The organism is Corynebacterium senegalense, assembly GCF_900411315.1.
GTDB lineage: Bacteria > Actinomycetota > Actinomycetes > Mycobacteriales > Mycobacteriaceae > Corynebacterium > Corynebacterium senegalense.
The window spans coordinates 700,150-809,911 of sequence record NZ_LS990887.1 but is presented as its reverse complement, the minus strand read 5'-3'; the positions used below and the strand labels follow the sequence as shown (position 1 = coordinate 809,911).

110 protein-coding genes, 2 tRNA genes and 4 pseudogenes (2 of these 116 running past the window's edge) are annotated in these 109,762 nt (G+C 67.6%); 59 read left to right on the top strand and 57 right to left on the bottom strand.

Annotated elements, in window-relative coordinates:
• Together DYZ02_RS03955 and DYZ02_RS11320 are read right to left on the bottom strand one after the other, a co-directional pair.
• Positions 1–96, bottom strand: the beginning of a protein-coding gene (locus DYZ02_RS03955) for a GntP family permease (protein ID WP_115685079.1). The gene continues 1,305 nt to the left of window position 1, outside the view; 96 of the gene's 1,401 nt are visible here — the first part of the coding sequence; the start codon lies at positions 94–96; its stop codon lies beyond the left edge, outside the window.
• 830 nt (positions 97–926) lie between these two features.
• Positions 927–1,091, bottom strand: coding sequence for a hypothetical protein (locus DYZ02_RS11320; protein ID WP_181896887.1), 165 nt, complete (start codon positions 1,089–1,091; stop codon positions 927–929).
• A 61-nt stretch (positions 1,092–1,152) separates the two neighbouring features.
• On the opposite strand from DYZ02_RS11320, the gene DYZ02_RS11215 reads away from it, so the two are divergent.
• Positions 1,153–1,512 (top strand): hypothetical protein, encoded by a 360-nt coding sequence (locus DYZ02_RS11215; RefSeq protein WP_147291475.1) that lies wholly within the window; start codon positions 1,153–1,155, stop codon positions 1,510–1,512.
• Positions 1,513–2,105: 593 nt separating this feature from the next.
• On the opposite strand, the gene DYZ02_RS03945 is transcribed toward DYZ02_RS11215, so the two are convergent.
• The 3 genes from DYZ02_RS03945 to DYZ02_RS11205 all read right to left on the bottom strand — a co-directional run bounded on the left by DYZ02_RS03945 (position 2,106) and on the right by DYZ02_RS11205 (position 4,789).
• Positions 2,106–3,044 carry a site-specific integrase gene (locus DYZ02_RS03945; protein ID WP_115685077.1) on the bottom strand — a complete coding sequence of 313 codons (939 nt, stop codon included), beginning with the start codon at positions 3,042–3,044 and terminating at the stop codon, positions 2,106–2,108.
• A 99-nt stretch (positions 3,045–3,143) separates the two neighbouring features.
• Positions 3,144–3,629: a hypothetical protein gene (locus tag DYZ02_RS11210; protein WP_147291474.1), complete on the bottom strand. Its 486-nt coding sequence runs from the start codon at positions 3,627–3,629 to the stop codon at positions 3,144–3,146.
• The gene (locus DYZ02_RS11205; RefSeq protein ID WP_147291473.1) at positions 3,626–4,789 is read right to left on the bottom strand and encodes a hypothetical protein; all 1,164 of its coding nucleotides are present in this window, start codon (positions 4,787–4,789) and stop codon (positions 3,626–3,628) included. The genes DYZ02_RS11210 and DYZ02_RS11205 overlap by 4 nt, the downstream gene beginning before the upstream one ends.
• A gap of 184 nt (positions 4,790–4,973) precedes the next feature.
• Between DYZ02_RS11205 and DYZ02_RS03940 the strand changes: the two genes are divergently transcribed.
• Positions 4,974–5,294 carry a helix-turn-helix domain-containing protein gene (locus DYZ02_RS03940; protein ID WP_115685076.1) on the top strand — a complete coding sequence of 107 codons (321 nt, stop codon included), beginning with the start codon at positions 4,974–4,976 and terminating at the stop codon, positions 5,292–5,294.
• A gap of 254 nt (positions 5,295–5,548) precedes the next feature.
• Here the strand turns inward: DYZ02_RS03940 and DYZ02_RS03935 are convergent.
• From DYZ02_RS03935 to DYZ02_RS03920, 3 genes are all read right to left on the bottom strand, one after another.
• A protein-coding gene (locus DYZ02_RS03935; protein ID WP_181896977.1) for an IS3 family transposase occupies positions 5,549–6,783 on the bottom strand; the annotation gives its coding sequence in 2 pieces (ribosomal slippage) (positions 5,549–6,492 and positions 6,492–6,783; 1,236 coding nt in all).
• A 97-nt stretch (positions 6,784–6,880) separates the two neighbouring features.
• Complete coding sequence (locus DYZ02_RS03925) at positions 6,881–7,798, bottom strand: type II restriction endonuclease (protein WP_220272200.1); 918 nt, start codon at positions 7,796–7,798, stop codon at positions 6,881–6,883.
• A 184-nt stretch (positions 7,799–7,982) separates the two neighbouring features.
• Positions 7,983–8,324, bottom strand: coding sequence for a helix-turn-helix domain-containing protein (locus DYZ02_RS03920; RefSeq protein WP_181896886.1), 342 nt, complete (start codon positions 8,322–8,324; stop codon positions 7,983–7,985).
• A 389-nt stretch (positions 8,325–8,713) separates the two neighbouring features.
• Between DYZ02_RS03920 and DYZ02_RS03915 the strand changes: the two genes are divergently transcribed.
• Positions 8,714–10,468 (top strand): hypothetical protein, encoded by a 1,755-nt coding sequence (locus DYZ02_RS03915; protein ID WP_115685073.1) that lies wholly within the window; start codon positions 8,714–8,716, stop codon positions 10,466–10,468.
• 40 nt (positions 10,469–10,508) lie between these two features.
• On the opposite strand, the gene DYZ02_RS03910 is transcribed toward DYZ02_RS03915, so the two are convergent.
• From DYZ02_RS03910 to DYZ02_RS03885, 7 genes and pseudogenes are all read right to left on the bottom strand, one after another.
• Positions 10,509–11,594 carry an IS3 family transposase gene (locus DYZ02_RS03910; protein WP_245616269.1) on the bottom strand — a complete coding sequence of 362 codons (1,086 nt, stop codon included), beginning with the start codon at positions 11,592–11,594 and terminating at the stop codon, positions 10,509–10,511.
• Positions 11,543–11,737: pseudogene (locus DYZ02_RS11530) on the bottom strand (transposase); the annotation flags it as partial. The pseudogene DYZ02_RS11530 and the gene DYZ02_RS03910, both read right to left, overlap by 52 nt.
• 264 nt (positions 11,738–12,001) lie before the next feature.
• A tRNA-Arg gene (locus DYZ02_RS03905) sits at positions 12,002–12,074 on the bottom strand.
• Positions 12,075–12,091: 17 nt separating this feature from the next.
• Positions 12,092–12,331: a mycoredoxin gene (locus DYZ02_RS03900; RefSeq protein WP_115685072.1), complete on the bottom strand. Its 240-nt coding sequence runs from the start codon at positions 12,329–12,331 to the stop codon at positions 12,092–12,094.
• A complete protein-coding gene (locus tag DYZ02_RS03895; protein WP_115685071.1) occupies positions 12,328–12,801 on the bottom strand; it encodes a dihydrofolate reductase in 474 nt (157 codons plus the stop codon). Before DYZ02_RS03895 ends, DYZ02_RS03900 begins: the two co-directional genes overlap by 4 nt.
• Positions 12,798–13,595: a thymidylate synthase gene (locus DYZ02_RS03890; RefSeq protein ID WP_115685070.1), complete on the bottom strand. Its 798-nt coding sequence runs from the start codon at positions 13,593–13,595 to the stop codon at positions 12,798–12,800. Before DYZ02_RS03890 ends, DYZ02_RS03895 begins: the two co-directional genes overlap by 4 nt.
• A 21-nt stretch (positions 13,596–13,616) precedes the next feature.
• Positions 13,617–14,381 carry a 3'(2'),5'-bisphosphate nucleotidase CysQ gene (locus DYZ02_RS03885; RefSeq protein ID WP_115685069.1) on the bottom strand — a complete coding sequence of 255 codons (765 nt, stop codon included), beginning with the start codon at positions 14,379–14,381 and terminating at the stop codon, positions 13,617–13,619.
• A gap of 29 nt (positions 14,382–14,410) precedes the next feature.
• Between DYZ02_RS03885 and DYZ02_RS03880 the strand changes: the two genes are divergently transcribed.
• A complete protein-coding gene (locus DYZ02_RS03880) occupies positions 14,411–18,967 on the top strand; it encodes an Lhr family ATP-dependent helicase (RefSeq protein ID WP_115686362.1) in 4,557 nt (1,518 codons plus the stop codon).
• On the opposite strand, the gene DYZ02_RS03875 is transcribed toward DYZ02_RS03880, so the two are convergent.
• Complete coding sequence (locus DYZ02_RS03875; protein WP_115685068.1) at positions 18,964–20,361, bottom strand: HNH endonuclease signature motif containing protein; 1,398 nt, start codon at positions 20,359–20,361, stop codon at positions 18,964–18,966. The genes DYZ02_RS03880 and DYZ02_RS03875 overlap by 4 nt on opposite strands.
• 131 nt (positions 20,362–20,492) lie before the next feature.
• Between DYZ02_RS03875 and DYZ02_RS03870 the strand changes: the two genes are divergently transcribed.
• Positions 20,493–21,317, top strand: a complete 825-nt coding sequence (locus DYZ02_RS03870; RefSeq protein WP_115685067.1) for a DNA-formamidopyrimidine glycosylase family protein — start codon at positions 20,493–20,495, stop codon at positions 21,315–21,317.
• On the opposite strand, the gene DYZ02_RS03865 is transcribed toward DYZ02_RS03870, so the two are convergent.
• From DYZ02_RS03865 to pgi, 3 genes are read right to left on the bottom strand one after another with little or no spacing between them, the layout of a single operon-like run.
• Positions 21,247–21,900 carry a DedA family protein gene (locus DYZ02_RS03865; RefSeq protein ID WP_115685066.1) on the bottom strand — a complete coding sequence of 218 codons (654 nt, stop codon included), beginning with the start codon at positions 21,898–21,900 and terminating at the stop codon, positions 21,247–21,249. The two genes, DYZ02_RS03870 and DYZ02_RS03865, sit on opposite strands and share 71 nt — an antisense overlap.
• Positions 21,901–21,949: 49 nt before the next feature.
• A complete protein-coding gene (locus DYZ02_RS03860; protein ID WP_115685065.1) occupies positions 21,950–23,437 on the bottom strand; it encodes a glutamate-cysteine ligase family protein in 1,488 nt (495 codons plus the stop codon).
• Positions 23,437–25,074: a glucose-6-phosphate isomerase gene (gene pgi, locus DYZ02_RS03855; RefSeq protein ID WP_115685064.1), complete on the bottom strand. Its 1,638-nt coding sequence runs from the start codon at positions 25,072–25,074 to the stop codon at positions 23,437–23,439. The genes DYZ02_RS03860 and pgi overlap by 1 nt, the downstream gene beginning before the upstream one ends.
• 82 nt (positions 25,075–25,156) lie before the next feature.
• Between pgi and DYZ02_RS03850 the strand changes: the two genes are divergently transcribed.
• Complete coding sequence (locus tag DYZ02_RS03850; protein ID WP_115685063.1) at positions 25,157–25,456, top strand: antibiotic biosynthesis monooxygenase family protein; 300 nt, start codon at positions 25,157–25,159, stop codon at positions 25,454–25,456.
• On the opposite strand, the gene DYZ02_RS03845 is transcribed toward DYZ02_RS03850, so the two are convergent.
• A complete protein-coding gene (locus DYZ02_RS03845) occupies positions 25,453–25,746 on the bottom strand; it encodes a chorismate mutase (RefSeq protein WP_115685062.1) in 294 nt (97 codons plus the stop codon). The genes DYZ02_RS03850 and DYZ02_RS03845 overlap by 4 nt on opposite strands.
• A 58-nt stretch (positions 25,747–25,804) precedes the next feature.
• On the opposite strand from DYZ02_RS03845, the gene pcrA reads away from it, so the two are divergent.
• On the top strand, positions 25,805–28,042 hold the full coding sequence (pcrA, locus tag DYZ02_RS03840; RefSeq protein ID WP_115685061.1) for a DNA helicase PcrA: 2,238 nt from the start codon (positions 25,805–25,807) through the stop codon (positions 28,040–28,042).
• Here the strand turns inward: pcrA and DYZ02_RS03835 are convergent.
• Both DYZ02_RS03835 and DYZ02_RS03830 read right to left on the bottom strand, forming a co-directional pair.
• Complete coding sequence (locus DYZ02_RS03835; RefSeq protein ID WP_115685060.1) at positions 28,039–28,722, bottom strand: M23 family metallopeptidase; 684 nt, start codon at positions 28,720–28,722, stop codon at positions 28,039–28,041. The two genes, pcrA and DYZ02_RS03835, sit on opposite strands and share 4 nt — an antisense overlap.
• A 282-nt stretch (positions 28,723–29,004) precedes the next feature.
• Complete coding sequence (locus DYZ02_RS03830) at positions 29,005–29,727, bottom strand: M23 family metallopeptidase (protein WP_115685059.1); 723 nt, start codon at positions 29,725–29,727, stop codon at positions 29,005–29,007.
• 203 nt (positions 29,728–29,930) lie between these two features.
• On the opposite strand from DYZ02_RS03830, the gene DYZ02_RS03825 reads away from it, so the two are divergent.
• The 3 genes from DYZ02_RS03825 to purH are packed head-to-tail and all read left to right on the top strand — an operon-like array spanning position 29,931 to position 33,514.
• The gene (locus tag DYZ02_RS03825) at positions 29,931–31,385 is read left to right on the top strand and encodes a cell division protein PerM (RefSeq protein ID WP_115685058.1); all 1,455 of its coding nucleotides are present in this window, start codon (positions 29,931–29,933) and stop codon (positions 31,383–31,385) included.
• A gap of 21 nt (positions 31,386–31,406) precedes the next feature.
• Entirely contained in the window at positions 31,407–31,988 is a 582-nt protein-coding gene (gene purN / locus DYZ02_RS03820; protein WP_245945634.1) for a phosphoribosylglycinamide formyltransferase, read from the top strand.
• Complete coding sequence (gene purH, locus DYZ02_RS03815; protein ID WP_115685056.1) at positions 31,988–33,514, top strand: bifunctional phosphoribosylaminoimidazolecarboxamide formyltransferase/IMP cyclohydrolase; 1,527 nt, start codon at positions 31,988–31,990, stop codon at positions 33,512–33,514. Before purN ends, purH begins: the two co-directional genes overlap by 1 nt.
• A gap of 12 nt (positions 33,515–33,526) precedes the next feature.
• Here purH and DYZ02_RS03810 read toward each other — a convergent pair whose 3' ends face one another.
• From DYZ02_RS03810 to DYZ02_RS03775, 8 genes are all read right to left on the bottom strand, one after another.
• Positions 33,527–34,201 carry a TetR/AcrR family transcriptional regulator gene (locus tag DYZ02_RS03810; RefSeq protein WP_115685055.1) on the bottom strand — a complete coding sequence of 225 codons (675 nt, stop codon included), beginning with the start codon at positions 34,199–34,201 and terminating at the stop codon, positions 33,527–33,529.
• A 130-nt stretch (positions 34,202–34,331) separates the two neighbouring features.
• On the bottom strand, positions 34,332–34,583 hold the full coding sequence (rpsR, locus tag DYZ02_RS03805; RefSeq protein WP_115685054.1) for a 30S ribosomal protein S18: 252 nt from the start codon (positions 34,581–34,583) through the stop codon (positions 34,332–34,334).
• Positions 34,584–34,599: 16 nt separating this feature from the next.
• Complete coding sequence (gene rpsN / locus DYZ02_RS03800) at positions 34,600–34,905, bottom strand: 30S ribosomal protein S14 (RefSeq protein ID WP_115685053.1); 306 nt, start codon at positions 34,903–34,905, stop codon at positions 34,600–34,602.
• 3 nt (positions 34,906–34,908) lie between these two features.
• Positions 34,909–35,073, bottom strand: coding sequence for a 50S ribosomal protein L33 (gene rpmG / locus DYZ02_RS03795; protein ID WP_115685052.1), 165 nt, complete (start codon positions 35,071–35,073; stop codon positions 34,909–34,911).
• Positions 35,073–35,309, bottom strand: coding sequence for a 50S ribosomal protein L28 (gene rpmB, locus DYZ02_RS03790; RefSeq protein ID WP_115685051.1), 237 nt, complete (start codon positions 35,307–35,309; stop codon positions 35,073–35,075). The genes rpmG and rpmB overlap by 1 nt, the downstream gene beginning before the upstream one ends.
• A gap of 170 nt (positions 35,310–35,479) precedes the next feature.
• The gene (locus DYZ02_RS03785) at positions 35,480–36,547 is read right to left on the bottom strand and encodes an SLC13 family permease (RefSeq protein ID WP_220272199.1); all 1,068 of its coding nucleotides are present in this window, start codon (positions 36,545–36,547) and stop codon (positions 35,480–35,482) included.
• A gap of 9 nt (positions 36,548–36,556) precedes the next feature.
• On the bottom strand, positions 36,557–37,177 hold the full coding sequence (locus DYZ02_RS03780; protein ID WP_115685050.1) for a response regulator transcription factor: 621 nt from the start codon (positions 37,175–37,177) through the stop codon (positions 36,557–36,559).
• The gene (locus DYZ02_RS03775) at positions 37,174–38,283 is read right to left on the bottom strand and encodes a sensor histidine kinase (RefSeq protein WP_115685049.1); all 1,110 of its coding nucleotides are present in this window, start codon (positions 38,281–38,283) and stop codon (positions 37,174–37,176) included. Before DYZ02_RS03775 ends, DYZ02_RS03780 begins: the two co-directional genes overlap by 4 nt.
• Positions 38,284–38,394: 111 nt before the next feature.
• Between DYZ02_RS03775 and DYZ02_RS03770 the strand changes: the two genes are divergently transcribed.
• From DYZ02_RS03770 to DYZ02_RS11315, 8 genes are all read left to right on the top strand, one after another.
• Positions 38,395–39,189 carry a CPBP family intramembrane glutamic endopeptidase gene (locus tag DYZ02_RS03770; RefSeq protein WP_115685048.1) on the top strand — a complete coding sequence of 265 codons (795 nt, stop codon included), beginning with the start codon at positions 38,395–38,397 and terminating at the stop codon, positions 39,187–39,189.
• Positions 39,190–39,328: 139 nt separating this feature from the next.
• Entirely contained in the window at positions 39,329–39,601 is a 273-nt protein-coding gene (locus tag DYZ02_RS03765; RefSeq protein ID WP_115685047.1) for a type B 50S ribosomal protein L31, read from the top strand.
• A gap of 36 nt (positions 39,602–39,637) precedes the next feature.
• Positions 39,638–39,811: a 50S ribosomal protein L32 gene (rpmF, locus tag DYZ02_RS03760; RefSeq protein ID WP_115685046.1), complete on the top strand. Its 174-nt coding sequence runs from the start codon at positions 39,638–39,640 to the stop codon at positions 39,809–39,811.
• 121 nt (positions 39,812–39,932) lie between these two features.
• Positions 39,933–40,631: a response regulator transcription factor gene (locus tag DYZ02_RS03755; RefSeq protein WP_115685045.1), complete on the top strand. Its 699-nt coding sequence runs from the start codon at positions 39,933–39,935 to the stop codon at positions 40,629–40,631.
• A 71-nt stretch (positions 40,632–40,702) separates the two neighbouring features.
• Positions 40,703–42,103, top strand: a complete 1,401-nt coding sequence (locus DYZ02_RS03750) for a HAMP domain-containing sensor histidine kinase (protein ID WP_115685044.1) — start codon at positions 40,703–40,705, stop codon at positions 42,101–42,103.
• Between the two features lie 89 nt (positions 42,104–42,192).
• A complete protein-coding gene (locus tag DYZ02_RS03745; protein ID WP_115685043.1) occupies positions 42,193–43,323 on the top strand; it encodes a S1C family serine protease in 1,131 nt (376 codons plus the stop codon).
• 56 nt (positions 43,324–43,379) lie between these two features.
• Positions 43,380–43,949: a MogA/MoaB family molybdenum cofactor biosynthesis protein gene (locus DYZ02_RS03740; RefSeq protein ID WP_245945627.1), complete on the top strand. Its 570-nt coding sequence runs from the start codon at positions 43,380–43,382 to the stop codon at positions 43,947–43,949.
• A complete protein-coding gene (locus DYZ02_RS11315; RefSeq protein WP_181896885.1) occupies positions 43,946–44,101 on the top strand; it encodes a hypothetical protein in 156 nt (51 codons plus the stop codon). Before DYZ02_RS03740 ends, DYZ02_RS11315 begins: the two co-directional genes overlap by 4 nt.
• Positions 44,102–44,116: 15 nt before the next feature.
• Here DYZ02_RS11315 and mscL read toward each other — a convergent pair whose 3' ends face one another.
• The 3 genes from mscL to DYZ02_RS03725 form a co-directional block, all read right to left on the bottom strand.
• A complete protein-coding gene (gene mscL / locus DYZ02_RS03735; protein WP_115685041.1) occupies positions 44,117–44,539 on the bottom strand; it encodes a large-conductance mechanosensitive channel protein MscL in 423 nt (140 codons plus the stop codon).
• 71 nt (positions 44,540–44,610) lie between these two features.
• Positions 44,611–45,219 (bottom strand): SAF domain-containing protein, encoded by a 609-nt coding sequence (locus DYZ02_RS03730; protein WP_115685040.1) that lies wholly within the window; start codon positions 45,217–45,219, stop codon positions 44,611–44,613.
• Positions 45,220–45,225: 6 nt separating this feature from the next.
• Complete coding sequence (locus DYZ02_RS03725; RefSeq protein ID WP_115685039.1) at positions 45,226–45,783, bottom strand: 5-formyltetrahydrofolate cyclo-ligase; 558 nt, start codon at positions 45,781–45,783, stop codon at positions 45,226–45,228.
• 65 nt (positions 45,784–45,848) lie between these two features.
• Here DYZ02_RS03725 and DYZ02_RS03720 point away from each other — a divergent pair, with 65 nt between their 5' ends.
• From DYZ02_RS03720 to DYZ02_RS03695, 6 genes are all read left to right on the top strand, one after another.
• A complete protein-coding gene (locus DYZ02_RS03720; protein ID WP_115685038.1) occupies positions 45,849–46,781 on the top strand; it encodes a UTP--glucose-1-phosphate uridylyltransferase in 933 nt (310 codons plus the stop codon).
• A gap of 45 nt (positions 46,782–46,826) precedes the next feature.
• Positions 46,827–48,080: a molybdotransferase-like divisome protein Glp gene (gene glp, locus DYZ02_RS03715; protein ID WP_115685037.1), complete on the top strand. Its 1,254-nt coding sequence runs from the start codon at positions 46,827–46,829 to the stop codon at positions 48,078–48,080.
• 7 nt (positions 48,081–48,087) lie between these two features.
• The gene (locus DYZ02_RS03710) at positions 48,088–48,744 is read left to right on the top strand and encodes a GNAT family N-acetyltransferase (protein WP_115685036.1); all 657 of its coding nucleotides are present in this window, start codon (positions 48,088–48,090) and stop codon (positions 48,742–48,744) included.
• A 78-nt stretch (positions 48,745–48,822) separates the two neighbouring features.
• Positions 48,823–49,842, top strand: a complete 1,020-nt coding sequence (sepX, locus tag DYZ02_RS03705) for a divisome protein SepX/GlpR (protein ID WP_115685035.1) — start codon at positions 48,823–48,825, stop codon at positions 49,840–49,842.
• Between the two features lie 63 nt (positions 49,843–49,905).
• Positions 49,906–49,978, top strand: a tRNA-Ala gene (locus DYZ02_RS03700).
• Between the two features lie 50 nt (positions 49,979–50,028).
• Complete coding sequence (locus DYZ02_RS03695; RefSeq protein ID WP_181896884.1) at positions 50,029–50,637, top strand: cation efflux transmembrane domain-containing protein; 609 nt, start codon at positions 50,029–50,031, stop codon at positions 50,635–50,637.
• A gap of 16 nt (positions 50,638–50,653) precedes the next feature.
• On the opposite strand, the gene DYZ02_RS03690 is transcribed toward DYZ02_RS03695, so the two are convergent.
• A complete protein-coding gene (locus tag DYZ02_RS03690) occupies positions 50,654–52,303 on the bottom strand; it encodes a thiamine pyrophosphate-dependent enzyme (RefSeq protein WP_115685033.1) in 1,650 nt (549 codons plus the stop codon).
• Between the two features lie 60 nt (positions 52,304–52,363).
• Entirely contained in the window at positions 52,364–52,969 is a 606-nt protein-coding gene (locus DYZ02_RS03685) for a DNA-3-methyladenine glycosylase I (protein WP_115685032.1), read from the bottom strand.
• Positions 52,970–53,022: 53 nt separating this feature from the next.
• Between DYZ02_RS03685 and DYZ02_RS03680 the strand changes: the two genes are divergently transcribed.
• Together DYZ02_RS03680 and DYZ02_RS03675 are read left to right on the top strand one after the other, a co-directional pair.
• Positions 53,023–53,430 (top strand): DoxX family protein, encoded by a 408-nt coding sequence (locus tag DYZ02_RS03680; RefSeq protein WP_115685031.1) that lies wholly within the window; start codon positions 53,023–53,025, stop codon positions 53,428–53,430.
• Positions 53,423–54,049: a zf-HC2 domain-containing protein gene (locus DYZ02_RS03675; protein WP_115685030.1), complete on the top strand. Its 627-nt coding sequence runs from the start codon at positions 53,423–53,425 to the stop codon at positions 54,047–54,049. The genes DYZ02_RS03680 and DYZ02_RS03675 overlap by 8 nt, the downstream gene beginning before the upstream one ends.
• 15 nt (positions 54,050–54,064) lie before the next feature.
• On the opposite strand, the pseudogene DYZ02_RS03670 reads toward DYZ02_RS03675, so the two are convergent.
• Positions 54,065–55,591, bottom strand: a pseudogene (locus DYZ02_RS03670) (dolichyl-phosphate-mannose--protein mannosyltransferase); the annotation flags it as partial.
• Between the two features lie 169 nt (positions 55,592–55,760).
• Between DYZ02_RS03670 and rsmI the strand changes: the two are divergent.
• The 5 genes from rsmI to DYZ02_RS03645 all read left to right on the top strand — a co-directional run bounded on the left by rsmI (position 55,761) and on the right by DYZ02_RS03645 (position 62,129).
• The gene (gene rsmI / locus DYZ02_RS03665; RefSeq protein WP_115685029.1) at positions 55,761–56,621 is read left to right on the top strand and encodes a 16S rRNA (cytidine(1402)-2'-O)-methyltransferase; all 861 of its coding nucleotides are present in this window, start codon (positions 55,761–55,763) and stop codon (positions 56,619–56,621) included.
• 75 nt (positions 56,622–56,696) lie between these two features.
• Positions 56,697–58,439: a BCCT family transporter gene (locus DYZ02_RS03660; protein WP_115685028.1), complete on the top strand. Its 1,743-nt coding sequence runs from the start codon at positions 56,697–56,699 to the stop codon at positions 58,437–58,439.
• 28 nt (positions 58,440–58,467) lie between these two features.
• Complete coding sequence (gene metG / locus DYZ02_RS03655) at positions 58,468–60,309, top strand: methionine--tRNA ligase (RefSeq protein WP_115685027.1); 1,842 nt, start codon at positions 58,468–58,470, stop codon at positions 60,307–60,309.
• Positions 60,310–60,332: 23 nt separating this feature from the next.
• Complete coding sequence (locus tag DYZ02_RS03650) at positions 60,333–61,508, top strand: MFS transporter (RefSeq protein WP_115685026.1); 1,176 nt, start codon at positions 60,333–60,335, stop codon at positions 61,506–61,508.
• A gap of 9 nt (positions 61,509–61,517) precedes the next feature.
• The gene (locus tag DYZ02_RS03645; RefSeq protein WP_115685025.1) at positions 61,518–62,129 is read left to right on the top strand and encodes a pyridoxamine 5'-phosphate oxidase family protein; all 612 of its coding nucleotides are present in this window, start codon (positions 61,518–61,520) and stop codon (positions 62,127–62,129) included.
• Here DYZ02_RS03645 and DYZ02_RS03640 read toward each other — a convergent pair.
• Positions 62,126–62,506 (bottom strand): DUF3806 domain-containing protein, encoded by a 381-nt coding sequence (locus DYZ02_RS03640; protein ID WP_115685024.1) that lies wholly within the window; start codon positions 62,504–62,506, stop codon positions 62,126–62,128. The genes DYZ02_RS03645 and DYZ02_RS03640 overlap by 4 nt on opposite strands.
• 22 nt (positions 62,507–62,528) lie before the next feature.
• Between DYZ02_RS03640 and DYZ02_RS03635 the strand changes: the two genes are divergently transcribed.
• From DYZ02_RS03635 to DYZ02_RS03600, 8 genes are all read left to right on the top strand, one after another.
• Positions 62,529–63,347 (top strand): TatD family hydrolase, encoded by an 819-nt coding sequence (locus DYZ02_RS03635; protein ID WP_115685023.1) that lies wholly within the window; start codon positions 62,529–62,531, stop codon positions 63,345–63,347.
• A 196-nt stretch (positions 63,348–63,543) separates the two neighbouring features.
• Positions 63,544–64,680 (top strand): resuscitation-promoting factor, encoded by a 1,137-nt coding sequence (locus tag DYZ02_RS03630; protein WP_115685022.1) that lies wholly within the window; start codon positions 63,544–63,546, stop codon positions 64,678–64,680.
• Between the two features lie 44 nt (positions 64,681–64,724).
• Complete coding sequence (gene rsmA, locus DYZ02_RS03625; protein WP_115685021.1) at positions 64,725–65,576, top strand: 16S rRNA (adenine(1518)-N(6)/adenine(1519)-N(6))-dimethyltransferase RsmA; 852 nt, start codon at positions 64,725–64,727, stop codon at positions 65,574–65,576.
• Positions 65,566–66,537 (top strand): 4-(cytidine 5'-diphospho)-2-C-methyl-D-erythritol kinase, encoded by a 972-nt coding sequence (locus DYZ02_RS03620; protein ID WP_115685020.1) that lies wholly within the window; start codon positions 65,566–65,568, stop codon positions 66,535–66,537. The genes rsmA and DYZ02_RS03620 overlap by 11 nt, the downstream gene beginning before the upstream one ends.
• A gap of 60 nt (positions 66,538–66,597) precedes the next feature.
• The gene (locus DYZ02_RS03615; RefSeq protein ID WP_181896883.1) at positions 66,598–67,263 is read left to right on the top strand and encodes an exonuclease domain-containing protein; all 666 of its coding nucleotides are present in this window, start codon (positions 66,598–66,600) and stop codon (positions 67,261–67,263) included.
• A gap of 21 nt (positions 67,264–67,284) precedes the next feature.
• On the top strand, positions 67,285–69,087 hold the full coding sequence (locus DYZ02_RS03610; protein ID WP_115685019.1) for an ABC-F family ATP-binding cassette domain-containing protein: 1,803 nt from the start codon (positions 67,285–67,287) through the stop codon (positions 69,085–69,087).
• Between the two features lie 76 nt (positions 69,088–69,163).
• Positions 69,164–70,399 carry an NRAMP family divalent metal transporter gene (locus tag DYZ02_RS03605; protein WP_115685018.1) on the top strand — a complete coding sequence of 412 codons (1,236 nt, stop codon included), beginning with the start codon at positions 69,164–69,166 and terminating at the stop codon, positions 70,397–70,399.
• A gap of 9 nt (positions 70,400–70,408) precedes the next feature.
• Positions 70,409–71,203, top strand: a complete 795-nt coding sequence (locus DYZ02_RS03600) for a putative hydro-lyase (RefSeq protein WP_115685017.1) — start codon at positions 70,409–70,411, stop codon at positions 71,201–71,203.
• A gap of 21 nt (positions 71,204–71,224) precedes the next feature.
• Here DYZ02_RS03600 and DYZ02_RS03595 read toward each other — a convergent pair whose 3' ends face one another.
• Genes DYZ02_RS03595 through DYZ02_RS03585 form a run of 3 tightly spaced genes read right to left on the bottom strand, consistent with a single transcriptional unit; the run spans position 71,225 to position 75,277 of the window.
• Positions 71,225–72,955: an acetyl/propionyl/methylcrotonyl-CoA carboxylase subunit alpha gene (locus DYZ02_RS03595; RefSeq protein ID WP_115685016.1), complete on the bottom strand. Its 1,731-nt coding sequence runs from the start codon at positions 72,953–72,955 to the stop codon at positions 71,225–71,227.
• 13 nt (positions 72,956–72,968) lie between these two features.
• On the bottom strand, positions 72,969–74,519 hold the full coding sequence (locus tag DYZ02_RS03590) for a 5-oxoprolinase subunit B/C family protein (RefSeq protein WP_281268966.1): 1,551 nt from the start codon (positions 74,517–74,519) through the stop codon (positions 72,969–72,971).
• Complete coding sequence (locus DYZ02_RS03585) at positions 74,516–75,277, bottom strand: LamB/YcsF family protein (protein WP_245945625.1); 762 nt, start codon at positions 75,275–75,277, stop codon at positions 74,516–74,518. Before DYZ02_RS03585 ends, DYZ02_RS03590 begins: the two co-directional genes overlap by 4 nt.
• 137 nt (positions 75,278–75,414) lie before the next feature.
• On the opposite strand from DYZ02_RS03585, the gene DYZ02_RS03580 reads away from it, so the two are divergent.
• Together DYZ02_RS03580 and ppk2 are read left to right on the top strand one after the other, a co-directional pair.
• Complete coding sequence (locus DYZ02_RS03580; protein ID WP_115685014.1) at positions 75,415–75,744, top strand: putative quinol monooxygenase; 330 nt, start codon at positions 75,415–75,417, stop codon at positions 75,742–75,744.
• A gap of 45 nt (positions 75,745–75,789) precedes the next feature.
• The gene (gene ppk2 / locus DYZ02_RS03575; RefSeq protein WP_115685013.1) at positions 75,790–76,641 is read left to right on the top strand and encodes a polyphosphate kinase 2; all 852 of its coding nucleotides are present in this window, start codon (positions 75,790–75,792) and stop codon (positions 76,639–76,641) included.
• Here the strand turns inward: ppk2 and DYZ02_RS03570 are convergent.
• Positions 76,638–77,198, bottom strand: coding sequence for a DNA-3-methyladenine glycosylase (locus DYZ02_RS03570; protein WP_115685012.1), 561 nt, complete (start codon positions 77,196–77,198; stop codon positions 76,638–76,640). The genes ppk2 and DYZ02_RS03570 overlap by 4 nt on opposite strands.
• Before the next feature lie 60 nt (positions 77,199–77,258).
• Complete coding sequence (locus tag DYZ02_RS03565; protein WP_115685011.1) at positions 77,259–77,915, bottom strand: biliverdin-producing heme oxygenase; 657 nt, start codon at positions 77,913–77,915, stop codon at positions 77,259–77,261.
• 123 nt (positions 77,916–78,038) lie between these two features.
• Between DYZ02_RS03565 and DYZ02_RS03560 the strand changes: the two genes are divergently transcribed.
• Together DYZ02_RS03560 and DYZ02_RS03555 are read left to right on the top strand one after the other, a co-directional pair.
• Complete coding sequence (locus tag DYZ02_RS03560) at positions 78,039–79,025, top strand: 3-hydroxyisobutyryl-CoA hydrolase (protein ID WP_115685010.1); 987 nt, start codon at positions 78,039–78,041, stop codon at positions 79,023–79,025.
• Positions 79,026–79,159: 134 nt separating this feature from the next.
• Positions 79,160–80,620: a glyceraldehyde-3-phosphate dehydrogenase gene (locus DYZ02_RS03555; RefSeq protein WP_281268964.1), complete on the top strand. Its 1,461-nt coding sequence runs from the start codon at positions 79,160–79,162 to the stop codon at positions 80,618–80,620.
• Positions 80,621–80,629: 9 nt separating this feature from the next.
• On the opposite strand, the gene DYZ02_RS03550 is transcribed toward DYZ02_RS03555, so the two are convergent.
• Complete coding sequence (locus DYZ02_RS03550; RefSeq protein WP_115685009.1) at positions 80,630–81,763, bottom strand: glycosyltransferase; 1,134 nt, start codon at positions 81,761–81,763, stop codon at positions 80,630–80,632.
• On the bottom strand, positions 81,764–82,960 hold the full coding sequence (locus DYZ02_RS03545; RefSeq protein ID WP_115685008.1) for an NAD-dependent epimerase/dehydratase family protein: 1,197 nt from the start codon (positions 82,958–82,960) through the stop codon (positions 81,764–81,766).
• A gap of 155 nt (positions 82,961–83,115) precedes the next feature.
• Between DYZ02_RS03545 and DYZ02_RS03540 the strand changes: the two genes are divergently transcribed.
• Positions 83,116–84,768, top strand: coding sequence for an FAD-binding dehydrogenase (locus DYZ02_RS03540; protein ID WP_115685007.1), 1,653 nt, complete (start codon positions 83,116–83,118; stop codon positions 84,766–84,768).
• A gap of 198 nt (positions 84,769–84,966) precedes the next feature.
• Complete coding sequence (locus DYZ02_RS03535) at positions 84,967–85,389, top strand: HNH endonuclease signature motif containing protein (protein ID WP_245945623.1); 423 nt, start codon at positions 84,967–84,969, stop codon at positions 85,387–85,389.
• A 1-nt stretch (position 85,390) separates the two neighbouring features.
• Here the strand turns inward: DYZ02_RS03535 and DYZ02_RS03530 are convergent, their stop codons facing one another.
• Complete coding sequence (locus DYZ02_RS03530) at positions 85,391–85,789, bottom strand: hypothetical protein (protein WP_115685005.1); 399 nt, start codon at positions 85,787–85,789, stop codon at positions 85,391–85,393.
• 115 nt (positions 85,790–85,904) lie between these two features.
• On the opposite strand from DYZ02_RS03530, the gene DYZ02_RS03525 reads away from it, so the two are divergent.
• The 8 genes from DYZ02_RS03525 to DYZ02_RS03490 all read left to right on the top strand — a co-directional run bounded on the left by DYZ02_RS03525 (position 85,905) and on the right by DYZ02_RS03490 (position 93,935).
• Entirely contained in the window at positions 85,905–87,431 is a 1,527-nt protein-coding gene (locus DYZ02_RS03525; RefSeq protein ID WP_245945621.1) for an SLC13 family permease, read from the top strand.
• Between the two features lie 31 nt (positions 87,432–87,462).
• A complete protein-coding gene (locus DYZ02_RS03520) occupies positions 87,463–87,825 on the top strand; it encodes a DUF2200 domain-containing protein (RefSeq protein ID WP_115685004.1) in 363 nt (120 codons plus the stop codon).
• A gap of 20 nt (positions 87,826–87,845) precedes the next feature.
• Entirely contained in the window at positions 87,846–88,973 is a 1,128-nt protein-coding gene (locus DYZ02_RS03515; RefSeq protein ID WP_115685003.1) for a YihY/virulence factor BrkB family protein, read from the top strand.
• Positions 88,974–89,029: 56 nt separating this feature from the next.
• Positions 89,030–89,917 (top strand): SDR family oxidoreductase, encoded by an 888-nt coding sequence (locus DYZ02_RS03510; protein ID WP_115685002.1) that lies wholly within the window; start codon positions 89,030–89,032, stop codon positions 89,915–89,917.
• A gap of 39 nt (positions 89,918–89,956) precedes the next feature.
• Positions 89,957–90,829, top strand: a complete 873-nt coding sequence (locus DYZ02_RS03505) for a patatin-like phospholipase family protein (RefSeq protein ID WP_115685001.1) — start codon at positions 89,957–89,959, stop codon at positions 90,827–90,829.
• Positions 90,830–90,895: 66 nt separating this feature from the next.
• The gene (locus tag DYZ02_RS03500) at positions 90,896–92,086 is read left to right on the top strand and encodes an acetyl-CoA C-acyltransferase (RefSeq protein WP_115685000.1); all 1,191 of its coding nucleotides are present in this window, start codon (positions 90,896–90,898) and stop codon (positions 92,084–92,086) included.
• Position 92,087: 1 nt separating this feature from the next.
• Positions 92,088–93,137: an enoyl-CoA hydratase/isomerase family protein gene (locus DYZ02_RS03495; protein ID WP_115684999.1), complete on the top strand. Its 1,050-nt coding sequence runs from the start codon at positions 92,088–92,090 to the stop codon at positions 93,135–93,137.
• A 36-nt stretch (positions 93,138–93,173) separates the two neighbouring features.
• Positions 93,174–93,935, top strand: a complete 762-nt coding sequence (locus DYZ02_RS03490) for an enoyl-CoA hydratase (RefSeq protein WP_115684998.1) — start codon at positions 93,174–93,176, stop codon at positions 93,933–93,935.
• Here DYZ02_RS03490 and DYZ02_RS03485 read toward each other — a convergent pair.
• The 3 genes and pseudogenes from DYZ02_RS03485 to DYZ02_RS03475 form a co-directional block, all read right to left on the bottom strand.
• The gene (locus DYZ02_RS03485; protein WP_181896882.1) at positions 93,932–94,441 is read right to left on the bottom strand and encodes a MarR family winged helix-turn-helix transcriptional regulator; all 510 of its coding nucleotides are present in this window, start codon (positions 94,439–94,441) and stop codon (positions 93,932–93,934) included. The two genes, DYZ02_RS03490 and DYZ02_RS03485, sit on opposite strands and share 4 nt — an antisense overlap.
• A gap of 17 nt (positions 94,442–94,458) precedes the next feature.
• Positions 94,459–95,488, bottom strand: a pseudogene (locus DYZ02_RS03480) (AMP-binding protein); the annotation flags it as partial.
• Between the two features lie 94 nt (positions 95,489–95,582).
• A complete protein-coding gene (locus tag DYZ02_RS03475; RefSeq protein ID WP_115684997.1) occupies positions 95,583–96,155 on the bottom strand; it encodes a TetR/AcrR family transcriptional regulator in 573 nt (190 codons plus the stop codon).
• 95 nt (positions 96,156–96,250) lie between these two features.
• On the opposite strand from DYZ02_RS03475, the pseudogene DYZ02_RS03470 reads away from it, so the two are divergent.
• Both DYZ02_RS03470 and DYZ02_RS03460 read left to right on the top strand, forming a co-directional pair.
• Positions 96,251–96,745 (top strand): annotated as a pseudogene (locus DYZ02_RS03470) (acyl-CoA dehydrogenase family protein); the annotation flags it as partial.
• Positions 96,746–96,829: 84 nt separating this feature from the next.
• Positions 96,830–97,591: an NAD-binding protein gene (locus tag DYZ02_RS03460; RefSeq protein WP_115684996.1), complete on the top strand. Its 762-nt coding sequence runs from the start codon at positions 96,830–96,832 to the stop codon at positions 97,589–97,591.
• 22 nt (positions 97,592–97,613) lie between these two features.
• On the opposite strand, the gene DYZ02_RS11525 is transcribed toward DYZ02_RS03460, so the two are convergent.
• Complete coding sequence (locus DYZ02_RS11525; protein WP_245945617.1) at positions 97,614–97,790, bottom strand: hypothetical protein; 177 nt, start codon at positions 97,788–97,790, stop codon at positions 97,614–97,616.
• A 488-nt stretch (positions 97,791–98,278) separates the two neighbouring features.
• Between DYZ02_RS11525 and DYZ02_RS03450 the strand changes: the two genes are divergently transcribed.
• Entirely contained in the window at positions 98,279–99,373 is a 1,095-nt protein-coding gene (locus DYZ02_RS03450; protein ID WP_115684995.1) for an inositol-3-phosphate synthase, read from the top strand.
• Positions 99,374–99,377: 4 nt separating this feature from the next.
• Here the strand turns inward: DYZ02_RS03450 and DYZ02_RS03445 are convergent, their stop codons facing one another.
• Positions 99,378–101,012 carry a peptide chain release factor 3 gene (locus DYZ02_RS03445; RefSeq protein WP_115684994.1) on the bottom strand — a complete coding sequence of 545 codons (1,635 nt, stop codon included), beginning with the start codon at positions 101,010–101,012 and terminating at the stop codon, positions 99,378–99,380.
• 106 nt (positions 101,013–101,118) lie between these two features.
• Between DYZ02_RS03445 and DYZ02_RS03440 the strand changes: the two genes are divergently transcribed.
• Positions 101,119–101,658 (top strand): NADPH-dependent FMN reductase, encoded by a 540-nt coding sequence (locus DYZ02_RS03440; RefSeq protein WP_115684993.1) that lies wholly within the window; start codon positions 101,119–101,121, stop codon positions 101,656–101,658.
• Between the two features lie 3 nt (positions 101,659–101,661).
• Here DYZ02_RS03440 and pth (DYZ02_RS03435) read toward each other — a convergent pair whose 3' ends face one another.
• Positions 101,662–102,261 carry an aminoacyl-tRNA hydrolase gene (pth, locus tag DYZ02_RS03435; protein WP_115684992.1) on the bottom strand — a complete coding sequence of 200 codons (600 nt, stop codon included), beginning with the start codon at positions 102,259–102,261 and terminating at the stop codon, positions 101,662–101,664.
• An 8-nt stretch (positions 102,262–102,269) separates the two neighbouring features.
• On the opposite strand from pth (DYZ02_RS03435), the gene DYZ02_RS03430 reads away from it, so the two are divergent.
• On the top strand, positions 102,270–103,181 hold the full coding sequence (locus tag DYZ02_RS03430) for a nitronate monooxygenase (RefSeq protein ID WP_115684991.1): 912 nt from the start codon (positions 102,270–102,272) through the stop codon (positions 103,179–103,181).
• Here the strand turns inward: DYZ02_RS03430 and DYZ02_RS03425 are convergent.
• From DYZ02_RS03425 to DYZ02_RS03410, 4 genes are all read right to left on the bottom strand, one after another.
• Positions 103,178–103,999, bottom strand: a complete 822-nt coding sequence (locus DYZ02_RS03425; RefSeq protein ID WP_115684990.1) for a fumarylacetoacetate hydrolase family protein — start codon at positions 103,997–103,999, stop codon at positions 103,178–103,180. The two genes, DYZ02_RS03430 and DYZ02_RS03425, sit on opposite strands and share 4 nt — an antisense overlap.
• 2 nt (positions 104,000–104,001) lie before the next feature.
• Positions 104,002–104,592 carry an aminoacyl-tRNA hydrolase gene (gene pth, locus DYZ02_RS03420; protein ID WP_245945614.1) on the bottom strand — a complete coding sequence of 197 codons (591 nt, stop codon included), beginning with the start codon at positions 104,590–104,592 and terminating at the stop codon, positions 104,002–104,004.
• A gap of 84 nt (positions 104,593–104,676) precedes the next feature.
• Positions 104,677–105,333, bottom strand: a complete 657-nt coding sequence (locus DYZ02_RS03415; protein WP_115684989.1) for a 50S ribosomal protein L25/general stress protein Ctc — start codon at positions 105,331–105,333, stop codon at positions 104,677–104,679.
• Positions 105,334–105,510: 177 nt separating this feature from the next.
• The gene (locus tag DYZ02_RS03410; protein ID WP_115684988.1) at positions 105,511–106,854 is read right to left on the bottom strand and encodes an MFS transporter; all 1,344 of its coding nucleotides are present in this window, start codon (positions 106,852–106,854) and stop codon (positions 105,511–105,513) included.
• Between the two features lie 234 nt (positions 106,855–107,088).
• On the opposite strand from DYZ02_RS03410, the gene DYZ02_RS03405 reads away from it, so the two are divergent.
• A complete protein-coding gene (locus tag DYZ02_RS03405; RefSeq protein ID WP_115684987.1) occupies positions 107,089–108,564 on the top strand; it encodes an NAD-dependent succinate-semialdehyde dehydrogenase in 1,476 nt (491 codons plus the stop codon).
• On the opposite strand, the gene DYZ02_RS03400 is transcribed toward DYZ02_RS03405, so the two are convergent.
• Both DYZ02_RS03400 and DYZ02_RS03395 read right to left on the bottom strand, forming a co-directional pair.
• On the bottom strand, positions 108,557–109,609 hold the full coding sequence (locus DYZ02_RS03400) for a histidinol-phosphate transaminase (protein ID WP_115684986.1): 1,053 nt from the start codon (positions 109,607–109,609) through the stop codon (positions 108,557–108,559). The two genes, DYZ02_RS03405 and DYZ02_RS03400, sit on opposite strands and share 8 nt — an antisense overlap.
• A 3-nt stretch (positions 109,610–109,612) precedes the next feature.
• On the bottom strand, positions 109,613–109,762 hold the final stretch of the coding sequence (locus DYZ02_RS03395) for an amino acid permease (protein ID WP_115684985.1). 1,068 nt of this gene lie beyond the right edge of the window; only the last 150 of its 1,218 coding nucleotides appear in the window; the start codon falls outside the window, past its right edge; the stop codon is at positions 109,613–109,615.

The window sequence follows — 109,762 nt, the reverse complement described above, 5'->3', positions numbered from 1 at the left end:
CAGCGAGAGGAAGGGGTGGATCTTCCACTTCGAGATCATCAGGATCAAGACAGCAATGGCCACGACAAACGCGGCCATGAGCGGCAGGCCGGTCATGGGGCTCCAATCAGTTTTATACAGCGGTGTGAATAGATTAGACCGCGCGCCGACGCGAATTAGAGCAATTGCCCGCACTGATTGGACCCAGGACGAGCATGTGGCTCGTTTTGGATCGTGAATGAGCCGGCTGGACAGCCACATGCTCGTCTTTCCCCCGAATGAAAGAGCGCCTCAGAGAGTGTCTGAAGTCACCTCACTGCAGGCGAAGTACAAGGCAGCCTTGAAGATCCTGACGCAGTGGATGGGAAAGCATTCGGAGACGACGCGTGAGATCGAAGTGCAGGAAGAGATCCGGTCGGATCTATCATCATGGAATGAGACCCCCTCGCGGGATGACCCTTGGTTGGCCTAGCGAGGGGTCTATTGCTTTTAGCGAAAGATATCGTCGATCTTTCTTTCAGCTGCTCGACCTGCAGAACCTTGGAACATGTGTGAAGATCAAAATGTTAGAGCTGACTCTCACGGCCACCACAATGTCTACGGCCAGGAGAAAGCCAAGAGATGTCAAAACCGAGAAGTCGTGGGCTAGTATCAGCAATCGTGGCCATTTGCGTGGGTTTCACCCCCGTCGCTGTGGCTAACGCCGAGTCCATGCCTACCTCACAAGATCCGAGCGTGGCGCAACCAACGCCTCCGATCGTAAAAGCAAAAGAGGCAACCAACCCAGAGGCTCAGCCGTACGGTGTTAAATGATTTCTGATTAAACAGGGGCTGAAACTGGTCAGCTCTCTGTTGCGAAACGGCGAGGTTAGGGGAGGTGTCGAGAAGGCCCGTGAACGAGGGTTCATTGATAACGACATGGCGAAATCCATTGAGTCCAGGCCAAATCAAATCGCGATGCCATTGACAATACCCTGCGTGAGGCAGGCGACTTTGAAGAAGGTATCAAGGAAAAATTGCGCGTCAATCTCGAACCTGTCGTGGGACAGAAACTGGCTCTCGGAATTGCTGTAGCGTTGATATTTGTCTTCTTGTAGGGAGATTGTTTCCATGGGAGAACACTCGCCAAACGTTGCTGTGCTGGAACAGAGGATCGAATATCTATCTGTTTAAGTGGAGCGGTTCATTGAACTGCAAAGCCCGTTTCCATCACGAATGACAACCTTTCGAAAGGCAGCGATACTAACCGCCCTGACTTTCGAACAGGAGGTGCTGGCGCGAAAGCTTTTGGGAGCGGTACATGCTTTCAACAATGGCACCGAGGCTGATATCAACGAAGGCTTGCTGCCCTTCCCTGAGATAACCATAACCTTGTTTAACGAGTACACGGCTGAGGGATCGCTTGATTCTAGTCGAGCAAAGTACTTGCTGAATACGTTTACTCCTGGCGGCGATAGTGCTGCACAAAGTCTGATTGAGGCGTGGGGGGCAACCCAGTCTGAAATTCGACGAAATGACGATGACCAACAATGACTAACTCGAATGGCGTCACGTCGGCAACGTGATAATCGCCCTCATTGCATACGCGAATCCGAATGGCGAGCAGGAGGAGAGCACCAGTGTCTCGTCAGCTACGGAATTCCCTCACCTGAGCCCTGCAACGTTCTACCAAGAAGCATCGTTAACCTAGTTGTAAGTGTCGGGTGGGGGCGAAATTGGTGTGTCGGCAAGCTTCCTAAGCGCTGCGCATTCGCTGGATGAGTACTGGAATCATCCGTGGTCGTCCACCCATTGCCTCCTAGGCGACCCGCCACAAGCTCCGCTGGGTTGAGCACGATCCTCGGCGGGGTTTCTTTTGTGCCCACGACATCGCCACGACAAAACACACTGAGACAGGCTGGCACGCACTCCACGAAGAAAATGAAAAAACCGCAGGTAGAACGCTAAAAATGATGTTCTGCCAACGGGTAGGAAAGAGGGGGCATTCGAACAATCCCGAACGCTGTGTGTTTCAGGTCTCCTGCCTGCCCGCTCCTCTCACCGCTTTTCGGTTTTCCTCACACGCCCTGTCTCAAAAACTAAGCCCTGCACCATCAACGGCACAGGACATTAGACGAAGGGGCTAACTATTTCACGACAACAAGCCCCGCTTGTTTCGTCTCCGCCCGGTGCATAAGACCACGAAACTGCTCCAAAGGCTGATTGGTTGGGCGGAATCGTTCATAGTTACGCAAACTTTTCACGCCAGCAGCGTTAGCGATAGCCGTATCAGGGACAAAATGCTCCATGTGCTCCGCAATCCACGTCACACGCATTTTCTCAAAGTTCGGCACAAGCAATGCAGCGGTTGATTCCTCGGTGGCGAACCTATTCATAATCTTGTCTCGGCGTTGCATATTTGGGTAGAGGAGATATTCGTCAGGGTTTGGGTTGGTTTCTAGTCTCTGCCGTAATCCCTCATCCCAATTAGCAACCACAGGTACGATTCTTTCACCCACGTGAAGACATGCCCCTCCGTCATCGAGGTACACATCCCGCATCCGTAGGTTCACCGCTTCTCCGTATTTCAGCCCACCGCCTAACCCACACGCGACAATTACTTGTTTCATCGTTAGCCGTTCTTCTGTGCGATGCCGTGCATTAGCCCATTGCCAAATACGTTGTTGCTCGCTCGCTGTATACGGCTGGGTGGTTTTGGAGCGGGCGTAGGTGTGGTAGCGGCGTTTGCCTTCGAAGTTGGGGTTGAGTGTTTCACCTACCAAGATGAGTTTGCTTCTGATTGCTCCTTGGGTTCCGGTGGTGAGGTCGGTGTTGGTGGCGACGGATTGTTGGATGATTTCATCGTCGAAAATCACTGTGTAGTCGAGGTCGTAGCCCATCTCGTAGCAGTAGTTGATGTGCTTTGTGATGGCGTTACGAATGTCCTCGAATCGTCTTCGAGTGACGTTTGTGTCGGTGGTATTGATGAAATCTGCGACGGTTTTGCAGACGAATTCTCCAATTTCGTCCCAAGTGCCGCCTGGTACGGATGTGGGTTTGTTTTTGTATACGTCGGTTGGGTTCATTCAGTTGACGCTAGAAGGTACGACATTCCCGAACTGACCAACTGGCATCGCCCAAGAAAACAAAGAGGTGAAATGCTCGTTTGTTAGCCGGTAATACGGCTAGTGCTCAGGTCGAAACAATTTTCCGTTCTGGTTGCTGATGGCAGCTAAACGGTTGTAGATCGCTTTGAGTCGCTTCTTCGACGGATACGCCTTCCCAAAATCAATATAGGCGTGGCTATCAGGTGCGTCTTCGAGCATCGAGTCATCCCAAACCGACAGAGCCGATTGCTCGCCATCGTGTAACTCGCCCTCCTCGGTAGGCAAAGGAATGTCCTCAATTTCACCCACAGTCATCCTTGCAACCGCAGGAGGTGGGTTGAATGGCTTTCCTTCGCTTTCTTTCCTCGCCCGGAGGATCGCGGATTTTTGCTCCAGTGCCTCGCTTGGAGTTATTTTGCTTTCTTGATTGACCGAGAGCTGGCCCTTGTCTCTTGTAGAGAGTCTGAAGGCTTCCTCCGTCACCGCCCCGTTGTCGAAGAACTGGGCGTTAATGACCCGTAGCATTATCTGCTCAGACTCAGTTATCCGTTGTGGTTGAGTCACTCGACAATCCTCTCTACCCATTCGGTGATGAGGTCTGAGGGGTGTTTGGTGAGTGTTTTTACATCTTGGTCGATGGCATTCATTGAGATTGTGTTGGACTTGTGGAAATAGAATCCACCTTTGGGTTCCACTTCAACGGAGAAGTGCTGGTTGCCACTCACCCAAGAGAAGACGATTGCACCATCAACCGATGGGACCACTGTTTTTGGTAACTTGCCCGCATTTACAGCAGCTTTAACGACTGCATGGGCATTTTCTAGTTGACCCTGGGTGAAACCGTCACCTTCTTCGCCGTCAAGCCAGCCTGGCTGTAGCTCCCCGATCTCTTTGAGTCGGTCTTGCAGGCGGTTGTATTCAGCAGTCAGTTGATCCGTGCGAATGCTGTCAACTGAAATGAAGACGTGCGACTTTGATTTATTGGTGAATTCGACTTGCCCTTTAACTTCGACCCACGCCCATGTCTGTTCGTTTTGGCCATCAATGTCGAGTTCGAAGCCGTGACCGTATGTGGCGGTTGCTGAAACACGGGATGCCACATCTACGAAGTTGAAAGTGCCGTTCGATACGTTTGTGCTTCGTACAAGGCCACTGTATGTGACATGTTTGAACTGTGGTTTACCAAGCTGCTCAAGTATGTATTCACGGGCGGAGGTCGTGTAGGTCGGTTTCGTACTCCAGTCATTGACTTTGCCATGTCCGACTTGAAGCTTCTCGTCGTCGCGAAGAGTGGAACCTAGGTTTCGGATTGCTGGCAAGGGTAAAGCGTAAACACTGTCGGGTAGTGGTCCGTGCTCAGACGCAAGCCGAAGGATTTCTTCTAACTCCTCCACTGCCTGTCGATAATCTTCCGTGAATTCGTCAGAGGAAGCGGGAAAAAGTGTTGGGTCCTCTGGGGTGCTTCGCCTTCTTTCCAGGAGTGGTGTTGCTGACCCTTTCGCAATAGTGTTGATGCGAAGCTCGTAGGCTTTCCTAAAGTTGTTCGGCAGTTTGGAGCTTTCAGGGTGCTTTGCTCGCCAGCGAAGTTCAATGAGTTGGTAGAGAAGCTCGTCTAATGCTGCTACTTCTTTCGCGTTTGCGGCGGGCATTCCGAAATCTTCAAAGCGGTCGCCGTCTAGATGCAGAGAGGCGACTGTTTCGATGTTCGGATCAGCTTGGGTCACAATCGTTCAGTATAAGCGGTTGAGCACATTGGGTTAGTTGTCTGGATCGGTCATTTTTAAAGTTCGGTGGGCGTTTGGTCGACAAGTAATGTTTGTGCATTTTGACCCACTTAATGCTCGTTGTGATGGTCGGTGAAAAGACCTAACATCGTTCGTGTCGAGCAAATCGATTTGGGAGTTTTGCATGTCTGGTTCACCTGTTCGGGGTCGCCCGCCGAAGAAAGATTACGCAGCGTTGTATGAGGGCTGGCCTGATGTGAGCCTTGGGGCGGTAAGTGATGTGAATGATAAGAAGCTTTTGCGTCTCGTCCGCAACTTCCAGACCGCGTTCAACGATGCTTTGAGCGACGGGGAAATATCTTCGCTTCGTGACCTTGCCCGCAAAGTCGGCACCTCCCATGCAGTACTTCACCAACTCATGAACGGGGCTGGTTGGCCCTCGGCGGAAACCGTGGCACGTCTTGAAACAGTTCTGGGTCGTGATCTGTGGCCGAAACAAAACTAGGCCGATTCTCTACGCAAACCCCTAGCCTCTTGCAGCGAAAACTGTAGCCGGATACCCGGCTAGCGGCTTATCCTCCACATCACGCACTATGTCGAGAACTCGGCTGAATCAAGTGCTTTATCTTTTGGAGGAACACTGGCCTCGATACACGAGTACACACCAAAACATATTCCTGAACACCTGTGGCAGCAGGTTCGCCCGTGGGTTGTGGAGCACGCGGAAAAATACGCAGTGAAGTGCCCCGGGTTTTGTTCCTAGGCTTGTGCCTTGATTTCCATTATTTCTCGACTGGGGTGGTGCTCCCAAAATTCGGCTTCTACTTCAGCCGGCGTGCGGTAGCCCAGGCTCTGGTGGAGCCTTGACTCGTTCCACCAATTCACCCACTCGAACGTCGCGATTTCCACGTCGACGACATCGGCCCACGTTCGCCTATGAATCAGCTCATTCTTGTAGGAGCCGTTGACGTTCTCAGCCAAAGCATTGTCATAGGAGTCGCCCACCGTCCCAGTGGACGCTGCGATACCGTGCTCGGCCAAGCGCTCGTTGTAGACGATGCTCACATATTGTGAGCCGTGGTCTGAATGGTGAATCAAGCCCGTTGTTTCCGTGGCGCACACGATTGCCTGGTTGAGCGCCTGCAGCGGCAAGGCTTCGGTGCGCATCGAGTCGGACAGCGCCCATCCGACGATCCTCCGGGAGAACACATCGGTCACGAACGCGGTGTACACAAAGCCTTTTCGAGTGCGCACGTAGGTAATGTCCGCCACCCACAGCCGATTAGGGCCAGGGGCCTTAAACTCACGATTTACCAAGTCTGGGCGAAGATCCGGGCCCTTGGGCTTGCGCGTTGTGATTGGTGCCCCACCTTTGCCCTTGCCGGACAGTCCAGCGCTGCGCATCAGCCGGGCTGTTTGCTCGCGTCCAATGTCAATGCCCTGGCGGCGCAGCACGCGCCACATCTTCCGCACCCCGTAGACGCCGTAATTTTCGGAATGCACGTCACGAATATGCTCCACGAGGGCAGCGTCGCGAAGAGCGCGGGAGCTTAAGCCCCGGGCCTTGGATTGGCGGTATCCACGCGAGCTAAGAAAACCGCCTTCGCGATGCGTGTTTAACGTCTGGCAGATGAACTCGACTGAGAAACGATTCCGGTACTCATCGATGAATCGGATCATTTCCGACGTTTTGGGTCGAGTTCGGACGCGAAAAAAGCCGAAGCGGCTTTCAACAACTCATTGGTGTCCCGCAGCTCTTGATTCTCTCGACGCAACCGTGCGTTCTCTGCAGCAAGGTCCTCGGGCATTGATTCCACGACACGTCCTTCGCGACGAGCTGCCTGCGTCCATTGCCTCGCTGTGTGCCACGAGACGCCCAGCTTTGGTGCCACGATCTTGCATGCTTCCTGTGTCGAAATATTCTCCGCCAGGATGCGGTCTTCTACAAGGCGGACCACACGGTCCTTTGCATCCTGATCAAATTTTCTCGGCATGTTCGAAGATTTTCCCATCTACTCAAACGGAACAAAACCTGGGGCACTTCAGGGTGGAGGAAGATGAGCAGCTAACACAAGAAACACTTGCCTTGTTCTAGCTGAGAGATATCTTCCACCCCTTAGCCGTGACGAATTTTTTATAGTCGGCATAAGTCTCACGCAAAGTATCAGCGTCAAACGGACTGTCGTCTTGTCTTTCTAACCAGTCGAAGTAACCGGGTAGGTTCCTAAACCTCGATGCCTTCTCGTTTGCCGTGTCGGCATTGCGTGGATAGTTCCGCCAATAGTGCTCGAAGACATCATTTCCGAGTAGTGCGAACGGCCCAGCCCCATATTGAAACGGCTCCATCGCGGTTGACTTGAACGTGCCAATGTTGTCGGTGTTTCCACTACCCGGTTTATCTCCCGCAAGCCGATATTTCTCCATGAACGCGATTTCAACATCCTCATAGGCAGGCTTGATCGAGTCGATGTCGTCTATGGATACCTTGGTGGTTTCGAACCTATTTGTTCGTGAATAAAGGAACGCAAACACGTAGTGTGCTTCGTAATCGTCGTAGCTACCGTAGATGTTCTTGGTGCCGTTCCTTAAATAGCTAGTGAAGCTTCCGAGGGTGAAGTTGAATGCCTTGGTGTTGCCATTGCTGGCGAAGTTCCGGTAGGTCGATTTCACATCAATAGCTATTAGGCGACCATTCGGTTTTTCCAGTACGAAATCTGGATAAACAGTTTGAATCTCGCTTTCGTGAAACTTAAAGCCGAGACTGTCAGCCAGCTGCTTGACGTAGGCGGTTGCAATAACTTCAAACGCTCGCCCAACGATTTTGGAGTCATTTCCGAACGTGAATACGTCTTTGTCCTTGTTGACGATCCCGATGAGTTGCCAGTCTGCAGGGTCCTTTGGAAGCAGGCTTAGCAGGGAGGTGACAACCTTGTCCTCGTGTTTTTCAAGCAGTGACCCCGCTTCAATTTCTTGAGGCGAAGGAACTGGCTGGCTATCACTAGAAATCACAGATCAACCGTAGGGCATGATGGTGTCGTTGCACGTTAGGCGTTTTGTAGGCGTGTCGCCTACACGTGGCCGGGCTTCCGGCTAGATGGGAAAATGTGTGCGGGCCGCGGGCCTGCGGCTTTTGACGTGTTTGTGTTGTGCTGATGCGACTTGTTCGAAATGAAACCGCGTTGGCCGTGATCCTTTATATGTGCGCTTCTTTGCCCAGTCTGTTCGATTCTCTTCTGCGTTCCCGTGCGTCCATTCGTTGACGTATGGGCCAGATGGTTTCGCCCAGACCGACTTCGATTTGTGCCAGGGTGAGGATGCTTGGCCATGCTCTTCCTGCCATGAAATCCGCAAGGGTGGATTCTCCGACGCCGCAGTATTGGGCGATCTTGTTGATGCTGGTCAGCTCGGTGGAGGTTCGCATGAAGTCTTGCAGTTTCAGGATTGCTTGACGTACCCGTTCATGTGCGAGGTCATCGACTTTGTACGTTGGCCAGTCTGGGTAGAGCTGGCGGGGTGTGGGCTGTTTCGCGGGCATGGATTGACCGTAGGTCAGTGCTGGGTGGGTTTCGTGCCACGCCACGCTAACAGGCGGGTAACTGTTTGGTGGCCTGCGGTTTTGGCCTTGACGGTTGTTTTAGCGACCAGTATCATCACCTATGCACGGTCGGCAAAACGACCAATAAGGGCCACTTTCCTCACCATGAAAGGGGACACACCATGCACAGCCCACTATTCACCGTCTCGTATCGAGCGAACCGCTCTACGACCGCGTAACACCCTCGAAGTATCTGTTTTCGCGTTAACCGCGACCAATCCTTGTCCGCACCTAGCGGAACCCGCACCGCTTCACCCCACCACCACACAAGGGGTTGAAGCTGGCAACCCCTGTACGCCTCAACGCCCTGCGAGGGGAGGTGACACCCCATGACATTTTCCACGCACTCAGCTCTCCGTGCCGATGGAACCCCATCAGATGTTGGACTTATCTACCTCGACCAAGTCGATGTAGCCAAACTGCGAACCCCAATTGACGTGGTTGACGATTCTGGGGTCATCAACCTCATCGAGCACTGGACCGAACAAGACGGCATCGGCATTGGCGGTGTCGGCAGGCCACGTGAAATCCCCATCCGTAGCGTGCTTCTTCTTATGGTCATGCTGGCTATCGACAACCAGCCAATGCACCTAACGAAGGCCCGCGACATCATCTGCGACAAGGCTACAGATAACGCCCTAAAAACCCTTGGATTCCCCGCCCGTAGTGAAACTGACTACAAGAGCCTCAAAGGCCGTAAACAGTGGTACGACAAACTCTGGAACGCCTATCATGCCATCCTCCGCGTGGTCGACCCCTTCCCAGAAATGTCCTACAAGCAACGCCTCACTCGCGAAGAATACGACACCCTAGTCGCAACTCGCTCTCCCGAACTGGTCGAGGCACGCAGACAACGACTTACCCTTTTCAACAACCGCCTTATCATGGCCGCAGCGAAACTCATCGGAGAAGAAGAATTCAATCGATGGGCCGGTGACGTCGCGGTTGACGGGACACCCATTAAGGCCGCTCGGATTGGCTCTGCTCGCGGGGCTCGCCGCGTTTCCTCTGAGCCCGACGCGGGCTGGTATGTGCGTGAAGGCAACCATGATGGCTCGAATGAGGATGACCCATACAAAACGATGTGGGCGTATGAGGCAACACTGGCGGTCATGACGTTCGGTAAGACCAATGACGAGATGCCATCGCTTCTGCTTGGCATGTCCCTCGACAAACCAGGCCACAACATCGGAAAAAGAGCACAAGACGCGTTGTCTCACATCATTAGCGATCCCGAGATGCCGAAGGGGTATTTCATCGGTGACCGTGCCTACCTGCCGAATTCGAAACCCGAAAACCTCGCAATCCCGCTACGACTCGCAGGCTACAAAATGATGGGCGACCAGCGTGGAGACTCGCTCGGTTTCCGTATGCACTATCAAGGTGCGGATCTCATTGACGGCACGTGGTATCTCGCGGGGATACCGAAGAATCTTGTTAATGCGGGTGTCGATTTCCACGCTGGCAGGATTGATGAAGCACAGTTCGCGGCTCGTATCGAGAAGCGGAAACCTTTCGAGCTTCGCGTTAAGACTGTCACCGGTGACGGCACAACTGTGTTTTACAATCCCGCTAACTATGGGAAGTACACGACCGTGCTTCTTCCGGGTGTGAAACGCCCCGAGAACTTTGCGGACAATGCGGTGAAAGTTTTCGAGAAAGACTTGCCTCCGAAGGCTCAGCGATCTGGGTTGCTGAAAGGCAACAAGACTCTCCGTATCCCACTCGAAATCGGAGCGAAATATGCCCAACAAGGTCCTGCGTGGGCCACCAAGGACTGGGCTGCGTTGTATCACCGCGGCCGTAACACGATTGAGTCTCGCAACGACCTTCTCAAGTCTGGTCGCTACTCATCTATCGGAGATCAGACAACGAGGATGATTCGTGGTTTCGCTGCGAACGCGGTGTTCGTCGCTTTGGGAGCTGTCAGCGTCAATGTCGGACTCATTAAGCGATACCTGCACAGGCTGGTCATCAACTTCGACATTAAACCGAAACCACCCACGCCACCTGAAACACGTCGCGTGACTGATGAGTTTCTCTCGGAAATTCAACACGCGAACGCTCCACCACAGGTCGCTTAAGAATCGGCTTCGTCCTGAAGCGTCCTGGTTTTCGTTCCGCTTATTGAACGCCCAACGGGTGGGCGTGTGATTGTTGATAGTAGGCGTCTTCCATCTCTTGTGGAGTGATGTATCCCAATGACTCGTGCAGGCGATGGTTATTCCACCAGTACACCCAGCGAAGGGTCGCGATCTCGACTTCCCCAACCGACGCCCACGGCCGGTGGGGATAGATCAGCTCGGTCTTGTATAGACCGTTGACCGTTTCCGCCAACGCGTTGTCGTAGGAATCGCCGACGGTGCCAACGGACGGATCAATCCCAGCTTGAGCAAGCGCCTCACTGTAACGAATGGACACGTACTGCGAGCCGCGATCGCTGTGATGGACAAGTCCTTCAGCACGGAGATCACCTGCGTGATAAAGAGCATGCTCAAAAGCCTCAAGAGGCAGCTCATCGGTGCGCATGCTAGCCCTGGTGGCAACCCCGACAATCTTGCGGGAGTACGCATCGGTGATGAACGCGGTGTACGCAAACCCCGACAGGGTACGCACGTAGGTGATGTCAGCGACCCACAGGCGGTGTGGCGCTGACGCGGTGAAGTCACGATTGACCAGATCAGGACGACAATCCGGGACATCAGCCCGAAGCGTTGTGATCGGAGTGCGGCCCCTTCTGCGGCCTTGGATGCCGGCGAGTTTCATCAACCGTGCCGTCTGATCACGACCGATGTCCCAGCCGGCGCGCTGCATGGCCTTCCACATCTTGCGTACCCCGTACACGCTGAAGTTGTCCTCGAAGACTTTCACCAATTCGGGGATAAGCAGCGCGTCTGACAAGCTCCTGGCCGACGGGGCTCGTGTTTTCGCTGCTCGGTAGCCACGAGAGGTGATAAACCCACATTCTGTCTGCCTTAACGTGCGACAGATGGCCTCGACCCCGAAGCGATCGCGATACGTGTCGATGTATTCGATCATCTTCTGGTGGGACGGTCGAGTTCCGCTGCGAAAAAAGCTGAAGCGGTCTTCAAGATCTCGTTTGCCCTGCGCAGCTCTTTGTTCTCTTGCCGCAGACGCTTCAGTTCGTCGTCGACCGACTCGCCAGTGCTCCGCTGAACGTCGGGGGACGCTTTGACAGGTTTCAACCAGTTGTTGAGCGTGTGCGCCGAGACGCCGAGCTTCTCGCCGATCTCCTCCGCCGCCGCCCACTTCGAACACCCCTCAAGCTCAACGAGCTCCTCGGCTAACCGCACCGCCTTGTCCTTGAACTCGTCACTGAACTTCCTAGGCATGGTCCAATCCTCCTCTAGAAACGATCAGAACTAAACCCAGGACACTTCAGTCCCTTACAACCGCCACCCACAAAGTGTGGCGGGCAAAGGCGATCAGCGAGAAGAGAAAATCGGCAATATTCAGCCGCTAATCGGTAACAAAAACCCGAAACTCAGCTCCACGCAAACAGAAACGCCCTACCTATTTTTGCAGGTAAGGGCGTTTTCACGTGTTGAGGAGAATTGTTCGAACAATCAAACGAGATTCTTCGAAACCCCCAAGAGCGCCCCAGAGAGGAATCGAACCTCCGACACCGGCTTTAGGAGAGCCGTGCTCTATCCACTGAGCTACTAGGGCAACACGAACAGGGTACCCTACGCGTTGATCTCCTCATACTTCGCCTTGACCTGTGCGAAGGGCGGGTTTGTGTCGTGGGTTCCGTCGTCGTAGCGGACGGTGGGCACGATGCGGTTGCCGTCGTTGACGGACTCGACCCAGGCGGCGGCCTCGCGGTCCTCGTCGACGTCCACGACGTCGTAGACCATGTCGGTCTTCTTCAGCGCGGACAGCAGGGAGCGGCAGTAGGGGCACCAGGTGGTGGCGTAGACGATCATGATGTCCTTTCGAAGCGTTGGAAGGTGTAGCGCAGGCCGCTTGTCGACGTCCGCCAGCCCGACTCCGAGACGAGCTCGAAGGCGTCGTCGATGCGGGGCGCGTGGACGGGGGTGGGGACGTCGAAGGTGGCGTCGATAAGCGTGCGCTCGATGACGTTGACCTCGTCGAGGGTGGCCTCGTAGAGCTGGGCCCCGCCGATGATCCACGCGTCGGTGCGCAGGTCGGGCAGGTCCTTCGAGACGTACGCGCCGTCGGACCAGTCGCCGGGCTCGCGCGTGGAGATCACGTGGTTGGGCCGGCCCGGCAGGGGCCTGACCGGCAGCGACTCCCACGTCCTGCGCCCCATGATGATCGGGTGGCCGAGCGTGACCTCCTTGAAGTGGCGCAGGTCCTCGGGCAGGTGCCAGGGCATGCCGCGACCGTCGCCGATCACCCCGCCGCGGCCCTGGGCCCAGATCGCGCCGATCACACCGACACCTGCGCCTTGATCGTGGGGTGGGGGTCGTAGCCGACGACATCGACGTCCTCGAGGGCGTAGTCGAACAGGGAGTCCGCCTTGCGCAGCTTCAGCTGGGGGTAGGGGCGCGGCTCGCGGGAGAGCTGCTCGGTGACCTGGTCGATGTGGTCGTTGTAGATGTGGCAGTCGCCGCCCGTCCAAATCAGCTCGCCGACCCCGAGGCCCGCCTGCTGGGCGAACATGTGGGTGAGCAGCGCGTAGGAGGCGATGTTGAAGGGCACGCCGAGGAACAGGTCGGCGGAGCGCTGGTACACCTGCAGCGAGAGCTTGCCGTCGGCGACGTAGAGCTGGAAGAGCAGGTGGCAGGGCATGAGCGCCATCTTGTCCAGCTCGGCAACGTTCCAGGCGGAGACGACGTTGCGGCGCGAGTCCGGGTTCTCGGTCAGGGTGTCCAGGGCCTGCTGGATCTGGTCGATGTGCTGGCCGTCCGGGGTGGGCCAGGAGCGCCACTGCACGCCGTAGACGGGGCCGAGCTCGCCGTCGGCGTCGGCCCACTCGTTCCAGATGCGGATGTTGTTCTCCTGCAGCCAGCGCACGTTCGAGTCGCCCTTCAGGAACCACAGGAGCTCGCCGACGACGCCCTTGAGGTAGACGCGCTTTGTGGTCAGCAGGGGGAAGAACTCCGCGAGGTCGTAGCGCAGCTGGCGGCCGAAGACGCTGCGGGTGCCGGTGCCGGTGCGATCCCCCTTGGGGGTTCCGTTGGCGAGGACGTCGCGAAGCAAATCCTCGTAGGGAGTGGGGATCATCTGGGACCTTTCTAGCCTGCTCTAACCTTCGTAGTTGCCGTGCTCCTCGTGGAACGCGGCGCACGCGGCAAGTATTTCGTCCGCCAGCTCGGGGCGGCAAATCACCAGGTCGGGGATGTAGGTGTCCTCGTTGTTGTACCGCAGCTCGGAGCCGTCGAGGCGCGAGCAGTGCAGACCCGCCGCCAGGGACACGCCCACTGGCGCCGCCTGGTCCCACTCGTACTGGCCGCCGGCGTGGACGTAGGCGTCGTAGTCGCCGAGCAGGACGTGCATCGCCTTCGCGCCCGCGGATCCCACCCCGACCGCCTCGAAACCGAGGGCGTCCGCCACCGCACCCGCAACGGCCGGCGGGCGGTTGCGCGACAGGGCGATCTTGCGGGCGAACGGACCCGCCACGTGGCGCACGTCGGAGGACTTGAACACCACACCCAGGTCGGGCAGGCCCACCGCCGCGTGGGTGGGCACACCGTCCTCCACGAGCGCGACGTGCACCGCCCAGTCCTGGCGGCCGGTGGCGAACTCCTTGGTGCCGTCGAGCGGGTCGACGATCCACACGCGGTCCTTCGTCAGGCGCTCGCGGTTGTCGGCGGCCTCCTCCGACAGGAAACCGTCGTCGGGGCGGTGCTGCTCGAGGACGCGGGCGATCCAGTTCTGGGCGAGGTCGTCGCCCGCCTCGCCCAGCTCGCGCCCGCGGAGCAGACCGACGCCGCGGATCCCCTTCAGGATTTCACCTGTGCCCTGCGCAATGAGGTTGGTCAGGCGGGAGTCAGAGTAGGAAGCCGTCATAGCTATGACCCTACCGTAGAGTGGCAGCCATGCCCGAGGAGATTTTGGACCGCTTCCACCCCCAGGTGGCGACGTGGTTCCGGGAGGTCTTCGCGGCCCCGACGCCGGTGCAGGCCGAGGCGTGGGAATCTATCTCGGCGGGGGAGAACTCGCTCGTTGTCGCGCCGACCGGCTCGGGCAAGACGCTAGCCGCGTTCCTCTGGTCGCTCAACAGCCTCGTCGAGCGCGCCGGGCAGCAGGCCCTGCCGATCGACGGCGCGAACGCGTCCACCCACGGCGGGGTGAAGGTGCTCTACATCTCCCCGCTCAAGGCCCTGGGCGTGGACGTGGAGAACAACCTGCGCGCCCCGCTGAACGGCATCGCGCGCGTGGCGCACAGGATGGGCCGCGACATGCCGGACATCTCGGTGGCGGTGCGCTCGGGCGACACCCCGCAGTCGGAGCGCAGCAGGCAGCTGCGCAAGCCCCCGGACATCCTCATCACCACGCCCGAGTCGCTCTACCTCATGCTCACCTCCAAGGCGGCGGGGATCTTAAAAACGGTGGACACCGTCATCGTCGACGAGATCCACGCGCTCGCCGGCACCAAGCGCGGCGTCCACCTGGCCCTGTCTCTGGAGCGCCTCGCCATGGTCGCGGGCTCCTTCCAGCGCATCGGCCTGTCCGCCACGGTGCGACCCCTGAGCGCGGTGGCAAATTTCCTGGGTCCGCGCACGAGCATCATCAACCCGCCGGGGGAAAAGAAATGGGAGCTCGACGTTGTCGTGCCCGTCGAGGACATGAGCGACCTGCCCGTGCCGGAGGACGCCTCCACCATCGGCGAAGCCGTCATCGACGACGAGCTTTCCGCCCCCGCCGCCAGCGCCTCCATCTGGCCCCACATCGAGCGCGCGGTCTACGAGCAGGTCATGGCGCACCGCTCGACCATCGTCTTCGTCAACTCCCGGCGCTCGGCCGAGCGCCTGACCAGCCAGATCAACGAGCTGTGGGCGAAAGAGCACGACCCCGGGAGCCTCAGCCCCGCTTTACGACGCCCCCCAGCCCAGCTGATGAAGCCCACCGACACCGCCGGGCACGCCGCCCCCGTCATCGCCCGCGCCCACCACGGCAGCGTGTCGAAGGACGAGCGCCTCCTCACCGAGACGATGCTCAAGGAGGGCTCGCTGCGGGCCGTGATCTCCACCTCCTCGCTGGAGCTGGGCATCGACATGGGCGCGGTGGACCTGGTCATCCAGGTGGAGTCGCCGCCCTCGGTGGCCTCCGGCCTGCAGCGCGTCGGGCGCGCCGGGCACACCGTCGGCGCCGTCTCGGAGGGGACCTTCTACCCGAAGCACCGCTCCGACCTCGTCCAGACCGCGGTGACGGTGCCCCGGATGCGGGAGGGTCTCATCGAGGAGCTGCACACCCCCGTCTCGCCCTTGGACGTCCTCACGCAGCAGACCATCGCGGCGGTCAGCGTGGCGGACCTCGACGTCGACGAGTGGTACGACACCGTGCGCCGCGCCTGGCCCTACCGCGACCTCGCCCGAGAGGTCTACGACGCCGTGATCAACCTCGTCATCGGGGTCTACCCCTCCACCGACTTCGCGGAGCTGCGCCCCCGCGCCATCCTGGAGGACAACGTGCTCAGGGCCCGGCCGGGCGCCCAGCGCGTCGCCGTGACGAGCGGCGGAACGATCCCGGACCGGGGCATGTTCGGGGTCTTCCTCATCGGGTCCGACAGCTCCGCCCCGCGCCGCGTCGGCGAACTGGACGAGGAGATGGTCTACGAGTCGCGCGTCGGAGACGTATTCACCCTCGGGGCGTCGAGCTGGCGCATCGAGAACATCACCCGCGACCAGGTGCAGGTCAGCCCGGCACCCGGGCACACCGGCAGGCTCCCCTTCTGGACGGGCGACGGCCTGGGCAGGCCGTACGAGCTCGGGGTGGCGCTGGGGGAGTTCCGTCGTGAAGCGAAGGACCGCCTCGATCCCTCCCTCGACGAGTTCGCGCGCCGCAACCTCCTGCAGTACCTCGCCGAGCAGGAGGAGGCGACTGGGCGCGTCCCCGACGAAAAAACCCTGGTCCTCGAGCGCTTCACCGACGAGCTGGGCGACTGGCGCGTGGTGCTGCACACGCCCTTCGGCAAGGGTGTCAACGCCGCGTGGGCGCTCGCCGCGGGGTGGCGGGTCTCCCAGGAGACCGGGATGGACGCCCAGGCCGTCGCGGGCGACGACGGCATCGTCCTGCGGTTGCCGCAGGGGGAGAAGGAGCCCGACGGCTCCGTCTTCCTCTTTGACGCCGACGAGATCGCCGACATCGTGACCGAGCAGGTGGGCAACTCGGCGCTGTTCGCCTCCCGCTTCCGCGAGTGCGCCGCCCGCGCGCTCCTGCTGCCACGCCGCCACCCGGGCAAGCGCGCACCGCTGTGGCAGCAGCGCCAGCGCGCCGAGCAGCTTCTCGACGTCGCGCGCAACTACCCCTCGTTCCCCATCATCCTGGAGACGGTCCGCGAGTGCCTGCAGGACGTCTACGACCTGCCCTCCCTCCAAACCGTGATGCGCGACCTGGGCAACCGCCGCGTGCGCATCGCCGAGGTCACTACCGAGCAGCCCAGCCCCTTCGCCTCCTCGCTGCTGTTCAACTACACCGGCGCGTTCATGTACGAGGGCGACACCCCGCTGGCGGAGAAGCGCGCGGCGGCCCTCGCCCTCGACCCCTCCCTTCTGGCGAAGCTCCTCGGCACCGTCGAGCTGCGCGACCTGCTCGACGCCGACATCATCGCCGAGGTCGACGCCTCCCTGCGCCGCCTCGGACGCGCCCCCACCTCGGAGCAGTTCGCGGACACGTTGCGCATGGTCGGTCCCGTCCCCCTCGACGAGCTCTCCGCGTACACGACGGTGCCGCTCACCTCCCTCGAGGCCTCGCTCGGCGGGCGCGTCATGCGGGTGCGCATCGGCGGGCGCGAGCACATCGCCCAATCTCTCGACGCGCCCTTGCTTCGCGACGCCCTCGGCGTCCCCGTCCCGCCCGGCGTCGCCGCCCAGCAGGCGACCATCCCCGACGCGCTGTCCCAGCTGGTCAACCGGTGGGTGCGCACCCGCGGGCCGTTCACCCTACGCGACCTCGCCGGCGCCTTCGGGCTGGCGGTCGGGGCAGCGTACGCCGCCCTCGACTTCGACAAGGTCGTCGAGGGGCGCTACCGGCAGGGCGTGGAGGAGCAGGAGTACGTCTCCGCCGAGGTGCTGCGGATCATCCGCTCCCGCTCGCTGGCGAAGGCGCGGGCCCAGACCCGGCCCGTCTCCCAGTCGGCCTACGGGCGTTTCCTGCCCGCCTGGCTCAACGTCGCCCCGATGGGAACGAGGCCCGCGCTGCGCGGGGCCGACGGGGTGTTCACCGTCTTGGAGCAGCTCGCGGGCGTGCGGCTGCCCGCCTCGGCGTGGGAGTCGTGGATCCTTCCCTCGCGGGTCGGGGACTACCGGCCCGAGATGCTCGACGAGCTCACGTCCGCGGGGGAGGTCGCGATCGTCGGCGCAGGCAAGGCCGGTGCGCGGGACCCCTGGATCATGCTGCTGCCCCAGGACTACGCCGCGCAGCTCATGCCGGAGATCGAGGAGCCGATGCTCTCGCTGACCCAGGCGCAGGTGATGGAGAAGGTCCGCTCCGGCGGGGGTTTCCTCTTCTCCGACCTCCTGAGCGGGACCACCACCGCAGAGGAACTGCGCGAATCGATGTGGGACCTCGTCGAGGCCGGTTTCGTCGCCCCGGATTCCTTCGCCCCGATCCGCGCCCGGCTGGCCGGGGGCACGACCGCCCACCGGGCGAAGCGCCGCCCCTCCCGCTCGCGGGTCGGCTCGGGGCGGACCTCGTTCGCCTCGAGCACCCCGCCCGACATGGTGGGGCGGTGGGCGGCCACCCCGTCGATCGACACCGATTTCACCCGCCGCTCCGTCGCCCAGGGCGAGGCCTGGCTGGACCGCTACGGCGTGGTCACCCGCGGGGCCCTGGGCGGTTTCGCCCTCGCCTACAAGGTGCTCAGCGGGTTCGAGGAGTCCGGGAAGGCGATGCGCGGGTACTTCATCGAGGGGCTCGGGGCGGCGCAGTTTTCCACCCCCGCAACGATTGACCGCCTCCGCGGGTACCAAGATTCCGACGACGTTGCCGGCTGGCCCTCCGGCACCCGCGAGCCGCGGGTCCACGTCCTGGCGGCCACCGACCCGGCCAACCCGTACGGGGCGGCGCTGCCGTGGCCGGAGCAGGGGCCGACGCGCAGCGCGGGCGCGATCGTCGTGCTGATCGACGGCCTCCTCGCCGCGCATGTCACCCGCGGCGGCAAGAACCTCACCACGTTCTTCGGGGATTCTCCGGCCGACACCGGGGATCCGCTGGAGATGGTCGTGCGGGCGTTGGCAGAGTCGGTGGAGCTGGGGCGGATGCGGCCGTTGAACGTAGAGAAGCTCAACGGCGACAGCGCGTTTTCCCTGCGCGAGTACGGCGCAGCGGTGACCCACAAGGGCGTGAGAATTGGTGGGCGGGCGGCGACCCCACCGAAGCGGCGGGGACGTTCGGTATCCGAGGCCATCGAGGAGCTCAGCTTCGACGATTAGGCGGCGCAGAGGTCCTCGAGGGGATCGGGGTAGGCCGGCTCCCCGTCGTCGGGCTCGGGCGGGATCCAGGACAGGTCTTCGGGCTGCGGCGTGAACTCAAAGACATCGCCGTACTCCAACTCGAGCTTCCTGATCGCGGATCGGCAGGCTTCGAGATCCCCGTCGCGTTCGTACTGGTCGCACAGCGCGTGGCACAGGGCGTTGAAGCGCGCGGCCTCGGCGCGGCGGGCGCGGTTTTGGCGCAGGGTCGTGGACCACTTCGGGTTGGTCGGGGTGATCTGGGAGCGCAGGATTCCGTTGTTTTCGGACATCACCCACGTCCCGTCGGCGAACAGCCAAACCGTGTCACCCGTGACGGGGTCCGGGAGGTAGAACGCGAGACGATCCGTCTTTAGGTTGTGGTGGTGTTGGCAGAGCGCAAACAGATTGCCCGGCGTGGTCTCGCCTCCCTCGCCGTAGGGGATGCGGTGGTCAAGCTGGCATGCGCCGGCGGGCCGGTGACAGTCGGGGTAGACGCATGTTCCGTCGCGGGCGCGCACGTAATCGGCCATCGCGGGGGTCGGCGAGTACCCGGCCACCCGGGAATTCTCCGCCGCGTCGAGGTCCAGGATCTTCGGCGGGAACTCCTGCAGCAGCTTTTCGACGGCCCCCGTGGCCTCGGCTCCGGTCCAGCCGAGACCGGGGAGGTACGCGGACGAGTCGGAACCTCTGGGGGTGTAGATGTGGACGACCGGTTGCACGACGGGCGTCACCGCCCCGGTGAGCAGTTTCATCAGGGTGTCCGCGAGGTCGAGCTTGTGCTCGCGCGCTGTCTCGGTGATGGACGCCTGGATGCACGCCATGGTTGCGAGGTCGGTAACCAGCGAGACCCCGCCGCGGTGTTCGCCGTTCTCCGGGACCACGAAGAAACAGGCCGAGGGGCCAGTGCCGGTTTCGCGCTGCTTTCTCCTGTTCGGGTCGAAGTTGACGGAGGAATCGATGGTGGCCACGAGCCTGCGGAGCCGGCGCGTGATCGCCCATGGGCTGGGCAGGTTCTGCCTGACTCGTCGGGAGGTGAACATGGCGTAGAGGGCGTCGTCGAAAATCGCCCACGTCTCGGGGTCCGTTTCTAGGGGGAGGACGTCCAGGGTCTTGTCGATCGCGGCGAGCCGTGGGACGTCGAGAAGCCTGCGTTCCTTCTGGAGCGCTCGCAGGCGCGGCAGGTCACGGAGTCGCGCGTACCCGTGGATGCCGGCTCTGACGAAGTGCTTCCCACGTCCCGTCGCCGCCATGACGCGTGTGATTTCGGTGTCCGGGTCGTCCTCTAGAGTTGCTTCCGCGTAGCCGTGGAAGATGAGGTACTCGCCCTCGCGGAGGAAGTGCGACCCCGCTTGCTGGATTTCCTCGTAGTCCATGTGTCCCCCCTCTTTTCTTAGCTCAAAATATATAGAACGTATGAGCGTCTGTCAACTGTTCATTAAGCGAAAATAGAGAATTATTCGAAAAAATATTTGACTGAGTTGTATGATCGCGCTAGCATGAGGTCATGCCTGAGGGGGATTCTGTTTATCAGCTGGCGAAGCGCCTGCGTTTCATGCAGGGGCGCGAGATCACCCGCTGCGACGTGCGCGTGCCGCGGTTCGCCACGTTTGATGCCACGGGTCTGACGTGCGAACGCGTCTGGCCGTACGGCAAGCACCTGTTCATGCGCTTCGGCCCCGAGATTTTGCACACGCACCTGAAGATGGAGGGGACCTGGGCCATCCACCGGGCAGGCGCGCGGTGGCGCAAACCCGCGCACACGGCGCGGGTTGTCCTGCGCGTCCGGGACCCGCAGGGGGATATCGAGCTCGTGGGCCACCAGCTCGGGCTTGTCGAAGTCTTCCCGGCCCGGGAATACGAGGCGCGGATGGCTTACCTCGGGCCCGACATGCTTGCAGAGGAGTTCGACCACGGGGAGGTCGTCCGCCGGATCAGTGAAAATCCCGGCATCGAGATCGGCCGCGCGCTGCTCGACCAGAAGAACGCCGCCGGCATCGGCAACGAATACCGCGCGGAAATCTGCTTTCTCGCCGGGACGCACCCGGCACAGCTGGTTCGCGACGTGGACGTCGACAAGCATGTCCGCATCGCGCGGCGGCTGATGTGGGCAAACAAAGACTCCCCGGTCCGCGTGACCACGGGGGTCAGACGGGCCGGGGAGACCAGCTACGTGTTCGGCCGGAACAACAAGCCGTGCCGACGGTGCGCCACGCTCATTGAGAAGGGTTTTCTGGGCGGGGCGGGCGACCTGGAGAGGGTTATTTGGTGGTGTCCGCGCTGTCAGCCGGAGCCAGACCCTCGCGCCGCTCCTGCACCTCGCGGCGGATGAAGAAGGCAAGGAAGCCGACGATCAGGAGGATGAGGATGACGTAGACGACGTTGGAGTAGGTGTTCACGTAATCCTCCACCAGGTGCCAGTTCTCGCCGAGGTAGAAGCCGAGGGTGACCAGGAGGAAGTTCCAGATGGCGGAACCGAGCGTCGTCCACAGGCCGAAGGTGACCAGGTTCATCCTGTCCAGGCCTGCCGGGATGGAGATGAGCGAACGGATGCCCGGAATCAGGCGACCGAAAAACACGGACACGCGGCCGTACTTGCGGAAGAAATCGAGGGAGGCGTCCACGTCCGAGGCCCGCACCAGCCACATCCAGTGCGCGATGCGGCGCAGGCGCTCCGCACCGAGCCAGGCGCCGATGCCGTAGAGCATGTAGGCACCGACAACTGAGCCGACAACCGACCAGACGAACACCGCCACGAAGTTCAGCGAACCCTGGGAGACGGTAAAGCCCGCCAGGGGCAGCACAACCTCCGAGGGGATCGGCGGAAACAGGTTTTCCAGCAGGATGGCGATGCCGACGCCGGGGGCGCCGAGCACCTCCATGAGATGCACGACCCAGTCGATGATCGATTGCATGTGGGGAGCCTTCCTCGGGAGGGGACGGAAATCAGCCCCTCATTCTGCCCTATGCAACCTCAAGCGGCCAAGTGTGCACCGGCGCGCCTTCCTGCTGGTTCCTCAGGTATTGCCTGAGAACGCGGACCAGCGCCTCCATCCGCTCCGGGGTGCCCGGGCGGGTGCCCGCCCCGGCTTCGTTGAGCGCCGCGAGCTGCCAGGTGGCCCCGTTTTGGCGTCGAGAAGCGCGGCCCTCGATGATGCCCATGTACTCCTCGATGGCGTCCTCGTCGACGCCCAGCGAGGCCAGCCCCTTGCGGGCCTGGGGGAGGAGGTGGGAGATGACAAGGTCGGCGACCTCGACGGTGCCGAGCGTCGGCCACTTCATCCGGGCCGTCAGCCCGTCGCGCGCGCCCGCCTCGAAATTCTTCTCGGCCTGCTCAAAGCTCAGGCGCGACCACACCGGCCGGGTCTGGTCGCCGAGGAACTTGACCATCCCGTAGTAGAAGGCGGCGTCGGCGGTGATGTCCTTGACAGTCGGGCCGGCGGGCAGGAGGCGGTTCTCCACGCGGATGTGGGAGAGCTCCCCGTTGGGATCGTAGATGGGGCGGTTCCAGCGCCAGACCGTCCCGTTGTGGAGGTTGAGGTAGTGCAGCCCGGGGCTGTCGCCGAGCATGACCGGCTTGCCCGCCTCGACGCGGCCCTCGGGGATGAGAGGGGAGAAGTAGCGAACGTTTTCCTCGAAGAGGTCGAAAACCGAGGTGATCCAGCGCTCGCCGAACCAAACGCGCGGCCGCACACCCTGGTTGATGAGCTCCTTCGTCCGGGTGTCGATGGACTGCTTGAACACCGGAATGCGGGACTCGTGCCACACCCGCCGGCCGAGGAACAGTGGTGAGTTCGCGCCGAGGGCGGCCTGCACCCCGGCGATGGCCTGGGAGGCGTTCCACGCTCCGGCGAAGCGGTTCGGCGCGACCTGGAGGTGCAGCTGCATCGACGTGCAGGTCGATTCCGTTGCGATGTCCTCGAAGTCGTGCCAGATGCTCTCCACCCGGCCGAGGTCGATGCGGACGAGCTCGCCGCGCGATTCCATGATGGAGTTGTTCAGGCCCCGGTAGCGGTACTCGTTGGTGATCCACGCGGGATCCTCGAGGAACTCCGGGGTCACGGTGGGGAGGGTGCCGATCATCGCCACCTGCGTGCCCGCCTTGCCGGCGGCGTCCTTGACCGTCTGCAGGCGGGCGGCCAGGTTGCGCTCCAGCTGGCGCAGCCCGTCTCCCTCGAGGCTGAGCGGCGGCAGGTTCAGCTCCACGTTGTAGGAGCCGATCTCGGACTGGTAGTCGTCGCTGAGCTGGGCGAGGACCTCCTGGTTGCGCCGCGCCGGCATCATGTCGTCGCCGACCAGGTTGAGCTCCAGCTCGAGACCGATCGTGCCCCGGCTGATGAACTCCGCGTCCTGCAGGTGGCGGTCGAAGACCTCCAGCTCGTCCTCGAGGCGCTTGCGGTAGATGGACCGCTGCTTCGGGGTGTAGGTGTCGGTGGAAAGTGAGTCGCCCATTACTTTGCGCTCCTGTACCAGGTGATCAGGGCGTCGGTGGAAGCATCACCGGTGTCCGGATCTTCGTTCCCGGACACCGCGGCGGCGAGCTCGTTGGCCTGCTGCTTGCCCAGCTCGACGCCCCACTGGTCGAAGGCGTTGATGTCCCAGACGACCGATTCGGTGAACACGATGTGCTCGTAGAGCGCGATGAGCGCGCCCAGCGCGTGCGGGGTGAGCTCCGGCGCGAGGATCGTGGTGGTCGGGCGGTTGCCCGGCATCACCTTGTGCGGCGCAAGCTGCTTGTCGACGCCCTCGCGCTCCAACTCCTCGACATTCTTCCCGAACGCCAGGACCTTCGTCTGGGCGAAGAAGTTGCCCATGAGCAGGTCGTGCATCGAGCCGGTGCCGTCGGCCGTCGGCAGGTCCTCGCGCGGTGTGGCGAAGCCGATGAAGTCGGCCGGCACGAGCGTGGTGCCCTGGTGCAGGAGCTGGTAGAAGGCGTGCTGGCCGTTGGTCCCCGGCTCGCCCCAGAAGATCTCGCCGGTGTCGTAGGCGACGCGGTCGCCGTCGCGGGTGACCGACTTGCCGTTGGACTCCATCGTGAGCTGCTGCAGATAGGCGGGGAAGCGGGAAAGGTCCTCGGAGTAGGGCAGCACCGCGTGGGTCTGCGCGCCGTGGAAGTTGCGGTACCAGACGTTGATCAACCCCATCAGCGCGGGGATGTTCGAACGCAGGTCGGTGGTGCGGAAGTGCTCGTCCACGGCGTGGAAGCCCTCGAGGAAGCGCATGAAGTCGAGGGGGCCGATCACCGCCATGAGGGACAGCCCGATGGCGGAGTCCACGGAGTAGCGCCCGCCGACCCAGTCCCAGAAGGGGAACATGTTCGCGGTGTCGATGCCGAACTCGGCGACCTTTTCCGCGTTCGTCGAAACCGCCACGAAGTGCTTCGCCACGGCGGCCTCATCCCCGCCGAAGCGGTCGAGCAGCCACCGCTTCGCGGCGTGGGCGTTGGCCAGCGTCTCCTGGGTGGTGAACGTCTTGGAGGCGACGATGAACAGGGTCTCCTCCGCGTTCGCCTCGTCCAGCACCCTGTGCATGTCGGCGGGGTCGACGTTGGAGACGAACTCGGCGCTGATACCCGCGGTGGCATAGGTGCGCAGCGCCTTCGTCGCCATCGCCGGGCCGAGGTCCGAGCCGCCGATGCCGATGTTGACCACCTTCTTGATGGTGTGGCCGGTGTGGCCCAGCCACTCCCCGGAGCGCAGCGCGGAGGCGAAGTCGCGCATCCGGCCGAGCACCTCGTGAACGTCGGCGGCGACATCCTGGTCGCCCACCCGGAGGTCCGCCTCGGCGGGCAGGCGCAGAGCGGTGTGCAGCACGGAGCGGTCCTCGGTCGAGTTGATGCGTTCGCCGGCGAACATCGCCTCGGTGCGCTCCCGCAGCCCCGCGGTCTCCGCCAGCTCCACGAGGGTGTCGAGAACCTCCCCGTCGACGAGGTTCTTCGACAGGTCCACGTGCAGGCCCGCCGCATCAAACGTGAGCGACGAGGCGCGCGAGGCGTCGGCGGCAAAGAGCTCCCGCAGCGTCGCGTTCTTCTTCTGCTCGTGCAGTGCGGCGAGGCGCTTCCAGGCGTCGGTGGATGTGATGGTGGGCATAGTGGCGTGCTCCTCCTCGACAAATTCGTGTCAGCTAATTCCACGCTAGTGAAAAGGCTGGCAACGTGCGTAGGGTTGAGGAATGAGCATCGTCAAGATCAACGCAATCACGGTTCCCGAGGGTGGCGGAGAGGAGCTCGAGCGCCGCTTCGCGGGACGTCGTCAGGCGATCGATTCCCAGCCGGGCTTCGAGGGCTTCCAGCTGCTGCGCCCGGTCAAGGGGGAGGACCGCTACTTCGTGGTCACCCAGTGGGCCGACGAGGACGCGTACCGCGCCTGGTGGGAGGGCCAGGGGAGGGCGTCGCACGGCGGCGGGGAGAAGCGCGCCCCGGTGGCGTCGAAAGCCGAGCTGCTCGAGTTCGAGGTCGTTCTGGGCAGCTAGCCCAGCTTGCCGCGCCCGAGGCGGAGGAGGATCGTCGCCAGCGCCGGCCCCTCCTCGCCGAGCTCGTCGCGGAATTGGTTGATGATGGCCACCTCGCGGGTGTGCACGAGCTTCGTGCCGCCTGAACCCATCCGCGTCTTGCCGATCGCCTGTGAGACCTGCGAGCGGCGCTTCACCGCCTCCAGGATGACCTTGTCGAGGCGGTCGATCTCCTTGCGGTACTGCTGAATCTCCGCGTCCGACAGCGGATCGTCGGTGCCGGAAGGCATGCGGACCTCGAAATCGCTCATGCTGGCAGATTATGCCACCCCGGGCGTGTCGGACCGGGATTGTAGGGTGGGAGGCATCATGAATTCTGATCTGGTTCTGGGCCTTAACCCGCAGCAAGAGGCCGCCGTGACCCACTCCGGTGGGCCCCTTCTCATCGTCGCTGGCGCGGGCTCCGGCAAGACGGCAGTGCTGACCCGCAGGATCGCCTACCTCCTGCAGAACCGCGGCGTCGCGCCGTGGCAGATCCTCGCCATCACCTTCACCAACAAGGCCGCCGCGGAGATGCGCGAGCGCGTCACCCAGCTCGTCGGCCCCGAGGCCGAGCGGATGTGGGTGGCCACCTTCCACTCGGTGTGCGTGCGGATCCTGCGCCAGCAGGCGCAGCTCGTCCCCGGCCTGAACACCAACTTCACCATCTACGACAGCGACGATTCGCGCCGCCTGCTCGGCATGATCGCGAAGGACCTCAACCTCGACTTGAAGAAGTTCTCGCCCCGCGCGCTGTCCAACGCCATCTCGAACCTCAAAAACGAGCTGGTTGGGCCGCAGCAGGCGCTTGACGACGCCACGCGGACCCACAACCCCTTCGAGACCACCGTCGCCCAGGTCTACGCGGAGTATCAACGCCGCCTGCGCCAGTCCAACGCCGTCGACTTCGACGACCTGATCGGGGAGGTCGTGCGCATCTTCACGGAGCACCCGCAGGTGACGGAGTACTACCGACGCCGCTTCCGCCACGTTCTGGTGGACGAGTACCAGGACACCAACCACGCGCAGTACGTGCTCGTGCACACCCTCGTCGGCGACGGCCCGGACGCTCCCGAGCTGGCGGTGGTGGGCGACTCCGACCAGTCGATCTACGCCTTCCGCGGCGCGACCATCCGCAACATCGAAGAGTTCGAGCGGGACTACCCGGACGCGACGACCATCATGCTGGAGCAGAACTACCGCTCCACCCAGACGATCCTCAGCGCGGCCAACGCCGTGATCGCCCAGAACGAGGGGCGCCGTCCGAAGAAGCTGTGGACGGACCACGGCGCGGGAGACAAGATCGTCGGCTACGTCGCCGACAACGAACACGACGAGGCACGCTTCATCGCCTCGGAGATCGACGCCCTGGGCGTCCCCTACTCCGACATCGCGGTGATGTACCGCACCAACAACGCCTCGCGCGCGCTGGAGGACATCTTCATCCGCTCCGGCATCCCCTACAAGGTCGTCGGCGGCACCCGCTTCTACGAGCGCCGCGAGATCCGCGACATCGTCGCCTACCTGAAGGTGCTGGGCAACCCGGACGACACCGTGTCCCTGCGGCGCATCGTCAATGTGCCCAAGCGCGCCATCGGGGACAAGGCCCAGGCGATGGTGGCGCTGCACGCGGAAAGCCACGACATGAGCTTCGGGGCAGCGCTGCGGGCCGCCGCCAGGGGAGAGGTGGGGATGCTGGGCACCCGGGCGAGAAACGCCATCGCCGGCTTCGTCGAGATGATGGACGGGCTGCGCGCGGAGCTGGCCGACACCGAGGACCTCGGTCAGCTGGTCACCAGGATCCTCGAGGAGACCGGCTACAAGGCGGAGCTGGAAGCTTCGAACGACCCGCAGGACGGCGCCCGGCTGGACAACCTCAACGAGCTCGTCTCCGTGGCGCGCGAGTTCTCCTCTGAGGCCGCCCTGCAGGCCGCCTACGGCGTCGAGCCGGAGGAGGGGGAGCCCGAACCTGGCAGCGTCGAGGCGTTCCTGGAGAAGGTCTCGCTGGTCGCGGACGCCGACCAGCTCCCTGACAACGAGCAGGGCGTGGTGACTCTGATGACCCTGCACACCGCGAAGGGCCTCGAGTTCCCCTACGTCTTCGTCACAGGGTGGGAGGACGGGCAGTTCCCCCACCTGCGGGCCCTCGGGGATCCGGCCGAGCTCGCGGAGGAGCGCCGCCTCGCCTACGTGGGCATCACGCGCGCCAAGCGCAGGCTCTACCTCACCCGGGCGCGGCTGCGGGCGTCGTGGGGCAGCCCGGTGACCAACCCGGCGAGCCGCTTCCTCTCCGAGGTACCCGACGAGCTGGTGGACTGGCGCCGCGTGGACCCGGAGCCCGTGCCCGCCGACTCCGCGTGGGGGAGGAAGACCCCGCGGCCCCGCACCAAGGTGAACAAGAACCTCCAGCTCGCCGTCGGGGACCGGGTGAACCACGCGAAATACGGCCTCGGCACCGTGCTCTCCGTGGAGGGGGCGGGGGTGCGCGAGACCGTGACCGTCGACTTCGGTTCCTCGGGGACGGTTCGCCTCATGCTCATCGGCGGGGTGCCGATGGAGAAGCTCTAGGTGTAGATGCCCTGCTGGCGCAGCCACTCCTGCGGGTCGGCCTGGTTGACCCCGTCGGGCTTGATCTCAAAGTGCAGGTGCGGGCCGGTCGACTGGCCCTCGCTGCCGATGGTGGCGATCTGCTCGCCGGCGGTCACCCGCTGGCCCACGCCCACGCTGTACTGGTTCATGTGGCCGTAGACGGAGACCTCGCCGCCGTCGTGCTGGATGGCCACCCAGTTGCCGAAGCCCTGGGCGGGGCCGGCGTTGATGACGGTGCCGTCCATCACTGCGTAGATCGGGGCGCCGTAGTCGTTGGCGATGTCGATGCCCTGGTGCATGCGGCCCCAGCGCTGGCCGAAGCCGGAGCTGATCCGACCCGCGGCCGGCATGACCACCGCGCGGCCGTCGCTGGTGCGCCCGCGCTGGATGCCGACGGAGGTGCCGGGCTCTTCGGGCAGGGTGATTCCCAGCTCCTCCTCGAGCACGCGGGGGTCGTAGACGATCTGGTAGTCGCCGGCGGTCAGGGTCGCGCCGGTCACGGTGATCTGCGTGGCGGCCTCGGTGAGGGCCTTCACGAGGTCCGCCTCGGTGGACACGGGGGTGCCGCCGACGTTGACGGTGACTGCGGACGCGGGGGCGGTGGAGGAGGACAGGGCGACGGCGAGTGCCGCGGCCGCGCAGAGCAGGGGTCGCTTCATGTGTTCGGGATACCTTTTCAACTCACGGGGACCCGGAAAGGGCCGTCTACCGCGTAAGAATGTATCCCGCAGGGGGTGGGTGGGCAATGCCTTCAGCGGCCTCGGGGTCGAAACCGCGTGCGATAGTCCGGGGTAAAGCCAGCTCAGGGCCAGTGTTTCTGAAGTGAAAATAGTTAAAATTGTTACAGAAGTGACGGGGGTGGCTCTACCCCCAACCTGCATGCGAGCACAAAAAATCCCCGCCTGAGGCTGGGCGGGGATGGGGGCTTAGGGCGTCGGGGCTTAGAGCGTGATGCCCCGGGCTGCGAGCCACGGAACCGGATCGACGGGGGTGGTGCCGTCGGGGTGGATCTCGAAGTGGAGGTGGGAGCCGGTGGAGAAGCCCTCGTTGCCCATCCCGGCGATCTCCTGGCCGGCGGACACCTGCTGGCCCACGGTGACGCCGACGGTGGACATGTGGCCGTACACGGACACGGCGCCGTCCTCGTGGCGGATGCGCACCCAGTTGCCGTAGCCCTGGGCGGGGCCGGCGTCGATGACGGTGCCGGCGGCGACGGCGCGGATCGGGGTGCCGATCGCGTTGGCGATGTCCACGCCGTTGTGCATCGCGCCCCAGCGCATGGCGAAGCCGGAGGTGAAGGTGCCCTCGGCGGGCTTGATGCTCAGCGGGGCGCGGGCGGCGGCGTCCAGCTTCGCGACGATGTCGGAGTGCTGCACCGCCTTGTCCAGCTGCTCCGTCAGGTTCTCGACGGGCTTGTACTCTGCGATGGCGAGGATCTGCGGCGCAGCCTCGGTCACGGAGGAGGCGTTGGTGTCGGCGGCGAGCTGGTAGTCGACGGTGGCTTCGGTGGCCTTGTCGCTGCTCAGGACGGCCGCGGTGGCGCCGGAGACGCCGGCGGTGGACACCGCGCCCGTCGCGACGGCAACCAGGGCGACGCGTCCCTTGTTGGGGGACTGCTTGCGGTGCTTGCCGCCCGTGCGTGCCTTCGAAGTCGAGTTGATCATCTACGCCTCTTTTAGATCGTCTGTAGGGTTACAACGGAACAGGGATTGTAACCTTCCTGTTATCTACGAACGGTTACTGTAACGAATCGGTTTCATCTAGGCAAGCCAATTGCGGAACTTAATTCTTCGGGCTTCCGCGCGCGAACGTTACAGGGAGTGTCCCTCGGTCCTTCCCCGCAGGTGGAGTGGCAGAGTTGGTGGGGATGAGCAACAAGTCCAGCCCGCGATCCGCCCGAAACCGGAAGCGCCCGATCAGGGCCCGTGTCTCGGCAAAGAACCAGCGCAAGGCCGCCCCGAAGGTCCCGCAGACCTTCCGCGAGCGCCTGCGCCACTATCTGCCGTACGTGGCGGTGCCGCAGCTCGTGGTCGCCCTAGCCGTCACGCTGGTCTGCTTCGTCACAATTTTGCTGACGGGGGCGAAGCTTTCCTACCTGCCCGGTGCCATAGGCTCGCTGTGGCTCGTGGTCCACGGGGCGCCGGTGCGTTACGACGCCATCACGCTCGGCGCCGTGCCGCTCCTTCCCGTCGCGGCCGTCGTTGCCCTCTTCGCCTCCCGGATCGGCGCCGCGACCCGCAAGCGCGTCAGCGTGGCGGACCTCGGGGCGATCGCGGCTCTCGTCGCGGCGTTCTCGCTTGTGCTGAGCGCCGTGGCGATCTTCATGGTCGGCGACGCTTCCACCGTCTACGCCATCGACCTGCCGCCGCTCGCCCCGGCGATCCTCTACCCGCTGCTGACTAACGCCGTCGCGTTCGTCGCCGGGATGGGGACGGTGCTGTGGAGGGCGCTCGCCCGCCGGTACGGCGTTTCGACGGCGTTCGTCGACGACGTCAAGGAGGCCTCCCGGCAGCTCCTCTGGCTCGCGGGCGGTGCGCTCACCGTCTACCTGGTCGCCCTCGGCCTCGGTGCGGGCCGGATCCAGGAGCTGGTTAACGCGTTCCCCGTGCTCTCCGCGGGCGGCAAGGTCTCGCTCGGGCTGCTCAGCATCCTTTATCTTCCCAACGCGGTCATGGAAACTGTGGGCGTCCTCCTTGCGGGAGCGTTCACCTACGCGGGCGGCTCGGCATCCCTGTTCGCCGTGGACAACGTCGCCTTTCCCCCGCTACCGCTCTTCGCCGCGCTGCCGCCCGCCGCTGCGCCCTGGGCGCCTGCCCTCCTCGTCGTCCCCGCGGGGCTCCTTCTTTACCGCGCGCTCAAGCGCGGGGCGCCGCTTATCGACGCCCTCGCAACCGCCGCCTCCCTCGCGGTCCTTTTCCTGCTCGCGCTGCTCTACAGCGGCGGCCGCGCGGGTGCCTACGGCTACGTCGGGGTCAACCCCCTGATCGCGGCGCTGCTCGCCCTGGCCTGGTCCGGGGTGATCGGTGCGCTGGTGTGGAGCGTCGGGCGTCTCCGGGAGCGGCGCACCGCCGCCGCGGAGGCGGAGGATGAGGTTGAAACTGAAACTGAGACTGGGACCGAGGAGGAGGCGGACGAACCGGAGCAGGCCGAGACGCAGGAGGAGCCTGAGTCGCAGGACCAGACCGAAGAGCAGGACCAGACCGAAGAGCAGGACCAGACCGAAGAGCACGCAGAGACCGAGCAGGAAGCAGAGCAGGAAGCAGAGCAGGAACCCGTTCCCGGGGGCAGCACGAAGTGGGTGCCACCCGAGACGAGTGAGTAGGGCCAGGCTAGACTGATCGGCGTGACTGAACGCGCCACCGTATCTGTTGCCGTCCTCGTTTCCGGTTCGGGAACCCTCCTGCAATCCATCCTCGACAACCAGGGGGACGGGTACGCGGTAGGGCTTGTCGTCGCCGATCAGGAATGTGCCGCGCTCGACAGGGCGCGCGCGGCGGGGGTCGCGACGCGGACAGTCGCCCTTGAGGGGGATCGCGGGCAATGGAACGCCCGTCTGCGCGACGAGGTGGCGGCCGCGGACCCCGACATAGTGGTATCCGCAGGCTTCATGCGCGTTCTCGGGCGTGAGTTCCTCGAGACCTTCGAGGGCAGGCTCATCAACACCCATCCCGCACTGCTGCCGTCTTTCCCGGGCGCGCACGCCGTGCGGGATGCTCTCGCTTACGGGGTAAAGGTCACGGGAACCACAGTCCACTACATCGACGAAGGCGTGGACACGGGCGAGATCATCGCCCAGAAGGCCGTGGAGGTGCTCGACGGGGAGACCGAGGAGCACCTGCACGAACGAATCAAACAGGAGGAGCGGGCGCTCATCGTCGACGTACTGCGCCGCGCCACCATCACCGACGGAAAGGTCATGTTCTAATGGCGGAAAACCGCATCCCGATCAAGCGTGCACTCATCAGCGTCTACGACAAGACCGGACTCGAGGACCTGGCGCGCGCCCTCGGCGAGGCTGGCGTGGAGATCGTCTCCACGGGCTCCACGGCGAAGCGGATCGCCGACGCGGGGGTGAAGGTCACCGAGGTCGCCGAGCTGACGGGCTTCCCGGAGGTGCTCGAGGGGCGCGTGAAGACCCTGCACCCGAAGGTCCACGCGGGAGTCCTTGCCGACCTGCGCAAGGAGGATCACGCGCGCCAGCTCGAGGAGCTCGGTATCGAGCCCTTCCAGCTCGTTGTGGTCAACCTGTACCCGTTCGAGGAGACCGTGGCCTCCGGGGCGAGCTTTGACGAGTGCGTCGAGCAGATCGACATCGGGGGGCCGTCGATGGTGCGCGCCGCCGCGAAGAACCACCCGTCGGTGGCTATCGTCACCTCGCCCGAGCAGTACGGGGATCTCGCGGATGCGGTCGCGGGCGGAGGTTTCACCCTCCAGGAGCGCCGCGTTCTCGCCGCGGAGGCATTCTCCCACACCGCCGATTACGACGCCGCCGTCGCCGACTGGATGGAGGACCAGCTCGAGGGCGAGGACACCGGGGCGTTGCGCTACGGCGAGAACCCCCACCAGGCTGCCCGCCTGATCAACGAGGGCTGGGGGCTTGCCGACGCCACCCAGCACGGCGGCAAGGAGATGAGCTACAACAACTACCAGGACGCCGACGCCGCCTGGCGCGCGGCGTGGGACCACGAGCGCGCGTGTGTCGCGATCATCAAGCACGCCAACCCCTGCGGCGTCGCGGTGTCCGACGAATCGATCGCGGACGCGCACAAGAAGGCGCACGCCTGCGATCCGGTCTCCGCGTACGGCGGCGTCATCGCGGCGAACCGTGAGGTGACCCTGGAGATGGCCGAGCAGGTCAAGCCCATCTTCACGGAGGTCATCATTGCCCCGTCCTACGCCCCGGAGGCCCTGGAGCTGCTGCAGGAGAAGAAGAATCTGCGCATCCTCGAGGTCGAGCCGGAGACCCTCGAGGAGGAGATCCGCCAGATCTCGGGCGGGTTCCTGATCCAGGAGCGCGACACCTACCAGGCCGAGGGCGACCAGGTGGAAAACTGGCAGCTCGTCGCGGGCGAGCCCGCCTCTGAGGAGCTCCTGGCGGACCTCGAGTTCGCGTGGCGCTCGGTCCGCTGCGTGAAGTCCAACGCCATCCTCATCGCCGCCGACGGTGCATCGGTGGGCATCGGCATGGGGCAGGTCAACCGCGTCGACTCGGCCAAGCTCGCCGTGGAGCGCGCCAATACCCTCGATGAGGGGCGCAACCGCACCGACGGGGCAGTGGCGGCTTCCGACGCCTTCTTCCCCTTCGCGGACGGCTTCCAGGTGCTTGCCGACGCCGGCGTCACCGCCGTCGTCCAGCCCGGCGGCTCCATCCGCGACGAGGAGGTCATCGCCGCCGCCAAGGAAGCCGGCGTGACGATGTACCTCACCGGCGCCCGCCACTTCGCGCACTAGCGCGTCAACGCACTAGGTGTTCGCGGACACCGACGACACCAGGTCGAGTGTCCGCATGCCGCGGTTTTCGGGAAGCTCGGCGTGCAGCACGTCGAGCACCGCGTCGGCAATCATGACTGAGGGGGCGGGCAGGGCGTCGTCGACAAGCGGGTAGGGTGCCTGGCCCGTGTTGTCCCGCATCTCGATCGCGGCGAGCGTCATGTGGAAGGGGAGCTCGATGCGGGGGTCGTCGTCGCCGACGATCTCTGCGGCGAGGCCGCGGAAGATGTCCTCGAGTTTGCCGCGCGCGTCGTGGTAGTCGTGGAACTCCTCGGAGAGGGCCACGGGCAGCTGGTAGAGGCGGCCGATGTTCCAGTTGGAGGACAGCAGGATGCGCGTCTCGGCGGCCACGAGCGCCCACAGCTTCAGCGCTGGCGACTCGTCGGACTGGGCGAGGTCGGAGGCCAGGTCCAGGGAGGGCTGGACCGTCCCCATCAACAGGGTGAGGAAGATGTCCGCCTTGGAGGGGAAGTGGTAGTACAGCGAGGCCTGGCGGATGCCGACTGCGTCGGCGATCTGGTGCGTGGAGGTCGTGGCGAAGCCCTGGGTGGTGAACAGCTCTGAGGATGCGTCGAGAATCTCCTCCCGCGCTGTCCGCCCTTTGCGGCGGGGGCTGTGCTTTCGCGGTCTGCCGACCGTTCCGGCCATCGCAGCGCCTCCCTTCCTGGAACATCGAAGAATATCGACCTATTAACCAAAAGTTACACGAAAACACCCGCCCCACAGACATGGGGCGGGTGTGTCGAAAGACTCTTACGCTGCTATCGTCAACCGGGTCTTAGCGGCTGGTGAACGGCAGAAGAGCCATCTCACGCGCGTTCTTCACGGCGGTGGCGACCTGGCGCTGCTGCTGCGGCGTCAGACCGGTCACGCGGCGGGAACGGATCTTGTGACGGTCGGAGATGAAGAGACGCAGGGTCTCGATATCCTTGTAGTCGACCTGCTCGATGCCCTTGGCCTTGAGCGGGTTCTTCTTCGGGCGGCGGGACTGCTCCATGCGCGCCTTGCGGTGGTTGTTGTTGCGCTTCATAGTTTCAGGCTCCTCCTTACCACGAAGACTTGCGGATGCCCGGGAGCTCACCGCGGTGAGCCATCTCGCGCATGCGGACACGGGACAGGCCGAACTTACGGAGGTAGCCGCGGGGGCGACCGTCGTGGGAATCGCGGTTGCGCACGCGGGCCGGGGAGGCGTCGCGCGGCTGGCGGTTCAGCTCGAACTGTGCTTCGAGACGATCCTCGTCGGAGGTCTCGGGGTTGCGGATGATTGCCTTGAGCTCAGCGCGGCGCTCCGCGTAGCGAGCGACGATCTCCTTGCGCTTTTCGTTCTTGGCGATCTTAGACTTCTTAGCCATAAACTATCGCTCCTCGCGGAATTCGACGTGCTTGCGCGCGATCGGGTCGTACTTCTTCAGGGAGATACGGTCCGGGTTGTTGCGCTTGTTCTTGCGGGTTACGTAGGTGTAACCGGTGCCCTCGGTGCTCTTCAGCTTGATGATCGGGCGGATATCGTTACGTGCCATTAGATCTTCTCACCTCGAGCGCGGATAGCTGCGACGACGGACTCGATGCCGTCGCGATCGATGATCTTGAGACCCTTGGTGGAAACCGTCAGGGTGATGGTACGGCCCTCGGAGGGCAGGTAGAACCGCTTCTTCTGCACGTTGGGGTTCCAACGGCGCGAGTGGCGGCGGTGCGAGTGCGAGACGGTCTTGCCGAAACCCGGCTGACGTCCCGTGACCTGGCAATGTGCCGACATGGGTTAGCTTCTTTCTCTTCTGCCGCCCACGCGCTGATTACCTGTGAGGGAGGCACCGCGCTCGAGGTGTGAGGTCCGTCGAGGGTGCCGGTAGCAATCGGTCGACGCAGGCGTATACGTGTACTTCGACAACAGCGAGAGTCAACAATACAGGTTCGGGCGGATTTCACCTAATTGCCCGCGGGTGATACCACGAGCGCACCGAGCCCGACCGCGACGGGGGCGAGGATGGCTCCGTAGGCGACGAAGACCCGCCAGGGGACGTCGGCTCCGGCCCGCTTGAGCTGATCGTGCCACAGCAGGGTGGCAAGCGACGCCCACGGGGTGACCAGCGGGCCGAAATTGACCCCGACCAGCAGCTGCATCCTCTGCGTCGCGTCCGCCGGCTCGAGCAACAGGTAGGCGGGGAGGTTGTTGAGGGCGTTCGCCAGCACCGCGCCGGCGAGGGGGAGGGGCCAGTCGAGCTCGAACGGGGGGAGCAGCTCCGTCGCGCAGGCCACGGCAACGACGAGGGACAGCGAATTCCAGGGGACGAGGCCGGGGCGCTTGACGACGCCCACCGCCGCCGCCATGGCCGCCGCCGCGACCGTGCTGGTCACCCAGAACGGGATCGGGGTGAGCAGCGCCACCACCGTGGCCGCGAGGATGAGCAGCGGCACGCGGGGCGCCGCGGCGTCCCGGGGCGGGGCAGCGACCTGGTCTGCCGGGTGGATCGCGCGGGCCGCGTACGAGGCGGCGACCGCGACCGCGACGCCGAGGAGCGCCGGGGCCCAGGAGCGGGCCAGGAAGCCGTGGGTGCCGCCGAACGCGTCGAGCGCCAGAAGGTTGGTCAGGTTCGACACCGGCAGGGGGAGGGAGGCGAGGTTGGCGATCCACACCACCGCCAGCGACAGCGCGGTCACGCTGGCGCCGGTGCGCCTCGCCAGCGCGACGGCCAGGGGCGTGAGCATGATGGCGGTCGTGTCGAGGGAGAGGAAAACCGTCACCGCCACGCACAGAGCGAGGAAGGCGGGGAAGGCGTGCCGCGCCCTCTCCACCCAGCCGGCCAGGGTGTCGAAGACCCCCGCCTCGGCGGCGAGGTTGACGGCCACCGACATCCCGGCCGCGAAGCCCAGCACCGGCGCGAGACGTCCCGCCACGCCTCGTGCGGCCTCGAGGTTCGTGGCGGCGAGCGCCGCGAAGAGGAGCGCTGCTCCGAAGGGGATTGAGACGGCGTGGGCTGCGCGGGGGATGGGCACAGGGAAACTCTATAGGTCCAGCACCTTGGAGAGGTGCAGCGCCAGGACGGTGCGGTCCCTCGCCTGGAGCTTTCGCAGCAGCGCGGAAACGTGGTTCTTCACGGTTCCCTCCGCGAGGAACTGCGCCTCCGCGATCTCCCTGTTGTTCAGGCCCCGGGCAACGAGCTCGGCGACCCCGCGCTCGGCCCTGGTCAGCACCGCCAGCTCTCCCTCCTGGGGCACGCTGGAGAAGGCGTGGCGGGCGATGCGGGGATCCAGAATGAGCCCGCCCTCCGCGACAGCCACGATCGCCGAGGTCAGTTCCTCTGGTGAGACATCCTTCAGAATGTAGCCGGAGGCACCCGCCCCGATGAGCTCCTTGACCAGCGCGGCATCGTCAAACGTCGTGAGCACCAGGACGGGGAGGAAAGGACTGCACGCCTTGACGACGCCCACCCCGTCCGTCCCGGGCATCGCAGCGTCCGTCACCACGACGTCAGCGCCGTGCTCCTGTGCCAGGTTGAGGGCGCGAGACCCGTCCGTGGTTGTCGCCACGACCTCCACTGCGCCGCCGTTGACGCTTTCGAGAATCAGGCACAACCCCCGCAGGAGCATGTCGTGGTCGTCCACGATGATCGCTTTGGTGCTCATCGCGCCTCCCCGAGGTGGAGGGCGATGCGAAACCCGCCGTCGGGGCCTCCGTGGGGTTCAGCGCTGATGGTCGCGCCCAGGGACGCGGCTCGCTCCCGCAGGGAAGTTAGCCCGAAGTCCTCGGCGGCCTCGTTGCCCGTGCCGTCGTCCGCCACGACTACGCCGTCGCCGCTGGCGCGGATGAGGACCCGGTCAGCGCAGGAATGGCGAACCACGTTTGTGAGGGCCTCCTGCGTGAAGCGGAGCATGAGAACGGCCTGCTCCTCGGAAAAGGACCCGGCACGAGGGCCGCTCGATTCGAACTCGACGTTGAGCGCGGTGGAGCGGAACGAATCGGCGAGCTGGCGCAGTGTCGCTAGGATGTCGCCCGCAACGGGCGTGACCGGCTTCATCGCCCGCACGGTCGCCCGCATCTCCTCCAGCGCGGCGGAGACATCTGACCGGGCGCGCCCCAGCTCGGAAATGGCCTTGTCGGGGCGTGTACCGGCCATGCGCGTCGCGTAGTCAATGCTCATCCCGATTGTGGTGAGGCGGTGGCCCAGGCCGTCGTGAAGCGTGGCGGCGATACGTGCGCGTTCTTGCGTGAGGGCGAGCTCGCGCGAGTCGGCTAAAGCGGCGTGGAGCCGACGGTTGGTGTCCATCAGGGCTTGTTCCTCGAGCCGCTGCTGACGGACCGCTCCCGCCAGGGTGAGGCCAGCGACCGCGGCCAGCGCCCCGGCCACTGTTTCAGAGACCACCCTCACCGCGCCCTGGCCTGCGCTGAGCTGGAGGCCGAGACACGACGAGACGATGACCCCCGCGTAGAGGTAGGCGCCCCGCGCGCCTACGCTCAGGAGCAGGGCAACGATCGCGCACCACAGCACGAAGATGCTGAGGGGATTGTCCGCGGTGTAGAAGACCGCGAGGGCGCTGACTGCGAGGGCGACGGCGGCCAGCGGGCCCTCGCTCGTCCTCCACCACATCCACGAAGCGACGGTGGAGGCCGCGGCCGCAACGAGCGTGCCGACACCCGCGAAGTAGGTTTCGCCGGCGTTGATGTACAGCAAGACGGCGAGGATGAGAATGCTGTCCAGCACGGCCATGAGGCCTCGGGATGAGGGGGTCATGGAGTTCAAAGTACCGTTCGCGACCCATGACCCGGGTCATGATTTTGCGGCCGAAACTCGTGACCGCAGGCACTTACGGGCGGGTGGTGACGGTCCGTACCTTCCTGGGGCATGGAGTCATCACCGAGAATCCCCGTCAACGCGTGGGGGCTGCTCCTCCGTGCCATCGTTGCTGTCGCAGTGGTGTTCGGCGCGAACTCCGCGCGCGTCCCGATCCACGAAGCCGCGGGGAGCGACTCGCTGCTTGTGCAGGCAGCCATTTTCTGCCTCACGCCCGTGCTCGTCGCCGCCTTCGTGGTGGTGTGGGTGCGCCGCGTCGAACGTACAAAGATCAACTGGGCCGGAGCGCGGGGGATCGTCGGAGGAACCGCCATCGCGGTTGTTCCTGTCGCGGCGGCGTGGCTGCTCCTCGGCGCAACCAGCGGGCCGGCGGAAACACTGCCCCAGGGAGTCGGGGAAGCGGAAGCGCAGGCCCCCGTGGCAATCCTGCTGATCTGGGTCCTCGTGCGGTCGTACCTGCTGCAGGGGATACCCGAGGAATTGGTGTACCGGGGCTGGCTTTTCGACGTCACCCGGCCGCGGCCCGTCCTGACGGTCGCGTGGACCACGGCGGCGTTCACCCTCGCCCACGTGTGGTCCTCGGGAGGCCAGCGCACGGTGCTTGACCACTTGGTCTACCTTGCCGTCCCTTTCGGCATGTCGCTTCTGGCCGCCGGGGTGGTGTACACCTTCGGGTCCTTCTGGTGGGCGGCGGGCACCCACGGTGGCATGCACCTCACCATCGCGTTGCTCACCGCGGTCTATCCCATCGAGCTCGGGGCCCGGGCGTGGGTCATCCTCGGGGCCGCCCAGGCTGTGCTCGGGGTGGCGCTGCTGTGGCGTCGAAAAGCGGGCGCGCGAAATTAGGTGGATAGGGCGCTGAGCTGTAAGATGTTGCAGGTTGTCTGGCGAAAGTCAGGCGAAGGACCATTTTCGCACCCAACTCAGGCACGATCCCCGGCGGGGAACCGACCTGAAGTTCAATCCTGAGGGAGACGAATCACAGATGAAGAACGAGATCCACCCGGATTACCACCCGGTGATCATTCAGGACGGTAACACCGGCCACAAGTTCCTGACCCGTTCCACCATGACCTCCGACCGCACGGACACCTGGGAAGACGGCAACGAGTACCCGCTCGTCGTCGTGGACGTGACCTCCGAGTCGCACCCCTTCTGGACGGGCGCGCAGCGTCTCATGGACACCGCCGGCCGCGTCGAGAAGTTCAATCAGCGCTTCGGCGGCATGGCCCGCCGCAAGAAGAAGACCGCTAACTAAACCGTCAACTGACCAGGTCGAAGGAGGAAAAGAGACATGGCTACCCCGAAGTTCCGCAAGTCCCGCGCGAACACCCACTCCCGCCGTTCCCAGTGGAAGGCGAAGAACCCCGAGCTGCAGACCGTCAAGATTGACGGCCAGGAGGTCCGCATCCCGCGCCGCCTGGTGAAGGCCGCGCAGGCCGGGCTTATCGACGTGGAGCAGTTCTAATACAGCGCCGCTTCCCGTAACCGGGCGACTTTCTGGAGGTCGCCCGGTTTTTTCATGTCATATTCGTGATATCTAATACCCCGTCGACGGAATAATAATCGGATCGGCAATAATGGGGCACATGAAAATTCTGGTGGTCGACGATGAGCAGGCCGTGCGCGAATCACTGCGCCGGTCTCTCATCTTCAACGGGTACGAGGTTGTCCTCGCGGAGGACGGCGAACAGGCGCTGGAGACGATCCGCCAGGAGCAGCCGGACCTGACAATCCTGGACGTGATGATGCCCAAGCTCGACGGCCTCGGCGTCTGCCGCGAGCTGCGCTCCTCGGGCAACGACCGCCCCGTGCTCATGCTCACCGCCCGCGACGGCGTCTCGGACCGCGTGGCGGGCCTCGATGCCGGCGCGGACGACTACCTTCCGAAGCCCTTCGCCCTCGAGGAGCTGCTCGCCCGCGTGCGTTCCCTGCTGCGGCGCGCGAACATCGACTCGACGCACGCGGGTGGCCGGGGCGCGACCGAGCTGGTCTTCGAGGACTTGGAGATGCACACCGACACCCGCGACGTGCGGCGCGGTGAGCGCTCCATCTCCCTGACCCGCACCGAGTTCGCCCTGCTGCAGTACTTCCTGCAGAACCCCCGCCAGGTGCTCTCGCGCCAGGCCATCCTCGAGGAGGTGTGGGGCTACGACTTTCCGACGTCCGGCAACGCGCTCGAGGTCTACATCGGCTACCTCCGCCGCAAGACGGAGGCCGGGGGAGAGGACCGGCTGATCCACACAGTCCGCGGCGTCGGCTACGTCCTGCGGGAGACCGCCCCGTGATCCTGCGGCAGTCAGCAGGTCGCCGCGGGGAGACCCGCACAGACGCGCACCGGCTCGGGTTGCGCGCACGGATGACGCTGCTGACCGGGGTGCTTGTCGCGCTCGTCGCGGGGGGCGCCTCGACCGCCACGTACTGGGCCGCCGTGGGGGCGATGACGGCCAACGTGGACAACGACCTCAACATCAAGGCGGACATCCTCCTGTCGCTGACCGACGACGGGGCGGACGAGGAGGCCGTCCGCAGCGAGATCGCATCCTTCAAGCTGCACAACCCGTACGTCCGCGCGTCGTACTCCTCGAGCCTCCAATCGGCCTACGTCGGGGACGCGATCCCGGTCGGCGGCTCTTTCACCCGCTCCGACAGCGGGACGGAGATCTCCGTGCGCACCGTCGGGCAGGAACGCGTCCTGGTGAAGAGGAATGTGGAGGGTGAATCCGTCGCCCTGGCGCAGGACGTCGACCCGCAGCACCGGCTGCTGGGCAGCCTCGGCTCCGTCCTGATGGTCATCCTCGGGCTCGGCTTCCTGCTCTCGTGGGGTGTGGGCGAGATCGTCGCCGCCGCGGGCATGCGCCCGATCACCCGCCTGAAGCGCGCCGTCGACGGGGTGCGCTGCACGGAGGACCTGAAGGGCATCCGCGTCGAGAGCGAGGATGAGCTCGGGCAGCTCAGCGACGCCTTGAACGAGATGATGGAGTCCCTCGAGGACTCCCGCCGGCGCCAGGCGCGCCTCGTCGCGGACGCCGGTCACGAGCTGAAGACCCCGCTGACCTCGATGCGGACGAACATCGAGCTGCTCATGATGCTGTGCCGCACCGGCCAGCTGGAGGAAATGGCGCCGACGGACCGGGAGGACCTCGAGCGCGACGTCCTGGCCCAGATGGAGGAGATGTCCTCCCTCATCGGCGACCTCGTCGACCTCGCCCGCGACGACAACGGCCCCGCGGAGCTCGAGCCCTTCCGCCTCGACGAGGTCCTGGACGAGGCCGTCGAGCGCGTCCGCCGGCGCCGCCCCGACGTCACCTTCCAGTACAGCGCGGACCCCTGGGAGATGATGGGCGACGCCGCCGGCATGGGGCGCGGACCGCTCAACATCATCGACAACGCCGCGAAATGGTCCCCGCCCGGCGGCACCGTGCGCGTCTCCCTGAAGGCCGCCACCCGCAAGGCCGTCCTCATCGTCGACGACTCCGGGCCCGGCATCCCCCCAGACGAGCGCGCGCACGTCTTCGAGCGCTTCTACCGCTCGCCCGAGTCGCGCTCCATGCCCGGTTCTGGCCTCGGCCTGGCCATCGCGCAGCAGGTCATCGTCCGCCACGGCGGGCAGATGCACGTGGAGGAATCCGACGACGGGGGAGCCCGCTTCCGCACGGTCTTCCCGGGGTGGCGGCCGCAGGAGGCGGGCGAGGACATCGTGGTCATCCCGCCCACCTCCCCCGACGGCGTACCCCGCATCGTGGGAAGGACCCCGTAGACGCGCACAGTCAACGTTCAGCAACTGCTACGCTCGGTTTTTCCGGGCCACCAGTGCTGCTCCAGTTCAGGGGAGGAACATATTCCGTCATGGACAACCTCATAACGTCGCGCGGGACCGAGCCCGCCCCGAAGAAAAGCTCCGTCCTCCCTGCCGTGGCGGCCGCGGTGGCCACCTCCCTCGTCGTCGGCGCCGGGACGGGCTACATGGCGGGCTCCGCCGCCCACCCCGACTCCCAGGCCGAGGCCTACAACGCCCTGGAGAACCCCAGCGCCGACAACTCGGCGCCCGCGCCGGAAGGCTCCGTCGAGGCCGTCGCCGCGGCCGTGCTTCCCGCCGTTGTCTCGCTGGAGGTGGACACCCGCACGGGTACGGCCGAGGGCTCCGGGTCCATCATCTCCTCCGACGGGTACGTCCTCACCAACCACCACGTCGTCGCCGACGCGGCGAACGGCGCCGCGACGATCACCGCCACGCTCAACGACGGCACCCGGCACTCCGCCACCTTCGTCGCCTCCGACGTGGACACGGACATCGCCGTGGTGAAGATCGACGGCGTGACGAACCTCCCCGTGATCAACTTCGGCAACTCGGACGACCTCAAGGTGGGCCAGGACGTCGTGGCGGTCGGCTCACCGCTCGGCCTGTCGGCGACGGTGACCAGCGGCATCGTCTCCGCGCTGAACCGGCCGGTGAGGGCGTCGCAAGGCGGCAACGAAAGCTCGCTGATGGACGGCATCCAGACCGACGCGGCCATCAACCCGGGCAACTCCGGCGGCCCCCTGGTGGACATGAACGGCAACCTCATCGGCATGAACTCCGTCATCGCCTCCCTCTCCACCGGCGGCCTCGGCGGGCAGGGGGAGAGCGGGTCGATCGGCCTCGGTTTCGCAATTCCCTCGAACTTTGCCAAGCGGGTCGCCCAGCAGCTCATTGACACCGGCAAGGCGACCCAGCCCATGCTCGGGGTCCGCGTGGACGTCCGCTCGAGCGGCGACGGCGCCCTCGTCGCCTCGGTGGAGCCCGGCAGCCCGGCTGAGCAGGCCGGCCTCAAGGCGGGCGACGTGATCACCCGCCTGGGCGACCGCCCGATCGACTCCGCGGACGCCCTCATCGCGGCGACCCGCTCGCGCGCCTTCGGCGAGACCGTGTCCCTGCAGGTGAGGAGGACGGGCAGCGATGCCGTCGAATCGGTAGATGTGACGCTGAGTTCCGAGTAAGTTCATAGCGGAAAGAACAACAAAAACCGCGACACAGCCACATGAGGAGAACGGAAATGACGGACGCCCTGGAGACGCTCGACACGTTTGACCTGAGCGAACCGGACGAGGCGGTTCTCCTGGCGGCAGAGGTGGAGGAGCAGCCCCTGCTTCCCCGCGCGCTTGTCGTCCTCGTCTCCGATCACCGCTTCACGGCCGAGGACGACGACACCGACCGCCTCGTGTGCGAGCTGCTCGGCGAGTTCGGCTACACCGTCGACGGCGTTGTCCGCGTCAAGTCCAAGAAGTCGGACATCCGCAAGGCCATCGAGACCGGCGTGGTCGGGGGTGCCGACCTGGTCCTCACGCTCGGCGGCACGGGGGTCGGGCCGCGGGACAAGACCCCGGAGGCGACCCGCGCGGTGATCGACAAGCTCGTCCCGGGCGTGGGCCAGGCGATCCGCTCCTCGGGCCAGGCCTGCGGGGCTGTCGACGCCTGCACCTCCCGCGGCATCTGCGGCGTCTCCGGCTCCACGGTCGTGGTCAACCTCGCGCCCTCGCGCCAGGCGATCCGCGACGGCGTCTCCACCTTCGCCCCGCTGGTCAGCCACCTCATCGCCGAGCTGAACCAGTACAGCCTGCCGTGACCAGGCGTCGCGCGAAAAGGGTGGCGGACGTGGACTACGACCGCTCCGGGGACCTCCCGCCCGCCGAGGCGGGGCAGGACACCGACCCGGAAAACACCGAGCTCATCGAGTTCTACAAAAACGAAAGGCCCCCGCATTACGGGGGCGACTGACGCGTGACGGGGGAGCTACTCGCGGGGAGTGCCCGCCTCCTTGGGGGTCTGGCCGGCGAGCAGGTCGCGGATCTCGGTGAGCAGCTCGGTGTCGGTCGGGGCGGGCTCGTCCTCGGAGATCCCGCGGCGGCGCTTCTGCATTTCGTCCAGCTTGTTCATCGGGGCGACGATGAAGAAGTAGACGACGGCGGCGACGAGCAGGAAGTTGATGATCGCGGTGAGCAGCATGCCCAGGTCGATCGCTGTGTCGTCGCGGCCGGGGAGGATCGGGAAGCGCAGGCCGCCGACCTCTGCTCCGCCGAAGACGTTGAGCAGCGGGTTGATGATTGCGTTGGAGAACGCGGTGACGATGGCGGTGAACGCGGAACCGATCACGACACCGACGGCGAGGTCGATCACGTTGCCGCGCAGGATGAAGTCTCTGAAGCCTTTGAGCATGGGTCTCCTTTATGCATGGATGGGTTTCGGCCACGATAGCCGCAGCCCTGCGTCCCAGTAAACCACTTTAGTCAGTGTGCGGGCCCCTCGAGCACGAGCGTCAGCGGGGAGTTGAGCGAGGCGGCGGCGACGGCGGGGGCCTCCGTGGCGCGCAGAAGCAGCAGTACGGTGCCGTTTTCTGAGTGCGTGACAACAACCCTACCCCCGTTGGCGACGGTCAGCGCCGCACCCGTGTCGGGGGCCACTGTGATGACGCGCACAAACGCCCCGTGATGGAGCAGGGGGAGGATCTCCGGTTCGGCGAGGGCGACCGGAACCATGGTGTAGCCGTGCCCCTCCGGAGCCAGGGCGGCGGCGAGATCGGGGCCCACGAAGCGCGTTGATGTGGCCACCTCTCCCGCGGACGCGGCGGCGCCGAGGACCTTGGCTTCGGCCTCTTCCGCAGAGGCCAGGGCGTTGGCGGGAACGGCCTCGGCGGGGACGCGGCGCAGCTCGAGGTCGGAGAGCGAGACGGTGCTGCCCGCCTCGATGTCCCGGGCGAAGACCGCCACGAGGGGGTCGCTGCGCCGCGCTGCCGCCGCGCTCACACCGGCGAGGGCGACGAGCACGAGCGCGAGGCAGCGGCGCAGCAACGTGGCGCGCCGGTGGCTCGGGGTGCGCAGAACCTCGACTAGCTTCATGCCCCCTTAGACTGCACCGGCGCCGCCCCGGTTCCCCTCCGGACGGAAAATCCCGCTCGGGGTGACGACCATGCCGACGGGGACGTCGTGCGGCTCGTGCGGCACCTCGTCGAGCAGGTCGTCGTCGTAGAGCAGCGCGGCCACCGAGACGTCGAGGCCCGCCAGGGCGCGGTCGTAGTAGCCCCCGCCCTTGCCGAGGCGCATCCCGCGCTTGTCGACGGCCAACCCCGGCGCCAGCACCACATCGCAGGAGCCCAGAACACTCGAGGTGTCGCGCTGCGCGAGCGCGGTGGTGGGGGTCCAGGCGAGGATGCCGTCGGGGAGCGTGACAGGGAGAAGCACCGTGCGGCACGCCCGGCCCAGGGCGGGGAGGAGGGACGCGCCGCCGGGTTCGGAGGGCAGCGGCTCGTAGGCGGCGACGCTGCCGTGGGCCCCGAGCTCGGCGAGCAGCGCGAGCACGTTGTCGGTGAGGGCGCGGTCGAGCCGCGCCTTGAGGTCGGGGTTGGCGCGGAGGTGGCGTCGATAAGCGATGCGGGTCTGCCGGGTCTCCTGCTTGGCGTCCATGTCCCCATATTCCCATAGGCGTCAAAGCATGGTTTGGCGGGGTGCGGCGGGTAAGCTCGGCAATTATGCAGAATTCCAACGACGGCGCGCTGCGGGGCGTCAAGACGGTTGTCGTGCCCGCTGCGGGCATGGGCACGAGGTTTTTGCCGGCGACGAAGACGGTCCCCAAGGAGCTGCTGCCGGTGGTGGACACCCCGGGCATCGAGCTGATCGCGGAGGAGGCTGCCCAGCTGGGGGCGGAGCAGCTGGTAATCGTCACTGCACCGGAGAAGCAGGAGATCATGCGCCACTTCGGCACTTTCGAGCAGCTCTGCGAGACGCTGTCGGCGCGGGGCAAGACCGAGCAGGTGGAGAAGGTCTCGCGTGCAGCGGGCCTGATTGAGGCCGTGGCGGTGGAGCAGGAGCAGCCGCTGGGTCTGGGCCACGCCGTCGGGTGCGCGGAAAGCGCCCTCGGTGACGGCGAGGATGTTGTGGCGGTCATGCTGCCGGACGACCTGGTGCTGCCCGCGGGGGTGATGAAGAAGATGGTGCAGGTGCGCGAGCGTCTCGGGGGGTCTGTGCTGTGCGCCTTCAACGTCACGCGCGAGGAGGTGTTCAACTACGGGGTCTTCGACGTTGAGGAGCTTGACATCGATTTCGACGGCTTCGAGGTCAAGCGGGTGCGCGGCATGGTGGAGAAGCCGGCTCCGGAGGAGGCGCCGTCCACACTGGTGGCCACGGGCCGCTACCTGCTGGATCGGGGCATCTTCGACGCGCTGCGGCGCATCACCCCGGGTAAGGGCGGGGAGCTGCAGCTTACCGACGCCATCGAGCTGATGATCCAGGAGGGCCACCCGGTGCACGTGGTGGTGCACGAGGGCAAGCGCCACGATTTGGGTAACCCGGGCGGCTACATCCCGGCCAACGTTGATTTCGGGTTGCGCCACCCGAAGTACGGCCCCGCACTGTACACGGCGCTGAAGCAGATCATGGCCGATTTCGAGGCCGAGAACCGTTAGCCACGCTCCCGGTGGACTGAAGCAGAAAGGGGTTGCATCCGGAACATGCGCAGCGTTGAGGACCAGTTGGCGATGGTGGTCGATGCAGCCCCCACCCCGGAGCCGATCCGCGTGGGCATCGCGGACGCCCTCGGGCTGATGTGCGCCGAGGAGGTCACGGCGACCCGTTCGCTTCCCGGCTTCGCCCAGGCCGCGGTGGACGGCTACGCCGTGCGCGCTGTGGACGTGGGCGGGGGAGTAGCCCTCGGCGCCCGCGGCGGCGAGGTCGAGGCCTCCCTGCCCGTCGTGGGGGAGGTCCCCGCCGGATCGCAGAGGCCGCTGCGCCTGCAGCCCCGCCAGGCGGTCCGCGTGGCCACCGGCGCCCCGCTGCCCACGCTCGCCGACGCCGTCCTCCCGCTCGAGTGGACGGACCGCGGCCGCAAGCGCGTCACCGCCCGCCGCGCCGTGCACACGGGGGAATTCGTGCGCAAGGAGGGCGACGACATCCAGCCCGGGGACGTCGCCGTGCGCTCCGGCGCGGTCCTCGGTCCCGCGCAGGTCGGGCTGCTCGCCGCGGCCGGACGGGACAAGGTGCTGGTTTACCCCCGCCCGCGCGTCGCGGTGATGTCCTACGGTCTCGAGCTCGTCGACATTGGCCGGAACCCCGGCCTGGGGCAGATTTACGACGTCAACTCCTACGCCCTGGCGGCCGCCGCGCGCGAGGCCGGGGCGGACGCGCAGCGCGTCGGCATCATCAACGCCGAGCCCCGCCGGCTGAAGGAGACCATCGCCAACCAGGCGGCGCGCAGCGAGATGGTGATCATCACCGGCGCTGTCGGGGGCAGCGGCGCCGAGGCGATCCAGCAGGTGCTCGGAGAGCTCGGCGAGATCGACACGACCCGCGTGGCCATGCACCCCGGCTCCGTGCAGGGCTTCGGGCTCATCGGGGAGGAGCGCATCCCCGCCTTCCTGCTGCCCTCCAACCCGGTCAGCGCGCTCGTCGTCTTCGAGACGCTCATCCGCCCCGCGATCCGCAGCTCGCTGGGCAAGCAGGCCCCGCGCCGCCGCGCCGTCCACGCCCGCTCCCTCGGGCCGATCCAGTCCATCCCGGGCCGCCGCGGCTTCGTCCGCGCGCGCCTGATGCGCGACGCGGAGACGGGCGACTACCTGGTGGAGAGCCTCGGCGGCGCCTCCGGCGGGGCGGCCCACCTCCTCGCGGGGTTCGCCGACGCGAACGCGATGATTGAGATCCCCGAGGACGTCACCGACATCCGGCCGGGCGACATCGTGGACGTCGTTTTCCTCCAGCAGCGCGGCTAGCGGGCCGATGCTGCGACTATTCTCCAGCCCCTACCACCCGGGGTGGCCCGAGTCGACGCCCGCGCTCGCACTTCCCGACGGCACGCAGCTGCGCCTGCGCCCCCTGCGCGGCCGGGACGGCCGGCGCTGGGGCGAGATGCGCGTGCTCGACGAGGCCTGGCTCAAACCCGTCGAGCCGACGGTGGCGGGCACGTGGGCCTCCGCCCACAGCCCCGCCGCCTGGCGCAACAACTGGGCGAACCTCCACCGCATGGCCCTCGAGGGCGTCGTCGTGCCGCTGGCCATCGAGGTCGACGGGGGCTTCGCCGGCCAGGTCACCCTGGGCAACATCCAGCACGGGGCGGTCAGCGAGTGCTGGATCGGCTACTGGGTCCACTCCGCCTTCATGGGCCGCGGCGTCGCAACGGCCGCCTGCGCCCTCGGCACCGACCACGCCTTCGCCCGCGTCGGGTTGCACCGCGTCACCGCCACCTTCCTCCCCGGCAACCCCGCCTCCGGCAGGGTGCTCGCCACCAACGGCTACCGGGAGGAGGGCTACCTGCGTCGCAACCTGCACATCGACGGGCAGTGGCGCGACCACCACTTCGTCGCGCTCAACGCGGACGAGGGCGGCGGATTGGCCGTCGACAGGCTTGTCTCCTCGGGTCGCGTTCGGCGTGCCTGACAGAGCTCGCGGGCGGGGGCCGATAGCCTGAAGCACTGATTCCCCCGTTTCGCAGCTCCGCAGAAAGGTGGCGAGCCCATGGGCAGCCTCAGCCTGATCATCGTCCTGATCATCGTGGTGTGGGTGATCGTCCTCGCGCCGATGGTGATGGGAAACAACAAGCCCATCCGCAGGTCGGGTGAGGGCTACGAGGAGACCCGCGTGCTCCACGCGGGCGGCACCGCGCCCGTCGAGGGCCGCCGGCGGCCCCGCCTGACGCCCGCCGACGTGCACCGCTTCGACGAGGAGGAGCCCTACGAGGTTGTCGAGGCGGAGGCCGGGTCGACGGCCGTGTCGCTGCTCGTCGAGGAGGACAAGAAGGACGCGGACGACCGCGACAGCACCGTCGAGGGTGAGGTTGTCGTGGCGCCGGAGGAAGAGCCCGTCGAGGAGTCCGCTGAGGAGGACACCGAGTCCCTCGACGAGGCCGGGAACGACGAGGACCGAGAGGACGCCGAGCCCGCGGAGGAGGCCGACCAGCCCTACGAGATCGACGAAACGTACGTCTCGCCCGCCGACTACGGCTACGCCGAGCCTTCCGAGCCGGTGCGGAACATCGAGCCCGCCACGACGGCAGAGCATGAAGAGACTGAGGAGTCCGTGGAGTCCGAGGAGTCCGAGGACCTGACGGAGGAGGAGATCGAGTTCGCCCGCTCCCGCAAGGGCCGTGGCGGCTGGGACCCGGAGCGGGAGAAGGCATCCCGCGCGGACCGCTTCCAGCGCCGGCAGCGCACGCTGCTCGGGCTCATCATCGCGGACGTGGTGGCTGTCGTCGCCGCATTCGTCGCGGGCGGCTGGGCCTGGGTGCTGCCCGCCCTGACCATCGCCCTGACCGTGTGGTTCATGGTCACACTGCGCAAGGTGGTCCGCCAGGAGCGGGCCCTGCACGCCCGCCGGGTGCGACAGCTGCGGCGCGCACGGCTGGGCGTGGTGTCGTCGGAAAGCGGGTCGGTGAGGCGGCGCCCCGGTGCCGTGATCGTGGAGATGGACGACGAAAGCCCCGATTTCGACGAGCTGCCGGCCTACTACCGCGAGGCGGAGACGCTGCGCGCCAGCTAAATTCCCCCTGACCAGCCAGTTTAACGTTCCGGCAGTGGGGGAGTAGTGTCGAGGGGGTCCGCAGGGGCTATAGCTCAGTTGGTAGAGCGTCGCGTTCGCAATGCGAAGGTCAGGGGTTCGATTCCCCTTAGCTCCACAATTTTTTTCCCGGGGGTCGGGGGTGAGCTCGGGTGTACAGTATCCCCCGTGACTACTTCGAGACTGCGTCGCGCCGTGCTCATCGTCGCGCTGCTCAACCTGCTGTACTTCTTCGTCGAGTTCGCGGCGGCGGTGGCCATCGGGTCCGCCTCTCTCTTCGCGGACTCCGCCGATTTTCTCGAGGACACCGCGATCAACCTGCTCGTGTTCTTCGCCGTGGCGATGAGCGCGCCGCGCCGCCGCGTCATGGGCGGCGTGCTGGCCTTCCTCATTCTCATTCCCGCGGTGGCGGCGCTGGTCACCGTGGTGCTCAAGATCCTGCAGCCGGTGCCGCCCTCGGCCGAGGGGCTCACGGGAACCGCCGTCGGCGCGCTGGTGGTCAACCTCATCTGCGCGGCAATCCTGCACCGGGTCCGCGGCGCCGACTCCTCGCTGGCGACGGGCGCGTGGCTCGCCGCGCGCAACGACGCCCTGGCGAACATTCTCATCATCGCGGCGGGCCTGGCCACTCTCGCCTGGCCGACCGCCTGGTTCGACATCGCCGCCGGGCTCGTCATCGCCCTGGTGAACTTCTCCGCCTTCCGGGAGGTGTGGGAAGAGTCGCGCGAGGAGCACGACTCGGTCGAGGAGGCCTTCGCGGAGATGGACTGCGACTAAACCGCGCCGAGCGGGCTCAGACCGTCGGCTCCGGGGTGGCGAAGCCCTGGTCGATCACCACGTGCAGCAGCGCGACCTCGCCGCGCCCGAGGGCCTCGAAGGCGCGCTCCACGGCGCCGTCGACCGCGTCGTCCTCGCGGATCGTCTCGGCCCAGGCGCCCATCGACTGCGCCCACACGGAGAAGTCGGGGTTGACCAGCTGGGTGCCGGAGACGCGCCCGGGGTACTTCTTCTCCTGGTGCTCGCGGATCGTGCCGTACTCCTGGTTGTCCAGCAGCACGACGAGCATCGGGGTGTTGTAGCGCACGGCGGTGACCAGCTCCTGGCCGTTCATGAGCAGCTCGCCGTCGCCGGTGAAGGCGACCACGGTGCGCTCGGGCAGTGCCAGCTTGGCGGCGATGGCCGCGGCGACGCTGTAGCCCATCGCGCCGAGGCGGGTGGCCAGCATGGAGGGGTAGGAGCGGGTGGGGAAGTAGCGCTGGGGCCACGCACAGTGGTTGCCGGCGCCGAAGGTGGACACGGCGTTGTCCGGCAGCCGGGAAGTGACGGCCTCCATGACGTGGTGGAAGTCGACGGTGCCGGCCGGCAGGCCCTCGAAGCGCTCCTTTTTGTCCGGGATGGTGGAAAAGCTGACGTGGTTCGCGCGCGCCGCGTTGAACCACTCGCTGGTGTCGGGGGTTTGGCCGAGGGGGAGGTGTTCGAGCGTCTCGGCGAAGGCGGCCGGGTCGGCCAGCACGTGGTGGCGGACGGCGCCCGAGTGGCCCTTGAGGCTCGCGTCGGCGGTGACGACGATGTTCGTGGACTCCGTGCCCTGGCGCAGAGTGAAGTTGTCGGTCGGCTTGTCGCTGAGCTTGGAGCCCAGCGAGATGACCAGGTCCGCCGCCTCCAGCAGGCGCGCGGCGTCCTCGCTGCGCGCGGTGCCCAGCCAGCCGGCGTTGGCGGGGGAGTCGAAGGAGATGCGGTCGGAGGCGCGCATGTCGCCCAGGACGGGGATCTGGTGCTTCTCGGCGAAGGCCTGGACGGTGTCGCAGGCCTTCTGGGTCCAGCCCTGCCCGCCTTCGAGGATGAGGGGCTTTTCCGACTGCTCCAGCGCCCGGGCCACGACCTCGAGGTCCTTGGTGGAGACGGCGCCGTGCGGCGTGGCCAGCGCGTGGGCGAGGTCGCCGTCGAAGGGCAGCTCGATGATGTCCTCCGGCAGGCCGACGACGACGGGGCCGCGCTGGCCGGACTCCGCGAGGTGGAAGGCGTTGGTGACGATGCGGCTGGCGCGCGAGGGGTCGTCGATGACGAACACGCCCTTGGTGATTTCGCCGAACCAGCCCACCGGGTCGAACTCCTGGAAAGAATCGCGATAGCGGTCGGAGGTGGGGATGAGCCCGATGAACAGCACCATCGGGGTCTCGTCCTGCCAGGCGGTGTAGACACCGATCTTGGCGTTGGCGGCGCCGGGGCCGCGGGTGACCATGGCCACCCCGGCCTTGCCGGTGGCCTTGCCGTGGGCCTCCGCGGCGAAGGCGGCGCCGCCCTCGTGCCGGCAGACGATGTTGTCGATGCCGGTGTCGTAGAGCCCGTCCAGGACGGAGAGGAAGCTCTCCCCGGGCACCGTGTAGACGCGAGGGACTCCGAGCTCCTCGAGGGTATGGGCGATGGCTGCGCCGACGTGCATGAGAGGGTCTTCCTTTCGATGGGGGCGTATTGATTAAGTGATCCTATACAGAATGCACGGCTAAGGTGACTCCTGCCACACTTTTGACAAACCTCGTTTCCATGTCCCCACAAGATTCGTGTCCACTACCCCCGTCGACTCCATCAGGGCGTACATTGTCACCGGGCCGACGAAGGTGAAGCCGCGGCGCTTCAGGTCCGCCGCCAGCGCCACCGACTCCGGAGACTGCGTGGGAACCTCCTCCATGGTCCGGGGCGCGGGTGTCGTCGCCGGCTGGTGCGACCAGACCAGCTCGCCCAGGTGGGTGCCCTCCTCCCGCAGCGCCACCGTGGCCCGCGCGTTGGTCAGCACCGCGGCGAGCTTGCGGGGGTTGCGGATCAGTGTGGCGTCGTCAAGCAGGTGCTCGACGCCCTCCATGCGCGCGACCTCGTCGGGGTCGAAGCCGTGGAAGGCCGCGCGTAGCGCCTCGCGCCGCTGCAGGATGAGGCGCCACGAGAGCCCGACCTGGAAGCCCTCGAGGCAGACCCGCTCGAACATGCCGCGCTCGTCGCGCACGGGCATGCCCCACTCGGTGTCGTAGTACTCGCGCAGCAGCGCGTCGCGCGCCGCCCACGGCGGCCGCGCCCGTCCGTCGTCGCCCACCACGGGGCCTGTCGATAAGCTCATGTCTCCTTAGACTGGTGTTTCGGCGAAGTGGTTCCCCAGGTAGTGTTACACGCATGAACAGGCCCGCGGTTCGCGATTTCGCGCTTCTTGTGCTGCGCATAGTCACCGGAGCGGTTTTCGTGGCACGCGGCTACCGCGCGTGGTTCGACACCGGGATGGCGCAGACCTCCCGCGACCTCGCCGCCGCCGGCGTTCCTCAGCCGGGCCTGTCCGCCTACCTCGCCGGGTCCGTGGAGCTCATCGGCGGCTCGCTGCTCATCATCGGGTTGCTGACCACCCTCGTCGCGAGCGTGCTCGCGCTGCTCGTCATCGCGGCCGGCTACTTCATTCACCTCAGCCAGGGCTTTTTCGTGGAGACCGGCGGCGTGGAGTACCCCGCGGTGCTCGCCGCGGCGCTGTTCATCGTCGTGGTCTTCGGCTCCGGCCGGGCGAGCCTGGACAAGGCGCTGACCCGTGCTTAGCCACGAGGAGGTCCAGGCGGCGCTGTCGGCTCGCCTCGACGGGGAGAGCACGGGGCTTGACGACGCCGTCGTCGACGCCCACCTTCAGCAGTGCGAGCAGTGCCGCGCCTACTGGGACAGGCTGCTGTCCCTGTCCCGGAACCTGGGCCTGGCGGAGGTCGGGGGTGGCATGGCGCCGCCGCCGGATCTCTCCGAGGTCATCCTCGCCGGGGTGGAGGGGCAGTGGCGCCGCTTCGCGCAGCGCCGCGCCCTCGCCCTCGCGCTGGCCCGGGTGGGCCTCGTCTTCATGGCGTGCGTCTGGGCGGCGTGGGCGATCCGCTTCATCGTCACCGCGGACCCCGCCACCGAGACCGCGGTGCGCCTCGGCGTGGCGTCGGCGCTCGCCTTCGCCGCGTGGAAGCCGGGCCAGATCCCCGGGATCCTGCTCATCGTGGGCACGATGTTCACCTTCACCCTCGGCTTCGCGGTGCGCGACATCCTGGTCGACTCGGCCAACGGGGTGCTCGGCCCCCTGCTCATCCTGCTGTTCAGCTTCGTGGCGCTGGTGGCGACGTGGGCTATCGACAAGGGCGCCGACGTGCGCCGGGCCTGGCGCCTGCTCAGCGCCGACCCGGCCTAGTAAAATGCCCGGCGGTTACGTCCAGCTGGGCAGCCACATGAGCGACTGGTAGTAGCCCTCCGGGATGCGCATCCCGTAGAGGATGGGCGACCAATAGAGGAACATCCCCACCACCACGGCCAGGTAGACCACGGCGGCGGCCTGCCCCGTCGTGATGGGGTAGCCGGCCAGCCTCCTCACCGGGCCCGGGCGCAGCGGCGCGCCGCGTTGCGCGAGGCGGCCCAGGGCGATCGCCAGCAGGACGATGGTGAAGGGCACGAGCGCGGTGGCGTAGAAGAAGTACATCTGCCGGTCGAAGGCCGCGAGCCAGGGCACGAACCCCGCGGCGAAGGCGACGAGCGGGACGATGACGCGCGTGTCGCGCCGGGTCAGCCAGGCCCACGCCGCCCATGCGAGCACGGGCACCGTCAGCCACCAGATCGCCGGGGTGCCGAAGAGGTAGATCATCTCGCGGCAGGGGGAGAGGGCGCCGCAGTCGAGGTCCGTCGCCGAGTAGTAGAGGATCGGCCGCGCCGCCACGAGCCACGCCCACGGCTTCGAGTCCCAGGGGTGGGAGTGCCCGCTTGACGACGTCAAAGAGCCGTGGAACTCCAGCACCGAGAAGTGGTAGTACAGCCACCCACCGAGGGACTCGGGCAGGCGGGCGAGCCACGGCCAGGCGCTGTCGGCGACGGTGCCGTCGGAGACCGCGTGGCGGTACACCGACGTCTCGGAGGCGAACCAGGCCCGCCACGACCAGGCGTAGATGGCGGCGGGCAGAGCGACGAGCGAGGCGAGCGCCAGGGGGACGTCGCGAAGCACTGCCCCCGCGAACGGCGAGCGCACGCCGTAGCGGCGGCGCAGCCACAGGTCCCAGAAGGCGCTGAGCAGGCCGAAGAAGGCGATGTAGTACAGCCCCGACCACTTCACGGACAGCGATAGCCCGAGCAGCACCCCGGTGGCGAAGCGCCACCAGCGGAAACCGAGGCGCGGGCCGAGCGGCTCGCCCGGCGTGATGAGCCCGGCGAGCCGGGCGTCGTGGAAGCGGCCGTGGACCTCGCGCATGTCCCCGGCCAGCGTCCACGCCGCGGCGACGACGAAGAGCACCTGGAAGATGTCCAGCATGCCGAACTTCGCAGCGACGAGGAGAACGCCGTCGCACACTGCGATGACCCCGGCGACGAGCGCGAGTGCGGTTGACTGGGTCAGCCGGCGGGTGAGCAGGAAGATGAACGAGATGACGGCGGCGCCGAACAGTGCTGTCATCACGCGCCACCCCAGCGGCGTGTAGCCGAAGAGCGCCTCGCCCACCGCGAGCAGCTGCTTGCCCAGCGGCGGGTGCACCACCAGCCCGTAGCCGGGGTTCGACTCGATGCCGCCGAGCACCGGGTTCACCCAGGAGCGGACCATGTCCCAGGCCTGGGGCACGTAGTGCTTCTCGTCGAAGATCGGCGTGCCCCCCGCCGTGGGCAGGGTCAGGCCGAGGAAGCGGGTGAACAGCGCGGCGGCCGTGACGCCGAGGAGAGCCTGGGTGTCCCGCTTGGACCAGGGGGTGGTCTGCGGCTGTCTCTAATAGACAACTGACGCTGCCGACGGACTGCTTCTTCTTAACACCGGGGGTTGGCGCGTACGTAAAACAAAGATGNCGGGGCGGCGGGCGAGGGGCGGCGGAACCGGGGGGTTGTGATCACCCCTCGGATACTAGTGGGCCGGTGTGGAATGCTTGGGAGACATGAGCGCGATCGAACCCTGGCTGCCCGCATCCGGAATCGTTGTGGCGGCGACGCCCCTCGGCAACGTGGGCGACGCCTCGCCGCGCCTGAGCGAGGCGCTGCGCCGCGCGGACGTCGTCGCCGCAGAGGACACCCGCCGGGTGCGCAACCTCGCCGCGGCGCTCGGAGTAGAGATCGCTGGCCGGGTGGTCTCCAACTTCGACCACAACGAGGACCGGCGCGTCGCGGAGCTCGTTGCGGAGGCGCGCCGCGGCGTCGTGCTCGTCGTCTCCGACGCCGGGATGCCGCTCGTCTCCGACCCCGGCCATGCCCTCGTGACCGCCGCCCACGACGCCGGGGTGCCGGTGACCTGCCTGCCCGGGCCCTCGGCGGTGACCACGGCGCTGGCGCTGTCCGGGCTCAGCGTCGGCCACTTCATCTTCGACGGCTTCGCGCCGCGCAAGGCCGGGGCGCGCCGGGCGTGGCTGGAGTCGCTGGTGGGCCAGCCGCGCGCCGTGTGCTTCTTCGAGTCCCCGCACCGCATCGCCGGCACGCTCGCCGAGGCCGCGGACGTGCTGGGCGGCGAGCGGCGCGCGGCGGTGTGCCGGGAGCTGACCAAGACCTACGAGGAGGTCCGGCGCGGCACGCTCGCCGCGCTGGCTGAGTGGGCCGCCGAGGGGCTGCGCGGCGAGATCACCGTCGTCATCGAAGGGGGAGAGGGCCCGGCGGCGCAGCCGGGTGACCTGGTCGGCCTGGTCCTGGAGCGCGTCTCCGCAGGTGAGAGGCTCAAGGACGCGGTCAAGGAGGTCGCCCGCGCGCACGGGGTGAAGACGGGCGAGCTCTACGACGCCGCCCTGGCCGCCAGGAGCTCTGGTTCGTAAAACCTGCCAATCTGCGTTAGCCTGCCTTGTGCTTTCTCGTGAATGATTGACGTTGGCTGAAGGAGTGGTAGGTAGATGGCGCACGAGGATCCCGCACGCAAGGACGGCGGCACGACAGGAAACGCAGACGGGGCCACGGCGACGAGCGAGCTCGCCTCCCTGCTTGAAGCCGACAGCCGCGGCGAAGCCCCGCGCGCCGGCGAGAAGGAAAACGTCGAGCTGGCGTCGGAGGACGAGAACGCGCGGATCGACTGGGCGATCATCGCACCGCTCGTGGTCATCGTCGCCGGCGTCGTCCTCTGGGGCCTGCTGGGCGCGGAGTCCTTCACCGCCTTCGCCGACGCCTCCTTCAGCTGGGTCATCGACAACCTCGGGTGGGCGTTCGTGCTCTTCGGCACGATCTTCGTCATCTTCGTGATCACCATCGCGTTTTCCAGCTTCGGCACGATCCGCCTCGGCGGGCCGGACGAGCAGCCGGAGTTCCGCACCTCCTCGTGGATCTCGATGATGTTCGCCGCCGGCATGGGCATCGGCCTGATGTTCTACGGCGCGGCCGAGCCGCTGGCGATGTACCGCGACGGCGTGCCGGGGCGCAGCAACCACGAGGTGGGAACCTCCATGGCGCAGACGATGTTCCACTGGACGCTCCACCCCTGGGCCGTCTACGCCATCCTCGGGCTGGCGATCGCCTACTCGACGTTCCGGATGGGACGCAAGCAGCTGCTGTCCAGCGCCTTCATCCCGCTGATCGGGGAGCGCGGCGCGGCCGGCCCGCTGGGTAAGGTCATCGACGGCCTGGCCATCTTCGCCACCATCTTCGGCACCGCCTGTTCTCTCGGCTTGGGCGCGCTGCAGATCACCTCGGGCTTGCGGGCCTCCGGTTTCGTGGACAACCCCTCGACGCAGCTGACCGTGGGCATCATCGCCGTGCTCACCCTGGCGTTCCTTCTCTCGGCGATGTCGGGCGTCGGCCGCGGTATCCAGTGGCTGTCCAACATCAACATGGTCATCGCGGCGCTGTTGGCGATCTTCGTGTTCGTCCTCGGCCCCACCGTGAACCTGCTCAACCTGCTGCCGACCTCGCTGGGCGCGTACGTCGACCAGTTCTTCCTCATGGCCGGGCGCACGGCCTCGAGCGCCGACGGCACCGCGGGCGAGTTCCTCTCCAGCTGGACCATCTTCTACTGGGCGTGGTGGATCTCCTGGTCGCCCTTCGTGGGCACCTTCCTGGCCCGCATCTCCCGCGGCCGCACGATCCGCGAGTTCTGCCTCGGCGTGCTGCTCGTCCCGGCCCTCCTGTCGACCATCTGGTTCGCCATCTTCGGCGGCACCGCCATCAACTTCGAGCAGCACGGCCGTTCCATCTTCGGCGACGGCAGCGCGGAGGGGCAGCTCTTCAGCCTCCTCCACGCCCTGCCGGGAGGCACGGTCCTGGGCGTGTTCGCCATGATCCTGCTGGGCACGTTCTTCATCACCTCGGCGGACTCCGCCTCCACGGTGATGGCGTCGATGGCGCAGAGCGGCAAGACGGAGGCCAAGCCGTGGCTGGCTGCGATCTGGGGCCTCGGCACCGCGTTCGTGGGCCTGACCCTGCTCGTCGTCGGCGGCGAGGACGCCCTGGGCTCCCTGCAGTCCGTGACCATCGTGGCGGCCACGCCCTTCCTCTTCATCCTCGTGGCGTTGATGTTCGCGATCATCCGCGACGTCTCCCGCGACACCGTCTACCTGGATATGAAGGAGCAGGAGCGCTTCGCCCGCCAGCTCGCCTACGAGCGGCGCCTGCACCGGGAGGGCTCCCAGGGCGGCGAGCGCGGCTAGCGGCCGTGCGTATCTTATGCTTGGATGCATGACTTCTCCTGAGACCAACATCCTCGTCTGCGTGGCGTGGCCGTACGCGAACGGCCCGCGCCACATCGGCCACGTGGCGGGCTTCGGCGTTCCCTCGGACGTCTTCGCCCGCTACCAGCGCATGGCGGGAAATAACGTCCTCATGGTCTCGGGGACCGACGAGCACGGCACGCCGCTGCTCGTGCAGGCGGACAAGGAGGGCGTGACCGTCAAGGAGCTGGCGGACCGCTACAACCGCCAGATCGTGGAGGACCTCGCGGGCCTCGGCCTGTCCTACGACCTGTTCACCCGCACCACCACCCGCAACCACTACGCGGTGGTGCAGGAGCTGTTCAAGGGCCTCTACGCCAACGGCTACATGGTCAAGGAGACGACGCAGGGCGCGATCTCGCCGTCGACGGGGCGCACCCTGCCGGACCGCTACATCGAGGGCACCTGCCCGATCTGCGGCGCGACCGACGCGCGCGGTGACCAGTGCGACACTTGCGGCAACCAGCTCGACCCGGCGGACCTGATCAACCCCGTCTCCAAGATCAACGGGGAGACCCCGGAGTTCGTCGAGACCGAGCATTTCATGCTCGACCTTCCCTCGCTTCACGACGCCCTCAAGGCCTGGCTGGAAACCCGTGAGGACTGGCGCCCCAACGTGCTGAAGTTCTCGCTGAACCTGCTGGAGGACATGCGCCCGCGCGCGATGACCCGCGACATCGACTGGGGCATCCCGATTCCGGTGGAGGGCTGGGAGGACAACCCCTCGAAGAAGCTCTACGTGTGGTTCGACGCGGTGATCGGCTACCTCTCCGCCTCGATCGAGTGGGCGCAGCGCTCCGGCGACCCGGAGGCGTGGAAGGAGTTCTGGCAGAACCCGGACACGCGCGGCTACTACTTCATGGGCAAGGACAACATCACCTTCCACTCCCAGATCTGGCCGGCGGAGCTGCTCGGCTACGCGGGCAAGGGGTCGAAGGGCGGGGAGGAGCACGCTTTCGGCGAGCTGAACCTGCCCGCCGAGGTGGTCTCCTCGGAGTTCCTCACCATGTCGGGCTCGAAGTTCTCCTCCTCGAAGGGCGTGGTGATCTACGTCAAGGACTTCCTCGCCGAGTTCGGCCCGGACCCGCTGCGCTACTTCATCGCGGTGGCCGGCCCGGAGAACAACGACACCGACTTCACGTGGGACGAGTTCGTCCGCCGCGTGAATAACGAGCTGGCCAACGGCTGGGGCAACCTGGTCAACCGCACCGTGTCGATGGCGCACAAGAACTTCGGGCAGGTGCCGGCGCCGGGCGAGCTCACCGACTCCGACCGCGCGATCCTCGACCTGGCGGAGCGCACCTTCGCCTCCGCTGGCGAGGAGCTCGGCCGCGCCAAGTTCAAGAACGCCATCACCCAGGTCATGCATGTCGTCGGCGAGGCGAACGCCTACATCGCGGAGCAGGAGCCGTGGAAGCTGGCGAAAGACCAATCGCAGCGCGAGCGCCTTGCCACCGTGCTGTGGACGGCCCTGCAGGTCGTCTCCGACTGCAACGCCATGCTCACGCCGTTCCTGCCGCACACGGCGCAGAAGGTGCACGAGATCCTTGGCCGCACCGGCGTGTGGGCGGCCGCCCCGCGCGTGGAGGAGGTCACCGACTCGGCCGGGCGCGAGCTCGTCGGCGTTGGCCTGCCCGATGAGGGGCAGACCTACCCGGTCATCACCGGCGATTACTCGGCGCAGCAGGCCACGTGGTCGCGCGTCGAGGTCGTCCCCGGCACGGAGCTGGCGAAGCCGAAGCCGCTCATCGCCAAGCTCGACCCGGAGCTCGGCGTGACCGGTCCGGAGTGGGCGCCGGTGCAGCAGTAGGGGCGCCGGGTTAGTCTGCTTGGGTGCGTCCCTTCCTCCTCTTCCTCGCGGTCTTTTCGGCCGCCATCAACCTGCGCGCCGGGATGGCGTCTGTCGGAGCAGTGCTTGACGACGTCATCGCGGCCTACGGGGCACCCGCCTCCCTCGGCGGGGTGGTCACGGCCCTGCCGGGGCTGATGTTCTGCGTCGTCGGCCTGGCCGCGGTGCCGCTGGCCCGCCGGCTCGGGCTGTCGCCCACCCTCGCCGGCGCCGCCGCCGTCTCGGCGGCCGGCCTGGCGCTGCGCCCGTTCGCCCCTCACATCGCGCTTTTCGTGCTCGCCACCGTGGGCGTGGCCGGCGGGATCGCCCTGGCCAACGTGCTGCTGCCGGCGTGGATCAAGCAGTACGGCGGGTCCCACCTCGTCGCTTTGACCACCGTCTACTCGGTGTCGCTGTCCCTGTCCGCGGCGGCCGGGCCGCTCAGCGCCCTGTTCACCTCGTCGTGGCAGGCGGCGCTGGGGGTGTGGGCGGTCTCCGCGCTGGCCCAGCTGGCCGTGTGGGTCGTGGTGTGGCGCCGGGTGGGCGTCGACAAGCCTGGCGGTGAGGGAGACGCGGGGCCGCAGCCGGAGGCGGCGATGCACCGTTCGCGCACCGCGGTCGCGCTCATGCTGTTCTTCGGGCTGCAGTCCATGAACGCGTACACGCAGATGGGGTGGCTGCCGTCCATGCTGGCGAGCGAGGGGGTCGCCGCCTCCACCGGGGCCGCCGGGCTGGCGCTGATCGGGCTGATCGGCGCGGGCGGCGGGCTGGTGCTGCCCACGGTGATCGCCCGGGCCCGGACGCTGACCCCGCTCGTGCTCATCTTCGGGGCGCTCACGGCGGCGGGGTACGCGGGCATCCTTCTCGCCCCGGCCGCCGCGCCGATCGTGTGGAGCACGCTGCTGGGCTTCGGCGGGTGGTGCTTCCCGCTGGCGATCGCGCTGCTTCCGGCGCGCACGCGCACGGCGCTCGGCACGGCCAGGCTGGCGGGCTTCGTGCAGCCGGTCGGCTACGCGCTCGCGGCCGCGGGCCCCCTGCTGGTGGGCGTGGCCTACGGCGCGCTCGGCTCCTTCGTGCCCATCCTCGTGGCGCTGATCGTCCTCGCGCTAGCGATGGGTGGGCTCGGCGTGGTCGCCTCCCGGAACGTCTATATCGAGGATGAGCTCGCGGCGCGCGGCTAGCATCGGGGCATGGAAAATCGGCCCCTCGAGTACCAGGACATCGCCTACGACAGGTTCGTGCGCGCCCGGCAGGGTTCGCTGGAGATGGAACTGCCGCGCGCGGGCGAGGAGTTCGAGCTCGCCCCCGCCGAGCGGGCGCTCATCGCGGACAGCTCGCACTTCTTCCTCTCCACGGTGACGGGGGCGGGGTGGCCCTACGTCCAGCACAGGGGAGGCCCCGAGGGCTTCGTCCACGTCCTCGGCCCGGCGCGGCTCGGCTGGCTGGAGTTCGCTGGCAACCGCCAGTTCGTCACCACGGGCAACGTGGACCGCGACGGGCGGGTGTGCCTGTTTTTCATCGACTACCCCACGCGCTCGCGGCTGAAGGTCTTCGGCACCGCGCGCGTCGTGGAGCGCGAGGACGACCCGCAGCTGATGGAGCAGCTTTCCGGGGCCGCCGGCGGGCGGATCCGCAGCCCGTACCGGCGCGCGATGGTCGTCGACGTGGCCGCCACCGACGCCAACTGCGCCAAGTACATAGCCCCGCGCCATACGCGCGAGCAGGTGGAGGAGCGCATCGACCTCTACCGGGCGGACATCGCACGGCTGCAGGCGCGCATCGCCGAGCTGGAGGGGCGCTAGAGGAACTGGGAGAGGAAGGTGGTGAGCTTGCCCGGTTCCTCGTCCTCGAAGCGAGTGTCCACCACGACGAGGGGAGCGGTGTACTTCTCGCCGCGGGCGACGACCAGGTCGGTGCCGTAGTCGTCGGAAAGCATGGCCCACTCGAAGCCGTGGTCGCGCACGAGGGCTTCACCGAGCGCGGTGCCGACGACGCGGGCGGTCTCGCCGCGGGGGTAGCTGCGCCGCAGGTCGGCGTCGAGGGCAAGGTACTCGGTGAGGATCTCCTCGAAGGTCGCGGCGATGGCGTCGACCCCGCCGTTGATCCCGCGGCCGGCGGCCTCCGCGAGGTCGGCGTCGATCCTCCGCCTGGTGGAGGCGCTGATTTCTGAAAAAGCCATGCCCCAACAATAGGCTTGGGGCATGGCAAAGAAGCGACCCGTTCCCGTCCCCGCGGACCCCATCGCGGGGCTTGTCGACGCCCACACCCACCTCGCCTCCACGGGCGGGGACGTGGACGAACTGGTGGCGCGGGCGGTGGACGCCGGAGTCGAGCGGATCTGCACCGTCGGCGACGGCCTCGACGAGGCGGAGCTCGCGCTGCGCGCGGCCCAGGACAACGATCGGGTCTACGCCGCCTGCGCGATCCACCCGACGCGGGCCGCGGAGCTCGACGACGCCGCGCGGGAGCGGCTGGGGGAGATGGCCCGCGACCCGCGCTGCGTGGCGATCGGAGAGACTGGGATCGACACGTACTGGATCACCCACGACCCGGAGCGCACCGCGCCGCTCGAGGTGCAGGAGGAGGCGCTGCGCTGGCACATCGACCTGGCGGTGGAGCACGGCAAGGCGCTGATGATCCACAACCGGGAGGGGGACGCCGATTTGATGCGTATCCTCGCGGACGCGCCGCGGCCCCGGGAGGTGATGCTGCACTGCTTTTCCTCCCCCGTCGACGTCGCGCGGGAGGCGATCGGGCGCGGCTACGTGCTCTCGTTCGCGGGCAACGTGACGTTCAAGCGGAACGTTGGCCTGCGTGAGGCGGCCGCGCTTGCGCCGGCCGGGCAACTGCTCATCGAGACGGACGCGCCGTACATGACGCCGGAGCCCTTCCGCGGGGCGCGCAACGAGCCGGCGCTCATCGGCCACACGGCCCGCGTCGTGGCCGAGGCCCGGGGGATGGGCGTCGAGGAGCTCGCCGCGGAGGTCGGGGAGACCTTCGGCCGGGTCTTCGGGCTCTGAGGTCCTCCGGCGGCTGTGCGCCACGTCACCGGCCGCCGAAACCCCAGCTGTTCTGTGGTGGGTGAGCGCAGTGGGGCGGGTGGTGCGGAGGGTGCGAGGGCCCGCGTGTCGTTGTTGCCCTCCCGCGGTTGTTACCGTATTGTTACCTCTCGTTATCGCACCCGCCTTCCGTAACAGAGCCAAGGGACGAACGTTTATGTCTGCCAAGCGCATCAATTCCACCGCCTCCACCACCAAGCGCATCGTCGCCGGCGGTGTCGCGGGCGCGGTCCTCGTCGGCGGAGCCGCAACGGCAGCCGCCGCCTCCAAGAGCGTCACCGTCGACGTCAACGGCCAGGCCACCACCATCCGCACCTACTCCGAACACGTCGAGGGCGCCCTCGAGGCCGCGGGCGTCGACCTCGGCGCCCAGGACCTCGTCTACCCGGCGCCCGGTGAGAAGCTCGCCAGTGGCGACACCGTGACGGTGCGCACCGCCAAGCCGGTCGCCCTCGTCGTCGACGGCGCGGAGCAGCAGGTCACCTCCACCGCCGCGACCGTGGCCGACCTGATCGGCGAGGCCGGCATGAACGCCGCCGTCGCCACCGACGTCGACCCCGACCAGCCGCTCACCGACGGGATGACCGTCGACGTGACCACCCCGAAGATCGTCTCCATCAACGACGGCGGCAACGTCATCTACACCTCCGCCGCAAAGAAGACCGTCGGCCAGCTCCTCGCCGCCCGCGGCATGACCGTGGACTCCAACGACCGCGTCAGCGTCCCGCTGAGCGCCCCGGTCGAGGAGAACATGGAGATCCGGATCGACCGCGTCGAGATCGGCGAGACCGAGGAGACCGTCGAGTTCGACGCCCCCGCCACCTACGTCGACGACGCCTCGCTGGACAAGGGGACCGAGGAGGTCCGCGAGCCGGGCGTGAAGGGCGAGAAGAAGATCGTCCACCGCACCGTCACGGTCAACGGCCATGTCGAGTCCGCGGGCCAGGTCAGCGAGAAGGAGACCCGCCCGGCGAAGCCGGCCACCGTCGCGCGCGGCACCAAGCCCACCGCCGCTGCCGCCGCGGCCTCCGCCCCCGCCGTCGCCGGCGGATCCGTGTGGGACGCGATCGCGGCCTGCGAGTCCGGCGGCAACTGGTCCATCAACACCGGCAACGGCTACCAGGGCGGCCTGCAGTTCAACCAGTCCACCTGGGCCGCCTACGGCGGCACCCAGTACGCACCCACGGCCGACCAGGCCACCCGCGAGCAGCAGATCGCCATCGCCGAGAAGACCCAGGCAGCCCAGGGCTGGGGCGCCTGGCCGGCCTGCACCGCCAAGCTCGGCCTGCGCTAGGCGCGCGGCCGGGGCGCGCGGCGGCGCTGCTAACCTAGAACACCATGACTGACGCCCACCTGCTGGGCCCGGTGGAGATCCGGGAGCTGGCCCAGGAGCTCGACGTGGTGCCCACGAAGAAGCTCGGACAGAACTTCGTGCACGACCCGAACACCGTGCGGCGCATCGTGGCCGCCGCGGAGCTCGACCCCTTCGACACCGTCGTGGAGGTGGGCCCCGGCCTGGGCTCGCTGACCCTCGGCCTCGTCGACACCGCGGAGCGGGTCGTCGCGCTGGAGATCGACCCCCGGCTGGCGGGCCGGCTGGCCCAGACCGTGGGGGAGCGCGCCCCGGAGTACGCGCAGCGCCTCAGCGTGATCAACAAGGACGCCCTGAAGGTGCGCCGGGAAGACCTCGACGTCGAGCCCACCGCCCTGGTGGCCAACCTGCCCTACAACGTCTCCGTGCCGGTGCTGCTGCACCTGCTGGCGGAGTTCCCCACGATCCGGCGCGTGCTCGTTATGGTGCAGAAGGAGGTCGCGGACCGGCTGGCGGCCGAGCCGGGCTCCAAGATCTACGGCGTGCCGAGCGTGAAGGCCTCCTTCTACGGCCCGGTCTCGCGCGCCGGGGTGATCGGCAAGAACGTCTTCTGGCCGGCCCCCAACATCGAAAGCGGGCTCGTGCGCATCGACGTCACCTCCCCCTTCCCGCGCGAGCAGCGCGAGCAGGTCTTCCCGCTCATCGACGCCGCGTTCGCGCAGCGGCGCAAGACCCTGCGCTCCACCCTCGCCGGCGCCTACGGCTCGCCCGCCGCCGCGGAGGAGGCCCTGCGCGCCGCCGGGATCGACCCGGGGTTGCGCGGGGAGAAGCTGTCGGTGTCCGACTTCGCCCGCCTGGGGGCGGCCCGTGCGCACTGAGTTCGGCGCCTCGGCGCCCGGCAAGGTCAACCTGCACCTCGGCGTCGGGGAGGCGCGCCAGGACGGCTACCACGACCTGGTGACGGTGTTTCAGGCGGTGGGGCGTCGTGAAGCGGTCCGGCTGCTCGTCGACCCCGCGCTGGAGATGGTCGGCGAGGGCTCCGTGGTGCGCGAGATGAGCACGTTTTTCGAGGTCGCCGAGCCGGCAGAGGAGATCAACACCCCCTCCAACCTGGCCTGGCGCGCCGTCGACGCCGTGGTGGCGGAGTACCGCCGGCAGTACCCGGGGCCGGCGGCGCAGTTCCCGCGGCTGAGGATCGTGGTGGAAAAGACCGTCTTCGTCGCCGGCGGGATGGCCGGGGGATCGGCGGACGCGGCGGCGGCGCTGGTGGCGGCCAACGAGTACGTGGGCCACTTCGGGCGCGCCCCGCTCGACGGCGACGTGCTGCTGCGCCTGGCCCGCGGCCTCGGCGCCGACGTGCCCTTCTGCCTGATGGGTGGGACGGCGCTGGGGACCGGCCGCGGCGACGACCTCGTGGAGATGATCGCCCGCGGCGAGTACCACTGGGTCTTCGTCAACCCGCGCGTGGGGCTGCCCACGGGCGAGGCCTTTTCGCTTCTCGACGACCTGCGCCACGACAACCCCGCCCTCGTCCCGCGCCTGGACACCGCCGCGCTGTCCCGCGCCCTGCTCAGCGGGGACCCGGAGGCCGTGGCGGCGGCGCTGCACAACGACCTGGAGCCGGCCGCCGTGCGCATGCGCCCCCAGCTGCGCCGCCTGCTCGAGGCGGCGGGGGAGATGGGCCTGCGCGCGGTTGTCTCGGGGTCGGGTCCCACCGTGGCTGTGCTGTGCCGGGATGGCGGGCAGGCCGAGGGGGCCCTCGCCGGGCTGCGGGAGCGCTTCCCCGGCTGCGAGGCATTCGCCACGACGGGCCCGGGGCCGGGCGCGCAGCCGCACTAGCGCGCCCATTTTCGAACGCACGTTCGCCCCGTGTCCGGGGTCCGGTGTAGCCTCCGGCGCATGGATGCATCACTCACCGGCGCTCTGCGCAACTGGCTCGACGGCGCCCCTGTCCTCCCCGGCCCGGAGGTGGACCTTGCCGCGCCGCCGCGCCGCAGGCGCGCCTCGACGTACATCCCCAGCCGCGCCGCCCTTATGCGCGGGGAGTTCGTCGCCGTGGATTTCGAGACGGCTAACCGCGTCGGCGGCGCCTCCGCCTGCCAGGTGGCGCTGGTGAAGGTGCGCGACGGGTGCGTCACGGGGAGCATCACCACCTACCTGCGCCCGCCGGAGGAGCACATCCGCTTCGAGTTCTCCCACATCCACGGCATCTACCGTGGCGACGTGGAGGACGCGCCGAGCTGGTTCGACATTGCCGACGAGGTCCACGAGTTCGTCGCCGACCTGCCCGTCTACGCCCACAACGCCACCTTCGACGCCTCCGTGTGGCGCGGCCTGGACCGCTACTGGGCCACCGGGACCTTCCCGCGCGAGTTCTACTGCACCTGCCGCACGGCCCGCCGTCTCCTTCCGGAGCTTCCCGACCACCGCCTGCCCACCGTGGCCGCCTACTGCGCGCCGGGCTTCGCCCTCCAGCACCACCGGGCGGACTCGGACGCGCTGGCGTGCGCCCACATCGTCACCCTGTTCCAGCGCGCCTCCACGCTGAACCGGATGCTGGACTGAAGCGCCTAAACTGAAAGCCCTATGGCTAACCTGATCAATCTCGAAAACGTCTCCAAGACCTGGGGGCTGAAAACGCTTCTCGACGCCGTCTCCCTCGGTGTCCAGACCGGTGACCGCATCGGCATCGTCGGCGTGAACGGCGGCGGCAAGACGACGCTTTTGGAGGTGCTCACCGGCATCGAGCCCCCGGACTCCGGGCGCGTCTCGCACAACTCCGAGCTGCGCATGGCGGTGGTCACGCAGCGCTTCGACCTCGACGAGGAGCTCACGGTCGGCCAGGCCGTCGTCGAGCCGCTCGGGCTGGAGACCTTCGAGTGGGCGTCGAACGCGAAGGTGCGCGAGGTGCTGCAGGGCACGGGCGTGGTCGACCTCGGGCTGGACACCCCGGTGGGCAACCTCTCCGGCGGTGAGCGCCGCCGCGTCAACCTCGCCGCCGCCCTGGTGCAGGACCTCGACCTCGTGGTGCTCGATGAGCCGACCAACCACCTCGACGTCGAGGGCGTGCAGTGGCTCGCCGACCACCTGCTGTCCCGGAAGGTCGCCGTGGTCGTGGTCACGCACGACCGCTGGTTCCTCGACACCGTGGCCACCCTGACCTGGGAGGTGCACGACGGCGCCGTCGACGTCTACGAGGGCGGCTACAACGACTGGACCTTCGCCCGCGCCGAACGCGCCCGCCAGGCCGACGCCATCGAGCAGCGCCGCCAGAACCTCGCCCGCAAGGAGCTCGCGTGGCTGCGCCGTGGCGCGCCTGCGCGCACCTCCAAGCCGCGCTACCGCATCGAGGCGGCCGAGGCGCTCATCGCGGACGTGCCCGCCCCGCGCGACACCGTCGAGCTCATGGCGTTTTCCCGGCAGCGGCAGGGCAAGGTTGTCATCGAGCTGGAGGATGCGCGCATCGACGCCCCCGACGGGCGCACCCTCGTCGACCACCTCACCTGGCGCCTGGCGCCGGGCGAGCGGATCGGGCTCGTGGGCGTCAACGGCTCCGGCAAGACCACCCTGCTGCGCACGCTGGCCGGGGAGCACCCGCTCGCCGCGGGCAGGCGGATCGAGGGCCAGACCACCCGCATCGGCTGGCTGCGTCAGGAGCTCGACGACCTCGACCCCTCCCGCCGGCTCATTGACGCCGTCGAGGACGTCGCCACCTACGTACAGGTGGGCAAGAAGGAGGTCTCCGCCTCCCAGCTCGCAGAGCGCCTCGGCTTCTCCCCGAAGCGCCAGCGCACCCCCGTCGGCGACCTCTCCGGCGGGGAGCGGCGCCGCCTCCAGCTCACCCGCGTGCTCATGGCCGAGCCCAACGTGCTGCTTCTCGACGAGCCCACCAACGACCTGGACATCGACACCCTCCAGGAGCTGGAGGACCTGCTCGACAACTGGCCCGGCACCCTGGTGGTCATCTCGCACGACCGCTACCTCATCGAGCGCATCGCCGACACCACCTACGCCCTGTTCGGCGACGGCACGCTGACCAACCTGCCCAGCGGGATCCAGCAGTACATCGAGCGCCGCGCGGCCGAGGAGGGGGCCTCCGGGCCGCTGGACCTCGGGGAGAAGCGCGAGGGGGGCGTCGAGAAGCGCTCTGCGCTGAGCTCCCAGGAGGAGCGCGAGCTGCGCAAGAAGATGAACGCGCTGGAGCGCAAGATCGCCAAGGCCGAGCAGGAGGCGGGGCGGCTCGAAGCTGAGATCGCTGAGATGTCGGGCAGGGAGGCCCCCGATTTCGCTGCGATCGGCGAGAAGACCCGCGAGCTCGGGGAGGCGAAGGACGCGCGCGACGAGCTGGAAATGGAGTGGCTGGAGCTGGGAGAACGGCTTGAGGAGTAGCGGGATAGGGGATTGGGGCGCGGTGCTCTACTATTTCTCACGTCACGTTTAACTTCACACTGAAAGGGGTGTCACAATGAGTGCTCCCGCCCACGAGACGCCGAGCTCCCACGACACCAAGGCCAGCGCCCCGCGCGGCATTGGCCCGGCGATTGGTGCCGTCTTCCTCATGGCAACCTCGTCGATCGGCCCGGGCTTTCTGACCCAGACCTCCGTCTTCACCGTCCAGATGGGGGCGGCCTTCGCCTTCGCCATCCTCCTGTCCATCCTCGTCGACATTGCCATCCAGCTCAACGTCTGGCGGGTGCTGGGCATCTCCGGCCTGCGCGCCAACGAGCTCGGCAACGAGGTCCTGCCCGGCCTCGGCTGGGTGATGGCGGTGCTCGTCTTCGCCGGCGGCATCGTCTTCAACATCGGCAACATCGCCGGCACCGGCCTCGGCACCAACGCGATGTTCGGCATCGACGCCCGCATCGGCGGCGCCGTGTCCGCCGCGATCGCGATCTTCGTGTTCCTGTCCAAGCGCGCCGGCGTCGCCCTCGACCGCATCGTCGTGGCCCTCGGCGCCATCATGATCCTGCTCATGCTCTACGTCGCCATCGTCTCCCAGCCCCCGGTGGGCGAGGCGCTGAAGCAGACCGTCCTGCCCGAGAAGGTCGACTTCCTGGTCATCACGACCCTCATCGGCGGCACCGTCGGCGGCTACATCACCTTCGCCGGCGTGCACCGCCTCATCGACTCCGGCAACGCCGGCGTGGAAAATCTGAAGCAGATCAACAACTCCTCCATCCTCGGCATCGTCGTCATCGGCGTCATGCGCGTGCTGCTCTTCCTCGCCGTGCTCGGCGTCGTCTCCACCGGCGTGGCCCTGTCCAAGGACAACACGGCCGCCGACGCCTTCTACAACGCCGCCGGCGAGTTCGGCCTGCGCGCCTTCGGCCTCGTCCTCTGGGCGGCCGGCCTGTCCTCGGTGATCGGCGCCTCCTACACCTCGGTCTCCTTCGTCACCACCCAGAAGACCCCGGAGCGCACCCGCAACTTCCTCACGGTCGGCTTCGTCGCCGTGTGCGCCGTGCTCTACCTGCTGCTGGGCAAGGCTCCGCAGACGCTGCTCATCTTCGCGGGCGCCTTCAACGGCCTCATCCTGCCCATCGGCTTCGCCGTGGTGATGTGGGCGGCGTGGCGCCGCAAGGACCTGCTGCAGGGTTACAAGTACCCGACCTGGCTGCTGGTCATCGGCGGCCTCGTGCTCATCCTCACCCTCTTCATGGGTGTGAAGTCGATCTCCGGTCTCTCCGCACTCTGGGCGTAAACTCGGGGCATGTCGCATGCCCTGCTTACCCCTGACAAAGCCCGCGCGCTCTTCCGCGAAAGCTCCGACCCCGGGGCATTCGCCACGACGGCGGGCTTTTCGCTTGGCTACGCCCAGGCCAACCTCATCGCCCTCGACCGGAAGTACGCCTTCGACTTCCTCCTGTTCGCGCAGCGCAACCCGAAGCCCTGCCCGATCCTGGGCGTGCTCGAGCCGGGGCAGGTGAACTCCGAGCTGCTGGCGGGCGGTGACATCCGCACCGACATTCCCGCCTACCGCGTGTTCCGCGACGGCGAGCTCGTCGAGGAGGTCGCGGACGCCACCGGCTACTGGACCCCCGGCACCGTAGCCTTCCTCATCGGCTGCTCCTTCACGTTCGAGCAGGCGCTTCTCGACGCCAACGTGCCCGTCGCCCACATCGAGCAGGGCCGCAACGTCCCGATGTACCTCACAGACATCGACTGCGTCCCCGCCGGGGCGTTTTCGGGCAAGATGGTGGTGTCCATGCGCCCAATCCCCGCTTCGCAGGTCTCCGACGCGGTGCGCGTGACCTCGCGTTACCCGGCGGTGCACGGGGCGCCCGTGCACGTGGGCGACCCAGCCGCCATCGGGATCTCCGATCTGGGCGCCCCCGATTTCGGCGACGCCGTCGACATCGCGCCGGGCACCATCCCCGTGTTCTGGGCGTGCGGGGTGACCCCGCAGTCCATCGTGATGAACTCCCGGCCCGACCTGGCCATCTGCCACTCACCGGGCAAGATGCTGGTCACGGACGTCCGCGACAGCTTCTACCAGGTCCCCTGACGGGTCCGGGAGAGGAGGGATCTAGGAGATCGTCGCGATGGTGGCGTTCGCCTTGACGCGCTCGCCCTGCGCCGCTGCCAGCGAGACCTGGCCGGCGCGTGGGGCCTTGATGGTGGACTCCATCTTCATCGCCTCGATGGTGGCGAGCGCGTCGCCCTTGGCCACGACGTCGCCGTCGGCGACGAGCCACTCCACAATGGTGGCCTCGTACTTCGAGGTCACCGCGTTGGCCGAGGCCGCCTCGGCACCCGCTTCGGGGGAGGCTGCGGCGCCGGCCCCGCCGCCCGCGTTGAGCAGGGAGGTCGGGATGCCCACGGTGTGCAGCCTGCCGTCGATCTCGATGACCACGCTGGTGCGCTCGTCGTAGATGTGCTCGATGTCGTCGACGTAGTGCTTCGCCGAGGGCGAGTAGTTGTGGTCCACCCAGTCGGTGTAGACGCCCAGGCTGTCGCCCGTCAGCTCCGGCGAGGTGATCATGTCGCGGTGGAAGGGCAGCACGGAGCGCACGCCCTCGATGGCGAACTCGTCGAGCGCGCGCTGGGCGCGGCGGATCGCGGTGGCGCGGTCGGGGCCCCAGACGATGAGCTTGCCCATGAGCGAGTCGTAGTAGGCCGGGATCGTCGTGCCGGTGCGCACGCCGGTGTCCACGCGCACGGCCGGGCCGGTGGGCACGTCGAAGCGGGTGATGGTGCCCGGGGAGGGCGCGAAGCCGTTGGTCACGTCCTCGGCGTTGATGCGGAACTCGAAGGCGTGGCCGGTGATCTCCGGGTCGCGCCCGGCGAACGAGAGCGGCTGGCCGTCGGCGATGCGGAACTGCTCGGCGATGATGTCCACGCCGGTGACCGCCTCGGTGACGGGGTGCTCAACCTGCACGCGGGTGTTGACCTCCAGGAAGGACACCGTGCCGTCCTCGGAGACGATGTACTCCACGGTGCCGGCAGAGACGTAGCCCGCCTTGCGGCAGATGTCGCGCGCACCCTCTTCGATGCCGCGGCGCTGCTCCTCGGTGAGGAAGGGAGCCGGGGCCTCCTCGATGAGCTTCTGGAAGCGGCGCTGCGTGGAGCAGTCGCGGGTGCCGAGGACGGCGACGTTGCCGTGGGCGTCGGCAAGCACCTGCGCCTCGACGTGGCGCGGGTGGGTGAGGAACTTCTCCACGTAGCACTCCCCGCGGCCGAAGGCCTCGCGGGCCTCGCGGCCGGCGGAGTTGAAGCCCTCCTCGATGTCTTCGACGTCGAACACGACCTTCAGGCCGCGGCCGCCGCCACCGAATGCCGCCTTGATGGCAATCGGCATGCCGTGCTCGGTGGCGAAGTCGCGGGCCTGCTCCCAGGTCTCCAGCGGCTCGGAGGTGCCGGGGGCGAGCGGGGCGCCGACCTCGACGGCCACGGCGCGCGCGGCGAGCTTGTCGCCGAGCAGCTCGATGGACTCGGGCGAGGGGCCGATCCACGTCAGGCCGGCCTCCTGCACGGTGCGGGCGAAGTCGGCGTTCTCGGAGAGGAAGCCGTAGCCTGGGTGCAGGCAGTCGGCGCCCGCGCGGTGGGCGATGTCGATGAGCGCCGGGATGTTCATGTAGGTCTCCGCCGAGGTCTTGCCCGGCAGGAGGTAGGCCTCGTCGGCGATCTGGGTGTGCAGCGCGCCCGTGTCCGGCTCGGAGTAGACGGCGATGGAGCGGATGCCGAGGTCGCGGGCGGTGCGGGCGATGCGCACGGCGATCTCCCCGCGGTTGGCGATGAGTACAGCTTTGAGAGTCATGGAGTGAAAGTCCTTAGAGGGAGTGGAGCTCGAAGCGGATCTTACCGCCGGGCGGGAGTTGGGCTGCGATGTCGACGTCCTCGTTGATTACCGTGGCGATCACGGGGTAGCCGCCGGTCACGGCGTGGTCGCGCAGGAACACGACCGGCTGGCCGGACGGCGGGATCTGGATGGAGCCGGCCACCATGCCCTCGGAGGGCAGCTCGCCGGCGCGGTCGCGCTCGATGGGGGTGTCTGACTCGAGGCGCAGGCCGACGCGGTTGGATTCCGGCGTGACGGTGAAGGTGGTGGATAGGAAGCGGTCGATCGCCTCCTGCGGGAACCAGTCGTCGCGGGGGCCGAGGACGCAGCGCACGACGCCGACGGTGGTGCCGCCCTCGGAAGTCACGCGCAGCGGGTTGCTCAGAAGGGCGTTGGCCGACTGCGGCGGGACCAGCGACATGGAGACAGTGTCGCCCGCCCGCAGCGGCGCGGGGCCGAGCCCGGAAAGCATGTCGGTGGCCGCGGAGTCGAGTTCGGTGTCGGCGATGAGCCCGCCGCGCACGGCGATGTAGGTGCGCATGCCGGTGCGTGCCGGGGCGACGACCAGCTCGGCGCCCGCGGGGACGATGAGTGGGGTGGCCAGCAGGGCGGGCCGGCCCCCGACGGTGACGTCAGCGTCGGCGCCGGTGACGCAGACGACCGTCTCCGCCAGCGCCGTGAGGGTGAGCCCGCCGACGTTTTCCAGCAGGGTGGCGTTGCGCTTGTTGCCCACGGCGGCGTTCGCGGTGCGCGCCGAGGCGCGGTCGGCGGAGCCGGAGGTGGTCACGCCGAGGTTGCCGTTGCCCTGGCGGCCGAGGTCCTGGTACAGGGTCTGCAGGCCGGGGTCGTCGACGGTGAAGATGGGGCGCCGCGCGGGGCGCGCGAGGTGGCGGTGGCTCGTCTCGGCGGCCCCCGCCAGCTCGTCGACGGCCACGTAGTGCACCCGGTCGCCCGGGGCGACCAGCGCCGGCGGGGTGGCGGAGGAGTCCCACATCGGGGTCCGGGTGGTGCCGATGAGCTGCCATCCGCCCGGAGAGGTGCGCGGGTAGACCGCGGAGAAGTCGCCGGCCAGGGCGACGGCCCCGGCGGGGACCTCGGTGCGCGGGGTCGCGCGGCGGGGGATGTCCAGCGCCCGCGAGGAGTCCTCGGGCACGCAGTAGGTGAAGCCGGGCGCGAAGCCGCCGAAGGCGGCGACCCAGGTGGTCTTCGTGTGCCACTCGATCAGCTCCGCGCGGCTCATGCCGAGGGAGGAGGAGAGCTCGTCGAGGTCGGCGCCGTCGTAGAGCACCTCGATCTCGATGTCGCGTGGCGTGGCCCGGGAGGCCGCGCCGGGCTCGAAGGAGCGCAGCGCCTCGGCCGCCGCGGCGGTGACGGCGGGGGAGTCGAAGGTGAGAAGGATGGTGCGCGCGGCCGCGACGACGTCGGTCTGGTGCTCGAAGGGGGCGGAGGACAGGGCGGAGTGCCAGTCCATGACCGCGTCGAGGCTGGGCAGGTCCACCATGAGCGCGCGGGTGCCGACGCGCTTGATCACGGGTGCGTTCACAGGAAGCTCCTGATCTCGATGCCCTCGTCGGCGAGGCGCGCGACCACGCTGCGCGTCAGCTCGACGGAGCCGGGGGAGTCGCCGTGGACACACACCGACTCGGCCGCGACCTTGACCTCGGTGCCGTCGACGGCGGTGACGGAGCCCGTCGCGGCGACCTGGAGCACGCGCTTGGCGACGTCCTCCGGGTCGTGCATGACGGCGTTGGGCTCGCGGCGGGAGACGAGCGTGCCGTCCGGGTTGTAGCCGCGGTCGGCGAAGGCCTCGCGGACGACGCGCAGGCCCGCCTTTTCGGCGATGTCCACCGCGACGCCGCCCGGCAGGAGCATGACGGGCAGGTCCGGGCTGAACGCCCTGATGCCGTCGACAACCGCGCGGGCGTGCGCCTCGTGGTGGACGATGGTGTTGTACAGCGCCCCGTGGGGCTTGACGTAGCGCACCTGCGTGCCGTTCGCGCGGGCCAGGGCGTCGAGGGCGCCGATCTGGTAGAGGACCTCGTCGGCGAGCTCAGCGGGGGCGTAGTCGACGAAGCGGCGGCCGAATGCGGCCGGGTCGTTGTAGGCGGGGTGCGCGCCCACGACGACGCCCGCGGCGGCGGCCGCGGCGAGCGTCCCGGCGATGGAGTGGGGGTCCCCGGCGTGGAAGCCGGTGGCGACGTTCGCGCTGGAGACCATGCCCAGCATGGCTGCGTCGTCGGCGACCGGGTTGCCGGCCGTGGTTTCACCCAGGTCGGCGTTCAGGTCAATGGTTGTGCTCACAGGTGTGTGCCCTCCGTAGAAAACAGGATGTGGCGCAGGCGGGCCCGGAGCCCCGGGGTCGCCCATGCCACATGTGGTCAATACCTCATTTATACCGCGCGCGTGGCGGAATTCCGTTCCCGGGTAGTCTGGGGCCCATGATTCTGATCAACGTGAAGTTCACCCCCAAGCCCGAGCACGCGGAGAACTTCCGCGAGCTTGTCGACGAATTCACCCAGGCCACCCGCGCAGAGGAAGGCTGCCTCTTCTTCGAGTGGTACCGCAACGAGGACAACCCGGGCGAGTACATCCTGGTGGAGGGGTTCCGCGACGACTCTGCGGAGGCGCACGTCTCCTCGGCGCACTTCCAGAAGGCCACCGAATTCTTCCCGACCATCCTGGAGAAGACCCCGGAGATCATCAACACCCTGATCGAGGGCAAGACCGAGTGGGACGAGATGGCCGAGTTCAAGGTGGAGGCCGACTAAAGCGGGTTGGGTCGGCGCCGAAATGGTGGGGTAGCGTTGGGGGTCATGAGCGAGGAGAAGAACCGCACCCAGCCGCCGAAGCTGTCCAAGAAGGCCTACGAGAAAGAGCTCCTGCGCCTGCAGGCCGAGCTCGTGGACATGCAGCAGTGGGTGGTGGAGACCGGCGCCCGCCTCGTCATCGTGATGGAGGGCCGCGACGCCGCCGGCAAGGGCTCCGCCATCAAGCGCATCACCCAGTACCTCAACCCGCGCACCTGCCGCATTGAGGCGCTGCCGGCGCCGACCGAGCGGGAGAAGACGCAGTGGTACTTCCAGCGCTACGTCGAGCGCCTGCCCGCCGCGGGCGAGATCGTCATCTTCGACCGCTCCTGGTACAACCGCGCCGGCGTCGAGCGCGTCATGGGCTTCTGCACCTCCCAGGAGTACCGCCGCTTCCTGCACCAGGCGCCGATCTTCGAGCGCCTGCTGGTCGAGGACGGCATCATGCTGCGCAAGTACTGGTTCTCCGTCTCCGACGAGGAACAGTACCGCCGCTTCGAGTCGCGCCTCGAGGACCCGCTGCGCCGCTGGAAGCTTTCGCCGATGGACCTCGAATCCATCACCAAGTGGGAGGAGTACTCCCGCGCGAAGGACGAGATGTTCGTGCACACGGACATTCCCTCGGCGCCCTGGTACACGGTGGAGAGCGAGGACAAGAAGCGCTCGCGCATCAACGTCATCTCGCACCTGCTGTCCACGGTGCCCTACGAGCGCATTGAAAAGGACCTGCCCGAGATCCCCGAGCGCCCCTCGGGCGACGACTACAAGCGCCCGCCGCGCGACGAGTTCAACTACGTGCCCGACGTCGCCTCGAAGCTCGAGAAGGACCGGCGCGAGAAGAAAAAGAAGAAGGCTTAGCGACGCCCCCTCGGCGTCGACACCGTCCGGTCGCCGGGGACCCAGAAGCGCAGCGGCGCGTCCGCGTTCTTCGTGATGCCGATGCGCGTGCCCCGCACCCACTCGGGCTCAGCCTCGCGGGCCGTGAGCTGGACGGGGGTTCCGTTGTCGCTCAGCTGCAGGCCGAGGGCCTGGCCCAGGTTCCCCGGGCCGCGGGCGAGATTCTCGTGGGGGATGAGGGCGCGCTCGGGGCGCTGCCGCCTCTGTCGCGCGAGATCCTCGCCGGCGACGACCTCCCCGCCGCGCAGGAGGCAGCCCTGCCCGGTGCCCTCGGGGGCGCAGACGATGTTGCCGTTGTGGTGGATCCCGTAGGAGAAGTAGACGTAGAACCTGCCGGGCGGCCCGAACATGGCGGCGTTGCGGGCGGTCGGGCCCTTGTAGGTGTGGGCTGCGGGGTCGTCCTTGCCGAGGTAAGCCTCCACCTCGGTGAGCCGGACGGTCACGCCATTGTGTGTGACGAGGCAGCCGAGCAGCTGCGGGGCGACGAGGTCGGCGGTGTCCGTGAAGTCGATCGTCATTTCCGCCATACTATGCGCCCGTTCTTATGGTTGGGCGGCGGGGTGGCGTCGACAAGCGCCTCAGAGCCTCTCGCTGCGCTGCTCGAGCTCGCGGAAGACCGCCTGGTTGCGGGCGAAGGTGCCGGTGGCGCTGCGGAGCAGCTGCTCGCGCTGCGCGGGGGTGAGGTCGAGTGAATCCAGGGCCGCCTTGTAGGCCGCGCGGAAGGGCGGGATTTTGCCCACCGCGGAGAAGTCGTAGAAGTTCAGCTCCTCGGCGCTCAGGCCGTAGGCGGTGGACAGCGTGCGGGCGATGACCTGCCCGCCGGCGATGTCGCCGAGGTAGCGCACGTAGTGGTGGGCGACGACGGCGGGGGCGTCGCCGGGGTCGAGGCCGTCGAGCTCCGCCGCGTAGGCGAGCGTCGCGGCGGCGGGGCTGATCTCCGCGCGCCACTCGGGGCCGATGAGGTGGGCGAGGTCTCGCTCCAGGGCGGGGACCCGCTCGAGCCGGGTGTCGGCGACGGCTGCCGCGATCGGGTCGGCGGCGAGGCGGCGCACCGCCCGCTCGAGCGCGCTGTAGATGAACCAGTACTGGGCGGTGAGGTCGATGACCTCGGCACGGCCGAGCGCGCCCTCGAGGAGGCTGGACATGAAGCGGGTGTTCTCGGCGTCGCGGTGGGCGGCGGCGGTTTCCTCACGAAGTGCGGTCGACAGCGGGGCGAGGGTGGGGGCGAGAGTCACGGTGTCCCTCCGTTCATTAGGTAGGTAAGGCTTACCTAACACTAGGGGTTGCGGGGGCTGGCGAGAATCAACCGTTCGGTTGATTTGCTCACGCCCGTGGGTGTGATGTGGAACACTGACTGCATGAACGCTCCCGTGGCCACCTCCGTCGTGGAGAAGACCGGAATCATCACCCTCGATCGGCCGAAGGCCCTGAACTCCCTCAGCGGGGAGATGATTGACCTCATCGCCGCCGCCCTCGATGCCTGGCGCGGGGACGAGGGGATCGAGCAGGTGGTCATCCAGTCCTCCGGCAAGCACTTCTGCGCCGGGGGCGACGTCCGCGCCGCCCGCGAGGGCGTCCTCGGCGGCGACGCGGAGGGCGTCGACGACTTCTTCGAGCGGGAGTACGCGCTCAACCTCGCCATCGACCGCTACCCGAAGCCGTACATCGCGCTGGTCGGCGGCGTCGACATGGGCGGCGGCCTGGGCATCTCCGCGCACGGCTCGCACTTCGTTGTCGCGGAGGGAGCCTTCGCCTCCATGCCCGAGATGAACATCGGGTTCGCCACGGACGTGGGGATGAGCTGGAAGCTGCAGAACCTGCCCGGCCACCCGTCGCTGGGGCTGGGGACCTTCCTCGCCCTGACGGGCTACCGCATGAGCGCCGACGACATGCTCGCCACCGGGCTCGCCACCCACAAGGTCGCCTCGCTGGAGGGCCTGGCGGAGCGCATCGCCCGCGAGGGGATCGGCGTCTTGGGTGAGCTTGCCCTGGCCCCCGGGGAGTCCGAGCTGGAGAAGCTCTACGGCCCGGTCGACGAGGTGTTCGTCGGCCCCTGGGCGGAGATCCGGGGCAGACTCGGCGAGTACCCGGAGCTCGCCGCGCTGACAGAGGAGCTCACCGCCCACGCCTCGCCCTCCGCCCTCGTCGCCTCGGCCGAGCTCATGCGCGCCAACTCCGCGTGTGACCTGGAGGGTGCCCTGCGCAACGAGCGGGCCCTCGGAGCGGTGCTCATGCGCGAGCCCGATTTCGCCGAAGGTGTGCGCGCCGTCCTGGTGGACAAGTCCAGGGACGCCTCCTTCGCCCTCGAGCCGGACCCCGGGAAGTACCGCGCGGTGCTGGGGTAGCCGGGGGTCCCCCCGGGGTGTCCGGTTGCGCTGCGTCTCGTCCCCCGAATGAGCATTCGGCTAGAATCAAGGGGAGATGCGCACCCCCGGTTCGCGCCTTCACCCGTTTTGCCCACCCCGGAAAAAGGACGATTGTGACTGAAGCAACCTCCACCCAGAACGACTGGAACCACAAGCTCACCCTGGCGCAGGAGATGCTGCCGCTGATCAGCCAGCTGCACCGCGAGAACAACGTGGTCACCTCCATTTACGGCCGTCTGCTGGTGGGCGTGACCGACATCGAGATCATCAAGGCGCACCGCTACGCCCGCCGCATCGTCGAGCGCGAGCTGCCTCTCGACGACACCCTGCCGATCCTCAAGGAGCTCGTGCAGCTCAACCTCGGCACCGCCTCGATCGACCTCGGCCGCCTGGCCAAGAACTACTCGCGCACCGAGGGGCAGGACCTGCGCGCCTTCCTCGAGGAGCAGCTCGGCGACGTCATTAACGCCGGCAGCGAGCTCGAGCCGCGCGACGTCGTCCTCTACGGCTTCGGCCGTATCGGCCGCCTGCTGGCCCGCATCCTCATCGCCCGCGAGGGCATGTACGGCGGCGTGCGCCTGCGCGCCGTGGTGGTACGCAAGAAAGGTGACGACGACATCGTCAAGCGCGCCTCCCTGCTGCGCCGCGACTCGGTCCATGGCCCCTTCAACGGCACCATCTCCGTGGACGAGGAGAACGAGGTCATCTGGGCCAACGGCACCCCGATCCAGATGATCTACTCGGACGACCCGGCCGCCATCGACTACACCAGCTACGGCATCAACAACGCCATCGTGGTGGACAACACGGGCCGCTGGCGCGACCGCGCCGGGCTGTCCCAGCACCTCGAATCCAAGGGCGTCGAGCGCGTCGTGCTCACCGCCCCGGGCAAGGGCGACGTGCGCAACATCGTCTACGGCGTGAACCACGCCGACATCACCTCGGACGAGTCCGACCGCGTCATCTCCGCCGCGTCCTGCACCACCAACGGCATCACCCCGGTGCTCAAGGTGATCAACGACCGCTACGGCGTCAAGCACGGCCACGTCGAGACCGTCCACGCCTACACCAACGACCAGAACCTGGCGGACAACTACCACAAGGGCCCGCGCCGCGGCCGCGCCGCAGCGCTGAACATGGTGCTCACCGAGACCGGCGCCGCGAAGGCTGTCTCCAAGGCCCTGCCGGAGTTCGAGGGCAAGCTGACCGGCAACGCGATCCGCGTCCCCACGCCGGACGTCTCGATGGCGGTGCTCAACCTCGACCTCGAGAACGAGGTAGAGAAGGACGAGGTCAACGAGTTCCTGCGCCGCGTGTCCACCGACTCGAACCTGCGCCAGCAGATCGACTACATCAACTCCCCGGACATCGTCTCCACCGACCTGCTCGGCTCCACCCACGCGGGTGTCGTCGACGGCCTGGCCACGATCGCCTCGGGCAACCACCTCGTGCTCTACGTCTGGTACGACAACGAGTACGGCTACTCCAACCAGGTCATCCGCATCGTCGAGGAGATCGGGGGCGTGCGCCCGAAGATCTACCCGGAGCGCAAGGACCCGCAGGAGATCCGCTAGAAGCCCGCTTTACGACGCCCCAGTGGCGCCCCGGTAGACCTCGACCAGCTTCTCGGTCGAGGCCCGCCAGGACCAGCGCTGCGCCTCCTCGCGCGCGGCGTGGGCCATCCGGGCGCGCAGTGGGGCGTCGTCAAGCAGCTGAGCGACGCGCTCGGCCCAGGCCGAGTCGGGCAGCTCGGGCTCGACGAGGAAACCCGTCGTGCCGTCGTCGATGACGAAGGGCACGCCGCCCGCCCGCGCCCCGACCACGGGCACTCCGGAGGCGAAGGACTCCAGGGCCACAAACCCCAGTGTTTCCGTCGTGGAGGGGAAGAGGAAGACGTCGCCGGAGGCGAAGGCGGCCGCGAGGTCGGCGCCGGAGAGGTAGCCGGTGAAGGTGATCCAGTCGCGCTTCATCCGCTCGCGCAGCTGGGCGTACTGGGGGCCCTCGCCGACGAGCGCGAGCCTCGCGCCCGGGACGCGGCTGCGGACCTCCTCCATGATCCCGAGGGTGCGTTCGACGTCCTTTTCGGCGGAAATGCGGCCGACGTAGGTGACCAGCGGCGCGTCGGGGTGGCCGTCGCTGAGCAGCGACCGCGCCTCGCGGGAGCGTAGCTCGGGGGAGAATCCCACCGTGTCCACAGCCTTCGGCCACAGCTCGAGGTCCCCCATTCCGTAGCCCGCCGCCTTCTCCAGCATCGGCGCGGAGGTGACGAGGTTGGCGCGGGCGCGCGTGTGGAACAGGCGCAGTCCCCATTCCGCGATGGGCTTGACCCAGGGGATGCCGAGGCGCACCGTGTACTCGGGGACGTCGGTGTGGAAGGAGGCGACCACCGGGATGCCGCGGGCGTGGGCGTAGAGCGAGCTGAAGCCCGCCGTCCACATGGGGTTGACCGCGTGCACGACGTCGGGGGAGAAGCGGGCGAGGCGCCACGCCACGCGTGGGTCGGGCAGCCCGAAGTGGATCTCGGGGTAGACCGGCCAGAACGGCAGGGAGGGCACGCGCACCACCTCGAAGCCGGCGTATTCGGCGGGCGGGTTGCCGGTGGCGAAGACGAGGACCTCGTGGCCCATCTCGGCGAGCTGGTCGAGGGTGCGGGTCACGCGTGTGACCACCCCGTCGATCTTCGGCAGGAAGACCTCGGTGAACAGGGCGATGCGCATCTACTTCTCGCCGGCGGGGACGCCCTCGGACTGCGCGGAGGTCCACAGGGAGCGGGCCGGGATCTTGGAGCGGTCGGCGCGGTCGGCCCAGCGCTTGGCGACGTCCTCCACCTCGTGCAGCAGCCCCTCCTCGAGGAAGGTGGGCTCCAGGCCCAGGCTGAGGAAGGTGTCGTTGGCCACGTGCAGCTCGTTTTCGGCGGACTCCTTGCGCGGGTTCGGCACGTAGGCCACCTCGGCGCCCGAGATGCGGCCGACGAGCTCGGCGAGGTCGCGGACCCGGTGCGTCTCTGTCATCTGGTTGAAGATTCTGACGCGCTCGCCCCGCGCCGGCGGGTTTTCGAGCGCGATCTGGATGCACTTGACCATGTCTCGGATGTGGATGAAGGCGCGGGTCTGCCCGCCGGTGCCGTGCACGGTGAGCGGGTAGCCGACCGCCGCCTGCATGAGGAAGCGGTTGAGCACGGTGCCGTAGTCGCCGTCGTAGTCGAAGCGGTTGATGAGGCGCTCGTCGCGCTGCGTCTGCGGGGTGTGGGTACCCCAGATGATGCCCTGGTGCAGGTCGGTGATGCGCAGCTCGTCGTTCTTGGCGTAGTAGGCGAAGAGGTTTTGGTCGAGCACCTTGGTCATGTGGTAGACCGAGCCCGGGTTGGTGGGGTAGAGGATCTGCTGCTCGACCGTCTCCCCCTCCTCCGTCTGCACGGTGACGTCGAGGTAGCCCTCGGGGATCTTCATGCCCGCGGTGCCGTAGCCGTAGACGCCCATGGTGCCCAGGTGCACGACGTGGACGTCGAGACCCGACTCCACGATCGCGACGAGGAGGTTGTGCGTGGCGTTGACGTTGTTGTCCACGGTGTAGCGCTTCGTGCGCTGGTTCTTCATGGAGTAGGGTGCGGCGCGCTGCTCGGCGAAGTGGATCACGGCGTCCGGGCGGAACTCCGTGAGGAAGTCGAGCAGGCCATCGAAGTCGCGGGCGACGTCGAGGTTGCGGAAGCCCAGGCGGCGGCCCGAGACCTCCCCCCACGCGGCGATGCGCTCCTCGACGGTCGCGATCGGGGTCAGCGACTGCGCCCCGAGCTCCTCGTCGATCCGGCGGCGCGAGAGGTTGTCCACGATGACGACGTCGTGGCCGAGGTCCGACAGGTGCAACGAGGCTGGCCAGCCGCAAAACCCGTCTCCGCCAAGAACTGCAATCCTCACTAAAAACCCCTTCACCAACCTCGAACACAGGACAGAAAAACCGGCGCACCGGCCTTCCCCGCAACGTTACCGCCCGTGGGGGCAACTCGCCGGGCAACCGACTGGGCGCACAATTTGCACCGCGCGCGGCGCGGCGCCTCGGTATCGTTTCGCGCATGAAAACTAACAATCCGGTCATCATCGTCGGCGCGGGCCTGTCCGGCCTGGTCGCCGGGTACGAGGCGTCCAAGGCGGGGCGCAGGGTCATTTTCGTGGAGCAGGAGAGCCGCGCCAACCTCGGCGGCCAGGCCTTCTGGTCGCTGGGAGGGCTGTTCATGGTCGGCTCGCCCGAGCAGGGCATGATGCGGGTCAAGGACACCGAGGAGCTCGCCTGGATGGACTGGGAGAACTCCGCCGACTACGACGACGCCGAGCACGACGAGTGGCCCCGCAAGTGGGGCCGCGAGTACGTCCGCTTCGCGGCCAGCGAGATGCACGGCTACCTCAGGGACCTCGGGCTGCGCGTCCTGCCCACCATCGGCTGGGCCGAGCGCGGCTCGGGTGACGCGTCCGGCCACGGCAACTCCGTGCCCCGCTTCCACGTCACCTGGGGCACCGGCCCCGAGGTCGTGCGCGTGTTCCGGGAGCCGCTGCTTGCCGCGGAGTCGCGCGGCGAGGTGGAGTTCCGCTTCCGGCACCGGGTCGACGACATCATCGTCGAGGGCGGGCGCGCCGTCGGTGTGCGCGGCGCGGTGCTGGTGGAGGACGCCGGGGCGCGGGGTGTGGCGTCGAATAGCGAGGAGCTCGAGCCCTTCGAGCTGCGGGGCGCGGCGGTCGTCGTTGCCACGGGCGGCATCGGCGGGAACCTGGAGAAGGTGCGCCGCACCTGGCCGGACGACAGGTGGGGTCCGTGCCCCGACAACCTCGTGACGGGCGTGCCGGAGTTCGTCGACGGGCGCGGCATCGACATCGCCTCCGAGGCGGGCGCGCAGCTGGTCAACACCGACCGCATGTGGCACTACCCCGAGGGCATGATCAACTGGGACCCCATTTGGCCCGGCCACGGCATCCGCATCATCCCCGGGCCCAGCGCGATGTGGCTCGACGCCACCGGCAAGCGCCTGCCCAGCCACCTGTTCCCGGGCTCGGATAACCTCGCCGCGCTGGCCCACATCGGCCGCACCGGCCACGGCTACTCGTGGTTCGTGCTCAACCAGTCGATCGCCGACAAGGAGTTCATCTTCTCCGGCTCCGAGCAGAACCCGGACCTGACCGACAAGTCGCTCAAGAAGCTCGCCGGCAAGCTCTCCTCGGGCACGCCCGGCCCGATCAAGGCCTTCCAGGACCACGGCGTCGACTGGGTCACCGCGGACACGGTCGAGGAGCTGGTCGAGGGCATGAACAAGCTTGGCGACGTCCCCATGGACGTCGACCTCGTCCGCAGCCAGCTCATCGAGCGCGACGCCCAGACCATGAACCGCTTCTCCAAGGACATCCAGGTCAACTACATCCGCATGGCCCGCAACTTCCTCGGCGACAAGATCGTCCGCGTCCACCCGCCGCACCGGCTCCTGGACGGGTCGAAGGGCCCGCTCATCGCGATCCGCCTCCACGTCCTGACCCGCAAGACCCTCGGCGGCATCGAGACCGACCTGTCCGGGCGCGCCCTGCAGGCCGACGGATCCGTGTTCGAGGGGCTCTACGCCTGCGGTGAGGCCGCCGGCTTCGGCGGTGGCGGCATGCACGGGAAGAACGCCCTGGAAGGGACGTTCCTCGGCGGCTGCATCCACTCCGGCAAGAGGGTGGGGGAGGCGCTCGGGGTGCTGTAGGGCTGGCATCCGACCGATGGTCGAACAAGTCTTCGAATAACGGCAGGGTCATGTCTGACCCGCCCGGTAGCGTGTGAAGTACGGACCAAGGATCACACGCGGGGAGGGGGACACCGTGCCGACGTTGCTCGAACACCACGTCGACCAGGTCGAGCAGGGCCGGGCGGCCCTCGGCGCGTTCTTCTCCGCCTCGGGCTGGTGGGAGACAGTTTCCCGCTGCAGGTGGATTCCGCCACGGCTGTTCCGCTCTCGCTCGGCAGGGCGCGCTTCGCCAGCATCGAGCAGGGCATCGTCCTGCTCGCCATGCAGTGGGTCTGCGCCTGGCACGGCTGCACGAAGCCCGGCATCGAGCTCGAGGTACACCACCTGCGCTCCTATCTGGACGGAGGGGAAACCTCTCTCGACAACCTCATCCTCCTGTGCCGGGAGCACCACCGCTGCAACAACGACCGCCGCGACGGCGCGGGCGGGAAAGGGTATTTCACCAAGGACTCCCGGACCGGGGCAGTGAGGCACCACCCCGCCCGCGGCGGGCCCGCCCGGGAAACGGCAACCTACCACTATCGGCGCGCCCCGGGGCAGCGCGTGCACGACCCGCCCCTGTTCGAGGACTCCGCCTGAGTCAGTCTCCCTCCACGGCGATGCCCACGTGGAGCGAGGACAGCTCGTGCGCCCCCGGGCCGGCGGGCAGGGCCCGCAGCTCGGCCGCGGTCTCCGGGGTCACCGGGACGATCCAGCCCAGGTTCGGGTCCAGGGCCGGGTCGGAGCGCGTGTCCACCGGGACAAACGTGACGGCGCGCTGCCCGGGGGAGGTGAGGCGCACTGGGGCGTCGAGAAGCCTGAGGGGCTCGAGGGAGGACAGGGTGATGATCACCAGCTTCTCGTCCGTGTCGGGGGAGAGGTTGGCCGTGTGCACGCTGAGCGTGCCCACCTCCACCTGCCGGAAATGCTCCGGGTAGTCGACCAGGGGAGCGGGGGAGTCGCCGCGGAGGAACGCGCGGACCGTGTCCAGGAAACCCATGCGAAAAGTGTAGCGCCGCCGGCAGTGACCGCCGTCATGCCGCGGAAACTGGGCTATCACAGCCTTCAGCTATTAAAATCCTAAGTAATACCAATTTCTACTGAGGGAGTATGCCGTGAGCACGGCACTGGACAAGGGGACGACCCCCAACCCGCCCGCGCAGGAGCAGAAGAAAGAACCTGCGAAGGCCCTGACCGCACCCAAACTCATCTCGTTCTTCCTGGCCTTCGCCGCGCTTGCCGCGGTGCTGCTCATCCCGATGGACTCCATCGAGTGGCAGGGGCAGATCGCCCTCGGGATGCTCGCCTTCGCGGTGATCATGTGGGTCTCCGAGGCCGTGAGCTACCCGGTGAGCTCGGTGCTCATCATCGGCCTCATCTCGCTGCTCGTCGGCCTGTCGCCGAACCCGGAGAACCCGGACAAGATCTTCGGCACCGGCAAAGCCCTCGCGCTGGCGCTGAGCGGCTTCTCGACGTCCGCGGTCGCCCTCGTGGCCGCCGCGCTCGCCCTGGCCACGGCCATGCAGGCGACCGGCCTGCACCGCCGCATCGCGCTCTACGTGCTGAAGTTCGCCGGCGAGAAAACCTCGAACATCGTCATCGGCGCGATCGTCATCTCGATCATCCTCGCCTTCTTCGTCCCCTCGGCCACCGCCCGCGCCGGCGCCGTCGTGCCCATCCTCCTCGGCATGGTCGCCGCCTTCGGGCTCGCGGTCGATTCGAAACTCTCGGCCCTGCTCATCATCACCGCCACCCAGGCGGTCTCCGTGTGGAACGTGGGCATCAAGACGGCCGCGGCGCAGAACCTCGTGGCCATCGGCTTCATCGAGGACCAGATGAACACCACCGTCTCCTGGGGCCAGTGGTTCATCTGGGCGGCGCCGTGGTCGGTGCTCATGTCCATCGCGCTGTATTTCATCATGCGCGCCGCCATCAAGCCCGAGGTCGAGGCCATCGAGGGCGGCAGGGAGCTCGTCGAGAAGCAGCTGTCCGAGATGGGGCCGATGACTGGCGCCGAGAAGCGCCTCACCGTCATCGCCGTCGCCCTGCTCGCCTTCTGGGCGACCGAGGGCGTGCTGCACCCGATCGACTCCTCCGTCATCACGCTCGTGGCAGTGGGCATCATGCTGCTGCCGGTCGTCGGCGTGATGGACTGGAAGTACGCGCAGAAGCACATCAACTGGGGCACCCTCATCGTCTTCGCGGTCGGCATCTCGCTCGGCTCCTTCCTGCTCGAGACGGGCGCGGCCTCGTGGCTGTCCGAGCAGACCTTCGGCCTCCTGGGCCTGGCCGGAATGCCGATCCTCGCCACCATCGCGATTGTGTCCCTGTTCAACATCCTGATCCACCTCGGCTTCGCCTCGGCGACCTCACTGGCCTCCGCGCTGATCCCCGTGTTCATTGCCCTGGCCTCCACGCTCGACGTGCCGAACGGCGGCATCGGGTTCGTCATCATCCAGCAGTTCGTCATCTGCTTCGGCTTCCTGCTGCCCATCTCGGCGCCGCAGAACATGCTGGCCTACGGCACGGGCGCGTTCACGACCAAGCAGTTCCTCAAGACGGGCATCCCGCTGACGATCGTGGGCTACCTCCTCGTGCTGCTGCTCTCCGCCACCTACTGGCACTGGATCGGCCTGGTCTAGCCAGCGGTTAAGGTCGGTTAAGGTCGGGGACATGAACGACAAACTCGAGCGGGTCTTCGCCTACCGGTTCGGCGACATCTACGCCAACTACCTCGCTAAGGTCGAGCGGAAGGGCAAGACCAGGGCAGAGCTAGACGACGTCCTGGGCTGGCTCACCGGACACAGCGCGGACGGCCTGCACGCCGCCGCCGAGTCCGGGCAGAACCTGCGCGAGTTCTTCGCCTCCGCCCCGCGCCTCACCCCACACGCTGAGCTCATCACCGGAGTGGTGTGCGGGGTGCGCGTGGAGGAGGTTGCCGACCCCCTGATGCAGAAGATCCGCTGGATGGACAAGGTCGTGGACGAGCTCGCGCGCGGGAAGAAGATCGAGAGCATCAAGCGCTCGCCCCGTTAGGCCCGCGATACGCTGTGAGCATGGACAAGGACGCAGGATCGAGCTCCCGGGCGGAACTCGTCCTGCCCTACGGCGTGCGGCAGGTGGACGTGGTCCCGCCGGCCGGCGCGCTTCCCGACCCCCTGGCCGTGCGCGGCAACCGGCTCAGCGGGCCCGGCTACCGTCTCGTGTTTCGGCGCCTCGTGGCCGACTTCTCCGTCGACGCGATGGTCGACCGCGCCGCCAGCCTGACCTACTACACGGTCCTCGCCCTGGCCCCAGCGATCCTGGCCACCTATTCACTGGTGATCCTCCTCCTCCCGCGCGAAGGCGCCGACGCCCCGCAGCTTCTGCGGGAGCTGGTGGCGCGCTACGTCCCGGAGACCCTGCGCGCCCAGGCCCTCGACCTACTGAACACCATCGTGGGCACGCCCTCGGAAAACACCTGGGCGCTGGCCATCTCGGTGGCCGTCTCCCTCGTCTCGGCCTCCGCCTACGTGCGCTCCTTCTCCCGCAACGCCAACGTGATCTACGGGCGCGTCGAGGGACGCAACTTCGTGGTGACCTGGGTGACGATGTGGCTTGTCACCCTCGTCCTCGAGGCGGGCGCGCTCGTGATCATCCTGGCCCTCGCCCTGCGCGAGTCCCTGGTGGCGGGCGTGCTGGGGAAGGTCGCCGACCCGCTCGGCCTGACGGAGGAGGTGGAGTACCTGACCCGGATTTTCCTTCCGGTGTGGCAGTGGCTCCAGCTGCCTTTTGTCGCCCTGGTCTCGCTCGGCCTGCTGTCGCTTCTCTACCAGGTCACCCCCAACGTCCAGCGCGGCCGCTTCCGACCCGTGACCTGGGGTTCGTTTCTCGCCTTCGCGTGCAGCGCCGTGATCTGGACGGGCTTCAGCTGGTACGTCTCGGCGGTGGGCGTGCGCAGCGCCTACGGGGCGTTCGGCACCGTGCTGACGGTCCTGGTTCTGGTGTGGGTGATGAACGTCGTGCTGCTGCTCGGCGTCAAGATCGACGCGGAGGTCCTGCGCGCGAAGGAGCTGCAGGTGGGCTATGACTCCGAAAGCGTCATCCAGGCCCGACCGAAGTCGGCGGACGCGGCGAAGTTCCGGCTGCAATTGGAGCGGTGGGTCGGCCGGGCGGCCGACGACGTGAAGAATCAGGGCAGGTAATTTTTCTGTACGCTCGGGTGGGCAACGAATTAGCGAATGCTTATAGGAGGTTCACCATGGCCGGACTGACCGACCCCCGCGAAAAGTTCCCCCGCATCTCTCCCCCCGACCAGGTGCAGCAGCACCCCGGTCTGGAGACGAAGGCTGAGCCGGTGCCCGACATCGGGCTCGACTCCTACGTCGGCAGCGGCAAGCTGGAGGGCCGCAAGGCCCTGATTACCGGCGGCGACTCCGGCATCGGCGCCGCCGTGGCTGTCGCCTACGCCCGTGAGGGCGCGGACGTGGCCATCGCCTACCTGCCGGAGGAACAGGAGGACGCGGACCGCGTGCTCAAGGCGATCAAGGAGGCCGGGCGCAAGGCCGTGGCCATCCCCGGTGACCTGCGCGAGCTCCAGGCGTGCGAGGACACCGTCGCCAAGGCAGTCGCCGAGCTCGGCGGGCTGGACATCCTAGTCAACAACGCCTCGCGCCAGATCTACCACGACGACATCCTGGAGATCAGCGACGAGGACTTCGACGCCACCATGAAGTCCAACGTTTACTCATCGTTCCGCGTGACCAAGGAGGCCGTCAAGCACATGCCGGCCGGTTCCTCGATCATCTTCACCTCGTCCATCCAGGCCTACGACCCTTCGGACACCCTGCTTGACTACGCGATGACGAAGGCGGCGATGAACAACTTCGCCAAGGGCCTGTCCATGGGGCTGCTGAGCACGCGCGGGATCCGCGTCAACGCCGTCGCCCCCGGGCCGATCTGGACGGTCCTGCAGCCGAGCCACGGCCAGCCGCCGGAGAAGGTGCAGAAATTCGGCCAGGGCTCCGAGATGGGACGCGCCGGCCAACCCGCCGAGCTCACGGGTGCCTACGTCTACCTCGCCTCGGAGGACTCCTCCTACGTGTCGGGCTCCACGCTGTCCGTCACCGGCGGCGCCCTGACGCCGTAGCCGGGCGCGCGGGCGCGGGCGGCGGTAGCATCTGGTGCCATGATTGATGCCCGCGACACTGCACTGATCTTCGAGGGCGGCGGGATGCGGAACTCGTACACCGCCCCGTGCGTCGTCAAGCTGATCGAGGAGGAGGTGCGCTTCGGGTGGGTCGGCGGGGTTTCGGCCGGGTCGAGCCACACCGTCAACTACCTCTCGGGCGACGCGTGGCGGGCAAAGGAGAGCTTCGTCGACTTCGCCAACAACCCCAGTTTCGGCGGGGTCTCCTCGCTGCTGCGGGGCACCGGTTACTTCAACGCGGAGTTCATCTACGAGCTCTCCTCCGACGGGGACCTGCCCTTCGACTACGACGCCTTCGAAGCGAACCCGGCCGAGATGAACATCGCCGCCACGCGGGCGGACACGGGCGAGTCGGTTTACTTCACCCGCGCCGACATCCGCGAGCGCGCGGACATGAACTCTTTCGTCCGGGCCTCCTCGACCCTGCCGCTCATCATGCCGACACGGCTTATCGACGGCATTCCCTACGTCGACGGTGCCCTCGGCGAATCCGGCGGCATCTCAATCCAGCAGGCCGAGGACGCGGGGTACGAGAAGTTCCTCTTCGTCGGCACGAAGCCGCGCGACTACGTCCGCCCGCAGGTCACGCGGACATCGGTCGTGCGAAGCGTTCTGCGCCGCACCCCGGCCGTGGCGGAGGCCCTCATCGGCCGCCCCGACCGCTACAACGCCTCCAAGCAGCGGCTCCTGGAACTGGAGAGGCAGGGCAGGGCCCAGCTGTTTTTCCCGGATGACATGCAGGTCAGCTCCACCGAGCGGAAGGTGGAGAAGCTGCGGTCCAACTACGCCTCCGGTCAGCGCCAGATGGGGCGGGAGTGGCCGGCGTGGCGGGAGTTCCTCGGCGCCGCCTGAGTGGTGGCGCGGGCTCCGCGCCGACGGTACGATCTAAATAAATGTCGTACAGCGAAAGGATTTCGTATGGCCGGCAAAGCTGCCGACGACGTCGTGATCGTGGGGGCCGCGCGCACCCCCTTTGGCAAATTACTCGGGGGACTCGCTTCGCTCCCCGCCACGGAGCTGGGCAGTCACGCCATCCGCGGGGCCCTGCGCCAGGCGGGGGTCGACGGCGGGGCCGTCGATGCCGTCATCCTCGGGCAGGTCCTCCAGGCGGGCGCGGGGCAGAACCCCGCCAAGCAGGCGGCCCTCGGCGCGGGCGTTTCCCCGGCCGCGCACACCTCGACCGTGAATAAGGTGTGCCTCTCCGGGCTCACCGCCGTCATCGACTCCGCCCGCCTCATCCGCTCCGGCGAGGCGCGCGTGGTGGTGGCGGGCGGCATGGAATCCATGACCAACGCGCCGCACCTGCTGCCGCGCTCGCGCGCGGGGGTGAAGTACGGCGCCTTCGAGGCCCTCGACCACATTGAGCACGACGGGCTGCGCGCCGCGGACCTCGGCATCTCCATGGGCCTGCTCACCGAGGAATACGCCGAGCATTATCCGGCGACCCGGGAGGAGCAGGACCTAGCCGCGGCTCTATCCCACCAGCGCGCACTCTCCGCCACCGAGGCCGGGGTCTTCGCCCCCGAGCTCGTCCCCGTCACCGTGCCCACCCGCAGGGGCGAGGTCACGGTCGAAGCGGATGAGGGGATCCGGCAGGGGGTGACGGAGGAGAGCCTGTCCGGGCTGCGCCCGGCCTTCGATAAAGAGGGCACCATCACCGCGGGCAACTCCTCGCCCATCACCGACGGCGCGGCCGCGGTCGTGCTCACCACCCGCGCCCACGCCGAGGAACTGGGGTGGCGCGTCCTGGCCACCCTGCGCGCCCCCGGGCAGGTCGCCGGGCCGGACGCCTCCCTGCAGGCGCAGCCCGCCAACGCCCTTCAGTCCGCCCTCGAGCGGCAGGGGTGGGGCATCGGCGAGCTCGACCACATCGAGATCAACGAGGCCTTCGCCTCGGTCGTCGTCCACGCCGCCCGCCAGCTAGGGATCAGCCCCGACGACGTCAACCCCCACGGCGGGGCCATCGCCATGGGCCACCCGATCGGCGCCTCTGGCGCCCGGCTCGTCGTCCACGCCGCGCACCAGCTCGCGGCGGGCCAGGCAGCCAGGGCCGGGGTCGCCCTCTGCGGCGGCGGCGGGCAGGGCGAAGCACTACTTCTGGAGGCATAGAATGTGCACCGACACCAGCACCACCGTTCTCAGCGAGACCAACGGCCGCGCCGGCGTGATCACCCTGAACCGGCCGAAGGCCATGAACGCGCTCAACCTGGACATGATTCGGCAGATGCGCCGCGTCCTCGACGACTGGGCGGGTGACGACACCGTCGACCTCGTCATTGTCCGCGGCGCGGGCGAGCGCGGCCTGTGCGCCGGCGGCGACATCGCCACCCTCTACCGCGACGCGCTCGAGGGCGGCGGGGAGGGTGCGACCTTCTGGAAGGAAGAGTACGAGCTCAACCACGCCATCTCCACCTACCCGAAGCCCTACGTGCCGCTCATGACCGGGATCGTTCTCGGCGGCGGCATCGGCATCTCCGCCCACGGCTCGCACCGCGTGGTCACCGACGACTCGCGCATCGGCATGCCGGAGGTCGGCATCGGCTACTCGCCCGACGCCGGTGGGTCCCACCTGTTGTCCCGGGCTCCCGAGGGGCTCGGCCGCCACCTCGCCTACACCGCCCTGCACGTCGGGGCCGCGGAGGCCATCGACACCGGCTTCGCCGACGTCTACGTGCCGCAGGAGCGGCTCGGGGCGCTCGTCGAAAAGCTCTGCGAGACCGGCGACGCGGAAGCTGTCCGCGAGTTCGCGCGCGAGACCGGGCCGGGCTTCGGCGCCGACCGCCCCGAGATGGCCGAGGTCTACTCCGCGGCCGACGCCTCCGAGGTCCTCGCCCGGCTCGAGGCCAGCGACAGCGAGTGGGCGGCGAAGGCGGCGAAGGCGATGCGGCGCAACTCGCCGCTGGGCATCCGCGTCACCGAGGAGTCGCTGAACCGCAACCTCGTGCTCGACCTCGCCGGCACACTGACCCAGGAGTTCTGGATGTCGCTGAACATGCAGCGCCACCCCGAGTTTGCCGAGGGCATCCGCGCCCAGATCATCGACAAGGACCGCAACCCGAGCTGGGAGTACGCATCGCTTGACGACGTCCCCGCCGACGTCGTCTCCGCCGTCTTCGAGCCCGTCGACGGCGCCGTGGCCCCGTCGTTCGGCAACGCCTGAACCACACCTCCCACCCACCGAGAGAAAGGACACCCCATGATCCTCACCGAAACCCGCGGCCGTGTCGGCCTCATTACCCTGAACCGCCCCGAGGCCCTCAACGCCCTGAACAAGCAGACGATGGAGGAGGTGACCGCCGCCGTTACCGAGTTCGACCGCGACGAGGCCATCGGTGCGATCGTGCTCACCGGCTCGGAGAAGGCTTTCGCCGCCGGCGCCGACATCAAGGAGATGGCGCCGAAGGGCGCGACCGACATGTACGTCTCCGATTGGTTCGCCGGCTGGGACGAGCTGACCCGGGCGCGCACCCCGCTCATCGCCGCCGTGAACGGCTACGCCCTCGGCGGCGGCTGCGAGCTGGCCATGATGTGCGACTTCATCATCGCCGGCGACGGCGCGAAGTTCGGCCAGCCGGAGGTCAACCTCGGCATCACCCCGGGCATGGGCGGTTCGCAGCGCCTCACCCGCGCGGTGGGCAAGGCCAAGGCGATGGAGATGTGCCTCACCGGGCGCATGATGGACGCCGAGGAGGCCGAGCGCTCCGGCCTCGTCGCGCGCGTCGTTCCCGCCGGGGAGCTGCTCGACTCCGCCCTGGACACCGCGGCGACGATCGCGGCGAAGTCGCTGGTGGCCACCACCATGATCAAGGAGCAGATCAACGCGGTGGGCGAGACCTCCCTCTCGCAGGGCCTGCTCTTCGAGCGCCGCACCTTCCACTCCATCTTCGCCTCCGCCGACCAGAAGGAGGGCATGGCGGCGTTCGTGGAGAAGCGCGACCCGGAGTTCACGCACTCCTAGCAGGGCAGCTCCTCGACGTACTCGCCGGCAGCCCGGCGCAGCGCGGCGGTTGCCCCGGCGATGCCGTCGTGCTGCTCCGGGGTGAGCTCGATGCCCTCGAAGTAGGAGCTCAGCGCGGGCCCGGCCGCCGAGGCCAGGGCAATGCCCTGGTCGGTGATGGAAACGAGCGTCGAGCGCCGGTCGCGCTGGGACGCCACCCGGGCCACGAGCCCCTCGCCCTCGAGGCGGCGCACCGTGTGCGTCAGCGAGGCGGGCGGGACGTGCAGGCGGGAGCTGATCTTGGACATCGGCAGGCCGCCGGAGCGGGTCCACATGAGCAGGGTGAGCAGCTCGAACTGCGCGAACGTGATGCTGAACGGGGCGAGCGCCTGCTCCGCCCCGGCGCGCAGGAGGTGGGCGGCGCGGTCGAGGGAGGACACTGTGAACATGCCCCGGGCGGCCTCCCCGGAGTAGCGCTCGGCCCACAGGCGGCGGGCCTCGGCGAGGCTGTCGATGTTGATCGGCATGCCCGAATCCTAGCCGCTCAGCCCTTCAGGTCGGGAAAGTCCGTGTCGGCGTACTCGGTTGAGGCGCTGGTCTGTCCGCCGTCGGCCGCGTGGATCTCGTTTTCCCGCTTGCGCAGCTCGACGCGGCGGATCTTGCCGGAGATGGTTCTGGGCAGCTCGTAGAACTCGGGCCTGCGGATGCGCTTGTAGGCCGCCAGGCCGTCGCGGCAGTGCCGGAGGATGGACTCGGCAACCTCGGCGGTGGGCTCGTGCCCGGGGGCGAGGGCGACGTAGGCCTTGGGCACCGCCAGGCGGATCGGGTCGGGGGAGGGGACGACGGCGACTTCGGCGACGGCGGCGTGTTCGATCACCACGGACTCCAGCTCGAAGGGGGGAGAGCCGGTAGTCGGAGGCCTTGAACACGTCGTCGGCGCGGCCGATGTAGAAGATGTAGCCGTCTTCGTCGCGCTCGGCGATCTCGTCGGTGGCGGGGTCGATGAGCGCGACCTCACAGCCGGGAAGCGGCCGGCCCATCGAGCCCGGCTTGACCTTCTGGCCGGGGGTGTTGGCGATCTGCAGGGTGGTCTCCGTCTGACCGAAGCCGTCGCGCACGGAGGTGTTCCAGGCGCGCTCGATGGTGGCGATCAGCTCGGGGTTGAGCGGTTCGCCCGCGGCGACGAGCTTTGTGGGCGGGTTCTTCATCCGGGTCAGATCGGCCTGGATGAGCATGCGCCAGACCGTGGGCGGGGCGCAGAAGCTGGTCACGCCCTCCGCCTCCATAGTGTCCATGAGCCCGACCGCGTCGAAGCGGGAGTAGTTGTAGCAGAACACGGTCGCCCCGGCGATCCAGGGCGCGAAGATGTTCGACCACGCGTGCTTGGCCCACCCCGGGGCCGCGACGTTGAGGTGGACGTCTCCGAGCGCGAGCCCGATCCAGTACATCGTGGTGAGGTGGCCGACGGGGTAGGACGTGTGCGTGTGATCGACGAGCTTGGCTTTCGACGTCGTGCCCGATGTGAAGTAGAGCAGCAGCGACTCGTCCGCCCGCGTCGGCTGGGTGGGGGTGTACTCGGCGGGCCGGGGCGTGGCGCGTGTTTCACCTGACTGTAGTTCGACTTCGAAGTAATAACCAGAGACAGGGAAAACGTTTTTGCGCAAGAAACTACATGGGGGTGCGGGAGATGCCTCGCAGCAGGAGTTGACCGAGCTCGCGGTAGGCGTCGGCGGGGGCGATGGTGCCGGCGTATTCGCCGCGCTGGATGTCGCGCATGGTGTGGTAGATCAGGCGGGAGAGGAAGGCCGTGGACCCGGCGGAAAACTCGCCCGAGGCCACGCCGCGCTCGAGCAGCGCCCGCACGTTTTCCGTCGCCGCCGCCGTGTTCACGGAGTAGACCTCCTGGGCGACGGGCTCCGCGGCGAGGTCGCGCATGAACGCTGGGCTGGCCGGGGCGAGGGCGCTGGTCATCGCGCTGAAGTACGTCTCCAGGGCGGCGGCGGCCGTCAGGCCGGGGCGGTCCTGGATCGCCGTGCGGCGCGCGATCTCCCGGAAGTAGCTCACCAGGACGCGGCGGATGATCGCGTCGCGGGTGCGCCCGAGGGCGTAGATCGTGGATTTCGAGCAGCGGTAGCGCTTCGCGGCCGCGTCGATGGTGAAGGATTCGAAGCCCTCGGCGAGGAAGTCGGTCAGCAGCGCGTTGAACAGTTCGCGCTGGCGCGGGGTGAGGGGGTGGGTCACGGCTTGAGGCTGCGGAGGATCTACCGGGTGTAGATCCCGGGGGCGGCGGGTCCTTATAAAAAAAAAAGAACTACAACAACGGGCACAGCGAGCGNCCGCACGACAACGCCCTGCCGGGGGCCCAGTCCTTCGCCAACGTCAACGATTTCCTCTGCACCTCGCGCGCGTGGGTCGGCTGGCAGGGGGCGGGCGTGCAGCTCGGGATCTTCGACAAGGCCCGCGAGTACGCGGTGACGCGCGAGCAGTTCGGCCGGCCGATCGCCAAGTTCCAGCTGGTGCAGGAGCAGCTCGTGCGCATCCTCGGCAACGCGACGGCCTCGCTGTCGCTCATGGCGCAGGTAGCGCAGGTGCACGAGGACGGCGGGCTGGAAATGCCCTTCGCCGCGCTGGCGAAGGCGACGACGACCCGGCTGGCCCGCGAATCGGCCGCAGCCGGGCGCGCCATCGGCGGCGGCAACGGGATCCTCACCGAGTACGGGCTGTCCAAGATGATGGCCGACGCCGAGGTGCTGTTCACCTACGAGGGCACCTACGACATCAACTCGCTCATCGTCGGCCGCGCCGTCACCGGCGTCTCCGCCTTCGTCTGAGCACCTCAGCCGTAGGCCGGCAGGCCCCAGTAGGGGAAGACGGCCCGTGAGGTCTTCACGAGCGCGGCGTGCGGGTGCGTCGCCATGACCCGGTCGGGGTCGAACTCCGTGATGGCCGAGGACGCCGCTGCCGGCGCGGAGGTCGTGTTCACCAGCCTGCCCAACGGCGGTCTGGTCACGCAGGTCCTCGACTCGCTTCTCGACGCCCACCCTCAGCCGCGCCTCTACATCGACGTCTCCACCGTCTCGGTGGCCGAGGCGCGCGAGTTGGCGTCGACAGTCCGCGGCGCCGGGTCCCGCTTCCTCGATGCCCCCGTCTCCGGCGGGATCGCGGGCGCGGCCGCGGGCACCCTGGCCTTCATGGTCGGGGGCGTGAACGAGGACGTGGAGGAGGCGCGGCCGCTGCTGGAGGTGATGGGGAAGTCGGTCACCCACTGCGGGGACACCGGCAACGGCCAGGCGGTCAAGGCCTGCAACAACATGATCCTGGCGGTACACCAGATCGTGCTCGCCGAGGCGATGGTGCTCGACGAGCGGCTCTGCCTCGAGCCTCAGGCGTTTTTCGACGTAGTCTCCAACGCCACCGGCAACTCCTGGGCGCTGTCCGTCAACGCCCCGGTGCCGGGACTGGTCGAGGGCTCCCCGGCGAACCACGACTTCGCGCCGGGCTTCGCGGCGGCGCTCATGCTCAAGGATCTGAAGTTGGCCATGCAGGCGGCGGAGGAGACCGCCACCGGCACGGTGCTGGGCCGGATCGCGGCCGAGCAGTACGCGGACTTCGTCGACGAGGGCCACGGCGGGCAGGACTTCTCCGCCATCATCAACGAGGTCAGGGCGAAGCGCTGAGCTCCTGGCCCCCGTCGAGGATCTACTGCAGCAGCGGGGCGTAGTAGTCGATCAGCGTCTCGGTGCGGAACCCCGCGAAGTCGGTGTCACCGAAGCGGCGCATAAACGACAGCTCCATGAGCAGCGCGAGGGCTGACTGCGCGCGCAGTTCGGGGGAGGGGGTGCCGTGCGGGGCTTTCTCGCGGATCCGCCCCGCCAAAACGCGCAGGAGGTCGGACTTGATCCTCCGGCGATGGCGTTCAGGCCGCCCTCGTCGCCCTTCGCCACCGAGATGGCCCGGGCCATGGAGTAGGGGGCGTTGTGCGGGGCGGTGAGCGTTTCCACCACGGCGGTGCGGCCGAGGTCGGCGAAGGGGCCGGCGAACAGCGCCGCGGAGGACGTCGTGAAGTCCACCGTCGCCTCGAACAGGCCGTCCTTGCTGCCGAAGTGCTTGACCACCAGGGCCACCGAGACCCCGCCGGGCGCCCGAGGCCGGAACGTGAGGGCGGCGCACTTGAGGGCGCAAGTGTGGCGATCATCACATGCCGGAAGGTTCGCGCAGCCCTGAACCGAAATCGCCCGCTGACCTTGATCGATACAGCCGCCGCGCCAACTTCCGAATGCCCCGGCAAGGTGCCAGAGTGAACTCGCGCCGGGGCCGGTCGCACCGACCGGCCCGCACGGGACGCTAAGGAGAAGCGCGCGAACATGGGAAGCAAGAAAGTACGGGTCGCCATCGCGGGCGTCGGCAACTGCGCCACCTCGCTCATCCAGGGCGTGGATTACTACAAGAACACCCCGGCCGAGGAGAAGGTTCCGGGCCTGATGCACGTCCAGCTCGGTGACTACCACGTCGGTGACGTCGAGTTCGTCGCCGCCTTCGACGTCGACGCCGACAAGGTGGGCAAGGACCTCGCCGAGGCCACCGAGTCCGGGATGAACTGCACCATCAAGATCACCGACGTGCCGCACCTGGGTGTGCGGGTGCAGCGCGGCCCGACCTACGACGGCCTCGGCGAGCACTACCTTGCCACCATCGAGGAGTCCGCCGAGCAGCCCGTCGACGTCGCGCAGTCGCTTCGCGACGCCAAGGCCGACGTCCTCGTCTCCTACCTGCCCGTGGGCTCGGAGGAGGCCGACAAGTTCTATGCTCAGGCCGCCATCGACGCCGGCTGCGCCTTCGTCAACGCCCTGCCGGTGTTCATCGCCTCTGACCCGGAGTGGGCCCAAAAGTTCACCGACGCCGGGCTGCCGATCATCGGCGACGACATCAAGAGCCAGGTGGGCGCGACCATCACCCACCGCGTGCTGGCCAAGCTCTTCGAGGACCGGGGCGTGCGCCTCGACCGCACGATGCAGCTCAACGTGGGCGGCAACATGGACTTCAAGAACATGCTGGACCGCAGCCGCCTCGAGTCGAAGAAGATCTCCAAAACCCAGGCCGTGACCTCGAACCTGAAGGAGGGGCCGATCGCCGGGAAAGTGGAGGACCGAAACGTCCACATCGGGCCCTCGGACTACGTCCAGTGGCTCGACGACCGCAAGTGGGCCTACGTCCGCCTCGAGGGCACCGCCTTCGGCGACGTGCCGCTGAGCCTCGAGTACAAGCTGGAGGTGTGGGACTCCCCGAACTCGGCGGGCGTGATCATCGACGCGATCCGCGTGGCCAAGATCGCCCTCGACCGCGGCCTCGCCGGCCCGGTCAACCCGGCGTCCTCCTACCTGATGAAGTCCCCGCCGGTGCAGCTCGGCGACGAGGAGGCCCGCGCCGACCTCGAGGCCTTCATCGCCGGGGAAGCCTGAAAAACTAGTCCGCGACGAGGGGCTCCATGGTCAGGTTGGGGTGCTCCTTCTCGATGAACGCGAGCTTCCACTTGTCGCCGAACAGCGCGATGAGCTCGCCGTCGGAGCGGGTGAAGATCTCCACCCCGCGCTGGCGGCCCAGCTCGGGCGCGGACTCGGTGTCGGTGCGCCGGGCCACGGAATAGGGCACCGGCTCGGTGACGGTCTCCACGTTGTACTCGTTTTCCATGCGCGCCTGCATGACCTCGAACTGCATCGGGCCGACCGCCGCCATGACGGGGGCGGCGTCGCCGCGCAGGTCGTTGCGCAGGATCTGCACGACGCCCTCGGCGTCGAGCTGGTCGAGCGCCTTGCGGAACTGCTTGTACTTGCCCAGCGACTTCGCCCGCAGGGTGCGGAAGTGCTCGGGGGCGAACTGGGGCATGGGCGGGAACTGCACCTTGCGGCCGGCGTAGATGGTGTCGCCGGGGGCCAGGGAGCCCGCGTTGACCAGGCCGATGATGTCGCCGGGGAAGGCCGTCTCGACGGTGTCGCGGGTGCGGCCGAACACGGTCAGCGCGTACTTGGTGGAGAAGCTGCGGCCCGACTGCGCGTGGGTGACCTGCATGCCGCGGTCGAACTCACCGGAGACCACGCGCATGAAGGCGAGGGTGTCGCGGTGGTTCTTGTCCATGCCGGCCTGGACCTTGAAGACGACGCCCGAGAAGTCGTCGTCAAGCTGCCGCGCGGCATCCATCGCGCTTGTCGACGCCTCCACCGCCGCCGGGTCCGATTCGCGGCCCGCCGGTGCCGGGGCGATGGCGCACAGGGTGTCGAGGATCTGGTGGACGCCGAAGTTGAGCATGGCGGAGGCGAAAATGACCGGGGAGGTCACGCACTGCTCGAAGAGCTCCTGGTTGTGCACGGCGCCGTCGGCGGCGAGCAGCTCGGCCTCCTCGACGGCGGTCTCCCAGGCGTCCTCCTCCCGGGCGAGGGCGTCGGCGGGGGAGTAGTGCTCCTCCGGGGCGATGGTGGAGCCGCCGGCGGTGCGGATGAAGCGGATGTAGGTGTCGGCCTCACCCTCGGAGTCGATGTGGGCCAGGCCGCGGAAGTCGCCGGCCTCGCCGACGGGCCAGTAGAGGGGGGTGGGCTGGAGGTCGATCTCGGTGACGATCTCGTCGACGAGCTCGAGCGGCTCGCGGCCGACGCGGTCCCACTTGTTGATGACGGTGACGATCGGCAGGCCGCGCGCCTTGCACACCCGGAAGAGCTTGAGGGTCTGGGGCTCGAGGCCCTTCGCGGCGTCGATGAGCATGATGGCGGCGTCGACGGCGGAGAGCACGCGGTAGGTGTCCTCCGAGAAGTCGGCGTGGCCGGGGGTGTCGACGAGGTTGATCACGTAGGGCTCGGCGGCCTCGGAATCCTCGGGGAGGTACTCGAACTGGAGGGCTGAGGAGGCGATCGAGATTCCGCGGTCCTTCTCCATCTCCATCCAGTCGGAGACGGTGGCCTTGCGGTTGCCCTTGCCGTGGACCGCGCCCGCCTCGGAGATGACGTGGGCGTGCAGGGCCAGCGCCTCCGTCAGGGTCGACTTACCGGCGTCGGGGTGGGCGATGACGGCGAAGGTGCGGCGGCGGGTGGCCTCGGAAAGGGTGCTCATAGGGTGTACAGCCTAGTCGCGTGACCGGCTCAATATGAATCGCGTGGCGGTTGTGGCGTATAGTCGCCGGGGAGAATGTAGACGAGTCAACAAGAAAGGGTTCTGCATGAAGAAGATCGGTGTCATCCTCGGTTCCGTTCGCGAGGGCCGCCTCGGCGAGCACGTGGCCAACTGGATCATGGAGGAAGCCTCCACCCGCGAGGGCTTCGAGTACGAGCTCATCGACCTCGCCGCGTTTAACGTTCCCCTGCTCACGACCGCCACCATCCCCGGGGCGGCCAACAAGCAGTACGAGGACGAGAACGTCGCCGCCTGGTCCAGGGCGATCGACGCCTGCGACGGCTTCGTCTTCGTCACCCCCGAGTACAACCACTCCATCCCGGGCGGCTTCAAGAACGCCTTCGACTCCCTCGGCTCCGAGTGGGCGGGCAAGCCGGTCGCCTTCGTCGCCTACGGTGCAGACGGCGGCGCGCGCGCGGTCGAGCACTGGCGCCAGATCGTGGCCAACTTCTCCATGTTCGGCGTGCGCAACCAGGTCTCCCTGGGCCTGTTCGACGACTTCGCCAACGGCGAGTTCGCCCCGCGCGACATCAAGGTCGGCGACCGCGCCCGCGTCCTCGGCGACATCGAGGCCGCCCTCGCCTAAACGCTAGCGGGCGTGGATCTCGTTCTGCGCCCGCTCCAGCCCCTGGGTGGGAACCAGCCGCGCAGCCCGCGCGGCTTTTTCTATCTCCGCGCTGATGTCGCCCTCCACGGGGGAGAGCACCCAGTCCGGCACCGGGGTGCCCTTCGGCGGGCGCCCGATGCCGATGCGCACGCGGACATAATCGCGCGAGCCGAGGTGCTCGGTGAGCGACTTCAGCCCGTTGTGCCCGTTCTCGCTGCCGCCGCGGCGCAGGCGCACCGTGCCCTGCGGCAGGTCCAGCTCGTCGTGGAGCACGACGATGCGCTCGGGCGCGACGTTGAAGCGCCGGGCCAGCGGCCCCACCGCAGTACCCGACTCGTTCATGTAGGTCAACGGGCGGGCGTAGGCCACACCCTCGCACACCCCGAGCAGGGCTTCGGCGCCCTCGGCGGGGCGCAGCGTGACGCCCCGTGCAGCCGCCGCCGCGTCGAGAGCCATGTAGCCGACGTTGTGGCGCGCCGCCGCGTACTCCTCGCCCGGGTTGCCCAGCCCGACGACCAGCCACTCCACGGAGGGCTCGGCTGCGGGGGCCGGGCGGAACAGGCGTCTGAAGAATCCCAACATGCGTATAAATGATAGCCATGGAGCTACCACAGATTGTCGCGGCGCCGATGGCCGGCGGGCCGAGCACCCCCGAGCTCGTCAACGCTGTCTCCTTCGGTTTCCTCGCCCTCGGCACGTGCACGGCTGACAGCGCCCGCGAGCAGCTCGCCGCGACCCGCGCCCCTTTCGGCGCCAACCTGTTCTACCCCCAGCCCGAGCCCTCGCCTGACGACGTCACCCGGGTCGCCCGCCAGCTCGGCGCCGACGTCCCCGACGCGGACGTCACCAGCGGCTTCGCGGAGAAGTTCGAGCTGGTCCTCGACGCCGCCCCGGCGGTCGTCTCCAGCACCTTCGGGTGCTTTACCGCCGCGGAGATGGACCGCCTGCACGCGGCGGGCTCCGAGGCCTGGGTCACGGTGACCAACGAGTCCGAGGCGCGCGAGGCGGCCGGGCGCGGGGCCGACGGCCTCGTTGTCCAGGGCCCGCTCGCCGGAGGGCACCGCGGCACGTGGGACCAGAACGCGGAGCCCGACGGGCGGGCGCTCGGCGATCTTCTGGCCGCGGTCCGCGCGGCGGTGGACCTGCCGCTCATCGCGGCGGGCGGGGTGCGCGGCCCGGGGGACGTCGAGAAGCTGCTGCGGCTCGGGGCCGACTCCGTGGCGTGCGGCAGCGCCTTCCTCCTGGCCGACGAGGCGGGGACGAGCGAGCGCAACCGCGCGACGCTGCGCGAAGGCGGGGTGTCGGTGAGCAGCCGGGCGTTCTCCGGGCGCTGGGCGCGCGGGGTGGAGACGGACTTCACCCGGGCGCACCCCGACATGCCGGCGATTTACCCCTACCTCAAGCCGATGGTGCCCGACAACCCGTACTGCCTGGTCGGGGCGGACTTCGCTGGCCTGCCGGAGGCGCCGGCTGCCGAGATCGAGGCGGCGCTGACCCCCTAAACCACTCGGGTCGTGTTCTCGATGTGGCCCAGGCCCTCGATCTCCACGCGCACCGTGTCGCCGTTGCCCAGGTAGCGCTTCGGCGTGCGGGCGTGGCCGACCCCCTCGGGGGTGCCGGTGGCGATGACGTCGCCCGGGTTGAGCGGGTAGAGGTGCGAGATGAACGAGACGAGGGCGGCGGGGCTGAAGACCAGGTCATCGGTGGGGGAGTACTGCATGCGTTCGCCGTTGAGTGTGGTCTCCAGCGCGGGGCCCGGCGCCCACTGCGTGTCGAGCCACGGGCCGAACCCGGCCGTCGCCTCCAGCGACTTGCCCTGGTGCCACTGCTGCGTGCGGTACTGGTAGCCGCGCTGGGTGTAGTCGTTGATGATCGAGTAGCCCGCGATGCACGCGCCCGCGTCCTCCTCGGCGACGTGGCGGGCGCGGGAGCCGATCACCACGGCGAGCTCCCCCTCGAAGTCGAGGGTCTCGGCGTTGAAGGAGGGCACCACGGCGTCGTCGTAGGGGCCGATGAGGGCGTCGGCGAACTTCACGAAGAGCGTGGGGACGTCGGGGCGGTCGTGGCCCATCTCGTCGATGTGCTTCGCGTAGTTCAGCCCGACGCAGATGATCTTGCCCGGGCGCGGCACGACCGGTGCGAGGTCCGCGCGGTTCACTCGCACCGCCGATCCCGCCGCGGCGGCGGCGATGTCGCGCCACTGTGGGTCGGCGAGCAGCGTGCCGACGTCAGGGAAGCCGGGGATCACCACCGCCTCCGTGTCGGAGGTGAGGCGGGCGGCGACGGTCAGATCGTTGGTGCGGAGTGTGACAAGGCGCATGTCTACACGCTACCCGCCGCGCGCAGCAGCTCGTCCGCGGCGTCCGCCGCGACGATGGGCAGCTCCTCGGCCTCCCGGCGGGAAAAGGGCTTGAGCACGTAATCCGCCGGGGCCATCCTGCCCGGCGGGCGGCCGATGCCCACCGCCAGCTTGTTGTACTCGCGGGTGCCCAGCGACTTCGACACCGAGCGCAGCCCGTTGTGCCCGTGGTCCCCGCCGCCCGGGCGCAGCTTCACGGCGCCGAGGTCGAGGTCCAGCTCGTCGTAGACCACGTAGATGTCGCCGGCCGGCACCCCGAAGTAGTCCGCCAGCGCCTTGACCGGCACGCCGGAGACGTTCATGTAGCCGCGGGTGCGGGCCAGCACCACCCTGCGCGCGGGCAGCAGCCGCCCGGCGGCCAGCTCCGCGACCTCGGTGTTCGTCCGCTTGTGGGCGCTGAGCTGTGCCGGGACGGGGGTGGCGCGGTCGAGCAGCTCCTCGATCACGAGCACGCCCGCGTTGTGGCGGGTGCCGGCGTACTGGGGGCCGGGGTTGCCCAGGCCGACGATCAGGACGGGGGAATCGGGCGCAGAGGCAGACACAGACACAGGCACAGCCACATCATAGGCACAGGACGGACGAAACCCCCGCGTTCCCTGGGCGGGTGCGCGGGGGCGTCGACAAGCGGGGGCGGGTGCTTACTCAGAAGCTTCCTCACCGGCCTCCTCGCCGGCCTCCTCGGTGGACTCGGCACCGGCCTCGGCGCCGCCCTCCTCGGCCTCGGCCGCTGCGGCCTCGAGCTCGGCGTCCTCCTGGAAGAAGGTGAGGTTGATGATCAGCGCCTCGGGGTCGGTGGTCAGCGTCGCGCCGGCCGGCAGGGCGATGTCGGCAGCGGTGATCTGGTCGCCGATCTCCTTGCCCTCGATGGACACGGCGATCTCCTCGGGGATGTTGAGGGCGTCGACCTCGATCTCGACGACGTCCGCCTCCTGCAGCACGACGGCGTCGGGGTGAGCCTCGCCCTCGGTGACGACGGGGACCTCGACGACGACCTTCTCGCCGCGCTTGACGCCGAGCAGGTCGACGTGGTCGATCTCGAGGGTGAGCACGTTCTGGTCGACGTGCTTGATCATGCAGAGCAGCTTCTCGCCGTCAACCTCGAGCTCGAGGACGGCGTTGGTGCCCTCGTTGCGCACGAGCGCGGTGATCTCGAGGCGGTCGACCGCGAAGTGGACGTTGTCGATGCCGGCCTCGTAGAGCACGCCGGGGACCTTGCCCTCGCGGCGCAGGCGGCGGGCCGCGCCCTTGCCGAACTCCTCGCGCTTGTCAGCCTTGATGACCTGGGGGGTTGCCATAGAATATTCCTCCTGTAGGGGGCCACAGGAAAAGCCTGCGACCACTTAACGTGACATCTCGTCGAGTGATGGCAGGCTTCAACGGAAAGTCTGCATTCATATCGCGTCGATAACGGCCGTGGGGCCCTCGCCGAGACGGGACAACTCTAGCACCGCCGCCCGAGGGGGCACAAACGCTTAGCGACGCCCCTCCCACGCGAAGTGGCCCGAGCGCTGCAGCTCCTCGTGCTCGTGGCCGAGGGGAATGCCCTTGCGCTCGCGCAGGCACAGCGCGACCGCCAGGCCCACGAGCGAGGCGGTGACGAGGTAGGCGGTAATCGCCCACGTCGTGCCCGTGCGGGCGTAGAGCGCGGCGGCGATGGTGGGGGCGAAGGCACCGCCGAGGATGCTGCCGATGGCGTAGGTGATGGAGGCCCCGGAGGCGCGCACGGAGGCCGGGAAGAACTCCGCGAAGGTGGTGCCCGTCTGCCCGTAGGTCAGGCCGAGCCCGACGGTGAGGAAGATCAGGGCTGCGTACACCTTGCCCAGCTCCGCCGAGTTGACCAGCGGGAACAGGAGCAGCGCGCCGATGGCCTGGACCGCGAAGCCGAGGATGAAGGTGGTGCGGCGGCCCAGGTAGTCGGAGATGTAGCCGGCGAAGGCGGTGGAGAGCATCCAGGTGAACCCGGAGACCGTGACGGCGAGCAGGATGTCTCCGCGGGCCATCCCCAGTCCCTTGGTGGCGTAGTTCTGGATGTACCCGCCGGTCGTCATGTAGCCCACCGTGCCGTTGGCGGCGAAGAGCAGCGCCCCGGCGAGCACGAGCGGGGTGTAGTTGCGGAACAGGGTGCCGATGGGGTTCGTCACCTCGCCGCTGGCCACCTCGGCCATCTCCGCGTACACGGGGGATTCCTCGACGCCGAGGCGGATGAGGACGCCGATGACGACGAGGACGGCGGAGAACAGGAAGGGAACGCGCCAGCCCCACTGGAGGAAGGCGTCGCCGGGGGCGATGGTGTCCATGAGCGCCAGGGCCCCGGAGGACAGGAGGAGGCCGGCGGGAACACCGACCTGGGGCCCGGCCCCGAAGAGCCCGCGCTTGGCCGCGGGGGCGTGCTCGACGCTGAGCAGCACCGCCGAGCCCCACTCCCCGCCGGCGGAGACGCCCTGGACGATGCGCAGCGCGATGAGCAGGATCGGGGACCACACGCCGATGGAGGCGTAGGTGGGGAGGAGCCCGATGAGGGTGGTGGCAGCGCCCATCGTCACCAGCGTGACCATAAGGACGGCGCGCCGGCCGAGGCGGTCGGCGAAGTGCCCGGCCAGGAAGGCGCCGAGGGGGCGGAAGAGGAAGGATAGCCCCACGGTGAGGAAGCTGACGATGGTGGCGGTGGCCGAGCCGAGCCCGGCGAACATGAGCTGGTTGAACACGAGCGCGGCAGTGGCGGCGTAGAGGAAGTAGTCGTACCACTCGATGGCGGTGCCGATGGTGGTCGCCGCTACGACCTTCCTGCGTTCGCGGGTGGTTGTCGTCGGGTGCACGTCGTTGCCTCGTTTTCCCTCGGTGGTCGGGTGGCGGACGCTCCGGCGCCCCGGCGGGCCAGGGTGTGATGTGGAGCACGCGTATTGGTCTCTGGGAATCTTATTCCATCCGCGCGGGACGGCGAGCTTTTGCCGGAAAAATTTCCTCCCGGGTCCCGGGCAGGCGCGAAACTGGTAGACCGGAGTATGGCCCGAACGACTTCAACACCGGGCACTGAGAAGGAGCGAGATTACATGCTGAACGTCAAAGAACTTCTGTCGAAGGTGGAAACCCGCCTCTACATCGACGGCGAGTGGCGCGAGGGCGCCGGGGGAGAGACCTACGACGTCCTCAACCCCGCCACGGAGGAGGTCCTGGCGACGATGTCCTCGGGTACCCGGGAGGACTCGGTCGCCGCTCTCGACGCCGCCCACCGCGCGCGCAAGGAGTGGGAGCGCACCGCGCCGCGGACCCGCGCCGAAATCCTGCGCAAGGGCTACGACCTGCTCAAGGAGCGCAAGGAGGAGTTCGCCACCATCATGACCCTCGAGATGGGCAAGTCGCTCACCGAGGCGCGCGGCGAGGTCGACTACGGCGCCGATTACCTGCTGTGGTTCTCCGAGGAGGCGAACCACTTCTTCGGCCACACCAACCAGTACCCGGCGAAGGGCAACCGGATGGTGACGGTGCACAAGCCCATCGGCCCGTGCCTTCTGATCACCCCGTGGAACTTCCCGCTGTCCATGGCGACGCGCAAGATCGCCCCGGCACTGGCCGCGGGCAACACCGTGATTATCAAGCCGGCGAAGCTGACGCCGCTGACCATGCAGTACTTCGTGCAGACGATGATCGAGGCCGGCGTGCCCGCCGGCGTGATCAACATCGTCTCCTCGCGCTCCGCTGCCGACGTCTCCGAGCCGATCATGGCGGACCCGCGCCTGCGCAAGATGTCCTTCACCGGCTCCACCCCCGTCGGCTCCTCGCTGATGGAGCTCGCGGCGCAGAACGTGCTCAAGGTCTCCCTCGAGCTGGGCGGCAACGCCCCCGCCATCGTGTTCGCCGATGCGGACATCGACGGCGCGGTCGAGGGCGTCAAGGCCGCGAAGATGCGCAACGTCGGCGAGGCCTGCACGGCCGCCAACCGCATCCTCGTGCACGAGTCGGTCGCCGAGGAGTTCACCCGCAAGCTTGTCGACGCCATTTCGGCCCTCAAGGTGGGCAACGGCATGGACGACGGCGTCGAGGTGGGCCCGCTCGTCGAGCCCAAGGCCGTCGACCACATGGAGGAGCTGGTCAAGGACGCCGTCGAGCACGGCGGCGAGGTGCTCACCGGCGGCAAGCGCGTCGACGGCCCGGGCTTCTTCTTCGAGCCGACCGTCATCTCCGGCGCGTCGACCGACGCGAAGGTCTTCCGCGAGGAGATCTTCGGCCCGATCGCCCCGATCTTCACCTTCGCCACGGAGGAGGAGGCCTGGGAGATGGCCAACGACACCGAGTACGGCCTGGCCTCCTACGTCTTCTCCGAGGACCCGGACATGATGTTCCGCGCCTCCGACAACCTGGAGTTCGGCATCGTCGGCTTCAACTCGGGCGTGGTCTCCGACGCCTCGATCCCCTTCGGCGGCGTCAAGGCCTCCGGCCTGGGCCGCGAGGGCTCTCGCGAGGGGATGTTCGAGTACACCGAGGTGCAGCACGTCGGCACCCGCGACCCGTACCAGCGGGTTAAGTAAGCCGGCTCCGGGCGCTGTCCCACGCCGCGAGGAAGGCGTCCGTCTCCGCGGCGTTGGTGACGGTGACCCGGATCCCCTCGGGGAAGGCGCGGACGAGGACGTTCTCGGCGGCGAGGCGCGCCGCCACCTCGTGCGGGTCCGCCCCGAGGGAGCCCGCCGGGATCCAGACGAAGTTGGTCTGCGAGGCCGGCGAGCCGTAGTCGCGCAGCGCCTCGCCGAGGCGCTCGCGCTGCCGGGCTGTCTCGGCGACGCGCGTGCGCAGCTCCTCGTCCAGCCCGAGGGAGGCGATCGCTCCCACCTGCGCCACCGCGCTCACCCCGAACGGCACGGCCACCTTGTTCAGCGCCTCGATGAGGGGCGCGGGACCGAAGGCGTAACCGACGCGCGCGCCCGCCAGGCCGTAGGCCTTGGAGAAGGTGCGCAGTCCGACGACATTCGGGTAGGCGAGGACCTCCTCGGTGGCGATCGGCGAGGTGCCCGAGAGGTTGTACTCGAAGTACGCCTCGTCGAGAGCCACGATGACGTCGCCCGGAACCCGCTCCATGAAGTCGGCCCACTCCTCGCCGGTGATCGTCGTCGCGGTGGGGTTGTTGGGGTTGCAGACGAAGACCAGCCTCGTCCGCTCGGTCACCGCGGCGGCGAGCCCGGGCAGGTCGACGCGGTGGTCTGCGGTGAGGGGGACCGCGACCGGGGTGGCCCCCGCGATCTGCACAAAGATGGGGTAGGCCTCAAAGGAGCGCCAGGGGAAGACCACCTCGTCGCCGGGTTGGGCAGCGAGGGTGACCAGCTGCTGGCACAGGGCGGAGGAACCCGTTCCCACCGCCACCTGGTCGACGGTCAGCCCGAGGTGCGCCGCGAGTGCCTCGCGAAGCTCCACCGCGCCCATGTCGGGGTAGCGGTTGACGCTGTCCAGGGCCTTCGCCATGGCCGAGCGGACCGAGGGCAGAGGCGCCTCCGCGCTTTCGTTGGAGGAGAGCTTCACTGCGGCGTCGTTGCGCGCGCCGGGCACGTAGGCGGGAAGCTGGGAGAGGTCTTTGCGGATCAACGGTTACTCCTTTGCGGTTGAGGCGGCCTGCCACACCAGGCCGAGGACGACCACCCACCCCACCAGGGCAGCAAGGCCGGTGCAATACTCCGGGAGGATACCCATGAGGACGATGACGAGGGCGAAAATCGCCGGGCAGATCCAGTTGGCGTA

What these genes read in the sequence shown, in the direction of transcription:
- DYZ02_RS03775 (WP_115685049.1), bottom strand. Translation starts at nt 38,283, where the DNA reads ATGACCCCCTCATCCCGAGGCCTCATGGCCGTGCTGGACAGCATTCTC.
- DYZ02_RS03640 (WP_115685024.1), bottom strand. Translation starts at nt 62,506, where the DNA reads ATGGCTTTTTCAGAAATCAGCGCCTCCACCAGGCGGAGGATCGACGCC.
- DYZ02_RS03865 (WP_115685066.1), bottom strand. Translation starts at nt 21,900, where the DNA reads ATGCAATCGATCATCGACTGGGTCGTGCATCTCATGGAGGTGCTCGGC.
- DYZ02_RS03580 (WP_115685014.1), top strand. Translation starts at nt 75,415, where the DNA reads ATGATTCTGATCAACGTGAAGTTCACCCCCAAGCCCGAGCACGCGGAG.
- DYZ02_RS03710 (WP_115685036.1), top strand. Translation starts at nt 48,088, where the DNA reads ATGCTGCGACTATTCTCCAGCCCCTACCACCCGGGGTGGCCCGAGTCG.
- DYZ02_RS03570 (WP_115685012.1), bottom strand. Translation starts at nt 77,198, where the DNA reads ATGACGATCGACTTCACGGACACCGCCGACCTCGTCGCCCCGCAGCTG.
- DYZ02_RS11320 (WP_181896887.1), bottom strand. Translation starts at nt 1,091, where the DNA reads ATGGAAACAATCTCCCTACAAGAAGACAAATATCAACGCTACAGCAAT.
- DYZ02_RS03810 (WP_115685055.1), bottom strand. Translation starts at nt 34,201, where the DNA reads ATGGCCGGAACGGTCGGCAGACCGCGAAAGCACAGCCCCCGCCGCAAA.
- DYZ02_RS03890 (WP_115685070.1), bottom strand. Translation starts at nt 13,595, where the DNA reads ATGATCCCCACTCCCTACGAGGATTTGCTTCGCGACGTCCTCGCCAAC.
- rsmI (WP_115685029.1), top strand. Translation starts at nt 55,761, where the DNA reads ATGAGCGCGATCGAACCCTGGCTGCCCGCATCCGGAATCGTTGTGGCG.
- DYZ02_RS03530 (WP_115685005.1), bottom strand. Translation starts at nt 85,789, where the DNA reads ATGGGTTTCCTGGACACGGTCCGCGCGTTCCTCCGCGGCGACTCCCCC.
- DYZ02_RS03725 (WP_115685039.1), bottom strand. Translation starts at nt 45,783, where the DNA reads ATGGACGCCAAGCAGGAGACCCGGCAGACCCGCATCGCTTATCGACGC.
- DYZ02_RS03915 (WP_115685073.1), top strand. Translation starts at nt 8,714, where the DNA reads ATGACATTTTCCACGCACTCAGCTCTCCGTGCCGATGGAACCCCATCA.
- DYZ02_RS03835 (WP_115685060.1), bottom strand. Translation starts at nt 28,722, where the DNA reads ATGAAGCGACCCCTGCTCTGCGCGGCCGCGGCACTCGCCGTCGCCCTG.
- DYZ02_RS03550 (WP_115685009.1), bottom strand. Translation starts at nt 81,763, where the DNA reads ATGCGCATCGCCCTGTTCACCGAGGTCTTCCTGCCGAAGATCGACGGG.
- pth (WP_115684992.1), bottom strand. Translation starts at nt 102,261, where the DNA reads ATGTTGGGATTCTTCAGACGCCTGTTCCGCCCGGCCCCCGCAGCCGAG.
- glp (WP_115685037.1), top strand. Translation starts at nt 46,827, where the DNA reads ATGCGCAGCGTTGAGGACCAGTTGGCGATGGTGGTCGATGCAGCCCCC.
- DYZ02_RS03885 (WP_115685069.1), bottom strand. Translation starts at nt 14,381, where the DNA reads ATGACGGCTTCCTACTCTGACTCCCGCCTGACCAACCTCATTGCGCAG.
- DYZ02_RS03520 (WP_115685004.1), top strand. Translation starts at nt 87,463, where the DNA reads ATGAACGACAAACTCGAGCGGGTCTTCGCCTACCGGTTCGGCGACATC.
- DYZ02_RS03685 (WP_115685032.1), bottom strand. Translation starts at nt 52,969, where the DNA reads ATGAGCTTATCGACAGGCCCCGTGGTGGGCGACGACGGACGGGCGCGG.
- DYZ02_RS03880 (WP_115686362.1), top strand. Translation starts at nt 14,411, where the DNA reads ATGCCCGAGGAGATTTTGGACCGCTTCCACCCCCAGGTGGCGACGTGG.
- DYZ02_RS03940 (WP_115685076.1), top strand. Translation starts at nt 4,974, where the DNA reads ATGTCTGGTTCACCTGTTCGGGGTCGCCCGCCGAAGAAAGATTACGCA.
- rpsN (WP_115685053.1), bottom strand. Translation starts at nt 34,905, where the DNA reads ATGGCTAAGAAGTCTAAGATCGCCAAGAACGAAAAGCGCAAGGAGATC.
- DYZ02_RS03605 (WP_115685018.1), top strand. Translation starts at nt 69,164, where the DNA reads ATGAGTGCTCCCGCCCACGAGACGCCGAGCTCCCACGACACCAAGGCC.
- DYZ02_RS03460 (WP_115684996.1), top strand. Translation starts at nt 96,830, where the DNA reads ATGACCCGGTCGGGGTCGAACTCCGTGATGGCCGAGGACGCCGCTGCC.
- DYZ02_RS03780 (WP_115685050.1), bottom strand. Translation starts at nt 37,177, where the DNA reads ATGAGCACCAAAGCGATCATCGTGGACGACCACGACATGCTCCTGCGG.
- purH (WP_115685056.1), top strand. Translation starts at nt 31,988, where the DNA reads ATGGCGGAAAACCGCATCCCGATCAAGCGTGCACTCATCAGCGTCTAC.
- DYZ02_RS03440 (WP_115684993.1), top strand. Translation starts at nt 101,119, where the DNA reads ATGAAGAAGATCGGTGTCATCCTCGGTTCCGTTCGCGAGGGCCGCCTC.
- DYZ02_RS03945 (WP_115685077.1), bottom strand. Translation starts at nt 3,044, where the DNA reads ATGAACCCAACCGACGTATACAAAAACAAACCCACATCCGTACCAGGC.
- DYZ02_RS03755 (WP_115685045.1), top strand. Translation starts at nt 39,933, where the DNA reads ATGAAAATTCTGGTGGTCGACGATGAGCAGGCCGTGCGCGAATCACTG.
- DYZ02_RS03485 (WP_181896882.1), bottom strand. Translation starts at nt 94,441, where the DNA reads ATGCCGATCAACATCGACAGCCTCGCCGAGGCCCGCCGCCTGTGGGCC.
- pgi (WP_115685064.1), bottom strand. Translation starts at nt 25,074, where the DNA reads ATGCCCACCATCACATCCACCGACGCCTGGAAGCGCCTCGCCGCACTG.
- DYZ02_RS03595 (WP_115685016.1), bottom strand. Translation starts at nt 72,955, where the DNA reads ATGACTCTCAAAGCTGTACTCATCGCCAACCGCGGGGAGATCGCCGTG.
- DYZ02_RS03660 (WP_115685028.1), top strand. Translation starts at nt 56,697, where the DNA reads ATGGCGCACGAGGATCCCGCACGCAAGGACGGCGGCACGACAGGAAAC.
- DYZ02_RS03515 (WP_115685003.1), top strand. Translation starts at nt 87,846, where the DNA reads ATGGACAAGGACGCAGGATCGAGCTCCCGGGCGGAACTCGTCCTGCCC.
- DYZ02_RS03740 (WP_245945627.1), top strand. Translation starts at nt 43,380, where the DNA reads ATGACGGACGCCCTGGAGACGCTCGACACGTTTGACCTGAGCGAACCG.
- DYZ02_RS03690 (WP_115685033.1), bottom strand. Translation starts at nt 52,303, where the DNA reads ATGCACGTCGGCGCAGCCATCGCCCATACCCTCGAGGAGCTCGGAGTC.
- DYZ02_RS03680 (WP_115685031.1), top strand. Translation starts at nt 53,023, where the DNA reads ATGAACAGGCCCGCGGTTCGCGATTTCGCGCTTCTTGTGCTGCGCATA.
- pcrA (WP_115685061.1), top strand. Translation starts at nt 25,805, where the DNA reads ATGAATTCTGATCTGGTTCTGGGCCTTAACCCGCAGCAAGAGGCCGCC.
- DYZ02_RS03765 (WP_115685047.1), top strand. Translation starts at nt 39,329, where the DNA reads ATGAAGAACGAGATCCACCCGGATTACCACCCGGTGATCATTCAGGAC.
- DYZ02_RS03860 (WP_115685065.1), bottom strand. Translation starts at nt 23,437, where the DNA reads ATGGGCGACTCACTTTCCACCGACACCTACACCCCGAAGCAGCGGTCC.
- rpmB (WP_115685051.1), bottom strand. Translation starts at nt 35,309, where the DNA reads ATGTCGGCACATTGCCAGGTCACGGGACGTCAGCCGGGTTTCGGCAAG.
- DYZ02_RS03920 (WP_181896886.1), bottom strand. Translation starts at nt 8,324, where the DNA reads ATGCCCGCGAAACAGCCCACACCCCGCCAGCTCTACCCAGACTGGCCA.
- DYZ02_RS03875 (WP_115685068.1), bottom strand. Translation starts at nt 20,361, where the DNA reads ATGGACTACGAGGAAATCCAGCAAGCGGGGTCGCACTTCCTCCGCGAG.
- metG (WP_115685027.1), top strand. Translation starts at nt 58,468, where the DNA reads ATGACTTCTCCTGAGACCAACATCCTCGTCTGCGTGGCGTGGCCGTAC.
- DYZ02_RS03495 (WP_115684999.1), top strand. Translation starts at nt 92,088, where the DNA reads ATGTGCACCGACACCAGCACCACCGTTCTCAGCGAGACCAACGGCCGC.
- rpmG (WP_115685052.1), bottom strand. Translation starts at nt 35,073, where the DNA reads ATGGCACGTAACGATATCCGCCCGATCATCAAGCTGAAGAGCACCGAG.
- DYZ02_RS03720 (WP_115685038.1), top strand. Translation starts at nt 45,849, where the DNA reads ATGCAGAATTCCAACGACGGCGCGCTGCGGGGCGTCAAGACGGTTGTC.
- DYZ02_RS03490 (WP_115684998.1), top strand. Translation starts at nt 93,174, where the DNA reads ATGATCCTCACCGAAACCCGCGGCCGTGTCGGCCTCATTACCCTGAAC.
- DYZ02_RS03850 (WP_115685063.1), top strand. Translation starts at nt 25,157, where the DNA reads ATGAGCATCGTCAAGATCAACGCAATCACGGTTCCCGAGGGTGGCGGA.
- DYZ02_RS03870 (WP_115685067.1), top strand. Translation starts at nt 20,493, where the DNA reads ATGCCTGAGGGGGATTCTGTTTATCAGCTGGCGAAGCGCCTGCGTTTC.
- DYZ02_RS03635 (WP_115685023.1), top strand. Translation starts at nt 62,529, where the DNA reads ATGGCAAAGAAGCGACCCGTTCCCGTCCCCGCGGACCCCATCGCGGGG.
- rsmA (WP_115685021.1), top strand. Translation starts at nt 64,725, where the DNA reads ATGACTGACGCCCACCTGCTGGGCCCGGTGGAGATCCGGGAGCTGGCC.
- DYZ02_RS03615 (WP_181896883.1), top strand. Translation starts at nt 66,598, where the DNA reads ATGGATGCATCACTCACCGGCGCTCTGCGCAACTGGCTCGACGGCGCC.
- DYZ02_RS03770 (WP_115685048.1), top strand. Translation starts at nt 38,395, where the DNA reads ATGGAGTCATCACCGAGAATCCCCGTCAACGCGTGGGGGCTGCTCCTC.
- DYZ02_RS03450 (WP_115684995.1), top strand. Translation starts at nt 98,279, where the DNA reads ATGGGAAGCAAGAAAGTACGGGTCGCCATCGCGGGCGTCGGCAACTGC.
- DYZ02_RS03750 (WP_115685044.1), top strand. Translation starts at nt 40,703, where the DNA reads ATGACGCTGCTGACCGGGGTGCTTGTCGCGCTCGTCGCGGGGGGCGCC.
- sepX (WP_115685035.1), top strand. Translation starts at nt 48,823, where the DNA reads ATGGGCAGCCTCAGCCTGATCATCGTCCTGATCATCGTGGTGTGGGTG.
- DYZ02_RS03830 (WP_115685059.1), bottom strand. Translation starts at nt 29,727, where the DNA reads ATGATCAACTCGACTTCGAAGGCACGCACGGGCGGCAAGCACCGCAAG.
- DYZ02_RS03430 (WP_115684991.1), top strand. Translation starts at nt 102,270, where the DNA reads ATGATAGCCATGGAGCTACCACAGATTGTCGCGGCGCCGATGGCCGGC.
- mscL (WP_115685041.1), bottom strand. Translation starts at nt 44,539, where the DNA reads ATGCTCAAAGGCTTCAGAGACTTCATCCTGCGCGGCAACGTGATCGAC.
- DYZ02_RS03500 (WP_115685000.1), top strand. Translation starts at nt 90,896, where the DNA reads ATGGCCGGCAAAGCTGCCGACGACGTCGTGATCGTGGGGGCCGCGCGC.
- rpmF (WP_115685046.1), top strand. Translation starts at nt 39,638, where the DNA reads ATGGCTACCCCGAAGTTCCGCAAGTCCCGCGCGAACACCCACTCCCGC.
- ppk2 (WP_115685013.1), top strand. Translation starts at nt 75,790, where the DNA reads ATGAGCGAGGAGAAGAACCGCACCCAGCCGCCGAAGCTGTCCAAGAAG.
- DYZ02_RS03510 (WP_115685002.1), top strand. Translation starts at nt 89,030, where the DNA reads ATGGCCGGACTGACCGACCCCCGCGAAAAGTTCCCCCGCATCTCTCCC.
- DYZ02_RS03425 (WP_115684990.1), bottom strand. Translation starts at nt 103,999, where the DNA reads ATGCGCCTTGTCACACTCCGCACCAACGATCTGACCGTCGCCGCCCGC.
- DYZ02_RS03415 (WP_115684989.1), bottom strand. Translation starts at nt 105,333, where the DNA reads ATGGCAACCCCCCAGGTCATCAAGGCTGACAAGCGCGAGGAGTTCGGC.
- DYZ02_RS03745 (WP_115685043.1), top strand. Translation starts at nt 42,193, where the DNA reads ATGGACAACCTCATAACGTCGCGCGGGACCGAGCCCGCCCCGAAGAAA.
- DYZ02_RS03630 (WP_115685022.1), top strand. Translation starts at nt 63,544, where the DNA reads ATGTCTGCCAAGCGCATCAATTCCACCGCCTCCACCACCAAGCGCATC.
- DYZ02_RS03610 (WP_115685019.1), top strand. Translation starts at nt 67,285, where the DNA reads ATGGCTAACCTGATCAATCTCGAAAACGTCTCCAAGACCTGGGGGCTG.
- DYZ02_RS03600 (WP_115685017.1), top strand. Translation starts at nt 70,409, where the DNA reads ATGTCGCATGCCCTGCTTACCCCTGACAAAGCCCGCGCGCTCTTCCGC.
- rpsR (WP_115685054.1), bottom strand. Translation starts at nt 34,583, where the DNA reads ATGAAGCGCAACAACAACCACCGCAAGGCGCGCATGGAGCAGTCCCGC.
- DYZ02_RS03900 (WP_115685072.1), bottom strand. Translation starts at nt 12,331, where the DNA reads ATGATCGTCTACGCCACCACCTGGTGCCCCTACTGCCGCTCCCTGCTG.
- DYZ02_RS03405 (WP_115684987.1), top strand. Translation starts at nt 107,089, where the DNA reads ATGCTGAACGTCAAAGAACTTCTGTCGAAGGTGGAAACCCGCCTCTAC.
- DYZ02_RS03505 (WP_115685001.1), top strand. Translation starts at nt 89,957, where the DNA reads ATGATTGATGCCCGCGACACTGCACTGATCTTCGAGGGCGGCGGGATG.
- DYZ02_RS03645 (WP_115685025.1), top strand. Translation starts at nt 61,518, where the DNA reads ATGGAAAATCGGCCCCTCGAGTACCAGGACATCGCCTACGACAGGTTC.
- DYZ02_RS03825 (WP_115685058.1), top strand. Translation starts at nt 29,931, where the DNA reads ATGAGCAACAAGTCCAGCCCGCGATCCGCCCGAAACCGGAAGCGCCCG.
- DYZ02_RS03540 (WP_115685007.1), top strand. Translation starts at nt 83,116, where the DNA reads ATGAAAACTAACAATCCGGTCATCATCGTCGGCGCGGGCCTGTCCGGC.
- DYZ02_RS03730 (WP_115685040.1), bottom strand. Translation starts at nt 45,219, where the DNA reads ATGAAGCTAGTCGAGGTTCTGCGCACCCCGAGCCACCGGCGCGCCACG.
- DYZ02_RS03845 (WP_115685062.1), bottom strand. Translation starts at nt 25,746, where the DNA reads ATGAGCGATTTCGAGGTCCGCATGCCTTCCGGCACCGACGATCCGCTG.
- DYZ02_RS03560 (WP_115685010.1), top strand. Translation starts at nt 78,039, where the DNA reads ATGAACGCTCCCGTGGCCACCTCCGTCGTGGAGAAGACCGGAATCATC.
- DYZ02_RS03445 (WP_115684994.1), bottom strand. Translation starts at nt 101,012, where the DNA reads ATGAGCACCCTTTCCGAGGCCACCCGCCGCCGCACCTTCGCCGTCATC.